The organism is Leifsonia sp. 2TAF2, from assembly GCF_052115085.1.
In the GTDB taxonomy this organism is placed as follows: domain Bacteria; phylum Actinomycetota; class Actinomycetes; order Actinomycetales; family Microbacteriaceae; genus Leifsonia.
In genome coordinates this window covers 453992-566066 of record NZ_JBFRFY010000001.1, presented here as the reverse complement: position 1 = coordinate 566066, position 112075 = coordinate 453992, and the positions used below count along the sequence as shown (strand labels likewise).

Here is a 112075-nt window from a genome sequence, read left to right as displayed (position 1 = left end):
GGAGAGGACGGCCGAGTCGAGGGGGAACCACCACGACTCGGTGTCGTCGACCATCTCGGCGAAGGTGCGCTCGCGGCCGTTGAGCTCCCAGCGGAGCGTCTCGGCTGGAGCGGGCACGCCATCCACGGACAGCGAGGCGCCTGCGATGCAGGACGCCGGGAGTGCACGGTACCAGGGAATGCGCACGTCGACCGCGGCACGCGTGCCGCTGGTCTTGAGCGTTCCCTGCTCGATGATGCGATCGGGGATCACGAGTCCTCCTTGACTACTTTTTCCACGTTTCTACAGACTAATGTCGGTTTGCTGCATAAGCAAGGCTTTGTCGCCCGCGAGCACGCTCGCGATGCGGCGAGCGCCCTTCACCGCAAGCGCCACGGACGTCAGCGTCGGGTTGCACGCCGTTCCCGTCGGGATGACCCCGTTGCCCGCGACGAACACCCCGGGCGCCGCCCACACCTCGCTGTCCGGCCCGCACACGCTGCGGCCGTCGTCGGTCTCCCCCATCCGGACGCTGCCCTGGTAGTGGAGGGAGGCTCCGAGCGGCATGGTGAACGGCCGATCGCCGATCGGGTCCCCCACCGCTTTCGCGAGCTCGACGATCTCGTCCTGGGCACGCGCGATCACTGCGTGATCGCGGTCGGTGAGCGTGTAGTGGATGCGCATCGCGGGCATCCCGTACCAGTCGCGCTCGTCGTCGCTGAACGCCACCCGGTCGTCCCACTGCAGGTCCTTGGCGCAGAACAGGCCGAGCCCGACGATCGAGCCCGGCACGACGGGGTCGTCGTCGGCGAGCGGGATCGGGGAGGCGTCCAGCTGCATCACCTGGCCGTGGAACGGCACCGCGTCGGTGTACGGCACCCAGCTCACGCCACTGCGCTCGCTGATGGCTCCGTCGATCACCTCGTCGGCTCCGACGTCACCGGTGCCGGTGCCGGTGCGCGTGGCCGCGTCCTTCGCCACGGACGCCGCATCCCGGATGCGGGTGGCGTAGACCACCTGCGTCTGGTCGTTGAGCATGCGGCCGAGGGCGGCGGGGCGTATCCCGCTGGCCCAGAGCACCTGCGGTGTGCGGAGGGCGTCGGCGGCGACGACGACGAAGCGCGCGCGCACCGTGTGCAGTTCGCCCGTGCGACGATCGCGGACCTCCACGCCGGCGGCACGGCCGTCCTCCAGCAGCACCCGGGTGACCAGCGACTCGTCGTACAGGGTGAAGTGCTCGTTGGCACGCGTCACGTCCCCGAACACCACATCCGAACCCGACCACACCAGGCGGCCGTCCTCACGCCGGTGGACCGCCAGCGGCATCCGCTGCACCCGCTGAGCCGGGGGCCGGCCGTCGTCCACGACCGCGGCAAGGCGCTCGCGAACGAGGGCCGTGAACGGCGCTCCGTCGAACGCGTCGGTCGTGACGCCGAGCAGCCGGTCGCCCTCGTCGAGCAGGGCGTCGAGGTCGGGGAGGAACGGGATGCGCTCGCTGTCGCCCGGGCGCGGGCACGCTCCGGTCCAGTGGGCGGCCATCCCTCCGACATTGCTGGAGAAGGCGACGACGGGCATGCCGTCCTCGCCCGGTTCCTGATACCCCTCCTCGAGCAGGTACGTGCCGGGGCGCCCCCGGCGTTGGCCCGCGGTGACCGCACCCGGCGAGCTCACGGTGTCGGCGCCTGCGCCCGGGCCCTCCGAGCGCTCCTGCGCCTCGGCTCGCGCGACCGGGTCCTCGATGTTCTTGACGTGCGCGCCGGGGGGATCCGACACCGTCGGCCCGACCTCGAACAGCGCGATGGTGGCGCCGGGCGCCTCCTCGCTCAGGATGCGCGCGTACGTGGCACCGGCGGGACCGCTGCCGACGATGGCGACGTCGACGGATTCCGGATAGCGGCTCATGCCGTCACCGCCAGCTCGCGGATGAGCGCGGCGGAAGCCGCCGACTCCTTCGTCGGGTAGTACTCGAGACCGATCGGGCCGTCGTAGCCGGAGGACCGGAGGATGCCGAGGCGCTCTGCCCAGTCGAGCTCGCCGGAGCCCGGCTCGCCGCGGCCCGGAGCATCGGCGAGCTGCACGTAGGCGATCAGGTCGCCCGCGTTGGCCAGCTCCGCCGCCATGTCCTCGCCCTCGACGGCCGAGTGGTAGATGTCATAGAGCACGCCGAAGTACGGGGAGCCGACGCCGCGCGCGACGTACACCGCCTCGGCGGTGCGGTCGAGCAGCGAGCCCGGGTGGTCGACGCGGATGTTGACCGGCTCCAGCGCGAGCGTGATGCCCGAGCCGTCGATCTGCGCGATCGCCTTCTGGTAGATCTCGATCAGCTTGTCGAGCTGCACCTGCCGCTTCCACCCGCCGAAGCCGGTCCCGCTCCCCACGACCATGCGCGGACAGCCGAGATCCTGTGCGATCGCGACGCCCTCGTCGAGCTTGCGGTAGAACTCCGAGTGGTCCCACGGCGGGATCATGAACTGGGTGCGCGGTTCCGACAGCTGGGCGGTGAGCGTGGTGCCGGTCTCCTGGAGTGCGGCCTTGAGCGCGGGGAGGTCCTTCGGCGTCGTCGGTGCGTCGACGCCGGTCGGGCCCCACATCTCCACGGCGTCGAAGCCTGCGGCGGCCGCCGCGCGCACGCGGTCGTGGTAGTCGCCGGCCTCGGTGAAGAGCAGTTCGATGTTGGGTGCGAGTTGGTACATGGGTTCTCCTGTTCAGAACATCGGATGGTCGTGGGCGACATGCACGGGAACCTGCTGCAGCACATCCCAGTGCTCGACGATCCGGCCGCCTTCGAATCGGTAGATGTCCGCGACCGCGGCGTCGGGTGCGCCGGGTCGGGAAGCCTTGACGTGCACCATCGCGAGATCGCCGTCGACGAGGATGCGCTGGATCTCGAAGCGCGCATCCGGGCTGCCGTCGAACTTCGGCGTCAGAGCCTCCACAGCGGCGGCCGGGCCGTCGGGGATGTTCGGATTGTGCTGCCGATAGTCGTCCGAGACGAGCAGTGCGAAGGCGTCCGCGACGCGCTTCTGCGTATAGAAGAGGTCGCAGAAGCGCTCGAACGCCGCCCGGTTGTCGCTCATGCGCCGTCCTCCCGGGCGGGGGGCTTCCGGGGCAACGGCTGCCGTACCGCGATGGTGACCGGCCCGAGCAGCCCGCTCGGGTCCTGCTGGGCGAACGCGGAGAAGAAGTCGGGCTGCGCCTTCGCGAGCGTGTTCGTCACCTCGATCTCGAGGGTGTTTCTGCCGGCCAGCACCCCCGCCGGCACGTCGAAGACGTAGGGAGGCGCGATTCTGCTGCCGAGGTCGACGCCGTTGAGGCGCACGGTCGCGAGCTCGAAGACCTCCCCGAGGTCGAGGATGTGCTCGGCCGCGTCGCCCGCAGAGTCGAACGACGCCGTGTATCGCGCCGTGCCGCTGAACCGCGGCAGGAGGTCGGGGTCGCTCAGGGGCCGCAGGTCGTCGAGTTCACCCCAGTCGGAGAACGCGGGCTCGGTCGCCGTCGCTGTTGCGACCGCCCAGGTCGGCGCGAGTTCGACGGCGTCGCCGTGCTCGGCGGCCGGCCGGACGGGGAGTCCGTCCCACGCCGACGGCGAGCCGACGAGCAGCACCACCGCCTCCCCCGGGCAGAGCTCCAGCGAGACCGATGTCGATCCCGCGGCGGTTTCGCCGGGCACCTCCGTGAGGTTTCCCATGGCGGCGTCGAGGGCCACGGTCTCTCCGGCACGCGGGAGCGTCGCCGTCGTGCGCACGTCGTCCCGCACCGACTCGTTGAACAGCATGATCACGTCGGCATCGCCGGCGTCGCGCCGCAGCACACGCACCGATGCGGCCGGTGGATCGAGGCGCACGGCGCGGTCGCTCATCCCTCGGACCGCATCCACCAGTCCCGTAACGGACACCGGCCGGAACCGCAGCTTCAGTGCGTTTGCGTCGACGCCAGACCCTGCGACCTCCGGGACGGAATCGACGAAGACGACCGGCACCCCCGCGTCATCCAGCCGCAGCAGCTCGTGTGCGACGTGGGCGGGCAAGAAGGCGCTGCCCGGAACGATCAGCGCGTCGTACGTCTCCCCGCCGAGCGTCAGGGTCGACCCGTCCACCCCGGCATCCGGGAGGGCATCGGCGGGGACGACGTCGGCGTCGAGTTGAGCCTCCATCAGCGATCGCAGCGGCCGCTCGAACGGCATCGCCTCGCCCAGCCATTCGGCGTCCGCGTGGTAGAGCACCGCGAACGGGGCGACATGCGCGCCGCTCTGGAGCAGGTGGCTGAGGCGGTTCGTGTAGGCGCTGAGCAGGTGCTGCAGCGGATACTGCGGATTGTTGCCGCGCGCGTAGAAGTGCGGAGGGCAGTCCGGGTCCGGGAACGGCGCAGGCGAGAACGCGTGCGGCACCACGTGCGTGACCCCGCGCACCAGGAGGTGGTTCGTCAGCCACGTGAACAGCCGCAGCCCGGCGTACCAGCCGTAGGCGCCGATCGTCTCGCACATGGCCCTGCCCTGCTTCAGCGGGTCGAGGTGCGCGGCCGACGACGCGAGCTTGGCGAGCCCGAAGTGGAAGAATTCCCCGTCGGCCGCTCCGCCGAGGTTGCCGAACGGTCCGCGGGAGAACCCGGGCACGACCTGGCCGCCGATGATGTCGACGCCGGCCATGTCCTGGCCGGCCATGGCCCGGAAGTAGTGCCCGGCACCCGGGCCGAGCCGCGCGTGCGATCCGTTGTCCTCGATGACGTGGCCGATGTATTCGACGCCGTGCGCACGGCACCAGTCGCCGAGCCGCCGGCTGAAGTTCTCCGAGTACAGCCGAGACACCGTGTCCATGAAGGCGTACCGCACCTCGCGTTCACGTCCGCCGGCGGGCATCCACAGCAGGGGCAGGAGCGGGAGAGCATCCCGTCCGAGCCGCTTGGACAGCAGCGCCGCGACCTCGTCGTTCCACGGCAGCGGCACCGCCTTGCCGAGCCGCGAGTCGAAATCGAAGGTGTCCGGGTCGTTGTAGAGCCCGGGCTCGTCGCTGAAGAAGCCCGCGATCGTCGCGCCGAAGTCGTCGGCGTAGCGCGAGTGGATGCGCTCGTAGACCGTGTCGAGGAGCAGCTGGGTGGAGGCGGCGTTCAGGTAGTCGATGTGCTGTGCGTGCCGTACGCTGCCGCCTTCGCCGACGCTCAGGAAGAAGACCCGCCACCAGCCGTCGGGGATGTCCCAGTGCAGTACGCCGTCCACGATCCGGTCGGTGAGGTCGACGGGGTCGCCGATGAGCTCGTCGGAGTCCTCGGCCCGCGGGAAGGCCAGCACCCGCAGCAGGTCTCCGGGTTCTTTCGCGGCCTCTGGCCCCCACAGTGCGCGACGCTCCACGATGAAGGAGGCACCGCGCGCGGGGCCGACGGCGTCGGTGTGCCGCTCGCTGACGAAGCGACGGCGAAGGTCCGCGGGTGCGGCCTCTACGGCTCCGCCGGCATGACCGGTCGGGAAGGTGTCGTCGTCGAAGAACCAGACCTTCATGCCGCGGCGCCGGGCGATCTCGAGCACGGCATCCACGTCGCGCCACCAGCCGTCGCCGAGGAACTCGGGATGCGGCCGCGCCTCCAGGATGACCGCACCGATACCGGCGTCCGCGATCCGCTCCATCTCCTCGCGCACGACCTCGACCGGGCCGCCCTTCTGCCAGAACAGCGGCATGATCGCGTTGGGGACGGTGCCGGCCACGACCTCGTGGAGGCGCTCGAGGGTCATGCCGCCTTCTCCAGACGCACGCCGAGACGGTGCTCGACGGTGCCGTCGCTGATGGTGAGGGTGAAGTCTCCGGGCTCGAGCACCCTGCGCACACCGTCGGCCCAGAAGCGGAGGTCCGCGTCGTCGATCCGGAACGCGACCGTGGCCGATTCGCCCGGTTCGAGGGTGACGCGGGTGAAGCCGCGCAGACGCCGCACGGGCTGCGTCACCGACGCGACCTCATCCGTGACGAAGAGCATGACGACGTCGTCGCCCGTGCGGTCGCCGGTGTTCGTGACCCGCACCGTGGCGTGGATGCCGGCCTCGGCCTCGGCGACGCCGACCACATCCCGTGACACCTCGACGTCGTGGAGGGCGAACGTCGTGTAGGCGAGACCGTGACCGAACTCGAAGCGCGGACCGAGGGGGAGGTCCAGGAACTTCGACGTGTAGTAGTCGTCGGTGTTGTTCGGACCGGTGAACCCGGCGATCGTCTCGGGAAGCAGCGCGCCCCCGGTGCGCGGCGGCCGGCCGGTGCGCTCGTGGTCGTAGTGGATCGGCACCTGGCCGACCGCGCGTGGGAACGTCATCGGGACGCGACCGCCCGGACTCACCCGGCCCGACAGGGTCCTGGCGATGGCGGCCGGTGCCTCCGAGCCGAGGTGCCACACGCAGAGAGTGGCGTCGACGCGGTCGATCCAGTCCTCCACGACGAGTGGCCGGCCGGTGGCGAGAACGACGACGACGCGGGCACCGGCATCGGCGAGGGCGTGGATGAGGCGCCGTTGCGCCTCCGGGAGGGTGATGTCCGCCCGCGAGCTGGCCTCGCCGGAGATCCGGCTCGGTTCGCCGACGGCGAGGACGACCAGGTCGGCGTCCGCGGCACGCTCGACCGCCTCGGCGATGGAGGCGTCGGTCGCCTCGAAGAAGCCGCAGCCGTCGACGACGTCCCAGTGGACTCCCGGGAGCTCGCTCGCCAGCGCATCCGCCAGCGTCTCGGTCACCGGCGACGCGAAATGCTGCACCCAGGTGCCGAGGTGGTCGAGGCTCCGCGCGTACGGACCCGCGAGCAGGACCCGTCCCGAGGGGGGAAGGGGCAGCGCGCCGTCGTTCGTCAGCAGCACCGTGCACCGCTCCGCCGCCTGTCGCGCGAGTTGGCGATACCGCTCGGTGGCCTCCGTCGAGGCGGTGGACGCGTCCATGTACGGTCGCTCGAACAGACCGAGCCTCTGCTTGAGGCGAAGGACTCGGCGCACCGCGTCGTCGACCCGCGCGACCGCGAGCTCATCCGGAGAGACGAACGCCACGCCGTCCGCATCCACCAGCAGCGACCCACCCATGACGATGTCGACACCGGCGTCGATCGCCGCGACCACGGCCGCACGCTCGTCGGCCACCACGCCGTGGTCCACGAGCTGTGCGACGCCGTCCGCGTCGCCGACGACCACGCCGTCGAATCCCCATTCCTCCTTGAGCACCCCGGTCAGCAGGGCACGGTTGGCATGCATCGGGATGCCGTTCAGCGCGTTGAACGCGGCCATGACCGTCGCGGCTCCGGCCTCGACGCCGGCCCGGAACGTCTCGAGGTACGTCTCGCGGAGGCGGCGGTCGGAGACGTCCGTCGTGTTGTAGTCGCGGCCCGCCTCGGCGGCTCCGTATGCGACGAAGTGCTTGAGGCAGGCAGCGAGCGCGTCGCCCGTGTCGAGTGCCCTGCCCTGATAGCCGGCCACCTTGGCGACGGTGAGGACGGAGGACAGGTACGGGTCTTCGCCGAAGCCCTCGACCACGCGTCCCCAGCGCGGGTCGCGGGTGACGTCGACCATCGGGGAGAAGGTCCAGTTGACGCCGGCAGAGCGGGCCTCGGTCGCCGAGACGCGAGCGTCCAGCTCGGCGACCGCCGGGTCGAAAGCGGCCGCCTGGGCGAGCGGCGTCGGGAAGATCGTGAACTGCCCGTGGATCACGTCGAGCCCGACGAGAAGGGGGATGCCCAGCTCGGTCTCCTCGACGGCGATCCGCTGGGCGGCGTTCGTCTCCTCTGCGCTCGGGGGCCAGAAGGTGGACCCGATGCCGCGGCGGATGAGGGCCTCCCGCTCCGGGGCGGAGGGCCTCCACACGATCTGCAGTTGCAGGAGCTTCTGCTCCCAGGTCATGCGCGCGAGCAGGGACTCGATGTCGACGGTCATCGGTCCCCCTCCGCCGCATCCTCCGCGAGCGGGCGGTAGCGGAAGTCCCGGAACACGACCTCGCCCTCGCCTGTCGAGAACAGCGCCGGCCGCAGGCTCTTCAGGTCGTTCATCGTCGACGAGTGCGCCCCGGAGGTCTCGTAGCGGACGCCGTGCCGCGTCCACTCCTCGCCGGGGCGGCGGTGCCAGCCGGTGACGATGTGATGGTCGTTGCGGAGTCGCAGCTCGATCGTCGCGCCGGGTTCTGCGGGCTCCCGCCAGTGTGTGCGGATACCGCCCGCATAGCTGGGCAGCACTTCGCCGTCCCAACCCATCCCGAAGAACATGCGGTCGTTGAAGTAGAGGAGCAGACCGCCGGTCGCGCCTCCCCACACCTCGACGCTCACCTCGACTTCGTAGGCCTCATCCATCGCCCACGTCGTGAGCGGCGAGGAGTCGGACGGGGACGAGCCCTTCGCGGCGAGCATCAGCCCGTCGCCGAACTGCGCGCGGCCCTGCTCGTCGGGCTCGGGGTTGTCGAAGACCCAGCGTTCACCCCAGGCCGGGGCGGCGAAATCGTCGGAGGGTGCGGGAATCGCGACGGGGACCGACGCGCTGCGAGCGGTGACAGGCCTGGCGAGCGGCACGCCGACATCGCTCGCCGCGGCGACCGGCCAGCCGTCCGCCGTCCACTCGATCGGCTCCAGCAGGGCCTGACGGCCGAGCGTCCGGTAGCCGTTCGCGTAGCCGTGGGACACCATCCACCACGATCCGTCGAGAGCGTCGAGGATCGTCGCGTGGCCGCGCGACCACCACGCTTCGTCGGCCGACCAGGTGCGCGCGATCGGGTTGCCCGGCGCGTTCTCCCACGGGCCATGCACCGACCGGGACCGCGCGACGATCACCATGTGGCCGGTCGCCGGTCCCCCGGTGCCGCCGACAGCGCTGACCAGGTAGAACCACTCGCCGCGGCGGAAGAGTTTCGGTCCCTCCAGCGCATAGGCCTCGGTGATCCACTCGTCGGGATACCGCCAGCCGTCGTACACGTGCTCGAGCGGCGTGACCGCCGTCAGCCCGTCCGCGCTCAGGCGGCAGCGACGGATGCCGCTGACGAAGAGGTACCGCTCGCCGTCCTCCCCCACGACGTGCCCGGGGTCGATAGCGCCGGAGACGCCGGTGAAGGTCGGCTCACTCCACGGCCCCTCCGGGCTGTCGGCGTGGGTGACCCAGATCTCCGGCTGCTGGATCCTGTCGGACCAGGCGCTCGGAATGAACGGGATGTAGAGGTAGAAGCGTCCATCGTGCTCGATGAAGTCCGGGGCGAAAACCGTCGTCGCGGGCTTGTCGAGCGCGCAGGTCACGAACGTCCAGTTGACGAGATCCGGCGAGCGCCAGATCGTCAGCCCCGGCGAAGCGTCGAACGACGAGTACGTCAGGTAGTAGTCCTCGCCGACGCGCAGCACCGCCGGGTCGGGCCGGTCTCCGGGCAGCACGGGGTTGAGGAAGGTCCCGTCCCCCAGGTCGGGAGCGGAACGCGGAGCGACGGTCATGCGATGTCAGCCCTTGAGCCCGCCGGCGTAGCCCTGGATGAACTTCTTCTGCGCGAAGGCGTAGAACGCCAGGATCGGGATCATCGAGACGATGACGACCGAGAAGATCAGGTTCCACTGCGAGACCAGCGAGCCGACGTAGCTGTACATCACGACCGGGAGGGTCTGCCAGGGCGTTCCGTTGAGGAAGATCAGCGACGTGAAGAAGTCGTTCCAGACGATCAGGCCGGCGAGGATCGCCACCGTGCCGGTCGCCGGCGACATCAGCGGGAGGACGACCTTCCAGAACACCTGGTAGCGGTTGGCGCCGTCGATGATCGCGGCTTCCTCGTACTCCGGGGTCAGGTTCCGGAAGAAGTTCGCGTAGAGGAACACCGACAGCGGCAGCAGCATCCCCGTGTAGATCAGGATCATGCCCCACGGGTTGCCGACGAGGCCGACGTCGCGGGCGCCGATGTACAGCGGCAGCGTCCCGAGCTGCGTCGGCAGGATGATGGCGACGAGGAACAGGTAGAAGGAGCGCCGGCTCCACTTGCTCGTCGACCGCGCGATGCCGTACGCGGCGATCGAGCCGAGCCCGACCAGCAGGACGATGCTGCCGGTCGTGATGATCAGGCTCGATCCGAGACCCGCCCAGATGTTGCCCGACGACGTGGAGGCCGGCGAGAGCAGCGTGATGAAGTTATCGAAAGTCGGACTCGTGGGCGGGGCAATCGCTGCGGAGCTGAGGATGTCGGGGAGCGTCTTGAGCGACCCCACCAGCAGGATCCAGAACGGCAGCAGCAGGATCGCGGCCGCGATCAGAACGATGATCTCGATGGCGAGGGTCTTTTTCGTGTACCGGAACATGGCTCACGCCTCCTTGGCTGAGCGGTCGCGCGTCGCGTACTGCTGCGCGATGGAGAAGAGCAGGATGAGCAGGCTGAGCACCAGCGCCAGCGCGGCGCCGAATCCGAACTGCTGGTAGGTGAACGCCTGCTGGTAGACCTCCAGCGCGAGCGTCTGGGTGGCGCCGGCCGGGCCTCCACCCGTCAGTGCGACCACCTGGTCGAACACCCGCAGGCCCTGGATGAGCGTCAGCGTCGTGGCGATCGCGACCGACGGCTGGATCATCGGCAGCACGACGTAACGGAACCGGTAGAAGGTGCTGGCCCCATCCAGGGCGGCGGCCTCCTCCATCTCCTCCGGCACGGTCGCGAGACCGGCCAGGTAGATGACCATGACGAACCCGATGTTCTGCCAGACCATCACGACGAGCACGCACCAGATCGCGAGCCCCGGGTCGGCGAGCCAGTTCTGCTTCGGGAGGCCGACGCCGGCCAGCGCCTGGTTGAGCGGGCCGTTGTAGTCGAAGATGAACTTCCAGATGTACGAGACCGCGATCGGGCTGACGACCACCGGCATGAAGATCAGCGTGCGCAGCACGTAGCGCGACTTCAGGGTGCGGTTGAGCGCCAGGGCGAAGAGCAGCCCGAGGACGTTGGTGAAGATCAGGAAGCCGAAGGCGAGGAGGAGGGTGTTCCACAGCGACCCGATCAGCTCGGGCGTCTGGAAGATCTTGACGAAGTTCGCAACGCCGACGAAGTCGAAGGCGCCGAGTCCCGACCAGTTCGTGAAGGCGAAGAATCCACCCGCGATGGTGGTGACGTAGATGACGACCACCATCAGCACGAGTGCGGGAAGGGCCCACCACCAGCTGCCGAGCCGGACCTGATAGGCCTTCTTGTGCGGCGCGCGGCGCGGAGCCTGCACCTGCGTCTCGAGCTTCGTCATTCTCCGCACCTCTGACTGCGTCGTCATCGATTCGTTCCTTTCAACCGGTTCGGGCGGCCGGCCCTTGTAGGACCGGCCGCCCGGGTGACCGGATCAACCCCAGTCGGTGTCCATCTGCTGAAGCACCTGCTTGACGGTCATCTGACCGGTGAGGATCCCCTGGACGCCGTTGCCGAGGTCTGTGTAGATCTTGGCGTTCGGCCACTCGGTCGGCGCGTAGCCGCGGGTGTCGTCCTTGGCGATCTCGTCCTTGATGGCGGCGTACTGCGGCAGCAGGGTCGAGTCGTTCTTCACGTTGACGGGGATCGAGCCGACCTCCTTGGAGTACGCCTCCTGACCCTTGTCCGAGATGATGTAGCTCAGGAAGTCGGTCGCGAGCTTCGGGCTCTTCGTCTTGGCGCTCGCCGTGACGCCCTGGTCGGCGCTCAGCGACAGGTAGGTCTTCGTGCCGTCGGGGGCTCCGACCGGGAGCGCGATGAGCTTCACGTGGCCGCCCGCGGCCTGCATGATCTGCTGAGCCGCGCCGCTCGGAGCGAAGAAGCCGAGGATCTTGCCCGAGGAGGCGCCGTTGGTCAGGGCGTCGAAGCCGGCGCTGGTGGCGCCGTCCTGGAAGCAGCCTGCGTCGAACATCTTCTTGACCGACTCGAGGGCGGTCGTCCAGCCCTTGGTGCCTGCGAAGGTGACCTTGTTCTGGGCGCGCTTGGCGTTCCAGTCCTTGTCCTTGCCATAGACGGTGGAGGTGGCGAGGGCGACCGCGAGGATGCCGTTGTTCTGGAAGGTCGATCCGGCGAGACCGTAGACCGTCTTGCCCGCGTCGCGTGCCTTGCCGCACTGGGCGATGATGTCGTCGAGGCTGGTGGTCGCGTCGATCTTCACACCGATGGACTGAGCGAGCTCGTCGTTGTAGATGACGCCGTTCAGCTGCGTACCGAGGGGCACGCCGTAGATCTTGCCGTTGTAGGTATAGAGGCTCTTGGCGGAGTCGGGCATGTTCTTCGTGATCGACGCGTCGTCGAGCGGAAGCACGAGTCCGGACTTCGCCCACGGCAGGATCGACTGGGCCTGGCCGGTGCCGCCCTCGGCGAAGAACGTGTCGGGGGCGTTGCCGCCCTGCACCCGCGTCGCGATCGTCGTGCCGTAGCTCTGGACGGGAAGGTTCTGGGTCGTGATCGTGACCCCCTTGTTCTCGGCCTCGAACGCCTTGGCGAGGCCGTCGTAGGCGGCCTTGTCCTGGTCGTTCGTCGCTCCGTAGGCGAAGGTGATGGTCTGCGGCTCCTTCCCCGTGGAACCGCTGCCGGAGCAGCCTGCGAGCGCAAGTCCTGCGGCGGCGGGGATGGCGAGCCAGGCAAGCCGGCTGGTGCGGCTCCTGCGTGTGTGCTTCATCGGATTGACCTCTTTTTAGACTTCGTTGTCGGTGAGGCGGCGGCTGTGTCGCTGTCTCCTCTGGGGGCGTTTCGAGTTTCGCAGCGCTAAGGCAGATAAACAACGCTACTTCTGCTTATCCCAGACATAAGCTGGGTCGATACCCGATCGATACGCGACCGCCCACTCCCCCTGCGGGTCGCCTCGTTATAGTGAAGACGCCCACCGCCGGGCAGGAAGGATCACACCGTCGTGACCGATTCCCCTCTGATGTCGCGGCTCGATCTCAACCTGTTGATCGCGCTCGACGCCCTCCTCACCGAGCGCAGTGTGACCCGTGCCGCCGAGCGGCTGCGACTCAGCCAGCCCGCGCTGAGCGCCTCGCTTTCGAGGCTGCGAGTCCACTTCGGCGATCCGATCCTCGCCCGCCGCGGCAACGCCTACGAGCTGACGCCGCTGGCCCTGCGACTCGCCGACCACACGACCATCGCGCTGGAGGCGGCGCGCCGGGTCTTCGAGAGCCAGGCGACCTGGGACCCGTCGGAGTCGGTGCGCCAGTTCTCGATCTTCGGCTCCGACTACGGGTTCACCACCATCGGGCGCGTCGTCTCCGAGCTTGCCGCCGCGCAGGCCCCCGGCGTCCACTTCCGGTTCATGCTCCACAACCCGACGGTGGTCGAAGACGCCGCGAACCGCCTCCGGTCGGTGGATGGGATGGTCATCCCGCACGGATTCCTCACCGAGCTGCCGTTCGTCGATCTCTGGCAGGACGACTGGGTCGCGATCGTGGCGGAGACGAACGACCGCGTGGGAGACACCCTGTCGCGCGAGCAGCTGTCACAGCTCCCGTGGGTCATGAACTACCAGTCGCGCTCGGCGTTCACCTCCGCCGAACGGCAGGTGCAGCAGCTCGGGATCGAGCCCGACGTCGAGGTCGTCGTGGAGAGCTTCCTGGCCATCCCGCATTTCATCGCCGGCACGAATCGGGTCGGTATCATCCATTCGGCTCTGGTGCCGCTGGCCAAGCGCGCCGCCGCGGTGCGCGTCGTCCAGCTCCCCTTCCCGCCGACCCCGATCGTCAACGCGCTGTGGTGGCATCAGGTCCACACGCACGACCCCGAGCACACGTGGATGCGCTCCCTCTTCGAGGAGGCCGGCCGCATCGTCGCTGCGGGCGAGCACACCTGAGTTACGCCAGAAGCGACATTCGCGCCCAGAAGTCGGCGAACAGCACGCGCGTGTCCACGGTGTCGTAGAGGGTCAGCGCACGCGGTTCGGGATGCACCGCGTAATTCCCGGCGTCGTCGATCCATGGCGCATCCACGATCCGTGACGCACTGGACTCGGTCGTGATCGCCGTGAACAGCACCGGCGGGCTGTCTCCCATCGGCCAGTTGCCGCCGATCCGGATGAAGTCGGGAGGCGACGTGAAGCAGTCGTAGAGCCACTCACCGAACGGGCCTGCTGAGCGCAGCCCGACCTCCAGCTCGGCCACCGACACGGCGCACTGCCGGTAGACGTGCTGCGGCACCTGCGCGATGCGCATCCTGCTCTCGTTGAACACCACCTGCGCCGCCGGGATGTCGAGGGCGAGGTTGTACTCCCAGGAGCCCTCGGGATACCGCCCGCCGCCGATCCAGATGAGCTCCGCGCGGTCGGCGAGGGTCGGGTCCTCCCGCAGCGCCGACGCGACGTTGGTGAGCGGTCCGCCGCACGCGATGACGAGCGGCAGCGGGTCGTCGCGGTGTGACTCCTCCAGGATGAGCAGCGCCCCCGCCGTCCGGCCGTCGAGGTCCGCGAAGCCGACCTGCACGTCCTCCGAGATCGGAGGGGCGGGGCTGTGCCCGAGGCGCGCGACGAGCTCCTCGGCGATCGCCTTGGCGGGGTGACCGGCCGCGTACGGCATGCCCTCCATGGCGATCGAGGTGCAGGTGATGCCCCGGATCTCCGCCGCATCGGCGAGCAGGTGGTGCGCGAGCGCCACGAGCCCGTCGGGGTCGCCGGCGAAGTCGTTGTCGACGATCACGCGCAGCTGGGGCGTGACGGGGATGCGACGGTGGCTCATCGGCGCTGCCCCATCCACTCGCCGATCGCGGCCAGGGTGCGCGCCGCGCTGGGATTCGACGGCTCGTCGATGTGCGCGTGGTCGGCGCCCGCCTCGACGTAGAGGGTGGCGTCGCATCCGGCTGCCACGAGTCGGGTGGCGAACGCCTCCCCCGACGGTCGCAGGCTGTCGTGCTCGCACACGACCGCGAGGGTCGGCGGGAATCCGCCGACCGACCCGAGCCCGGGGAACGCGTGCGGGTTGTGCAGCGCCTCGGGCGAGCCCGCGAAGTTGAGCGAGAGCTTCGCGTACGGCGACGCCGGGTCCGGGATGCCACCGGGATGTGCGCCGTCCGGATCGAGCGCCGGATACACGAGCACGAGGGCGCCGGGGAGCTGCTCCCCGGCATCCCGCAGTCGCGCCACCGCGCCCGCGGCGAGGTTTCCTCCCGCGCTCGCGCCGCCGAGAACGAGCGCGTCCGCCTCCACACCCAACAGGTCCGCGCTGCGGCTCCGCGCGTACCGCCACGCGGCCAGCACATCATCCGACGGCGCCGGGAAGTGCACGTCGCCGAGGCACTTGACGTAATCGACCGCGAGCACCGGGATGCCCCGGGCTGCCAACTCGAGCGCCACCCAGTTCGACTCGGGCATCTCGAGGTGCCCGCCGATGAACCCGCCGCCGTGCACCCAGACGAGCGCCGTGCCGGCGTGCTCGACCGTGTCATCCCGGTAGAGCCGCGCCGGCCGCTGTCCGCTCGGCGCATCCACCACCAGGTCGCGCGTGCGCACGTTCGCGATGTGCGGGAACCGCCGCATCAGCGACGCCGTGTCGATGTCGGGCCGCGGATCGGCCGGCTCGCCGTGCTCGCGCAGCCACGCGATGGCCTCGGGGAGCGGCAGCGCGCGAAGGTCGGGCTGGGTGTCGGTCATCGCGGGCCTAGCGCGCAGCCGCCTGCAGCGAACGCATGCTCGCCCGGATGAGGTCGTGCTGCTTGCGGACGAGGAGGAGCGGGTCGACCTCCCCGAGCTCGGCGAAGGCGTGGCCCTCCCATTCGCTCGACCAGTAGCCGCGGTAGCCGCCCTCGACGAAGATCCTCACCAACTCCGGATAGTCGATGGCGGGCTCCTGGCCGTTCTCGTCGATGTCGTAGAACTTGGCGTGCACGTGGAGGATCTGCGGCATGATGTCCGCCCACTCGTGCGGGTCGACGTGCCCGTGCATGTTGAAGGCGAGGTGCGCGAACGAACCGAGCCGGCCCGGGTCGAAGCCGCGGCTGTTCAGGTAGCCGATGAACTCCTCCTGGCGCTCGCGCATCGATGCGTCGGTCGCCCAGGTCTCCTGGAGCCGCTGCACCTCCTCGTCGCCCAGGCCCGCCCGGCGCACCGCGCGCAGCAGGGTCGGCGACATGCTGTGCATGGTCGAGGAGAAGTCCGCGACGAAGCCGAGCAGCGGCGAGTCCAACTCGGCGTAGAGATCGCGCACCTTGACGATCTCGGGCGCGTTCGGCCCCATCGGCGCGTGGATCTCGTAGGCCAGCTTGAGCTCGAGGTCTTCCGCCACCGGCAGCAGGCGGCGCAGCAGGTCGGGCTTGGCCGACTGGATGCGCACCAGCGGGAAGCCGAGCTTCTTGGCGCCGCGGAACAGCAGCTCGCTGACCTCGAACTCCTCGTCCGGCGTCATGTCGCGGTCGCGCCGCTTGCCCATGTCGAGGTTCGCTCCGAACGAGCTGGCGTCGAAGCCGTGCCGGTCGAACGCCTCCCGCCAGGTCGTCACGAACTCGTCGGAGACGACGGGATACGTCGGCAGCACCTGGGACGCCACGATCTCGATGCCCGGGCCGATGCCGAGCTCGGCGACCCGGTCGAGGAGTCCGTCGAAGTCGAACCAGCCGGCGCGGAACTCCGCGCTGGCCGAGTAGAGCGTCAGGCCCAGCTGGAAGGGGTCGGCGTCGGTCGCCTCCGGAGCCGGAGGGACATCGGTGACGAGCACGGGCGGGGCGGCATCGTGGTCGGTCGCGGTGAGCGTCAGGCGCTGGTGCACGATGTTCGGCACGTAGAGCCCGGGGCCGCCGTCCTCTCCCGGCCTGATCTGCATGTACGGCAGCCGCAGTTCCCCGTGCAGCTCCACCTCGTGCGTCTCGCCGAGCCCGACAGCCGGCTCACGCCGGACGATGAGCAGCGGATGCGACTGCAGGTACCAGAGCACATCGCTCTGCTGCGGGAGGTCGGCGAGAGAGAAGCGGACGCCGTCGAGCTCGAAGGCGAGATCCTCCTCCGGCACCTCCACGCCGTCGACCGTCAGCCGGAGGGTCGTGACCGAGGACAGCCACAGGCTGCGGTACCAGGGGATGGTCAGGGCGAGGGCGAAGCCCTCCGGGTGGACGCGCAGGCTCGCGTCGTCGATGAGTCCGTTGGGCATGGTTCAGTTCCTGTCTGGCTGCGCCGCTGAGCGTTCTGCGGCGATGGTGCGGATGAGGGCGTGCTGCCGCCGGAGCTGGTCGGGCGCGCGGTACGGCTCGTGGTGGCCCTCGTACTCGCTCGACAGCCACCCGGTGTAGCCGGAGTCCAGGACCACGTCGATGATGTCCCGCCAGGGGATGTAGTGGTCGACGAGGTCGTCGTCCACCTCGTAGAACTTGGCCTGGAAGTAGACGGTGTGCTCCATCACGTCGGCCAGGTCGGACACCGGCACGAACGGCACTACCGGCGGCCGGGCCGAGCCGTCGCCCATGCGGAAGGAGGCGCTGCCTCCCCGTCGCGGGTACGACGAGAGCTCGAAGACGCCGGTGTCGATGAGCAGGCCGAAGTGCTCGGAGCCGGTGCGCTCCTTGAACTCCAGGTACTCCTCCACGACCGGCGACTTGATGACGGTCGGCCAGTGGATCTCCGGGCAGATCACGATGTCGAGGTCGGCGGCCAGTTCGAGGTTGCGCTCCACGGCCTCCTGCCAGATCGGGTCGACCAGGAGGTCCTCCGAGATAACGCCGATCTTGGGACGCACGAACGAGAAGCCGAGCGTGGAGGCCAGCCGCAGATCGAGCTCCAGCTGCTGCGCGCCCTCGGCCGCGGTCATTCCGCGGCCAGGGAAGCGGCGTGTGTCGATCCACGACCCGTACAGGGTCGGGGTCAGCCCGAGCCGCTCGTTACGGGCGAACCACGCGTCGATCCACTCGGTGGAGGGGTTCGGGTAGTCCTGGATGTGGCCCTCGCCGAGGATCTCGAGACCGCTGGCGCCGAGGTCGGCGACGTCCGCGATGCAGTCCTCGACGGTCATGGTGACGCCGATGTCGTCGGTGTAGCTGTACAGCGAGACGCCGAGGCCGAACGGGAGGTCGTCGGTGGTTCCCTTTCGATCGCTCATTTCACGATCACCGCCTTCCGCGATGCGGTCCAGATCGAGGGCTGCAGCTCCTCGGGGATGTACGACATCCGCAGCCGCAGCTCCAGGCTGACGTCGTGGATGCCGCGGGCGAGGCCGCCGTCGCGCGGGACGGTCAGCACGGCGGCGTGACCGAGGGGCCAGCGCGCGTCGGCGGACTGCTGGAGCTCGTCGAACGAGAACTCGCCGGCCGGGAGCGTCCAGCGGATGGTGTCGCCGTCGAAGCGCTCACCGTCGACGGTCACCGTCGGCTTCTCGATGAGGTTCGCCCACAGCCCGCGGTAGTAGGGGCTGCGCACGCGGAGCTGGAAGCCGGTGGGCGCCTCCTGCGGGCCGACGTTGCGGAAGCCCGCCGTCTGTATCAGTTGTTCTTCGAGCATCGGATTCTCCTTCGGATCGATGGATGCGTGTCAGCTGCGGGCGTCGGCGGATGCGCTGGTCGTGGCGGCCAGCCGGGAGGCGGCCTCCCGTGCGCCGCGCACGGCGATCGCGACGCTCATGAGCGTGGGGTTCATGCTCGTGGCGGTCGGGATGAGGGCGTTTCCGCCGACCACGAGGTTCTCGTAGCCCCACACCCGCGAGTACGGGTCGGCGACCGAGGTGCCGTCGTCCTCCGCGCCCATGCGCATGGTCCCCTGGTAGTGCAGGCTGGAGCCGTTCGGCAGTAGCCGCGGCTCGGCGACGAACGTGCCGAGGGCGTTGCCCGCGCGACGGAGCCGCTCGGTCGCCTCGGCGATCTCGCGCTGCTCCCCCTCGGTGAGCTCGTACGAGACGGTCATGTTGGGGAAGCCGCGATAGTCGAGCTCGTCGTCGGCGAAGGTCACGCCGTCGTCGTACCGCGGCTGCTTGCGCATCCCGTAGCCCATGTTGACGTACCCCCAGCGGTTGCCGGCCGCGGGATGCGCAGGGTCGAGCTGGAACGGCGGCCTCTCCGCGTACATCACCTGCAGGGAGAACGGGTGGCCGGGTTCGGAGAAGGGGATGCGGTTGACGGCCGCGACCGGGTCGGCCGGGTTGGTCGCCCTGCGGGCGAGCTCCGCATCCAGCTCATCCTCCGTCGCGAACCGGCCCATGCTCTCGGCATCGAGGGCGACGGTGGAGATGACGACGGGATGCTCGGTCAGGTAGTGGCCGAGGGCTCGGGGACGGATCCCGGACGCCCACAGCAGCTGCGGCGAGCGGAAGGCGTCGGCGGCCACGACGACGAGGTCGGCGTCGAACGTGTAGATCTCGTGGTTGCGCAGGTCCTCCACAAGGACGCCGGTTGCCCGGCCGTCAGCGTGCTCGACGCGGCGCACCAGGGAGAGGTCCCGCAGCTCGAATCGCTCCGAGAGATCGGTCCCGGGCTCGAGCAGCGGCCCGAGGACGACGTCGGCTCCGGCCCAGCGCATCGTGCCGTCCGGCTGGGGGTCGCCGGAGACGGGCAGGGTCGACGGCCCGTAGCCCTCGGGCAGCTCGGAGCCGAACTCCTCCTCCAGCAGCGACCGGATGGCCGCGCCGATCTCCGAGTCCGCGAAGGCCGATGTCTGCACGTGCAGGAGCCGCGATGCCTCCGCCACGAGTTCTTCCCACTCCGGGTCCGCGATGAAGGGGATGCGCTCGCTGAACGACGGGCTCGGCGTCGCGCACGTCCAGTGGGCCCCCATCCCCCCGACATTGGTGGACGCCGCGCCCGCGGGGAAGCTCGACGCGTGCGCCGAGCCCGCACCGCCGAAATCGAGGAGATGCGTCCCGCCGCGCGCCGTGAACATCCCCTCGACGACGGAGGAGGAGGGGATGCCGAGGGACTCCCGGAACGCCCCGGCCTGCGGACCCTGCGACAGCTCGCGGGCCCGCTCCTTCTCGTCCGGGTCGGGGATGTTGCGCACGTTCTCCCCGGCGATGGCGGTCAGCTGCGGGCCCGCCTCGAACATGACGACGTGCGCGTCGGGGAGCGCCTCGAGCAGCAGCCGGGCGTAGGCGGATCCGATGGGACCGCTGCCGACGACAGCGATGGTGCGGGTCGGGGTGGGGGTCATGATGTCTCCTGGTCGTGCTCAGGCGGGGATGGACGCGGTCGGTGCCGCGCGCAGGGAGTCGGTGTCGTCGGACAGTCGGCGGTTCGGCAGCAGGATGGACGCCACGACGCCGACGACGTAGGTGGCGGCGAGCGCCACGAAGATCGGGACGAAGACGCTCTGGTAGACGTGGGCGACCTGCTGCTGGATCGCGGGGTCGTATCCGTGAACTAGGGCGGGCGTGAGCGTGGCCGCGTCGAGGCCGGTCGGCAGCATGACCGCGACACCCGCCCCGATGATGCCGCCGATGAGGGCCGTCGCAACGGTCGCGCCGACCTGCCTCACGAGGTTCACGCTCGCCGTGATGGTGCCGGTCTCCTCACGCGGCACGGCGCTCTGGACGACGGCCACGATGAGGCTCATGAAGGCGCCGGTCCCGAGGCCGACCACGGCCATCGCGACCGCGGGCGCCCACAGCGGTGCACCGGCGGGCAGCAGCGCCATCGCGCCGAGGCCGACGGCGCCGAGCACCGTGCCGACGAGCGGATAGACGCGGTAGTGGCCGGTGCGGCTCACCAGCCAGCCGGACGCGAGGTTGCTGACCAGCATCCCGAACACCGTCGCGATCGGCACGAGACCTGAGACCGTAGCGCTCGTGCGGTACGCCATCTGGAAGTAGGTCGGAAGATACGACGTGATCGAGAAGAGGCCGATGCCGACGATGGCCGAGATGACCGTGCCGGCGGCGACCGTGCGGTCGCGGAAGTGGCTGAGGGGCACCAAGGGCTCCTCGACGCGCAGTTCGATGACGAAGAAGACGACGATGGCGACAGCTGCAATGACGAACGCGACGGTCGTGGCGACCGCCTGCGCGCTGTCACCCACCCAGGACACGGCCAGAACGAGGGCGACCAGTCCGATCGTGAGAGCGATCGCGCCGGCGACGTCGAACCTTCCGATCCGCCCGGGTTCGATGTGTGGGATGGCCACGATCGCGAGCGCGAACGCGAGGATGCCGACAGGGGCGTTGATCCAGAACACCCACGGCCAGCCCCAGGTGTCCGTGATGATGCCGCCCAGCACCGGCCCGATAAGGATCGCGATCGGGAAGGCCGCGCCGATGATCGCCATGAACTTCGGCCGCTGCCGCGGCGTTGTCACCTCGGCGATGATCGTCTGCGACATCAGCTGAAGGCCGGCCGAGCTCATCCCCTGGATCACGCGCGCGACGATGAGCCAGACGATTCCGTTCGCGAAGCCGCACGCGACCGAGCTGAGGATGAACACGGCGACCGAGCTGAGGAACACGGCGCGCGGCCCGATCCGGTCCCCGAGCTTCCCGAGAACGGGCAGCAGGACGGTGCTGGCGAGCGTGTACCCGACGACGATCCAGCTCATGTGCTCGAGCGCGCCGAGCTGGCCGGCGACGGTGGCGATGGCCGTGCTGACGACGGTGTTGTCGAGGGCGCCGAGGAAGGACACGGCGAGGAGGGAGGTGACGAGGAGGCGGAACCTGAGTGGCGAGAGCGGCATGCGAAACCCGAACGATCGGGTGATCGACGCGACGGTTTGTGCCCTCGCCGCAACGTCACGGTGAGGAACGGGCCGGGGCCCCGACGTCATAGTTAGTATATGACGAACTTAGGTCTGTTTTCAACCTAAGCGGGGCATTTTCACTCGTTGCCTTATCTCATCGGACGGCTGGTCGTGAACGTATTCGCGGTCGTCAGGCGGTAGGTGACCTCCGCTCCCGAATCGGCTACTTTCGTCCAGACGCGCACTCGGTCGCCCAGATCCATGGTCACGCGGTCGTAGGCTTCGCCATCGATCCGTTCTCCCGCGAAATAAGAGGACCGGCCCTCGCTCGTCGACATCAGGACACCCACGAAGTCGGCGCCCCTCGGCGGCTCGTCCACGAGGTCCGAGGGTACGAGCTGCAACACGATGCTTTCACCGCGCACGACCCGAGGGTCGTTGTACTTGGCACCACCGTTATCGGTCATTATCGACTCCTACTCAGACGCTTTCGGGTGGTCAGGGTAGGCCTCTCTGCGGGCAGCCGCAATGGATCCCAGGGTGCGGATCACACGCGCAGCAGCGTGACCTCGGCAATGCCGATTCCGCGCTGCGGCACGATCGCTAGGCGCTCGTCACCATTGAGGAACCGGGCCGGCCGCAGCTCCCCTCCGTCGAGCACGAGCTCGCGCACCTCGTCGATCTCGACCGTCGTATCGTCCGCGGCGAAGTCGAACAGCGCCGCCTGGCCCGCGACGATGAACCGGTCCGGCCCCGTGTGGATCACGATGCCGAACGGACGATCGTCCCCAGGCGACGGGATGGCGCCCGGCCTCGTCTCCGACGGCGACGGCTCGGGCTCGGGGAGTTGCACGCCGACATCCAGGAGCATTCGGGCGAACAGCCCCGGTCCGTTGCGCACGGTCAGGGTGAGGTCGCCGAAGCGATGTGTGGCGGATTCCTCCTGAGCTCCCAGCGCGAACCCCCAGACGTTCCCGAGGGGGCGCTGCTCCAGGATGCGGTCCGCCAACGCCAGCAGGCTCCGGGCAGCCTCGAAGAAGAGCGCGCCCTCCCGGCCGTCCTCCAGCCCGAACGTGCAGTAGCCGATCGCATCCAGTGCCCCGACCGCGAGGAACAGGTCACCGGCGGAGAAGCGCGACTCCGGGACGAAGAGCGGGTTCCCGCGCCGCGCGTAGGCCTCGAGCACCGGCCGGGAGTCGTCGATGTAGATGTCGGGCGACAGCCAGTCTAGCGACGGCGCCACCGCCTGCCACAGTCCGAGCATCCGTGCGGTCGGCCCTCCGCTCGGGTACTGCCCCGGCTTGTCCTGACCGGGCTGCGGACCGAGCCAGGCATTCGCGAAGAACGGGATGCGCGTGACCGAGCGCACGGGAGCCGCGGTCCTCTCGACGTACGATGCGAACCCCCACGCCATGAAAGTCTCCTGGATGTCGTCGGCGTTCCCGGCGAGCTGCGACCAGGCAGACCCGGCGGGCGCGGCGAGCACAGCCTCCGCGACACCTGCGGGGAGCGCGTCCGCGTCGTTCCGTGCGAGTTCGGTCACGACGTCCGGCACGGCGGCGTTCCACGCGGCGAGAGCCGGCACGGAGTGGTCTCGGGCCGAACCGAGGAGGCCGATCTCGTTCTCGACCTGCACCATGATCACGGTCCCGGCATCATCGATCGCCGCCAGATGCCCGACGAAGGCCGCAAAGGCGCGCGCGTCCGCCGCGACGAGCTCGGGCGAGAACACGGAGAGGGCAGGCTTCGCCATCGATCCCGCGTAGCTGAACGGCGTCGGCAGCGGCTCGTCCTGCAGCACCGCTCGCGGGAACCGCGCGGTGTCGGCGCGGACCCAGGTCGGCGCGTAGGTCGACAGTGCGTTCTTGAAGGCGCCGAACCAGATCACGCCCAGCTTGAGTCCGGCACCGCGCGCCTGCCGGACCAGTTCATCCACGATACGGAAGTCGAAGTCGCCCTCGGTTCGTTCGACCTCCGCCCAGGCGACCGACACGAGGACCGTGTTGATGCCGACGCTGCCGAGTCGGTCCCATTCCGCGGCCAGGTACGCGGGGTCCGACGAACTCGAATTGTGCAACTCGCCGCCGATGGCGAGGAAGGGCCGACCGTCGACGATGAGCGAGGAGTTCTTGATGACCGCGGTGTCCATTCTCCGAGTATCGCAGACTTCCGCATCAAAGCTGCATAAGTTACCCGATTCTTGACAATACGAACGGTCGGCGCGTACCGTCGACGCTTACACAGGCGGGGTGAGGGCGCCCGGCATCACGGCCGGAGCGAATAACCCCCCTCGGCGCCTCCAGCGCGCCGGGCGAGCACGAGGACCCATCGCGTCCCGCTTGTGCATGCCTGCGGCGGGCCGCCAGCACTCCTGGAGCCCACGAATGACCACCTTCACCACGCCGTCGGCGTGCCCCTTTGCCGATCCCGAACGGCTGTTCGCCGACCTCGAGGCGGCCCGCCAGTCAGACGATCCACCGCAGCCCGAAACGTTCGGCGGCGCCCGGGTCTTCACCGACTACGACGACATCGTCGCAGCCCTCCACGACCCGGAGACCTTCTCGTCCCAGCCCACGGTCGGCACCATCCCGTCTCCCTGGCGCGAACAGTTCGAGGGCCGCGTGCCCAGCCGCGGCACGCTGCTCGGCATCGACAACCCCGACCACGACCGGCTCCGGTCGAGCGTCAACACCTTCTTCATGCCCCGCAGGCTGGCCCGGTCCGAGCCGTGGATCCGCGAGGAGGCGCACCGGCTGGTGGACGGCTTCGCCGAGCAGGGGGAGGCCGACCTCAAGACCGCCTTCGCTCTACCGCTGCCGCTGCGGGTCATCAGTCGCATCGTCGGGATCGATCCGGAGCGCGCCGAGTGGGTGGGCGCGGCGCTCGGCTTCTTCATGGGACCGCGGGACATCTACCACCCGGGCACGCCCGACCAGAAGGCGGCCAAACTCCTCGACCTCCACGACCACCTCCGCGAACTCATGGAACGGCGCCGGATCAACCGCCGCGATGACTTGATCAGCCACATCTGGGATCAGCGCGACAGCGGCGCGGTCGACCTGACCGACTTCGAGATGCTGTCGATGTTCCCCGGGCTGATGCTCGCCGGCCATGAGACGTCATCCAACCTGATCTGCGTCGCCCTCTCGCACTTCCTCGCCGATCCCGACCTCCACGCCCGTGTGCAACGCGACGACGCCTCCCGCGCGCAGGCGCTGGAGGAGATCTTCCGTTTCGAGTCCGCCATCACCGGAATGAAGCGACTCGTCACTCGTGACACGCATCTGGGCGGCGTGCCATTGCGGGAAGGCGACGAAGTCTTCCTCGCCTACGCCGCGGGATCCCGCGACCCGAGCCGTTTCGCCCATCCTGAGCGGATCGACGTCGAGCGCACCTGGGAGTCGCCCCATCTCGGGTTCGGCCAAGGAGTGCACGCGTGCCTCGGAGCCCCGCTCGCGCGGCTCCTCCTCCGCGTCGAACTCGGGGTTCTCCACGAGCGGCTGCCCGACCTCCGGCTCGCGGTGCCGGTGCAGGAACTGCGGCACACCGTCGTCTCGGAGGGACGCGGGCTCGTGTCGCTGCCCCTGGCGTGGACGCCGACGACCGCGCCCCGGCGCTCCAGCCCCGTATCGACGGACACCGCGACGCCGGAGTCCGTGCCCGTCGTCGTCAGCGGCCGCCGCGAGGTGGTGCCCAGCGTCGTCGAGCTCACCCTGACCGCCGACGGCGGCGGCCTCCCGGCCTGGCGCCCAGGCGCCCACATCGACCTGGAGCTTCCCGGTGGGCTCGTACGCCAGTACTCGCTCACCGGGGACCCGAGCGAGCACGAGTACCGGGTCGCGGTGCTCCGCGAGGACGCCGGTCGCGGCGGATCCCGGGCTGTGCACGACGGCGTCGCCGTCGGCGACCGGCTGCGCATCCGCGGACCTCGCAACCACTTCGCGCCGCAGCCCGCACCGTTCTCGCTCTTCCTCGCCGGCGGGATCGGCATCACGCCGCTGCTCCCCATGGCGGCAGAGGCCGCGAGCGCCGGAATCCCCTGGCGCTTGCTGTACCTGGGACGGTCACGCGAGACGATGGCCTACGCCGACGAGCTTCAGGAGCGGTACGGCGCCAACGTCTACCTCTGGCCCAGCGGCGAGCGCGGACGCTACGACCTCGACGACGTGTGGATGCGCCTGCCCGCCGGTGGACGCGTCTACGCCTGCGGCCCGGAGGAGCTCCTCCTGGCCATCGAAGATTCGGCCCGCCGAGCGGGCCGCTCGGACAGCGTGGTGGTCGAGCGGTTCGCACCCCGTGCGGTGTCGAGCCTGCCCGATCGACCGTTCGACGTCGAGCTGCGCCGCACCGGGACCACGGTGCGGGTGGCCGCGGGAGAGTCCACTCTGGACGCGGTCAACCGGGCCGGAGCCAACGTACTGTCGACCTGCCGCGAGGGCACCTGCGGCACCTGCGAGGTGCGCGTGCTCGCCGGCATTCCGGAACACCGCGACTCCGTGCTCGGGCTGGAGGAACGGCTGGCGGGCGACACGATGATGACCTGCGTGTCGCGGTGCGTCGGCGAGAAGCTGGTGCTCGACCTGTAGACGAGGCCCGCCGCCCGCGCTGTTCTAGGCGGCCGGGCCCGTGCCGAGGGTGAGCTCGGCGGTGTGGGAGGCGCCGGTGGAGTCCATCCAGCTCACGCTGACCGCCTGCCCGGGTGCGAATGCACTCAGCGCCTGGGTGAGCGTCTCGGCCGAGGCGATCGGGGTGCCGTTCAGGGCGACGATCGTGTCGCCTGCGGCGAGCCCGGCGGTCGCTGCAGGGCCTCCGTCGATCACTCCCGCGATGGCCGCGCCCTCGACGGTGGAGCCGGTCGCATCCGTGGAGCCGATCTCCACTCCTAGGAAGGCGGGATTGCCGATCGTCACGGTGGACGACGCCTGTCCTGACTCGATCTCGGCGGCGATGCTCAGGGCGTCCTCGATCGGGATGGCATAGCCGGCCACGGTCGCGCCGCCCTGCGCTGCGGCGGTGTCGATACCGATGACCTGATCCGCCGCGTTGAACAGCGGTCCGCCAGAGTCCCCGGCCTGGATGTCGGCGTCGGTCTCGATCAGTCCATCCAGCGTCTCGGACGCCGCAGTCTGCTCTGCCTGCGTCGTGATGGTCTGCTCCAGCGCTGTCACAGTCCCGGGCGACGCGGACGGCGTGCCACCCACCCCGCCGGCGTTCCCGACACCGGTGACGGCCTCGCCGACGGCGGTGTCCGCCGCCGCGTCGATGGATGCGGTGGTGAGCCCGGACGCGCCGCTCAGCTGGAGGACGGCGACGTCGTGGGTCGCGTCCGTGCCGACGACGGTGGCCGTGTAGACCGCACCGGTGGAGACAACGGTCACGCTGATGCTGGTCGCGCCTTCGACGACGTGGTTGTTGGTCAGGATCTCGCCGCTCGCCGTCAACACGATGCCGGTGCCGGCGCTCTCCGCCTGGGCGTAGGTGAGTTCGGAGGTGATGTCGACGACGCCCACCTCCTGGGCGGCGGTGGCGCTGGCCAGGGTGGAGGTCGTCCCGGCGGTCGACTGGCTACCGGCCGAGCCGTCGCCGGCTCCGTTTCCGTATCCGTATCCGTAGCCGTACCCGTATCCCGAGCGCCCCATCGCAGTGCTGATCTGGGCCGAGCTGCTGACGGATGGCGCGGCGGCGGCCGCACCGGAGGTCACGCCGGTCGCCGCCAGCCCGAAGGCCGAACCCGTGACGACCGCCACCGCAAGAGCGGTCGATACGGCGATCACCCCTCCGCGTCGTCGTCCCCGCGCACCCCGTGTCGGCGGCTGGAGCTGCGCTCCGCTGTCGCCCTGGTCGCCCGCAATCGGGTCTGCGTCGATGTTCTGCATGGCTCGGGTCCTCTCGGCATCGGTGATGTGCTCAGCACACAGCACCCGATTGCCGGACGGTCATGAACTCCCTATGACGGGTCTGTAAGAAAGCCGGAGTTGGCTATGAAGAGCCGGTGCGCCCGCTGAGGAGGCGTCTCTACCGGAGGATCCCCTGGCGGCGGGCGGCGGACACAGCAGCGGTCCGGGAGGCTACTCCGAGCTTCGTGAAGATGTGAGCGAGATGCGACTTCACGGTCGTTTCACTGACGAACAGCTCCGCCGCGACCTCGGTGTTCGATCGGCCGGCGGCGACCAGTTCGAGCACCTGCATCTCGCGGGAACTGAGGCTCGTCTGCGGGGCGCGCATGCGATCCAGGAGCCGGGTCGCGATGACGGGCGCGAGCGCGCTTTCACCGGCGGCGGCCGCACGGACCGCGGCGATCAATTCGTGGGGCGGGGCGTCCTTCAGGAGATACCCGCTCGCTCCCGCCTCCACCGCTCCGAGGATGTCCGCGTCGGAGTCGTAGTTGGTGAGGACCAGGACGTACGGCGCGGCGTCGAGGGCACGGATCCGTCGGGTGGCGTCGGCTCCCGTACTCGCCGCCTGGGCGCCGAACTGGAGATCCATGAGCACGACGTCCGGATTCTCGCGGAGTGCTGCGTCTACTGCTTCGTCCGGTGTAGACGCTTCGGCCACCACCGCGAAGTCCGCCTCGAGAGCGAAGAGCGCGGCAAGGCCGGCGCGCACGACGGGATGGTCGTCGGCGATGACGACCCTGATCATGCGACAGACTCCGGCATCAGCCGCACGGTGAGGGTCGTTCCGTCTCCGGGCCGGGAGCGGACGGTGAGGGTGCCGCCGAGCTGCTCGACCCACTCCCGGGTCGCCTGCAAGCCGAACGAATCGGACCGGCCCCTCCGCTCCCCCGGATGCTCGGGGTCGAACCCCCTGCCGTCGTCGGTGATGGTGAAGACCACCTCGCCCGAGGGATCGGCGGCCAGTGTGATCGTCGCGACGGTCGCCTGCGCGTGCTGGACGATGTTGGCCACGGCCCCCTGCGCGATCCGCAGGAGCGCCGTCTGGATGTGCATGGGCAGAGGGACGGCGTCCGAGACCCTCACCTTCACCGGCAGTCCTTGCGCGGCCCACTGCTCGGCGGCGAGGCGGGTGAGCGCAGCCCCCAGCCCGCGGTCGTCGAGCTCCGGCGGCGTGAGCTCCCTGATGAAGCGGCGGGCGTCGGCCAGGTTGGACGCCGCAGTCTCACGCGCCAGGCGGATGTGCTCGACACCGGGTCGCCCGGCGTCGGCCCGCTCCGCGGCGTAGAGCAGCATCTGGATGCTGGAGAGCCCCTGCGCCAGGGTGTCGTGGATCTCGCGAGCGAGGCGGGCTCGCTCGGCGAGGACGCCCGACTCGTGCTCGGTCGCCGCGAGCTGGTCACGAGTGGCGAGGAGCTGACGGACGAGGTCCTCGCGCTGCGCGGCTTCGCGGGCCAGCGCCTCGTAACCGAGCCCGATCAGCAGGGCGACCGCGGCGCCGATGACGGGGCCCACGATGCCGCCCACCGACCATCCGGCGTGGACGCCGAGGGCGCAGATGGCGATGACGGTGGCAGCAACGACCGCCAGAGACCCCCACCAGCGCCCCAGCAGGTGGAGGTAGAGGAAGAACAGCGGGAACACGAGGTAAGCGGCATCCGGGGTGAGCCAGAGGAGCGCCGCCCATTCGATGGTGAGGACGGCCAACCAGATCCGGGCGGGCAGTCGTCCGCCGCGCCGTGCCCTCCGCGCGAAGAGCGCTCCCGCCGCATAGGTCGCAACGAGCAGCACCGAGAGCCCGATGGCGGCTCCGGAGGTGGAGGTCGGCGCTACGACGGCGCGGACCATGACCAGACCGGCGAGGCCGACGAACAGGACGTGGAGGCCGGCTCGCAGGCCCACGAACACAGGGGTGAGCGCGGTGTGGGCCATAGCCGAACTCTACGGCCGCCCCCCGAGAGCGTCATCGTCCGAAAGGACGAGTCCGTCGGCCGCCTTTCGGCCGCCAGGGGCCGTGCTCGCGGCCGATGCCCGCGGCGCACCGAGACGGAACAGTGGACTGTGTCGCCGCATCGGCGGCGAGAAAGGACACGTCATGTTCGTCGCGCTCCGCGACCTCCGCTTCGCCCGTGGGCGGTTCGCCCTCATCGGCACGGTGGTCGCGCTGATCACCGTTCTGGTCGGCTTCCTCAGCGGCCTCACCGGAGGACTGGCCACTCAGAACATCTCCGCAGTCGTGCAGCTTCCAGCCGATCGTCTCGTCTTCTCCGCTCCGCCCACGGGAGGCGAGGGACCGACGTTCGCGGACTCGACCGTCACCGAACGCCAGGCCGAGACCTGGGCGGCGACGGAGGGTGTCACCTCCGTCCAGCCGATCGGGATCACCCAGACCCGGGCCGAGGCCGGCGACTCCCGGACCGCGATCGCGGTATTCGGAGTGCGGCCCGGCTTCGACGCCGGCGCTCCGTCTCAGAACGGCACCGCCAGCCTGTCCACGGCGGCGGCCACGAGTCTCGACGTGCGGACGGGCGACACCGTGACCATCGCGGGCACCCAGTTCACGGTTGCGGACGTACACGGCGACGCCTGGTACAGCCACACCCCGGTCGTGGAGGTGACTCTGCACGACTGGCAGCAGCACGTCGCCCGCACCGGCGGCTCCGACGCCTACGCCACCGTTCTCGCCGTCCGCGGTTCACCCGACTGGAGCGCCGTCGAGACGCGCACAATGACCGTGTCGACCAGCGTGCTCGGATCACTCACCGCCCTCAGTGCTTTCCGTTCGGAGATCGGTTCGCTGCTGCTGATCGTCGCCCTGCTGTTCGGCATCTCTGGTCTGGTGATCGGTGCCTTCTTCACCGTCTGGACCATGCAGCGAAAGGGCGACATCGCCGTGCTCAAGGCCCTCGGCGCCAGCACCCGCTCCCTGGTCCGCGACGCCCTCGGCCAGGCGCTCATCGTGCTCGTGCTCGGGATCGGCCTCGGGATCGGCGTGGTCAGCCTCTTCGGCGCCCTCGCGGGGACCGCCTTGCCGTTCCTTCTGAGCCCGCTCACCACGGTGCTCCCAGGCCTCATCATGATCGCGCTCGGCCTCGCCGGCGCCGCCTTCGCCCTCCGTTCCGTCACCTCCGCCGACCCCCTCACCGCACTCGGGAGCAACCGATGATCCAGCTCAGCAACGTCACCCTCACCTTTCCCGACGGCGACAGCCGCATCACCGCCGTCGACCACGTCAGCCTGACCTCCCGGCCGGGAACCGTCACCGCGATCACCGGACCCAGCGGCTCGGGCAAGTCCACCCTCCTCGCCGTCGCGGCCACCCTGATCCGGCCGGACTCCGGGAACGTCCTCATCGACGACATCGACGTGGGCCGTCTCACACCCGCGGAGGCGACGACCCTGCGCCGGGAGAAGATCGGCATCGTCTTCCAGCAGTCCAACCTGATCCCGTCGCTCACCGCCCGCGAGCAGTTGCAGGTGATGAACGCGCTCGGTGGTCGGTCGTCACGCCGCCGGCCTGAGGTTGGAGAACATGCCGACGAGCTGCTGAACGCGGTGGGACTGGGCGATCACCGGGACAAGCGACCTCACCAGCTGTCCGGCGGGCAGCGCCAGCGGGTGAACATCGCGCGCGCCCTCATGAACGGGCCCAGCGCTCTACTGGTCGACGAACCCACCAGCGCCCTCGACCAGGAGCGCGGCGCCAGCATCATCGAACTCATCCTGCGCCTGACCGACGACCTGGACACGTCCACGCTGCTGGTCACCCACGACACTGTCCACCTGCCGCGCATGCATGGGGGCGTCCACCTCGTCGACGGGAAACGGCTGGACAGCGTCCCGGCCACCGCGTGATCTCGGCGGTGGGCGACGGAGCTAGTGCGAGAACACCAGCCAGTTGACGTTGGCGAACTCGCTCGCGGCACCGGTCCCGCTGCCGACGAATCGCAGGTACACGCGGTCGGTACCCGTCGGCGCATGGGCGAGCGGAACGGTCTTCGTCACCCAGTGCTGCCATCCTCCCGTCGACGCGACGGGGATCCGGGCGAGCACCGGCCCCGCGGGAGAGCCCGTGCGTACCTCGATCGTTCCGGTAGCGGTCGCACCGGATGCGAGCCGAACGGAGACCGTCTTGGGGGCCGTGCCTCCGAAGTCCACGTCGAACCACCCGGCGAAGTCGCTATCGGCGAGGTGGGCGAGCGCGCGCCCGCAGTCCGTGTCGCTACAGCTCTCGGTCGACGTACCGCGCTGATCGTCGTAGTACACGGCGCCGATCGTGTCGTACGCGGACTGGCCGGTCGTGGGATGAAGCCCATAGCCCGCAGAGAAGAGGGCGTTCTGCCCGTCGCCCGCGTTGATGGGTTGCTGTCCGGCGTCGTGCATCCACGTGACCGGCAGCGTCCCGGTCGCCGGAACGCCGCCGTACAGGATGTCCGCGACGCCGGCGCCTTCCGTGCCGGGCAGCCACGCCTCGACCGCAGCGCGTACGGACCCGAGCTGCTCATCGATGTCCAGCGGGCGTCCGCTCAGCATCACGAGCGTCACGGGCACGCCCGACGCGGTGACGCGATCGATGAGCGCCTGGTCCGACGCACTCAGGCGCATGTCGCCGGTGTCGTCGCCTTCGTACTCCGCGTACGGTTTCTCGCCGACCACGACGACGGCATCGTGATAGCTGTCGTCGATGCCCGACCCATCGGGCGAGAAGGTGACCGTGGTGCCGGGCGCCACGGCGGCGCGGATGCCGTCGAGGATCGTCGTCCCCGGCTCGATCGGGCCCAGCGAGCCCTGCCATCCCATCGTCCATCCCCCGGACTGCTGGCCGATGTCGTTCGCCCCGCTGCCCGCGACGAAGACCTTGCTCGCGCTCCTGGGCAACGGTAGGAGTCCTCGGTCGTTCTTCAGCACGACCGTCGACTCGGCGACGGCCTGTCGTGCGAGCGCGCGGTGCGCGGCCGACCCGACCTGGCCGGCGAGAGAGCGATCGGCGTAGGGATGCTCGAACAGTCCCTTCTGGAACTTCTTGGTCAGGATGCGTGAGACGGCGTCGTCGATGCGCGCCCTCGAGACGCGCCCGGCGTGCACCTCGGCCACGAGCTCGGCATGGAACTGCGCGTACTCGTCGGGCACCATGATGAGGTCGATGCCGGCGTTGACGGCCGTGCGCACGTCGTAGGCCGAGAGCGTGGTCTTGTCGCCATCCAGATAGTCCACGCCGCCGTAGTCGGAGACGAGGATGCCCGAGAAGCCGAGCTCCTTCTTCAGGACATCGGTCAACAGGTACTTGTCGCCGTGGAGCCGCGCACCGTTCCAGCTCGAATAGCTCACCATCACGGCCGAGACCCCCCGGCGCACCGCCTCGCGGAAGGGAGGCAGGTGGATGGCCCGCAGGTCGGCCTCGCTCAGCTGCGTGTCGCCGCGGTCGTCGCCGCCGGTCGTCCCGCCGTCGCCGACGAAGTGCTTGGTCAACGCCATGATCGAGTCCGGTGCCGACAGCGACGAACCCTGCTCGCCCGTCACCATGGTCGTCATCGAGGAGACGAGGGCCGGATCCTCGCCGAACGACTCGTACGTGCGCCCCCAGCGGTCGTTCCGGACCACGGCCACCGTCGGCGCGAAGTTCATGTCGATGCCGAGCGCACTCACCTCCTGGGCGACGGCATGCCCGATCTGCTGGACGAGCGCCGGGTCGTGCGTCGCGCCGAGACCGATGTTGTGCGGAAAGATCGTCGCGCCGTACACGTTGCCCGCGCCGTGCACAGCATCCATCGCGTACAGCATCGGGATGCCGAGGCGGTTGCGCAGGGCGGTCTTCTGAAAGCCGTCGTACATGTTCTCCCAGCCGGCCACGGTATTGCTCGCCGGTGCTGACGTGCCCGCCGAGAACCCGGCACCGACCATGCCGCTCGCGAGCCCGTCATCCGACAGCCAGCGGCGCTCGATGAGCGTCATCTGGCCGATCTTCTCGTCGAGTGTCATGCGGCTCAGGAGGTCGGCGACCCGTGTCGCGACGCTCTTGCTCGGATCCTGGTACGGCAGGGGCGCCGCGTTCGCCGCCGTCGGAACGCCGACGATCAAGGTGGCGCCCACAAGAGCGGCAGCCATGGCCGCGATGGTTCGGGGATGCATCCGGATGTTCACGTTCGGCTCCTCTGAGGATCGACAATCGTGTACTCAGCGCCTTTGCCGGATTGGGCGCGAGATTAGCAGCGAAGTCCCGTCGCGCGGAAGGGGCAGGAGCGCGCAAGGCACGCGCCAGCCCGTCGCGCGGGACGGCTGACTGAGCCCGCCCTACCTGGCATGATCATCTTTTGTGGTCGCGCTCATTCCCGTTGCCCTCGTGCTGGCCGTCGCGGCAGTCGGCGGGTTGGCAATTTGGCTCATGGAGCGCTCCAGACGCCGCGTCATCTCGACCGAAGGCGTAGTCGGAACGGTCCGCGAGAAGCGGCATGTCGATGAGCACGGTGAGCTGCGGCTTCCTTATCGGGGCGCCGGTGGCGGCGATATCAGCGTTGCCCCTGAGTCGTACGTGCTCGGCATCCAAACGACCACGGACTATCGGGAGATCGTCGTCGATCGCGATGTCTTCGATGCATTCCAGATCGGCGACGTGTTCCCCGGCGCCAACCGACTGCCACGCATATAGTTCGGGAAAACTCGAAGTGACGTCCGTGCGGAATCCGACCGGCAAGTGCCGTCGCGACGGCGCGGGAGGCGATGGTTCGTGCTCGCGTGCCCGACGCTATTCTGCTGCCGCCAAGATCGAGCGAGCTATCCGGCACAGGCGAGTCTGATAGACCTCGAATGACTCGCCGTCCACCAGAAAACTGTCCCCGTACATCGTCCTCAGCACGCATTCGGAGTAGAGCACTCGAGCAGCCTCCACGCCGGCCGGTGCGCCCAGCTCTTCCCCGAGCCGGTGGACCAATCGACGCGATTCCGCTGCGCCCATGTCCAACAGCGCCGGATCATCGACCGATCGCGAAATCACAGCACGGAGGAACGGGGCGTGCTCGGCGAACAGCTGAGTGATGATTCGTACGACTCGGGTCGCGGGATCGCTCTCCGGCGTAGCGTCGGACACCGTCTCGAACAGCTGGTCCTCTGTGGTTCGCATCCGCTGGATTCCGAATTCGTAGACGGCGGCGAACAGTCCGGCTCGACCGTCGACGCGCGCGTAGATGGAGGGGGCGGATACCCCGGCCCTGCGGCATGTCTCGGAGATCGAGAGCGCTTCCCAACCGCCGCCCTCGAACAGCTCCAGAGCTGTCCGGAGGACGCGCTCCCAGCTTTCGCGGCTTCTCGCCTGGCGGGGTGCACGCTCTGCGAAGTCAGCGGTCATGCACCCAGTCTCCCGCACCCGCGGGAGTCTCTAGCCGTGCACCGGCGACGCGATTCCCGCACCCATCTCTGCGAGCTGCGCGATGATCTCCCCGGGGTTGCGCTCACCGACCTGCTTCTGGAAGAGCGAGGTGCGGTCGAGAACGAGATCCCGGACCGGCTGCAGGGCGCGAGGGGCATGATGAAAAGCCTGCCCCAGCGTGTATGCCAGCTGGACCTGAGCTGTCGTGTGCGGGATGCGCGGGGTCTCGTACCGTAGCAGAGCCGACTCGACCGCCTGACGGTCGGCGAGATCAACGCCGTAGAGAGCTTGGCCGAGGAAGTAGCCGTCGCAGATCGACATGCCGGCACCGTAGGCGGCGTATGGTGACGTCGCGTGCGCGGCATCGCCGGCCAGCGTGACGCGCCCCTTCGACCAGTGCTTCAGGGGCTTGCGGTCGCGAATCGGCCACCGCTGAACATGACTCGGCGCCGTTGCACGTGCAATGGCCTCCAGCGGCCCACCGAAGCGCTCGGCGAGTCGCAACGCGTGGCCGTACAAGTCTGATGGCGCCTCGCGCATCGGGTCCCATGCCTCCAGCACCCACCACTGGAAGCCCTCCTGCGCTCCCCGCCGAATGGAGGTGTAGCTGCCCTGCACGTCACGATCGTGGCTCAGGACCGCCGCGCCCTTTTCCGCGGATTCGATGGGTTCGAAGGTATAACCGCCGATGATGTGCAGGCGATGCTCGCGCTTCTCGCTCGCTCCCCAGAGATGCGTTCGAACCATCGAATCGATTCCGTCCGCACCGACCAGCACAGGCGTCGAAATCGTCGAGCCGTCAGCAAGGGTGAGGTTGACGAGGTCCCCGCTGACGTCGTCGATGGCGACGACCTCTTGATGCGTGCGGAGCATCCCGTCGGGCAAGGCGGACAGCATGCGGCCGTACAGGTCGGGGCGAAGCATTCCGATGAACCCGCCACCGAACTCCGCCGTCACGGCGTCCGGGATCTGAATGTCCGCGCGCACGTGCCCATGCGCGTTCCGGAAGGTCGTGTGGCACGGAGCCCCCAGGTCCGTCGTGTCGACTCCCATCGCGCGGAGCGCCTTAATAGGCGGTGGCCACAGGTTCAGGATGTTGCCTGCCGGCCGCGCCTCCGGGTACCGCTCCAGGATGACAACCGGATGACCTGCCGTGTGCAAAGACAGGGCACTGGCCATGCCTGCGGGGCCGCCACCCAGTACCACTGCTGCGCCGTGCGGAATCTTGTGGTGTTCCATGTGCTACTCCTCGTCGAGTTGCATCGAGAGTAATTCGATCCGCGCGAATTGTAAAGGTCTTACAATTCGTGGACGGACAGCCCGCGAGGAAAGAAGCCGGAACCCGAGCGAAGACGCAAAGGCCATAGGCGCAAGAGGGATGCAGGCAGGCGCCGTCGGGGAAGGACGAATCGCAGATAGTTCGAACAGTCGGACATGCAAAACGCCCCGGATCCCTGTGTTATTAGGGATCGCGGGGCGTTTTCGTGGCGGTACCGGTGGGATTTGAACTCTAGTTCCTGGCCCTCTGGTCCTCTTCATGCGGCCTAACTTCCGCTGAAATTCAACGAAGTGGGGCTCGTGTCATCTCCCTGCAGCTCGTTTGATCTCACACGTTTGTAGTCAAAATGTAGTCAAACGGCAGACCAAGGCAGTGTCACACGGCGCGATCCTTTGACGCGAAGTGCGCTCAGTGGCGGACCGACGCTGCGTGTCAGCGCGACTGCGCGCACCACGGCGCCCTCATCGAGTCCGCCCAACCTGTCAGAGCGACGAGACGCCCTTGGCGGCCTCGCTCTGGTGCAGCCGGGTGCCGCTCCGGGACACCTGGATGACGCCCAGGATTGCGATGGCGCCCGCGATGGCGAATACGAAGCCGGCCCAGAGCGGGGCGTGCACGGCCTCGCCGAGTACCAGCACGCCGATGGTGACCCCGACGATGGGGTCGATCACTGTCAGGCCGGCGACGACGACATCCGGTGAGCCTGACGAGTACGCCGTCTGCACGAAGTAGGTGCCGAGGATGGCGGCGGCGAGCAGCCCGGCCAGGCAGACGGCGGTGAGCCAGTCGGCCGGCTCCAGTTGGAAATGCGCCTCGAAGATCGTCTGGATGCGGCCGATCAGCACCTTGGCCAGCGTCGCGACGAAGCCGAACAGCACCCCCGCGCCCACCACGTAGAAAATGCGGGTGAGACGCTTGCGCAGCACACCGAAAACGACGCCGAATGCCAGCAGCACGACCGCCAGGATGACGACCACTGCGATCAGCTGCGGCTCCTGAATCGGCAGCGTCGTCGTCGTCAACGCGGCGACCGCGACGAACAGGCCGACGCCGACGACGCAGAGCGCCATCGCCCGGATAGAGCGGCCGTCCAGCTTCACCTTCGTCACCCGCGCGTTGAGGACTGCGGTGATCACAAGTGCCAGCGCTCCCAGCGGCTGGACCACGGTCAGCGGAGCAAGGAACAGGCTGAAGAGCTGGAACAGGATGGCGAGCCCCAGGCACACCGTCCCGAGCAGCCAGGACGGCCGTCGTGCCAACGCGAGAAGCTGCCCGATTCCCAGGGTGCTCCGTTTGCGATCGCTGGGCTGTGCTTCAACCTTCGCCACCCCACGCTGTTGCAGTTGCGCTCCGACTGCCAGGAACACGGATCCGACGAGGGCTACGGGTATGCCGAGGGACTGTGCGGGCGTCAGGGAGACGAGGTCGAGGCTCATGCGCTCGGCGCCCGCGTCGGGGCTGGCAGTTCCCGCCGGCGTCGCACCGTGAGGTAGAGCCGGTGGGCCGTGATGATCAGGGCGAGCCAGGCGGCTCCGAGCGCCCACGCCGCGAGCACGTCGGTGAACCAGTGGTGACCCAGGTAGATCCGACTCAAACCGACGGTGATCGCGTACAGACCTGCCCCGCAGATAAGCAGCACCCGTGCCTGAACGGAGTGGCGCCGCAGGACGAGCAGGTAGGCGATGATCCCGATCACGACGACCGCGTTCAACGTGTGGCCACTCGGAAACGAGGGCGAATACTCGTATGGAGGCACAGCATCCGTCAGCGGCGGCCGATGCCGTCCGATCAGATCCTTGCCCACGATCGTCATCAGCAGCGAGCCGATGCCCGCAGCGCCGATGAGGAGAACGGGCGTCCAGGAGCGGCGACGGAGAGCGAGGATGAGGATCGCCGTCACGGCGATGACCGGCATCCCGATCTCGCCCGCGATATCGGTGTAGCCGATGGTGAACGCATTCAGCGCGGGCGACCGCAGCTGGATCGCCGCGTTCAGGATGGGCAGGTCGAGGCCCGAGACGCCGTCCTTGTCGGTGACGGCGTCATACACTTGCGCCGCCACCAGGGCGAGGACGATCACCACCGCCATCCCGATGGCGAGAGTGATGATCAGCGCAGCGTTGGGACCGAGCCGGGCGCTGATCCAGTGCGCGAACCGGGCGAGCTGCCGGCCGAGCGGCGTGTACCAGTGGGTCAGGTCCCGGTCACCGACGAACCGGTCGTCGTTTACTTCACCGCGGACACCGGTTTCGTGTGGGTCGGGAGTCAACGCGGAGCCTGTCATTTCTTGCATTGTGCCCGCCGTTTGTGACACGGGAAACCGGCTTGGGCTGTGCAAGCGCTCAGAGGAAATGAGACCCGAGCCTCGTGATCCGGCTGCGCCCGCGACGGTGGGGGCCATCGTCGTTCCCGCTGGCCCGGTGGCGGGCTTCTGCCAACCCGAGCTCATCATGGCCGCCCACATCATGAATGCCGCGCGCGACCAGGGGATCGGGACGCATACGCAGGCCGTCGGCGTCATGACTGCGATCGGCGAGTCCGGGCTCCGCAATCTCGACTTCGGGGACGCCGCCGGAGCGGACAGCCGAGGTCTGTTCCAGAAGCGGGACAACGGAGCCTGGGGCACGCTCGCCCCGCGAATGGACCCCTACACGGCAGCATCCAACGCGCACGAGGTCCAGGTGAATTCCGACCCCGACTATTACGCCCAGTACTGGGACCACGCGCAAATCATCGTCGCAACGCTGGCGGGCTCGCAGTAGCCCAGGTTCGGCATCAGTGCGTTTTGGCCGGCGGTGGCACGGGACCGATTCGCCGCAGGAACGGCAACCGGTCCAGCACAACCAGTCCGAACCGCGACCATAGCCCGCAATAGAACGAGATCGCGACAGCTGCGACGAGGGCCGATCCGATGACATCCGTGAGGTAGTGGGCGCCGACGTACATCCGCGATACCGCGACGACCACGACGAACAGCGTCCCGATCAGCACGGTGAGGGTGAACCAGCGGGTGTTACGGGAGAGAAGAACAGCGGCGACCGCGTACGACACGGCGAAGGTCGTGTGGCCGCTCGGGAAGCTGTCGTTCCCGGTTTCCGCCAGCAACGGGTGCAGCATCAGATGCCCGTTCGGGCGGGGCATGGAGACGGCTGCCTTGAAAACCTCGCAGGAGAGGTAGCCGAACGCAGCGACAGAAGTGAAGGCGAAGGCGTTCACCGGCGAGCGCCGCACGAGAAGCAAGAAGAGAAACGAGATCGCGAGTATCGCCACACTCCCGGCAGGAGACAAGAGAGCCTCGATCGCCAGCGAAACTGTGCCGACAACGCCGTTCTGGTGACGGGTGAGCCAGACGTCGATCTGGACCTCCGCGACCGCGATTCCAGGAACGCGGCGGACCAGCAGACCGAGGAGCACCACGATCACAGCCCCCAACATCGGCCAGAGAATCCAATGACGGGGATGCGGAAGCACCGCCATCCTGGCACGCGCGTCGGATATCGCCGTAGGCGAGGATGCGAAAACCGGGCGGGAACTCATACTTGAACGTTACGAAACGGGTCCACATGAATCGCTAAGAGTCCGTCGCCCGAGCCCCGGACCAGCGCCGAGGTCCTGCTCCGAACGGCCGGGTAGGTTGAAGGCATGGTTGCCCAACGGCTCAGAGTGCTCCTGGTCGAGGACGACGTGCGTCTCGGGCCTCTCATCGAGCAGGTTCTGGCCGAATGCTACGACGTCACCCGCGTGGTGGATGGCGAGGCCGGCCTCGCGGCGGGACTCGCCCGCGACTACGACGCAATGGTCGTAGACCGTCGGCTGCCCGGGATGGGCGGCGGCGAACTGGTGAAGACCTTGCGCGAGCGCCGGGTCGTCGCACCCATCCTGATGCTGACCGCCCTCGGCACCGTACGGGACAAGGTCGAGGGCTTGGATGCTGGCGCGAACGACTATCTGGTGAAGCCGTTCGAGTTCGATGAGCTTCTGGCGCGATTGCGCGCGCTGACCCGCACTTTCACGGGCGAGGGCAGAGAGCTACCCATCGGCGAGTGGCGGTTCTACCCCGAGAGCCGCGCGGTCTATTCGCCGTATGAAGGACGCATCCTCCTGACGGACCGCGAGAACGCGCTGCTCCGGCTGCTGGCCGAAAACCCGTTGCGCACGTTCTCGCGGCGCCAGATCCTGGACGCCGTGTTCGAGTCGGACGAGCAGCCGGGAACCGTGGACACCTACGTCCACTACTTGCGCCGAAAGACCGACCCGCAGATCGTGTCCACCGTGCGCGGTGCGGGCTACCGGTTGGGGCAGCCATGAAGCGCAGTCGCGATACGACGGAGTCGTTGGAAGTGCGGCGGGCATCGCGTGCAGTGGCCCTGCAGATCACGATCGCGTCCGGAGCCCTCGTCGTCGCAGCGGTCGGTGTCGCATTCTTCTTCGTGCTCGACCAGTTGCGTCCCGCCGAGGTGAAGGAGCCGCCAGCGCCAGGTGAGCACAAGATCTACATCGACACAACCGCGGCACTGATCGCGTTTGTCATCGTCGGGGTCCTGGCCATCGTGATCGCGGGAGTGCTCAGCATCATCGTGACGCGCCGGGCTGTCCGCCCCCTCGGCGAAGCACTGGAAGTACAGCGGAACTTCGTCGCGGACGCGAGCCACGAATTGCGCACGCCGCTCGCCGTGCTCGACGCTCGGCTCCAGGTCCTGCAAAGGAGCCTCGCGGCAGATGATCCGTCCGCTCCTGCGATCGCGGAACTCCGGAGCGATACCCGGACTCTGATCGACGTGGTCAACGACCTGCTGCTTGCCGCCGGACCTGAGCGGGAGACGCCAGCGGACCCGTCCCCGCTTGCCGAGCCGGTCGAGAAAGCCGTCCAATCGCTGCAGGTTCTGGCCCGCGATAATGCCGTTGAGTTGCGCTTCGAGCGACACGACGACGTGTGGACGACCATTCCGCCTACCAGTATGCAGCGGTGCGCGGTCGCTCTCCTCGACAACGCCCTCACTCACTCGCCGGTCGGATCCTCCGTTACCGTCGATGTCCGGCTGGACGGGCAGGACGCTGTGCTCACGGTCACCGATCAGGGCGCGGGCATCACCGGAATCGACCCGGCCCGAGTCTTCGATCGGTTTGCACGGACAGAATCGACCACAACCGGTCGTACACGAACGGGCTTCGGGATCGGGCTCGCGCTTGTCCGTGAGATCGCCGTGCGATACGGCGGCACGGTCGCTGTCGCGTCCACCGGCTCCGCCGGCACGAGCATCGAGATGCGGGTCCCGTCCGCCTGACGAGCGTGACCCGCATCCCGAATGCCCTCTCGCTGATCAGAGGTCGAGGCTGGGCTCCCGCGCCGCCGTCGACGACTCCCGAGCGGGGGTGCGGTCTCGTCGCGACACCGTCAGGAAAACCACGAGCGCCAGGATCGCGACGAGGAACAACACGCTCGTCAGGATGGTGCCGAGCCCGAGCCCGCCGTCGCCCGTGGGCTGGGCGAGAAAGTCTCCCAGGGATGCGCCCAGCGGCCGGGTGAGCACGTACGCGATCCAGAAGGAGACGATGGCTCCGAGCCGGAACGCGAAGTGGGCGATGGCGACGACCGCGATCGCGCCCGCGAAGACGCCGACGGACGCCAGGTAACCCACGTTGAGCTGTTCGGCGAGGAAGTCGCCGGCAGCGGTCCCGAGTGCGAACGTGAAGAGGATCGCCAGCCAGTAGAACCCCTCACGTCGCCGGGTGACGATCTCGTGGATCGACAGCGTCCGCTCGACGCGGTACCAGACGGCGAACGTGACGATCAGCGCAAGGGCGAAGACGGTGGTCGAGACCGCGAGCGGGACGCCGAGGCCGTCCGTCAGGTTGTCGGTGATCAGCGTGCCGACGACGCTGATCAGGACGACGGTCAGCCAGTAGACGGCCGGAACGTACCGTGTAGTACGGAACTGGGCGACCAGGACGACCAGGAAGAGCACCGCCATGACGATCGAGGTCAGTTGAGTGCCGAGGTGCAGGTTGGTTGCCAGCAGGTCAGCGGCTGTCTCGCCCACGGTGGTGGCCAGTACCTTGATGATCCAGAATGTCGCGGTCGGCTCGGGGACCTTGTTCCCGGTGAGCGCGAGACGGTTCGGCTCGGTCATGTTTTCTCCTTCGTGCGATCGGGTCGGACGCATCGAAGGCTAGGGTGCTCGCGCTCAGGCGTCGCTAAGAATCCGTTCGAGTCCGGCGACGCAGTGCAAGCACTCGGACCAGGACAGGGACGACCGAGATCACCACGATGCCGATGAGGACCAGATCCAGATAGGAGGAGACGAAGTCGGCAACCCCAGGGATGTGCCCGAGCCCGTAGCCGAGCATGATCACCGCCGTCGCCCAGAGCGCGGCACCGGCCACGTTGAAGACGGTGAAGAGGGGCCAGCGCATCTTCCCGACACCGGCGGCGACCGGGGCGAAGGTGCGCACCACCGGCACAAAGCGCGCAACCATGACGGCCGCCCCACCGAAACGGTCGAAGAAGTGCTGGGTGCGTTCGACGCTCGACCGGCTGAAGAACCCGGACTCCTTGCGCTCGAACACACGTGGACCGGTGCGCCGGCCGATGGCATAGCCGACCTGGTCGCCGAGCGAGGCCGCGACGATGACCGCGACGATGATCACCCACAACGGTTGGGAGAACCGACCGGCCAACGCAAGCACGCCGGTGAAGAACAGCAAGGTGTCCCCGGGCAGGAAGAAGCCGACCAGCAACCCGGTCTCGATGAACGCGATCGCGCACACGCCCAGTAGCGCCCAGGGGCCGGCCGCTTGGATGATGCCCTGCGGATCGAGTATTCCGAGATGTGCCGTCATGGTGTCCTTTCATAGAGGGCGATGAGGCCCCGGTGAGTGTGTATTGGCGCCGCCCCCTGGCGGAAGCCGAGACGGGTGAGGTCGCGTTGCCCGTAGCTGTCGGCGCGATCTGGGGATGGTGCGTACTCGATCAACCAGACACGATCGACGCCCGCGAACCGTGCGTGTGCTGCCGCCTCCGAGACCGTGTAGGCGACGTCATGCCAGGTCGTCGCCTCCTGGAAGCGCGTTCGCAGGGTGAGGTCACGGATGTGATGGAAGCCCTCCGGGTACCCATGCATCGCCAGTCGGGGGCGGCGTGACGGCCGCGTCGACTCATCGAACACGACTGCATCACCTGGTTTGGCGTTCCGGCCCACCGCTGCCGAGATCTGTGACCAGTCCGATTGATTCTTGGCGTAGGGAGTTCGCTGGGAAAGGTACACCGGGAGCGCCAGAATCACCACCAGGAGGCCCGCCGTCACTCCGAGCAGCCGGCGGACGCGGAAGAACTCGTCGATGCCGCATGCGATCAGCGCCGCGGCCGCCGGAGCGCAGAACGACACGTACCGAGCGGTGAAGTCCGGCACGAAACTGTGCACGCCCACCAGGAGGAGCGTCGGGACGAGCAGCCAGGCCAGCGACAAGAAGACCAACGTCGGCAAGCGCCGTCCCGACTGGAACAACGCTCCCCCGCCAACCGCCTGCGAGATCTGAACCCGGCGCCTGGCCTCGCCCCAGACAGCGACGGCGATCATCAACCAGGCAATCGTCGCGAACACCCACGTGCCGAACCACAGCCCGCTGAACAGGGTGGAGGGCGAGAGCTGCGGTGTCACGCCCAGGTACGAAATCTGGGCGCGCTCCAAGATCGCCGCAATGACCACCGGTGATGCTGCGGCGAGAGCGGACACGGTTGCGATCGCCCACCCGAGAACCGTGCGGCGCGACACTCGGGATGCGATCACGACGATCAGGTGCACTGCGGCGAAGAGGACGGTGTACAGAAAGAGATAGACGCCCATAGCAAGCGTCGTCCCGTAGACAGCCCACAGCAGGTTGCTGGGACGCGGTTTGGAGAGCGCGAGAATCAGAATGAGAGTGAGCCACGCGGCGACAGCGGCCGAGAACGCGTACGAACGGGCTTCTTCGCCCATATAGGTGACCCGCGGAAGGATCGCGCAGACGAGTCCGACCAGAACCGCCACTCGGCGGGAACGCAGACGATCGGCAAGGAGGACGACCGCCGCAGTTGCGAGCCCCACGGCCAGCGCACTCGGCAGACGCACGGCGAACGGACTGAACCCGAACGCGGCGCCCCACGCATGCAGACCGAGGTAGTACGTGCCGTGCACCGCGTCGACATGACCGAGCATGACGAACAGCGACCCAACCGGCCGCTGGGCTGACATCACACTCGTGACCTCGTCACCCCAGAGCGACGGGATCCACGATCCGAGCATCGAGCTGACGGATGCGAGAGCGCCAAGCAGCAGCGCCAGCACAGCAGCGGCGTCGCGCCGGTCGACACCCTTACCAGGCGCCGGCCGCGTCAATGTCACAGACAAGTCGGCACCGTCCTTCCGAATCAGTGGCCGAGCCCAGTCAAACCGAGGCCTCCCAAGAAACCTCCAAGCCGGCCACTCCGGAAACTTTGGAAGCTTCTTGGACTGACACCGTCAAACTGACCGAGTGCGAACATTCGTCGTCCTGCTCGCCGCGCTCGCGGCCACCACCGCCCTCGTGCTGGTGGTGGTCAAAGCATCCGACCTCGCGGAGGAACGGGACGAAACCGACGGGGCCCCTGACACCATCTGATCGATCGTCCAAGCAGTCCGGACTGCCAGCCGAACGAAAGACCCGCCGGGCAGCACCCGGCGGGTCTTTCGGTTCGGGCGGGCAGCGAACCTGCGCCCTACTGCCTCGGGGTCAGCCGTTGGCGCCTGCGGGCTTCGTCGTGGGTGTGAAGCCCTCGAGCTTGTTCGCGGCGTCAGCGTACTTGTTGGTGAAGGTGCTGGCGTAGGACACCTTGGACGTGTCCAGGCCCAGCGTCTTCTCCATGTTGAAGATCACCTTCGGGCCACCCGCGGGCATGATGCCGTCCGGGAGGAACTGGCCTTTGTCGGAGGTGAGCCCATCGATGTACTGCTGCTTGCTGATCGTGCTGTTCTGCACGAAGTCCTGCGGCAGCTTGTCGGCGATGTCCTTCGCGCTGTGAGTGGCGATCCAGTGCATCGTCGCGACGAGGGCGTCGACAGTCTTCTGCGCAGCGTCCTCGTGTGCCTTCACCCAGCTCGCGTTTGCGAGCAGCCCGGCTGCGGGCCACGCACCCCCCAGGGCCTTGGTCGCCCCGGCTGTGGTCGCCAGGTCAACGGCGGTGGTGGCGAGCTTCTGGGAGGTGAGGGCGCCCACGGTTGGCTGTGTGGTCATCACACAGTCGGCGCTGTTGCGTTGGATGGCAGCGATCGCCGTCGATCCGGCGTGGACAGCGATCGTGTTGTACTGCTTCTTGTCAATGCCATGCTTGGCGGCGAGGAACTGCGTCAACTCGTCGGTGCCTGAGCCGAGGTCGGTGACTCCGAGGTTCTTGCCCGCGAAGTCGGCGGCCGACTTCACACCGCTTTTCGCACTGCACATCTCACGCTCCCCCGGAGCGCCGGACAACTGGACGAGGTTGATGACATCCTTGCCCTTGGCTTGGAAGTCGACCGCGTGGATGTACCAGGCTCCAGCCATGTCCACCTGTCCGGACGCCATCGCCTCCTCGGCGCCGACACCGCCGTTCTGCTCGGTCGAGAGCTCCATGTTGACCCCGTACTTCTTGTAGTAGCCGAGGCTCTGGGCGAGCTGATAGGGCAGATAGATCTGCTTGTCGATCCCGCCGACCATCATCTTGACGGTCGGCATCGACGCGGCAGACGAACCGCCCCCGCCAGATCCGCTGCCGCCGGAACTGCAGGCAGCAAGTCCGAGAGCGACGATGCCCGCAGCCGCGATGACACCGATGGTGCGCTTGTTCATTGGGGTTCCTTTCGTGGTGCCGGCGTGCCGGCGTTCTGCGTCATTGCAGGTCTTCACAGCTCAGATGGCCTGGGCTTCAGAGCGGCTCGGTGGCCGCCACTTCAGCAGCGCCTTCTCGAGGAGGGTGATGAGGTACTCGGCGACCAGGGTCACGACCGCGACGATCACCATGCAGGCGAAGACGGTGTTCGGATCGAAGTTTCCTTGCGACTGGCTGATGATCAGTCCGATGCCATGCTGGGCGCCGAGCACTTCAGCGACCAGCGCGCCGATGATCGCGAAGCCGAACGCGGTATGCAGGCTGGCGATGATCCACGTCATGGCCGAGGGGATGGTCACGTGCCGCGCCACCTGTGAGGGCGAAGCTCCCAGGACGCGGACGTTAGCGACGAGGTTGGGATCGACCTCGCGGACGCCTTGGAACGCATTGAAGAACACCACGAAGAACACCAGCACGGCGGCCAGCAGCACCTTAGGTACCACCCCCAGCCCGAACGCGACGATGAAGATGGAACCGAGCACGATACGAGGGATGGAATTGACGATTTTGATGTACGGCCCGAACACCGACGCGAGGTAGCGGTTCGAGCCGAGGAGGATCCCGATCACCACGCCGGCGATGGTGCCCACGACGAAGCCGAGGAACGCCTCCTGGACCGTGATCCACAGGTTCTCCCAGATGGTGCCGAAGGCGGTCCCTTCGGTGAACAGCCGCACGAGACTGTCCCAGATGCCCGAAGGCTGTCCATAGAAGAACTTGTCGACCCAGCCCGCCGAGGTGAACCACTGCCACCCGCCGACGACGATCACGGCGACGGCGATGCGTCCGATCCACACTGCGGTGGTTCGGCGTTTGACGGCCTGGCGGCCCGCGAGTTGCAGATCGGTCTCGCGGGTGTCGGTGGGGCCGATCTTGGGTGTTCCGGTTGCGGTCATGGTGGTCACGCTGCCGCTCCTGATGTCTGCTGGTAGGCCCGGGTGACTTCGTCGCGTAGCGACTCCCAGATCCGGCCCTGGATCTCGAGGAAGCGCTCCTCATGGCGGATCTCCTGCACATCGCCGCGGGGGCGGGCGAGGTCGACGTCGAAGACGTCCTTCACCGTGCCCGGGCTGCTGGTCATGATGACGACCTGGTCGGCGAGCGCAACCGCTTCGTCGAGGTCGTGGGTGATGAAGAGCACGGTGGGGCGCAGCTGCTCCCAGAGCTGCAACAGCTCGGTCTGCATGATCGCCTTGGTCTGCACGTCGAGTGCCCCGAACGGCTCGTCCATGAGCAGGATGCGCGGGTTGTTGATCAGCGCCGCCGCCATGGCGACACGCTTTCGCATGCCGCCGGAGAGCTGGTGCGGGTAGCGATCCTCGAATCCGGAGAGACCGACGCGGCGCAGCCAGTCCAGGGCGAGTGCGGTCGCTTCCCGCTTGGGAGTGCCCAGCAGGGTGGGGCCGATCATCACGTTGTTGAGGACCGTTTTCCACGGGAAGAGGGAGTCGGCCTGGAACATGTAGCTCACCCCTGAGGTGATGCCCTCGACGATCCGGTTGCCCACACTCACGGTGCCCGCGCTGGGCCGTTCCAGCCCGGAGACTTGAGCCAGAGTCGTGGATTTACCGCAACCCGTCGGTCCGACGATCGCGCAGAAGCTTCCCGGCTCCACCGTGAACGTGACGTCCCGGATGGCCGTGAACGTCTCGCCCTTCGGGGTCAGGAACCGTTTGGTCAATCCGACGATGTCGATGCGCGCCGACTCGTCGGACGCAGGGGTCGTGACGCTGTCACGGGGTCGTTGTCCAACCATCTCGAAGACCTCTCTGTCTTTCGGTGTGTGAGGACGATGCTCCGTCAGTGGCCGCACCGGTGTCGCGCTTGTGGTCCATTAGCCGGGATCTGAGCGTTGCCGAAGGTTCTGCGCGTTCTGCGCGCGTGCAATGCGCGGGTCCGGGTGAAAGACTTTCCGGGATGCGACGACGGATCAGGCGACTGTCGAGCCAGATCCTGCTGGCTCAGGTGGCGATCCTCACCGCCTCGCTGGTGATCGGTTTCGTCCTCTTCGCGCAGACCGCGCGCAGCAACCTCGACGCCGACTACCAGGCGAGGGCGGCGGGAATCGCCCAGACCTTCGCGGGCATTCCCGAGATCCGCACCTGTATGACGTCGCCCGGCCCGGACTGCGCCGAAACGGTGCAGTCCCTCGCCTCACAGACCGCAGCACGCACCGGCGCCGACTACGTCGTCGTCATTGACCGCGACCGGGTGCGGCACTCGCATCCCGATCCGTCCCTCATCGGACAGAAGGTGTCCGAGCCGCTGGTCGCGGCAGACGGCCGGGTGCACCTCGGGGTGGACTCGGGAGCGACCGGTGTGAACGCCAATGCCCGCGTTCCGCTGTTCGGGGAGGGCACGACCGTGGTCGGCGAAGTCTCCGTCGGCATCCGGGAGAGCAGTGTCAGCAGCGAACTGCTGGCCGAACTCCCGACCTACGCGGCGTGGTTCGTGCTCGTCCTCGCTGTCGGAGCGCTCGCCTCCTTCGCGCTGGCGAGTCTCCTGAAGCGGCGCACGTTCGGCCTGGAGCTGGATGAGATCGCGCGGCTCCTGCAGGAACGGGAGGCGACGCTGCATGGCATCCGGGAGGGCGTCATCGCCATCGACCCGGCCGGCCGGATCACCGTCGTCAACGATGAGGCCCGGCGGCTGCTCCACCTCCCCGACGGCGCGGGAGGACGGTTCCTGGACGAGGTCCTCGCGGCGACCCCCATCCGCGACACCCTCACCGGAACGACAGTGATCACGGATGCGATCGCGATCACCGACGACTACGTCCTGGTCATCAACCGCATGCCCGTGACCATCGGGGGCCGAGAGCACGGCGCCGTCGTCACCCTGCAGGATCGGACGGAATTGACGGCCCTGACCCGACAGCTGGACGGCGAGCGCAGCTTCGCCGAATCCATCCGCGCGCAGCAGCACGAGTTCTCCAATCGGATGCATGCGCTGTCCGGGCTGCTCGAACTCGGCCGTCCGGACGAGGCACTGCAGTACCTGAATGAGATCCGCGGCACGACCGCCGACCTCGACAACACGCTGCGCACCCACATCGGCGCCCCGATGATCATCGGACTCCTCCTCGGGAAAGCCGCGGAAGCCAACGAGCGGGGCATCGACCTGGTCATCGCGCCCGACACCGACCTCGGCGAGGCACCGGACCGGGTCCAGGCGCTGACGACCATCCTGGGCAACCTCATCGACAACGCCTTCGACGCACTGACGGGTGCACCGGCGCCGCGTCGGACGGTCGTGAGCATCGTCGAGTCGCCCCAATCGCTCACCGTCCGCGTCTCGGACAACGGGCCGGGCGTCCAGAGCACGGAGGTCCCACGGATCTTCACCAACGGCTATACGACCAAGCAAGGCTCCGCCGTTCGCCATAGCGGGCTCGGCCTGTCGCTCGTCCAGTCGACGGTGGCGAAGCTCGGGGGCACCGTCACCGTGTCAGAAGGTCCGGGTGCCGCCTTCACCGTCGTCCTCCCCCGTACCGGGGCCCAGTCGGGTGAGGTGACACGGTGAGCGAGCACCCGATCACCGTCCTGGTGGTCGACGACGACTTCCGGGTGGCCGGGGTGCACGTCGGTTTCGTCGAGGCCGTGCCGGGCTTCCAGGTGGTGGGCACCGCGCAAACGGGGGCGGAGGCCCGGGCTCTAGCAGCGTCGCTTCGACCCGAGTTGGTGCTGATGGATGTGTACCTGCCCGATGAGGACGGCCTCGAGGTGGTGCGCAGTCTCCTCGCCGATCCGGATCCCCCGGCCGTCCTGATGATTTCCGCCGCGAACGACCTCGGCACGGTTCGTCGTGCGGTCCAGCTCGGCGCCCTCCACTACCTCGTGAAACCGTTCGGCTTCGCGGAGCTGGCGGAGCGGCTCGCCGCGTTCAGACGGGCGCAGGATGACCTTGCCCGGTTTCCGGCGGTGGCGACCCAGCAGGACGTCGACCGGATCTTCGATCTTCTGCGACCGGCGACGGCCGCCCAGGCGGATGCGATCCGCCGGCTCGCCCCGACCCTGCAAGCCGTATTCGACGTGGTCTCCGGCAGCGTATCGAGCATCTCCGCTTCCGACGTCGCCGCCGCGGTCGGTGTCAGCCGGACGACAGCGCAACGCGCGCTGACACAGCTGGAGCAGAGCGGCGTTCTGCGGTTGGAATTGCGGTATGGAACGACCGGCCGTCCCGAGCACCGCTATGCGGTCAAGCGGGGGTGATCCGCCCGCCGGCAGTCGTATCCCTCCCGACCAGCGCACACACGGCGAGTCCCGCTCCCGTAATCACAGCGCCGGCGACCAGCACCGCAAGCGCGATGATCAACGACTGAGCTGCGCGTTCCTCCGTGCGGGAGAGGGACTCCCCGGCCATCAGCACCTCGCCGTCCGGCTCCGCCTGAGCGACGATCGCGAACCGGAGTCCGGCGGAAGGTTCCCAGGTGACCGCGTCGGCGCCCCGTTCACGGGCCGTGTCGATCACGCCTGACGGCGGGTCCGCCAGCACCCCATGCAGGTACCCGTTCCCATGGATCGGCCGGTCAGTTCGGTCGTAGCGTGTCCAGAAGATGCCCTGGGAGCGAGCGAGGTCGACACGGGAGGGTTGCCCCACGACCTCTCCGGACAGAAGCGCCCGCGGTGCGTCCTCGACCGCACTCCGGCCCTCATGCTGGACGATCACGTAGGTCGACCCGACCGCCAAAGCAAAGAGGCCGTAGACGACTACAGCGAACACGACGCGTTGAACCCACATGCCGCCATGATCACCCCCCGCACCGGCCGGAGGCATCCACCTCCGGAGGTATGTCTGCCTTCGCGTTGGACGGTGAAGATGCGGGGACGGGTCAGACGCCGGCGGCAGTCACGACGAAGTCGGTCGCGAAGCCGGCGAACAATCCGATGAGGATCCCGGTGTACAGGGTGAGACCGCGGTTCAGCTTGAGGGCGACGCCGATAAGTTGCACCAGCACGTAGACGATCGAGCCGGCGGCCAATGCGAGGAATACCAGTGCGAGCGCATCGCTGACGACCACGCTTCCCAGCAGAGTGCCCACCAGGGTCGGGCCGCCTCCGATCAGACCCAGCAGGCCGAGCTGAGCCCACGGCGCAGGATGGACGGAGCCGGCCAGCGGAGCCGTGATCCCGAATCCCTCCGTGGCGTTGTGGAGCGCGAAGCCGATGACCAGCACGACCGCGAGCTGCAATTCACCGCTCGCCGCCGACTGCCCTATCGCGAGTCCTTCGGCAAAATTGTGCAGGCCGATGCCGACGGCGATGAGAAAGGCCAGTCTGCTCGCGGGTTCATTGAGACGCAGTACGCCGCCTCCGGCCGCCGCAGGGCGCCGCGATGCCCGGCCCTGTCGGCTGATCCACCGGTCGTACGCCACCAGCCCAAGCAGGCCGACGGCGACGCCGGCGAATAGCAGGGCAGCCAAGCCGATGAACGGCCACCAGGAGGCGGCATGACCGACCGACGCGGCAGTGAGCGCGGCCTCAACCGGTTCCACGGCATGCCCGAGCACGTCCCACAGTAGGAACAGCAGCACACCGATGGTGATCGCGTTCAGCATGGCGCGGATTCCGGTGCCCCGAGCGGCCAGTCGACCGATCGGGAGCCCGATGAAAATGGTCCCTCCCGCAATGACGCCCATCGCGATGACGGTCCCCGTGTTCACGCACTCTCACTTCCGGATGACGATAAGGCTCACCTAACCTACAGGATGCTTGCCACCGTCAACGCCCGAGCAGGTCCGTCATCGGCATAGCTGCCGCGCTCTGCCCCACAGGCGGGAGGCCGAGCCCGTCTTCGATCGTCCGTAACAGCGAGTAGTGCGAATAGGAGACGTTCGAGACGGCTCCGCGCCGGGCGGCCGGCCCGGCGAAGACGCACGCGACGACGTTGTCCCTGCTGTCGCCCTCGTCGAACGTCACGACGAGCAGCGACCGCTGCGATGTGAAGGCCGGGGATGCCAGGATCTCCGGAATGACGCGGGAGAGCCACGCGTCGCCGGTGCCGATCGGACAGCTGTGCATGTCGTTGCAGAGGTCCGGACTCACGAACGAGAACGCGGGAAGCGACGACGGGGTGGCGAGGTCCGCCGCGAGGGCGGTGAATGGCACATCGTGCTGGCGGCAGTACTCCGGAGACGCCGTCACGCTCGGGTAGTAGAGGAAAGGGTTGTGCTTCACCGCGTACCGGTCCGTGTTGGCGGCCGAGCAGGGCGCCGGCATGCCTTCCGCGTACATCCTCCAGCTTCGTCCCGCTGCGCGCAGGGAGTCGGCGAGGTTCGGGGAGGTGACCAGACAGGAGCCTCCCGGCGGGTTGCAGTCGGAGGTGATGCCTGCGGTGGTGCCGCTGGTGAGCGCCAGATAGTTCGGCAGACTCGGATGGGTGATAGCGCTGTACTGCGTCGCATGCGCATACTGCTTCAGCAACTGGTTGAAGTACGGCGCATCGCCGTTCCCCACGATGCGGGATGCGGGCTTGTTCTCCTCCAGGATCACGACGACGTGCTGCAGCGCACCCGACGCCGCCGGCGCACCGGTGCTGGGTACGGCCGTCGGCCCCGGTGTGGCACCGGTCGGTGTGGGGTGCGCGGAGGCCGAATGTGCGGACCCGCTCCCCACCCCGGTGCAGCTGCCAAGCACAAGTACGACCGCTGCGGTGACGGCGAGAACCGCCACGGCCGCCACGAAGCTCCGTGCCCTCATCACCCCATTATCGGCATGGCGCAACCAATAAAAGCAGGCGGCTCAGCCCACGCACGGCCGCCCGTTCATGCGTCGGCGAGAACCGCCAGCACCTTCTCCGCACGGCGGACACGAGGACCAACGGGGTCAACACTGCTCATGCCTCAAAGATGGAGGAGAAGAGTCACCGCCAAAGACCCAGGCTTCACCGATCCTTTGATACAGAAGCGTCACCGATGTGCTCACACATAACATCCATGGCGGTCCCAACCTCTCGGCGCAAGGCGGCTGTCGCTCAAGCGAAGTTGGACTCGCCGCCACGTTTGAGGCACCATCACCGGGCACTTTTGCGGGCGGGTCTTACGGGAATCGCCCAGCCGCGAAACAACGCTGTCCACCGAATCCGTCTAAACCACATTGGTGTGCCTCGCTGATGGACCGGCTACCGGGCAGAGTCGCAAGAGGACCGATATGCGATCGACGTTCGGCGTTTGTGGATAGTCTGCAGACGTCGCGATGTTTCCCTGCCCTATGGGGATCCGCAGGACCCGGCTGGGAGGGCCAGGACCGCGGATACAGACTTTGGGAAGGCCGGGATCACCCCATCTCGAGGCGGAATCGGCGTGGGCGAAGGGTTCTACGCGGGGATCGGAGGAACCCAACTGTCGGATCGAACGGTGAACAGCCGCAGACTGCTGGACGTTGCCTCGGTGACGACCGCGACCGCTTGCGTGCTCGCTGGTGGGATCTGCGCAATCGGCGCATCGGCGAAGGGAACGCCCTGGATCTACGGGGCGAGTTTTATCGTGGCCGCGCTGGTCGCGATGACCTTCGTACTGACGGCGGCCGTACTGGCGGTGACGTCCCGCAGTGACATCAAGGAGCGAAGGAGGTTGCGGACGATAGCAGCCGCCTGGTGGAAGCTTGCTCCTTCCGCGCACCGGTGGGTGATCGCGATAGCCGCTGCTGTGGGCATTGCCCTGACAGTGATCGGCATCGCCGGCTCACCGCAGCACGCTGATCTGGTGACCCGCGCGGGAGACTACTTTCTGATCACGGACGCAGGCGATCAGCAGGTGAGTCGGGCGGCCTATGACCAGTTCCTCTTCTCTCGCTACGTGCTCGGGCTTTGCGGGCCGTCGATCGCTCTCGGCACCTTCGTTCTGGCAATCCTTCGTGCCTTCTCCACGAAACTGGCCAGACCTGATCTATTCGACCTCGCCACGGCCGGCACCACACGTCCAGTGGCATAAATCGGCCGAGCCCCCGCGCGCGTACTTCAGGCGAGCGGCCGACCCATGCATCTAACTTCCAATATCGGTACTGCAGGGGTTGCGTGCCAGCGGTCGCTCCCAACAGTTACGACGTCGTCGGCCCCGAGGATGGAGGACGACGTTGGGGGCCGACAGGAAATGTCCGCAAGGCGATCGTCTAGAGGGCACGTTCCGGAGCACAAAGGCGATCCGATCGGACCGCGATAGTAGGGTGCCGATCGTGACGACCCGGAAGTGTGGGTGTCGAAGGGAGGCGCCATGATCGCGGACGTGAACAGGCTGGTCGAACTGGTCGAGGATCGTCTGAACGACGACCTCGACGTTGCATCCTTGGCGCGGGAACTCGGCACGACGGAGTACCACCTCCGGCGGATGTTCTCGTCGCTCGCTGGGATGCCGCTGTCGGATTACATCCGGCGTCGCCGAATGTCAGTCGCGGCAGCGGATGTTCTCGGAGACGACGACCTGCTGAGCATCGCGGTGCGGTACGGCTACGGCTCAACCGAGGCATTCGGCCGAGCGTTCCGATCAGTGCACGGCGTCAGCGTCGGCAGTGTCAAGCGAAATGGCGGCCCCCTTCGAACGCAACCGCAACTCAGGTTCCGCCTGACTGTAGAAGGGAACATCACCATGGACACCCGAATCATCGACCGGCCGGAGTTTCTCCTCGTCGGCCACGCCGCCCGCGTGCCCCTCATTCACGAGGGCATCAACGCGCACATCCAATCCCATATCGCCTCCCTGCCGGCGGCAGAGCACGCGCGCCTCAAAGCCCTAAGCGATGTCGAACCGGCCGGCCTGCTCCAGGTCAGTGCCGACGTCGACCCGGACTACACCGAGGGAAGCGAACTGACCTACCTGCATGGAGTAGCTGTCACGGGCTCGGCTCCGGTGGCGGACGATCTCGACACGATCGAGGTTCCGGCCGGCACGTGGGCGGTGTTCCACACCGAGGGCGAGTACCCGGCTGCGCTGCAGGAGGCATGGGCTGCGACCGCGACGGATTGGTTCCCGTCGAACCCCTGGCGGCTCCGGCCCGGACCGTCCATCGTCGCCGTACTCGACCGTGCCGACGACTTCAGCACAGCCACCTGCGAGCTCTGGCTCCCCGTCGAGCGCGCCTGATCAAGCGGACCTGTCGGCCGTGAGACCACGGCGCGATTCATTTCGCAACTGGCAGCCATCCCGTCTGGTCGAGAATCTCGCTGACGGAGTCGCCTACCGTCGCGGGGTGAGTGATAACACGGAAATGCCGGATGCGTTCGTGGTCCGACCGGCGGTGGTAGACGTCCACCCAGTTGCGTAGCGAGGCGGCCAGTTCGTCCGTCGGCTCTCGATCCGTCACACGCTGCTTCAGAATGTCGATGGGCGCGCTGGTCTCACAGATCATCAGTCGCGCGCCGGGCAGCGCCTCGCGGATCATCTGGACCTCCTGCTCGTCGTTGAACACCATGGGGATGATGAGCTTGACGTCGGGCACCGCCGCAACATAGTTCGGCCAGATCGCGCGAAGATTCTCTCGCGGGAACCACCGGCCAGGGTACGGATGAACGAGGCTGAGCTCATCCATGTCGATCACAGCCCACGGCATATCGGCCGCACCCAGGGTCAACGCAAGCGCACGGGCCAGAGTGCTCTTTCCCGACCCCGGGGAACCGTGGAGAACCAAGACATCAGCCACAAGCGTCGATTATTGCGCCCTCACCGGGGGAGCGCCATCCGCCCGGTCAAGCTCGCGTCCCACCCTCGACCAACTGGGTTCTTCCCTTGCGTTGGGCAGGACAAAACCCACATCCGCACGCCGCGCTTGTTCGAGGCAACGATCACCGCGCCCCGGGGCGTTGAGAATCGCCGGGATCGCGCGAGGCGGTCTTGCCGGGTCGCGGGCCCCGCACGTCGGATTGCATGTCCTCCGGGGAGCCGTACAGCCAGCGACCCCGGGGGCAGTGGCGCCTATCGGGCGCGACAAGCCCAGCCGACGGATGTCCCATCGGTCAAAGCCCGCTTAAAGGGAAGCACGAAAGAGGAAGAAGGAACCAAGGAAGACGAATGACAAACAGCTCGAGACGAGATGCAAAAGGGAACAGACAGAAGAAGACGGGCTGCGAGCAAGGCAGAGACACAACGGTCAACAAAGGCGAATGCACGTAGGCACTTAAGTGGCACGGCCCAACCGGGTCCGGTTCTCAAGGGGCGCCTTGTAAAGCTGGTTGCAGCGATCTGCACGATGCGCGGCGTTCGATGCTGCGCATCGCGGTACCACTAGCGCGCGGGCGAAGACCGTCTGCTTGCGGCTGGCGACGTCACGCCGGACGGCCGCCGCCAGCCTCCTAATTCGCGGACCCGGCGCCACATCCCTTTCGGCCGAAGGGCCTGTTCGAGGACGCCGCAGGCGGCGCTGCCCTGCTGCGGTTTGAGGGCCTTTCCGCCGCCCGATCGTAGCTCCTTCCCGGTGCTCCGTGCCGGGCTTTCGCGGCGTATCCTCCTCCGCTGCGCTCCCCCGGTACTCCACGGTCCCGGCACTACGCCCCTTCCACTCGCTCTCAATCACTCGCCGGAAAGGCACTCAAAACGATCGACCTTGGGAGTGAGTGGGATGCGGGTATTCATCATCGACACCAGAAGGATGGCCCCAGAGCTGCAAGGCGGACTCCTCGGTGTAGAAGGGGCCTCCAACCCGACTCCCGCAGAGAAGATGGAATGCGTGGAGACCGTCAGCCAGTATGCGATGGATGGGTGGGCGATCGCCGCCGACCCGACCACCCCCATCGGATGGCTCGCGGCGCTCACCGCAGAAACAGCATGCGTGCCCTTCGTCAATCTGGCCCGGCTCGCCGCCCATCTGCGGTCCCAAAAGGAATCGGCTTAGCCCTCGCCATCATCCTGCAGGGGTCTGTTTGGCGCCGGACTCAACGAATTTCGCGTTTTGCGCGTCAAAACCGGCTCGGAAACACAACGTGTAGGTATGAGGGCATTCGTTTCTGAGGCAGCACCGCGGCGCAACTCGCCTACCCGGTCGTTGGAGTGCCGGATGCGGCCGGTCGTCGCCGTTCCCGGAGGGAGCGAGTTCGGGGAAAAGCAGCAGCGCGCGCCAAATGCGCGCCAAAACGCCCGTCGAACCGGAAGTAGTAAGTAGAGGGCGATTTCCGACCAAGGACGAGACTGCCCAGTTGGGAAGCCCGGATGAGCTGCGAGGGAGGTGAGTTCAGGTGCGCGGCGGCGTAGCCAGATGGAAGCGGGGACAGCAGTCCCACGGGGTCAAGCAAGCGGTCAACTACGCCTTCAGCGGTGTCTGCGACGCCACCCTCACCGCCGAAACCACCGACGGGGTGATCGCCGCCGCCGGCTACGCCGACGCGGTGATGACCCGGTACATCGTCGAGAACGGGAACATCCGCGACGACCTCCTCACCCGACGCCAGCTCAAGAACTGGGTCGACGGTCTCGACCCACTCACCGCGGAACGCCGCGGCCGCGACCTCGAGTCCCCAGTCGCGGACCTGATCTTGGATGCGACGATCAACGCGCCGAAGTCGTTCTCCATCGCCGCCATGCTCGACCCCGAGCTTGCAGCCGCCTATGAGGACCTCCAGGACCGGCTCCGGGACCGGGTCATCAAGCTGTGGCAGTCCGAGCTCAACGCCCGCCGCGGCAAAGGCGGCGCCATTCGCGAGAACCTGGGCCGGATCGAGGTCGTCGAACTCCGCCACGAACGCTCACGGTCCTTGGATCCGCACAAGCACCGCCACCTCTGGCTCAACGTCAAAGTCCAAGGCCACGACGGCAAATGGTCCAACATCGACACCCGGGTCGCGTTGCGCTTCCAAAACGTCATCAACGCCGAAGGCGACCTCGCCTCCCGCACCGACCCCACCTGGATCAGTGCCCTTACGGCCAAGGGGTTCACCCTCAACAACGGCGGGGAGATCACCCAGTTGCAGCACGTGGTCCGGCCGTTGTCGAAGCGGTCGGCCCAGATCGAAGCCAACAAGGTCGCCCGCACCGCGTGGTGGAAGCAACAGCACCCGGGGCAGGAGCCCTCCCACGATGTGCTGAGCCAGATCGACCGGTGGGCATGGGCAACCGGCCGACCGAACAAGCCCGGCAACCTGAACGAAGATGACTGGGCGGCGCTCGTCCGGGAAGAACTACATACCGCCGACCCCGCGCTTGGGATGCCGCATTCTCCTGCGCTGTTGCCGTCTGTTACCGTCCAGGATCTCGACGTCGAGTTGCTGGCGGCCAAGGCCGTTGTCGACGCGGATGCCCGATCGACCGGTAACGGCGGCCGGTTCAGCCTGATGGACTTGCGAGCTGGCGCGCTCCGCGCGATCGCCGGTACCGGCGTTGTTGCCGACCGAGACGTCCTCACGGCTCTTGCCGACGAAGTCGTGGCGCACGCGCACACGGTGACCCTTATCTCGGAGCCGGATGCCCCGAAACACGTCAAACACCTTATGGCGGTCTCCACCGCGACCCTGAAGGCCGCCCTCGCGCAAAAGGTCGACGCGTTCTCCGCACCGGGGCAGATCTTGGACACAGCAGAGGTCGCTGCGATCGCTCACGCTATCGAGCGCGACCGAATGCTCGATGACGGCCAACTCGCCGGTGCCGCCGCGATCGCCGGCACATCCGGCAACGTCGTTATCTCCGGCCCGGCCGGCACCGGTAAGACAACCATGCTCAGAGTGGCCGGAGCTGCTCTGCGGCGACGCGGTCACAAGATGATCATCGTCGCGCCGACCAAGAAGGCTTCCGCTGTCGCTGGACGCGAAACCATGAGCTCGTCCTCGTCGCTTCACCAGCTCCTCCACGATTACGGATGGCGCTGGCAGACTGCCGCCTCTGGCGCAACCGTGTGGAAGCGGCTCTCAATCGGCGAGAAGGAACCCACGTCGCTTGAGCTTTATCGCGGCCCACGGATGAGAATCGACCCCGGGGATCGCATCATTGTCGACGAGGCCGGCATGTTGGATCTCGAGACGGCGTCCGCGCTCCTCGACGTCGCGCACGATACCGGCGCGTGCGTCGCTCTAATCGGGGATCAGCGACAAGTGTTGCCCGTTGGACACTCGGGGGCAATGGCGCTCTTCTGGCGCCGTTCACTTCGGCACGTGGAGCTCACGACTACTCATCGCTTCAAGGATCCGGAGTGGGCGGACCTTACGATGCGGGTTCGTGACCCGCGGAGCGATGACGAAATGCGCGATGTAGCTGACGAGCTGATTCGAACGAACCACGTCGTGATGACAAACAGCGACATCGCGGCGCGGGACGCGATGGTCGAAGGATGGTTCGATGCGACACAACGTCGCGAGACGATCTCGCTGGTGACCGCTACGCACGCTGAAGCGCAGGAAATCAGCGAATCCATCCAGGTCCGACGGATCGAATCCGGTGCGATATCCATCACCAGGGGGTTCTCCGGCCAGTCAGGCCAAGCGATCTTCATTGGAGACGTCGTCCAGACGCGGCGCAACGATAGCGAAGCTGATGTCCAAAATCGTCAGAACTGGACCGTGAAGGCGATCAGTGGAAACCATGTGATCCTTGCGGCGAGCGCCGACACGACGGACCTGCGGAAGGTCAGCCTCCCGTACGCCGAGGAGCACATCCACCTTGCTTACGCCACAACCGTTTACGGCGTTCAAGGCGAGACAACGGACCGATCGCTCGTCGGCCCCGGAGTGGATGCAGCTGGCTTATACGTCGGTCTCACCCGCGGCAAAGCGCACAACGCAGCGGTGCTAGTCGCTCCAACCGAGAGCTCCGCCAAGTCCCAGTTGACCGAAATGATGCAACGCGCGCCTGTGGAAGAGACGCTAGAAAAGTCGCGAGCAGCAGCGCAGGCCGAACTCCGTCGGGCTGCGCAACCTGTCACTCGACCGATCCTTCCGGCGGCTGATCGCCGACTTACATCGGCTGGCCTCGGATGACCGGGCTGTTTGGTCTACCCAGCGAGACCCGTCGCGTAGAGCTCTCGACCCAGCAAATTGCCCCCATCCAGAGTTCCGCCCTGCGGGTCGAACCCAAAGATGGCGACTCCGAGTTCGTCGGCCCGATCGACAGCCTGCGGGAGCACACCATACCGCACGAAGATCAGGCCCCGCCGCCCGTCGGCCGCACAAACCGATGCCGCTCTAATCACGCGAGAGACGTCCAGATTGCCGCGCTCGTTGTCGACCCACGCCAGGTAACCCGCACTGTAGAGATCACACGCCTGAACCGCTGCTCCGGAGGCCACGACGGTGTCAACAGCGCCGAGGTAGATCATCCACTCGCGGCACAGTGCGATTGCTTCATCGTCCGATGCACCGCGACGCTTCGGCTCGGGAGGCTGCCGTTCCACAAGACCAGTCTGCCCGAGACTGCCGTCCTCGCTCGTTGTGATCGTCTCCTCGAGACCGGATGTCAGCGCTTGCGCCTAGCCTGACGCCACCCACCTCATCGCGGGACAAAGCCTCGATCAGTGATTGGAACTGACGAATGGGGAGCATTCACGCATACGAAACGGCTGGCGGGAAGCGCTATCGCGTCCAGTACAGAACGCCCGAGCACGACCTCACTGGAAAGCGTGGCTTCCGAACGAAGCGAGACGCCGAGCTCTTCTTGGCCTCCGTCGAAGTCGCGAAGGCTCGAGGGGAGTTCGTCGACGCCCGCGCGTCGCGCTCAACTATCGGTGTTCTTGGTGCCGAGTGGCTCGCGAACCAGCACCACCTGAAGCCCTCGTCATTGCGCCCAGTCGAGATCGCATGGCGGCTCCATGTGGAGCCGAAATGGGGAAGCCGGCGGGTGGGCGAGATCCGACACTCGGAAGTGCAGAACTGGGTAACAGCTTTCTCGAGAGGTGAGAGAAAGCCTCGCTCCGCGACGACTGTGCTCCGCGCTTACGGTGTACTTGCGGGGATCCTCGACACAGCGGTCATGGATCGCCGCATCCCCTCCAACCCAGCACGCGGGGTCAACCTTCCGCGAAAGATCAGGAGCAAGCACAAGTACCTGACACACGCGCAAGTCGATCTCCTTGCGGAGAATGCGAAGAAGCACCGGGGCATGGTCCTGTTCCTCGCCTATACCGGTCTGCGATGGGGTGAAGCAACCGCCCTGCATGTGAGCGATGTGGACCTGAATCGCCGACGTGTCGACGTACACGAGAACGCCGTAGAGGTCTCGGGCACGATCCATGTCGGAACACCGAAGACCGGCGAAGCTCGCAGCGTCCCGTTCCCGCCATTCCTCGCACCGCTCCTGTTGACAATGACCGAGGGTAAAGGACCCACGCAGTTGCTGTTCGGCGATGGGAATAGCTACCTGCACCAGCCCGATCGACGTCGAGGCTGGTATGTCTCGGCGATTGCGAGATCGCAGGCCGCCGACAAGGACTTCCCGCGTGTCACGATCCACGACCTTCGGCACACAGCTGCGAGCCTCGCCATCAGCGCTGGAGCCAACGTCAAGGCGGTTCAGCGGATGCTTGGCCATTCTTCTGCCGCCATGACCCTCGACACATATGCAGACCTTTTCGACGATGATCTGGACGCTGTGGCCATCGCGCTCGATGAGGCTCGGTCGAAGGCAACGCATTCAGATGAAGCCGCCCCGTAGTCCCGCGTCTAACGTGCCAGCGCGAAAGTGCAGTTACGGGGTGACCGTCGACCGGCCCCGAATGCTTTCGGCCTGTCACGCCACCGGGGGGATCCGGACAAACTCTCTTGCCTAGTGATGCGCTGGGACCGCGAGAGTAATCCAAAGAGTCGCGCCGGCGACGACGAGCGATACGCCGGCGATCCAAAGCGCGTATCGCTGGACTTTGAACGCGTCAATTGATGCACCTAGGGACGCAACTGTAGCGAGGATGTCCCGATATGCGGCATCTGCGCGAGCAAGCTCACGAGCCGCCTTGCTCTGAGCTCTGCGGAGGCTTGTGTTCACGTGGAGCGGCTCACGTAAGGCGAGCTTCCCCTTCTGCATCTGCGCCTTCTGCCAGGGCGTGTAATCGCGAATGATCGTGGGCTCGCGGTCTTGCCAATAGCGCTCGCTGTTGAAGCGCTTCACGTCCCGTTCGAGGCTCTTTAGGTCCAGACTTGTTGTCAAGAAGCGCCGTCTCAGAAGCTTGAGGTCTCGCCGGGTGAACTTGCCATGCTGAGCTTGCGCCGCATCTCGCGCGGAGGCGCTTTGAGACCCAAGCAAGTCGAGCAAGTCTGAAAGGGCGAGCCGAGCTAGCAGGTTCGTAACGAGCCGATCGATGTCATGACCAATTGAACGATCAGTGCTTCTAGAGTCTTGGCCCATCAACCCGAAAGCCGCCGCACGCGCGCGCTGGCCCCAAATAGTCCATTTGCGCTCACCGTCCAGAGACGGAAGCATCCTGGTTTCCACCCGCTCGAACACGAGGCCAGGCAGATCGTCCGAAGTCCATCGCATGTAGTCCGAGCCTGAGATACCCACCGCGCGAAGCGCATCTTTTGTAGCCATAGAAGGCTCCGCGACGGTGGGGTCGTACTCGTCAAGCAGCAGCAGGTCCATGATGGGTTGGCTTTCTCCGGCCGCCGCGAAAACTCCGGGACACCGTTCGGCGAGCCATTTGCCTGCCGCTTGATGCAGCTTTACGCGCGCACTCTGCGTCATTCGATACGTCACCCAATTTCGGCCCTCCGCGACTGCAAGCTTGCCGGGGCTTCGATTCAGTGCCGGCTCGTGCTCAGCATGAAGGACGCGGTCCACCGAACCCGCTGCCCAATCACTCAAAGAGAAATAGGCGACCACCGCGGTGACACCCTCCCCGATTGTGACGCCATATAGCTGAACAGAGGTGAATTCAGATGGCAGGCGTTGCTGGACTCCGTCGGGAAAGCTGTAGCCCGCGCCGACGGCCGAAATTTCCGCCAGCCTCCACCAGGATGGCCCTCGACCGTGTCTCGATTGGTCCAACACTGCCGCACCCGACTCGAACATGCCGACGTGCCGATCGGGGTCCCATCTCTGTTTCTTGATGGACTTTCGAAGCGTGCCGATGTTACTGGGGGTGAAGAAATCGACGACCCAGATCGCGGGAACAGCGACGTGTTCGTCGTCCGGTATCGAGATGTTGTACATCTCCCATCGATCACCGTCGGCCTTGATCGCCTCAACTTCCCAAGTTTGAAAGAGGTAGTTTTCGAAGCGGTGAACCGCAGCTCGCCACGCCTCAGGCAGCCGCCTGCCGATGGCTGAGTACTGGGCCGAGCGGGACCAGCGGTACGGCGTGTCGTACCACCGAGTACCTTCTCCGATCGTCGGTATTTTGCCCATGTTGCACATGGTACCGATGGCTTACCAGGGAAGCCCTTCGCGACGAGATCCTTGTGGCCCTGCAGGCTTCGCCCGTTCAGCCCGGGCAACTCATGGGGCAAGTGGTTGCCGCACCTCCGAGACGTAAGCCAACCACCCGAGGCGGATGTGGCACGGAATCACGACCGCTTCGCGCCTCGGTCAGAACTCGACTGCCATCAACTGCGTGCGGCGCGGTCCTGCGCCACTCGGACGAACTTGCAGTTGTCTCGCGAAAGGTCGTCCTTCAACCCCTCGCTGATCGCCTCAGCTGCAGCGACGAAGTGATCTCGAATCTTCTGGATGCACCGATACGTTGCGAGCGGGCTCAGGTCTGCCCGCATCGTCTGGAAGAGTTCGTTCTCCAACGATTTGGTTGAGGCGTTGTATGCCGTGTGCTCCCCGAAGAAATAGACCTCGCCGGAGTAACCCAGCTCTTCCTCTTCGGGAGTGATCGGTTTCGCGGGAATCGCGGAGTAAAGCCTGCGCGCAAGGGTTAGCCGTCGATCCTCGCTGATTGGCGATCCGTAGCCGTGAACATAGAGATCTCTGAGGCTGCGAATCGCCCTGAACCCACCGCCGTCGACATTGAATGGTCTCTTTGGCGTGGTCTTGAAGAACAAGATCTCCAGCTCACGCGTCCAGGTCGAGCCGTTCGGGAAGACCCAGATCTCCGGGTCTAACAGTTGTTCTTTAGCCAGGAGAGCGAAACCCACCTCGCAGAGCGAAACTGCGCGGACGAGCGCCATTAACCCGGCGTGAGACTCGATGTCCCATGGGTTGAATCCGAGTTCTTGCTCGGCGTCCCAAATGGCGTCCCCGCCGTCGTAGCTCTCGGGGTCGTTTCCTTCAAGGAAGCGCTCGTACGCGGCCTCGAACTCGCGACGTGTGCTGGCGACCAGATACCGGTGCATTGCCAGTATGCCCTCAAGTTCATTCCTCACATCGGCCACTAGCAGTTCCGGACTATATGGGTCAGTAAGTAGATCGAGATGGCGCATCGGGGGTCAGCTCCGCTCAGGTAACGGCTGCGTTCTAGACATGTGTAGTCAAAATGTAGTCAAACGCCCGATTCTGGGAAGGCGAAAACCCCCGGATCCCTTGTAAATGCTGGGATCACGGGGGCTTCAAACTGGCGGTACCGGTGGGATTTGAACCCACGGTGGGCTTTCACCCACACAACTTTTCGAGAGTTGCACCTTCGGCCGCTCGGACACGGTACCGCGGACTATCGTACGCGATTCGTGCGGTCGTCTCCAATCGGCTGGGAGGCCGTGGCGGGGTCGGTCGTCCGGGGTACTGTTCCCTCCATGAAAGCTCTCCGACGCATCCTCGCCGCCGCCGTCGGTGTCGCCGTCAGCGCCGTGCTCGCGGCCGTCGGGTGGCAGCGCATCCAGGCGAAGCGGGCTTCGGTCGCCGAGGGGCGAGTGCGCCTGAACGAGCTGCTTCCGGTGCACTCGAAGTGGTGGCGGGATGCCGCGAAAGACCCGGGCGAGCTGCTGTATGTCGCCCTCGGCGACAGCGCTGCGCAGGGGATCGGCGCCTCCGCCCCGAAGAACAGCTACGTTGGCGTCATCGCCGACCACCTGCGGGCGGTGACCGGCCGCTCGGTGCGGGTGGTCAACCTGTCCGTCTCCGGCGCGACCGTCGCCCTGGCGGTGGCCGACCAGCTCCCCCGCTTCGCGACCCTGCACCCCGACATCGTCACGGTCTCGATCGGTGCCAACGACATCGCGGCGTTCGACCCGGAGCGCTTCCGGGCGGGGCTGCGCGCGGTGTTCGCGGCTGTCCCCGACCATGCGATCGTGGCCGACCTGCCCTACTTCTACCTGCCTTGGAACGAGCGGCTCGTCGCCGAGGGCAACCGCATCCTGCGAGAGGAGGCGGCGGCCCGCGGGCTGGAGGTGGTGCCGCTGCACGCCACCATGCGTCGACAGGGACTCCGTGGGGCGTTCACCCAGTTCGCCGAAGACCTGTTCCACCCCAACGACCACGGCTACCGGGTGTGGGCGTCGGCCTTCCTCCCCGCCGTCACCGCACGTGCACGCGAACTCTTCCCGCGGAAGGGCGAAACCGTGGAGCAGGAGTCACTCAGCGCCTGACATGCGCGGCGCCAGATGCGAGAGCATGCGTCCCCACGCGGGCACGACCGCGAGATGACCGACGCCCGGGACCATCTCCATCCGAGCATCCGGCAGCGCCCGCTGATACCAGGCCGCGTGAGCGTGGCCGGCGAGGGCGTCGGCCTGACCGGCGATGATCAGGGTTTTCGCCGCCACGTCCCCCAGCTCGAAGCCCCACGGGCGCGCGGTGTAGCTCAGGATGTCGCCGGCGACACCGCCTGTGCCCTGACGGAACGCGTCGGCGAGCATCCGGCCCAGGCGGTCGCGCACGCCCGGTCGGGCAAGCACCTGCTCATCCACCAAGCCGATGCCCAGCGCTTCGAGCGGGACCTCGTCCGGCTCGGAGGCCGCAAGGACGGCGTCGGCCTGCGGCTGCAGCAACGCGCCCAGTCGGGTCATGGCCTCGTCCGGCGCCATCGCGCCGAGCTGGTCGGAGAGCGCCTGCAGTTCCGGGTCGATCCACGGGACGGCCTCGTTGGGCGCGGGCGTGCCGACGATCGCGACACGGTCCACGAGCTGTGGATGCCGCGCTGCGACGGCGAGCGCGACCCGTCCGCCGGCCGACCAGCCGGCGACCCCGACGGTGCGTGGCCGCGTCACGCCGATCACGGACTCCGCGACGACCACAGAGCGGATGTACTCGGCGATGTCGTCCGCCGCCTGCACGATGCTCGGCCAGCTGCCCGCAGGCCACGGGTCGCTGGAGCCGTAGCCGGGGCGGTCGATGGCAACGATGTGCGCCCGGCGATCGGCGGAGGCATCGGGATCGGGGTCGAACACGGACGATCCCGGCGCGGGGTGGCAGAAGACGACGAGACGTTCGGCGTCCGGGTCGCCGAGACCGGTGAGTCCGAGCACGCGGCCGGAGCGAAGAGTGAAGGTGCGGTCAGCCATGCGGCCCATTCTGCACGTGACCGCCGACGCGCAGAAGTGCTCACCGCCCGGCCGCCGCGCAGGATGTCCACAGTGCGCCGCGATCCTCCCTCCGATGACGGTGGCTCCCCGTAATGTTGAGCCCGATCGAGGAGGTGCCGTGCCGAAAACGTCTGTCAACTACCGCTGCTCCGACTGCGGGTGGTCCACTGCCAAGTGGGTGGGCCGGTGCCCGGAGTGCCAGGCGTGGGGCACGGTGGCCGAGACGGCGCAGCCGACGGGTGTCCTCCGCGCGCTCAAACCGGTGACGATCGCTGCGGGCCGCGAGGCTCGGGCGATCACGGACATCCAGCCCACCGACGGCGCCCACCGACGGCCGAGCGGAATCGGCGAGTTCGACCGGGTGCTGGGCGGCGGGATCGTGCCGGGAGCGGCCATCCTGCTGAGCGGCGAGCCCGGCGTCGGCAAGTCGACCCTGCTCCTCGAAGTCGCCTCGCGGGCGGCGAAAGCACGCAACCGGGTCCTCTACGTCAGCGCAGAAGAGTCGGTGAGCCAGGTGCGGATGCGCGCCGAACGCACCGGCGCGGTCCACGACGAGCTCTTCCTCGCTTCCGAGACGGATCTGGCGACCATCATCGCGCAGATCGACGCGGTCGATCCCTCTCTCGTGATCGTCGACTCGGTGCAGACCGTCTCCAACAGCGCGAGCGAGGGTCTTGCGGGCGGCCCGAGCCAGGTGCGCGAGGTGGCCAGCGCCCTGATCCGGATCGCGAAGGAACGCGACCTCCCGGTGCTCATCGTCGGGCACGTGACGAAGGACGGCTCGATCGCCGGCCCTCGGCTGCTGGAGCACCTGGTGGATGTGGTGTGCCAGTTCGAAGGCGACCGGCAGACCGCGTTGCGGTTCATCCGGGCGCTCAAGAACCGCTTCGGTCCGACCGACGAGGTCGGCTGCTTCGAGATGGCCGGCGACGGCATCGCCGAAGTACCCGACCCCAGCGGGCTGTTCCTCAGCCGCAACACCACCCCGGTCTCCGGCACCTGCGTCACTGTCGCGATGGAGGGCCGACGGCCGCTGCCGGTCGAGGTCCAGGCACTCGTCGTGGGCACCACCGCGCCCAACCCGCGACGCGTCACCAATGGTGTGGATGCGTCCCGCGTCGCCATGCTGCTGGCCGTCCTCGAACGCCGTGCGGGCATCCGGCTGGGCGACAAGGATGTGTACGTGTCGACCGTCGGCGGGGTCCGACTGACCGAGCCCGGCGCCGATCTCGCCATCGCCCTGGCGATCGCGTCGGCGGCGACCGAGCGGGCCATCCCGCATACCCTCGCCGCCTTCGGTGAGATCAGCCTCGCGGGCGAGATCCGGCCGGTCGTCAGCGGCAAGCAGCGCACGGCCGAGGCTGCGCGGCTCGGGTTCGTCACGCGGGTCGACGACCGCAGTGCGTCGGTGCGCGAAGCACTCCGGCTGGCCTTCTCCGCGGGGACGACCGAGCGGGAACGCGAACTCGACGCCGCCTTCTGAATATCTAGTCGAAAAACAGTCACGCCAGACGACGACCTGATGACGACACCCTCAGACGGGAAGTAACCGCCATGCCGCAGTACGCCATCTTCATCTACAGCGACACCACCGCCGAGCACGACGCCGCAGAACTCGCCGAACACGACGAGCACGCGGACGACCTGATCCGCTCGGGCGCCCTCACCGCCGCCTACGCGCTCCGAAGCCCCGCGGCCGCCCGTTCCATCCGCGGAAGCGGGATCACCGACGGCCCCTACACCGAGAGCAAAGAACTGATTGCGGGCATCGGCATCATCGAAGCACCCGACCTGGATGCGGCGCTCGCCCTCGCGAGCCGCAACCCGGCCACCCGCTACGGCGCGGGCGTCGAAGTGCGCGAGATCGAAGGCGCCTACGTCCGAGACACGGGCGACGCGGACGACGCCTACACCGACGACACCGACAACCTCACTGCAGGATGAACTGCTTCGTCGCCGAGCTCTTGATGCCGGAGACGGTCGTCTCCAGGTGGTACGACGCCCCGGCCGCCGGAACCTGCTCCCGGTTCCCCTGACACGTCGACGGGTCCGAGCGGGTGCGGTCCCACGTGATCGGCGCCTTCGACGAGATCGTCTTGGCCGGCTGCAGCAGCACCTCGGCATCCACTTTGTCGCTCTGGCAGTCCGTCGACTTCCAGTACACCTCGGCGCCGCTGGTGATCGTGAACAACTGCTGCGCGGTGCCGGCGTCGATCGTGCACGCCTTCGACCCGGTGTTGGTCAGCGCCACCGAGAGCTGCGGCAACTCGCCCGCCGCATAGACGTCCTTGTCGGTGACCGCCTCCACCTTCACATCGCCCGGCTTGCACGGCTGCCCGTCCGCCGACGCGCTGCTGGTCGGGATGCTCGTCGCCGCGGCCGGCGTGTTCGTGCTCGCAGGCTGCTTCTTCGACGGTTCCCCGTTCGACGCTCCGGGCCGGACGAAGATGAGAACGATGATGACGACGACGGCGATCACGCCGAGCAGGACGACGAGCCTGCGGCGCCAGTACACGCTGCTGGACTGGGGGCCGACCGGATTCTTGAACGTCGACATGCCCGCACTATAACCAGCGTCCGAACGCATGCCGGGCAGGCGCGCGGTCGCCCGTGTCAGCGCTCAGAGACGCTTCAGCATCCGGGTGTTCCCGAGGGTGTTCGGCTTCACCCGGGCCAGATCCAAGAACTCGGCGACGCCCTCGTCGTGGGAGCGCAGCAGCTGGGTGTACACCAGCGGATCGACGGTCTCCTCCCCCATGTCCACGAAGCCGTTCCTGGCGAAGAAGTCCACCTCGAACGTCAGGCAGAACAGGCGATTGAGGCCGAGCTCGCGGGCATCGCCCTCCAGCCGGTCGAGCAGCGCGTGACCGATCCCTCTGCCGAGCCACTCGTCGGAGACCGCCAGAGTGCGCACCTCGCCGAGGTCGCTCCACATCACGTGCAGCGCGCCGCATCCGATCAGCTCGCCGGACGCGTCCTGGGCGACCCGGAACTCCTGCACGGACTCGTACAGCGTCACCATCTCTTTGCCGAGCAGGATGCGTCGCTGCACGAGAGGCTCCACGAGCTCCTGGATGCGCGGCACGTCACTCGTCCGCGCGCGCCGGATGCTGAACCCTGATCCGTTCTCGCCGTTCACCATCCCACCCTATCGAGACGGCGAAAGGGCCGGCCTCCGAAGAGACCGGCCCTGACGGTGAATCGAGTATCAGTCGTTGGCGGCGAGGTCCGGCGTTGCCGGGCCGGTGCCGATGGCGGCGGCGGCGTTGATGCCAGCACCGATCGGCTCCTTGCGGGTGCTCGTCGTGAAGACGAACTCGCCGTCGGCGAAGTCCACGTGGACGTGGTCGCCCGCGTTGAGCTCGCCGTGCAGGATCCGCTCACTCAGCCGGTCCTCGATCTCGTGCTGGACCGCGCGGCGGAGCGGACGGGCGCCGAGCGTCGGGTCGAACCCGACCTCGATCAGCCGTTCCTTGGCGGGGACGGTCAGCTCGATGGTCATATCGCGGTCGAGCAGGCGGGTCGACAGACGCTTGATGAACAGGTCGACGATCTGCAGGAGCTCGGCCTTGTCCAGCTGCGGGAAGACGATGATCTCGTCGACACGGTTCAGGAACTCGGGCTTGAAGTTCTTCTTCAGCTCCTCGTACACCTTGCCGCGCATCCGGTCGTAGCCGGTCTGCGAGTCACCCTCGATGACGAACCCGACGGGACCGCCGGAGATGTCCTTCGTGCCGAGGTTGGTGGTCATGATGATCACCGTGTTCTTGAAATCGACCACGCGACCCTGACCATCCGTCAGACGTCCCTCTTCCAGGATCTGGAGGAGCGAGTTGAAGATGTCCGGGTGCGCCTTCTCGATCTCGTCGAACAGCACGACGCTGAACGGCTTGCGGCGGACCTTCTCGGTGAGCTGGCCGCCCTCCTCGAAGCCGACGAACCCGGGAGGGGCACCGAACAGGCGGGAGACGGTGTGCTTCTCGCCGTACTCGGACATGTCGAGCGAGATCATCGCCGACTCGTCGTCGAACAGGAACTCGGCGAGCGCCTTGGCCAGCTCGGTCTTACCGACACCAGTGGGGCCGGCGAAGATGAACGAACCGGAGGGACGCTTCGGGTCCTTGAGGCCGGCACGGGTGCGCCGGATGGTCTTGGAAAGAGCCGAGATGGCCTCCTCCTGACCGATGACGCGCTGGTGCAGCGCCTTCTCCATGTAGACGAGTCGCGCGGACTCCTCTTCGGTGAGCTTGAAGACCGGGATGCCGGTCGCCTGGGCCAGCACCTCGGCGATGAGGCCCTCGTCGACCTCTGCCGTGGTCTTGACCTCACCCGAACGCCACTGCTTCTCGAGGCGCAGCCGCTCGCCGAGGAGGTTCTTCTCCTCGTCGCGGAGGCTGGCGGCCTTCTCGAAGTCCTGGTCCTCGATCGCGCCCTCCTTCTGGGAGCGGACGGCGGCGATCTTGTCATCGAACTCGCGCAGCTCCGGCGGGGCCGACAGGATCGACAGACGGAGACGTGCGCCGGCCTCGTCGATCAGGTCGATGGCCTTGTCCGGGAGGAAGCGGTCCTGGATGTAGCGGTCGGCGAGGTTCGCCGCAGCCACGATGGCACCGTCGGTGATGGACACCTTGTGGTGCGCCTCGTAGCGGTCGCGGAGACCCTTCAGGATGTTGATCGCGTGGGGCAGCGACGGCTCAGCCACCTGGATGGGCTGGAAGCGGCGCTCGAGCGCGGCATCCTTCTCGAAGTGCTTGCGGTATTCGTCGAGGGTGGTCGCACCGATGGTCTGCAGCTCACCGCGGGCGAGCAGCGGCTTCAGGATGCTGGCCGCGTCGATCGCGCCCTCTGCGGCACCCGCGCCGACGAGCGTGTGGATCTCGTCGATGAAGGTGATGATGTCGCCGCGGGTGCGGATCTCCTTGGTGACCTTCTTCAGGCGCTCCTCGAAGTCGCCGCGGTAGCGGGAACCGGCGATGAGCGAGCCGAGGTCGAGCGTGTAGAGCTGCTTGTCCTTCAGCGTCTCGGGCACGTCGCCGCGAACGATCGCCTGGGCGAGGCCCTCGACGACGGCGGTCTTGCCGACGCCGGGCTCACCGATCAGGACAGGGTTGTTCTTGGAGCGGCGCGACAGGATCTGCATGACGCGCTCGATCTCCTTCTCGCGTCCGATCACCGGGTCGAGCTTGTTGTCGCGCGCGGCCTGCGTGAGGTTGCGGCCGAACTGGTCGAGGATCTGGCTACCGGCCTGCGCGGTCGTCTGATCGTTGCCGCCCACCTGGACCTGCTCTTTGCCCTGGTAGCCGGAGAGGAGCTGGATGACCTGCTGGCGGACGCGGTTGAGGTCGGCTCCCAGCTTCACGAGCACCTGGGCGGCGACGCCCTCGCCCTCGCGGATCAGGCCGAGCAGGATGTGCTCCGTGCCGATGTAGTTGTGGCCGAGCTGGAGGGCCTCGCGGAGGCTCAGCTCGAGCACCTTCTTGGCGCGCGGCGTGAACGGGATGTGCCCGGTCGGCTGCTGCTGGCCCTGGCCGATGATGTCCTGGACCTGCTCGCGGACAGCGTCCAGCGAGATGCCGAGGGACTCGAGCGCCTTCGCGGCCACACCCTCGCCCTCGTGGATCAGGCCGAGCAGGATGTGCTCCGTCCCGATGTAGTTGTGGTTGAGCATCTTGGCCTCTTCCTGGGCCAGGACGACGACACGGCGGGCGCGGTCGGTGAATCTCTCGAACATGTCTACTCCTCGGCGACACCGTTGCAGGTTCGGCGTCGATACAAAGAGAGTAACCACCGCTCACCGTCTCGCGTGGCCCTGTTCGCCGTGGGCGTGACAGGTCTCAGCAGACGTTGCGGATTGTGTTCGCTCAGCCCTGACGGGCGGGCAACGTGAGCGTCGAGTCGGGCAGGACGACGTTCACCTCGCCCGTCTTCCCGATGCTCTCGGGCGTGGTGAAGACCGTCGTGTGCGGCACGTAGTCGCGGGTGCAGATCCCGCCGGGCGCCGGTGCGAGGGTTGCCTTGATGCTGTCGGCGGCGGTGGCGGAGATGTTCGCGACCTTCGGCGGGCACGACGAGCTGCCGTAGAGCACGATCGCGACCTTCGCGCCGTCGTCGAGCCAGGCCACCCACGACGCCCCGCCCGCACTGCTCGCGGGCGCCTCGACCCCCTTGGGCTCGCCGGCGTAGTCCTCGAGCGGCCGTCCGGGTGCCGACGTACAGCCGGCGAGCGTCGCAACGGCGGCGAGGGCGGCGACGGCGGTCAGGAGTCGGGCGGCGGTACGGGGCACGGGCACCATTCTAAGAAGCGCTGCTCCGAGCCGTCTGGCGGGCGCTTAGGATGCCGCTATGAGCAACGTGGAGCGCGACCCGGCCGAGCTGGTGGCCGAGTCCGCGGTGCTCACCGACGTGCGCGTGGAGATCCTCGAGCCGCGCGATGTTCCGCTCGGCGGCCCGCGCGCCATGACTGTGCGCCGCACGCTTCCGCAACGGCGTCGCTCCTTGATCGGCGGCTGGTGCTTCATCGACCACTACGGCCCGGACGACGTGTCGGCGACGGGCGGGATGCGCGTCCCGCCGCATCCCCACACCGGCCTGCAGACCGTCAGCTGGCTGTTCGAGGGCGAGATCGACCACCGCGACAGCGTGGGAAGCCACGCGCTGGTGCGCCCGGGCGAGCTCAACCTGATGACGGCCGGCCGTGGGATCAGCCACTCGGAGGTGTCCACGCCGCGGACCAACCGCCTGCACGGCGTCCAGCTGTGGGTAGCGCTGCCGTCCGCATCCCGTGACGTCGCCCCGTTCTTCGAGCACCACACGCCCGTGCAGGGCAGCATCGGCGTGGCGACCGTGCGCACCTTCGTCGGTTCGCTCGCCGGGAGCGGCACCACGGCGACCGTGTTCTCGCCGCTGGTCGGCGCCGAACTGCTGATTCCCGCGGGCGAGGCGATCGAGGTGCCGCTCGCCCCCTCCTTCGAGCACGGCGTCCTCGTGGATGCGGGCGAGCTGACCGTCGAGGCGGTCGACGTGCCCGTCGCGCATCTCGCCTACCTCTCTCCCGGTCGCACGAGCATCCGGCTGCACGCCGAGACTCCGGCGCGCGTCGTGCTCCTCGGCGGCGAGCCGCTGGGCGAGCAGATCGTCATGTGGTGGAACTTCATCGGCCGCAGCCACGACGACATCGTCTCGTTCCGCGCCGACTGGCAGGGCGAGGTCATCGCCGGAGCGGACCCGGACGGCCGCTTCGGCACCGTCGAGGGCTACGACGGGATGCCGCTGCCCGCCCCCGAGCTCCCGGGCGTGCGGCTGCGCCCCCGCGACTGACCAGCCGCGCTACATCTGACGCTGCTGGGCCAGGAAGTCTTCGCGTTCCTTGACGTGCCGGGCGGTCATCGCGGTGAGGTCGTCTTCGAGGTCGGCGATCGCCTGGGATGCGGCACGCGTGTTCTCGTCAGCTTCTTCGGAGACCCGTCGAAGGCCGGCTTGGAATGCGGGTTCAGTGACGACGTCGCGGTAGGTAGCGTGTTGGTGGAACGTTTCCTGAATCCGGTTGATCTGTGACCGGTAGTGGTTGAGGTACTCCTCCGCGTCCTCGATCTGCCGTCGCGCGGTCGTGACGGACTGCTGCTGGGCGTCTTCCAGGTCACTGAGCGTGCGATGGCCCATCAGCTGATGCTCTTCGCTGCATGGGTGTAGTCGTTGTGCCCGGTGAGTTCGGCGATGCCCTGCTTCACCTTGTCGGCGACCTTGCCGGAGAGCACGTCCTTACCAACATCCGCGGTGTTCAGCGTGTGAAGGATCTCTTTGGCCAGGTGGGTGATCGCATCCGACTCACCCGATTTCACCATGGCGTAGCGGTGATGCACATCCCGCGGCAGCGTTGTGTTCAACAGCTGCTCACTGGCGCGGTGAAGCTGGTCCTCCACCGCCTGCCGGAGGCTGTCCGCGGATACGCCTTCCTGTCGCATCCGCGATCGGGCCATCATTCGAGCTGTTGTTGTACATATGTCCTACTTTCCGGGCTGCTTCGTGAAGGCCGCCGCAGCCTGCACGTCGTGAGCCAAGGTGTTCACGATGGCGTTCTGGATACCGTCATGGAGCGCGTTCACCAGCGTGATGTGCTTATCCACGAGCGTGTTCACCGAGGCGACAGCGTCGTGATCGATGTTCTGGTGCACCTCGAGCGCATGCATTGCGACACATGTTTCGACGTCGACGTGGGAGACATACGGGTGGTTCGCGGGATACTCCCGCTTGGCCTCCTCCAGAGCCGACTGCATCTTCCCGGTCAGGCCCGTGTTCTTCGCCTTGATCTCCCGCAGTTTCTCCGCCAGGCTAGCGATCGTTTTCGCCAACGTCCGTGCCGGCTCCATCGCCACCAGCACCTTCGGATAGGGGGAGCCCTTCTGGCTGTTCCACATGATTTCCGCGACGGAGGTCTGGTCCAGGTTGTACAGGATGACCCCGTAATCGACCTGCTTGACCCCGGCCCCGACCATCTCGCCATCCGCACCGAACCGGAACGCGTTCGGCTTGCCCTTGTCGTCTTTTCCGATGTTGTGATAGTCGAGCAGGGTCCTGTTCGGGTCATCAGCGACGAAAACTGCGGCACCCGACCGGTTGACGAAGGAGTTGCCCACCGTGTCGTACTGGTTCACATAGTCAGTCAACGGATTCGTGTCCGCAGCGTTCTGCTCGTCCACCCATTCCTTCGTCTTGGGCGTCATCACCCGGTACGCATCCGGCGCGTTGAACGCCGTCGACGACCACCGCTTCTCCGCCGCGACACACATCGCCAAGAACCCACCCAATGAGTGACCCACGGTCGAGAACGTCGACCCCGGATGCTTACGTTCCACCTTCTCGGCGAACTTCATCGCCGCTTCCAGCTGCGCCGACTGCGTCGCCAAAAACACGCCCACATCCGCCGCAACATCATGGCCATCGGTGAAGTTCGTTCCCGCATACGCGATCTCGATATGCGACAGGTCCACCACGTTGTTCCTCACCGGAGCGACTGCGAACGCTTGGAACCCATTCCCCGCATTCGGGGACACTTCAACGACTTCCCACTGTTGCTTCGTCCGGTCGTGATCCGTGTAGAACTTGTCCCACACCTCCAGTGGCGGATTCTGCTTGAGCGGGTCGACGCGGTACACCTCGTTGGCGACCGATTCGTAGTCTTCCGCAGTAGTCATCCCAGAACCTCCGATGAGCCGTCGAAGTAATTGACCGTAACCGGCGTGGGTGCAAAGGGTGTCGCTGGATCAGGCAGGGGATCGCCTCCGATTTCCCAGGGGCCGATGATTTCTTGGTACTGCTTGCCCCCGATGGTCACTACGGCATTAGCTGCCCACTGACCCGATCCGGACCTGCTGCCCTCCTGCGTGAAAGTAATCACCTCGACGTCCGGCTGAAACTCCTTGAACTTCAAAGCCGTGGTCCTCTGCAACTCCAGGTTCTGCTCCGTGGTGGACTTCTGCTGCAACGTGTCTCCTATCGATGAACATCCACAAGACCCCGCCGATAGCGCGGTAACGATCGTCAGGGCAAGGGCTAGCTTTCGAACTCGCACCCAACGCGCGCGGACGGGTGCCCCCACCGCCGGGCCAGCGGCGGTCACCACAGCAGCTCACACCCGCGTGCCAACTCCGTCGCCATCAGCACATCCATGCGCAAGGTCGTTTCGCGGAGGCGAGCCTTGATGCTGTCGGCTGTCATAGTCATGCAGAATACTTCGTTTGTATCCGGCATGGCCTATTGAGGACACGCGACTACTGCCCGCGCGCGAGCGTGCGGCTGCGCCCCTGCGACTATCGCTGCGCGGTCAGCCGGCTACTGCAGCGCCGAGGTCAGCCGCGCGATGTTGTCGAGCACCGTCGAACGGAGCGGCTGCTTCATCCACTCGTCGAGGGTCAGCTCGCGGCTCTGCTCGCGGTAGCCGTCCTCGACTTTCCGCATCTCCTCGACGAAGGGGCGGCCCCGCACCATCAGCGAGACCTCCATGTTGAGCTGGAACGAGCGCATGTCCATGTTGCTCGACCCGATGACGGCGACGTCGTCGTCGATCGTGAAGTGCTTGGCGTGCAGGATGTACGGCGACTTGTACATCCAGATCCGCACGCCCGCCCGCAGCAGAGCCTCGTAGTAGGAGCGCTGCGCGTGATAGACGAGCGCCTGGTCGCCGATCTCGGAGACGAACAGGTCGACCTTGATCCCGCGCTGCACCGCGGAGGTGATCGCCATCAGCATCGACTCGTCCGGCACGAAGTAGGGCGAGGTGATGACGATGCGCTCCTGCGCGTAGTAGAGCAGGGCGAGGAAGAGCCGGAGGTTGTTCTCGCCGGCGAACCCGGGACCGGACGGCACGACCTGCGCATCCAGCTGGTTGTCGTCGATGTCGTCGGTGATCGGCTCGGTCTCACGGCGGAGCAGCTCGTCCGTCTCGCTGTACCAGTCGGTGATGAAGATCGCGTTCAGACCGGCGACGATCGGACCCTCCAGCCGGACGATGAGTTCCTTCCATTTGAGCCCGCGCCGGATGTTCGACTTCTTGTTGTAGCTGCGGTCGATGATGTTCTGCGACCCCATGAACGCCACGCGTCCGTCGACCACCAGCAGCTTGCGGTGGTTGCGGAGGTCGGGCCGCTGGTACTTGCCCTTGAAGGGCTGCACGGGAAGCATCAGGTGCCACTTCGCCCCCATGGCGGTCAGCCGCCTCAGGGTGCGCTTGTAATCGGGGGTCCGGAGGGACGCGATGTGGTCGAGCAGGACGCGCACAGTCACGCCGCGCTTCACCGCTCCCTCGAGCGCGTCGAACAGCGGCGCCGTGGTGTGATCGAGGGTCAGGATGTAGAACTCGATGTGCACGTAGCGTCGCGCTTTGCGGATCTCCTCCGCCATCGAGTCGAGGGAGCCTTGGTAGTCGCCGTTCAGCGTCGCCCGGTTGCCACCGACCAGCGGCATCGCACCCAGCTTGCGGTTGAGCTCGACGACGCCCTCCAGCCACGGCGGCCACGGGTGGTCACGGCGCACCCGCTCGATGCCCTCGGTGCTGTCGATGATGAAGCGGTTGATCTCCTCCTGCTTCTCCCGGCGGCGCTTCGGCAGCTTGTAGCTGCCGATGAGCAGGAAGAAGAGGATGCCGATGTACGGGATGAGGAAGATCGCCAGCAGCCACGCGGTCGCCGACGTGGGCTTGCGGTTGCGCGGGACGAAGATGATCGCGAGAACGCGGATGACGAAATCGACGAGCAGGGCGAGAACGATGGACAGGGAGACCCAGAAACCCGTCTCCATGCACGCACCCGTCCGTCAGCAGTCAGGGACGCGGACGCGTCCCCCGGAGATACCGTATCGGGTCAGGCCTTGGGCGCGAGGCCCCGGCGCGCGCGCTCCTGCGCCTCCAGGCGGTTGTACGCCTTGCGCTCGTTGCGGTCGGCCCGCACGATCGAGCGCATGATCGCCCAGAACAGCAGCCCGACCAGGACGGTCGGGGCGAGGGCCCAGACGATACCGCTGATGACGTCGTTCATAACGCCTCCATCGTACTGCTGCGGGCTGGGAGGCTACTTGACCAGCGGGAAGAGGATGGTCTCGCGGATGCCGAGGCCGGTGAGAGCCATCAGCAGCCGATCGATGCCCATGCCCATGCCGCCGGTCGGCGGCATCCCGAACTCGAGCGCCCGCAGGAACTCCTCGTCGAGCCGCATCGCCTCGTTGTCGCCGGCGGCCGCGAGCTTCGCCTGCTCGACGAACCGCTCGCGTTGCACGACCGGGTCGACGAGCTCGGAGTAGCCGGTCGCCAGCTCGAAGCCGCGTGTGTAGAGATCCCACTTCTCCACGACCCCTTCGCGCGAGCGGTGTGCGCGCACCAGGGGGCTGGTGTCGACCGGGAAGTCCATGACGAAGGTGGGCCGCACGAGGTCGGTCCTGACGTAGTGCTCCCACAGCTCTTCGACATACTTGCCGGGTAGGGGATGCTCGATCTCGATGCCGGCCAGCGCGGCCAGCTCGCGAAGCCGCTCGATGGGGGTCTCGGGAGTGATCTGCTCGCCGATGGCGTCCGAGAGGCTGTCGTACATCCGGATGCGGTCCCACTGGCCGCCAAGGTCGTACTCGGTGCCGTCCGCCCAGGTCACGACGTGCGATCCCGAGACGGCGACCGCGGCATCCTGGATCAGGGTCTGCGTGAGATCGGCGATGGAGTTGTAGTCGCCGTACGCCTGGTACGCCTCGAGCATCGCGAACTCCGGCGAGTGCGTGGAGTCGGCGCCCTCGTTCCGGAAGTTGCGGTTGATCTCGAACACGCGGTCGATGCCGCCGACCACTGCGCGCTTCAGGTAGAGCTCGGGGGCGATGCGCAAAAACAGTTCGGTGTCGAACGCGTTCGAGTGGGTCACGAACGGCCGGGCCGACGCCCCACCGTGGATGACCTGCAGCATGGGCGTCTCGACCTCGAGGAAGTCGCGCTCGGTGAAGGTCCGGCGCAGGCTCGCCACCGCCTTGGCGCGATCGACCACGGTCTTGCGTGCCTGGTCGCGGGCGATCAGGTCGAGGTAGCGGGCGCGGACGCGCGTCTCCTCGCTCAGCTCGCTGTGCAGGTTCGGGAGGGGCAACAGGGCCTTCGCGGCGATCCGCCACTCCTGCGCCATGACCGACAGCTCGCCACGACGACTGGAGATGACCTCGCCCGAGACGAAGACGTGGTCGCCGAGGTCGACCAGTTCCTTCCAGGCCGCCAGCGACTCCTCGCCGACCTCGCCGAGCGACACCATGACCTGGATGCGCGACCCGTCGCCCGCCTGCAGCACGGCGAAGCAGAGCTTGCCGGTGTTCCGCAGGTGCACGACGCGGCCGGCGATGCCGACGATCTCGCCGGAGCGCTCGTCGGCCTGCAGCTGCTCCCACTTCGCACGGACGGCGGGGATCGTGGTGGTCACAGGGACCTCCACGGGATACGCGCCGCCGCCGGGGCCCTCCGCCTCGGCCAGCAGGCGCTCGCGCTTCCCGAGCCGGACCGCCTTCTGCTCGCTGATCTCGTCGTCGGTGATCTCACCCTCGCCGAGCTGGTCGGCTCCGGGGGCGGCCGCGGTGGTCTGCGCGTCGGTCATCGCTGTCTTTTCCTTGATAGAAGGCGGGCGGTGCTCCGCGGTCACGTCGTGAGGCGCTGGTTGTCGATCAGCCGGGTCGTTCCGACGCGGGCGGCGATCAGCATCAGGGCGGGACCGTGGTGGTCAGGCGACGCGTCGCGGAAGGTTTCCGGGTCGACGATCGCGAGATAGTCCAGCTTAACTGCTGGCTCGGCCTGGATGCGCGCCCGGGCGGCCGCAAGCACGGCCTCCACCCCGTCTTCTGCCGAGTCGGCGCCCGCGGCGAGCGCCTGGGAGAGCGTCACGGCGGCGAGGCGGTCGTCGTCGGCGAGGTACCGGTTGCGGCTCGACAGGGCCAGCCCATCCGACTCGCGGACCGTGTCCACAACCGCGATTGCGACCGGCAGATTCAGGTCGTCGACCATCCGGCCGATCACGTGCACCTGCTGCGCATCCTTCTGGCCGAACACAGCGACATCCGGCTGAACGATGTTGAACAGCTTGCTGACGACGGTGAGCACCCCGTCGAAGTGACCCGGGCGGGAGGCGCCCTCGAACAGCGTGCCGGACTCGCCGGCGGTCACCCGCGTCTCGGAGGGACCGTTCGGGTACATCTCGGCCGCAGAGGGCGCGAAGACGATGTCGGCCAACCCCTCCAGGGCCACCGCATCGGCCTCCAGCGTGCGCGGGTAGCGGTCGAGGTCCTCCCCCGGGCCGAACTGCAGCGGATTCACGAAGATCGACACCACCACGACGCCGCCGAGGTCGCGCGCCTGCGAAACCAACCGCAGGTGCCCCTCGTGCAGCGCGCCCATCGTGGGCACCAGCACCACTCGGCCGGTCGGGGCGTCCGCCGGGCCGTCCTGACGCGCGAGACGTCGCGCATCGGCGACCCGCGCCCTCAGCTCGGCGATGGTGGTGATGATCTCTGGCATGCGCATCCCTTCAGCCGGCGGCGACCGGCCCGAACCAGGCTACTCGCCGCGGAGGAACCAGCCGCGCCCGTCGTCGCCGGGATCACCCGGGTCACCCGGCTTGGCCGGTCCTGACCCGTCCGCGGCGTCGCCCTGCAGCGCGTCGATCACGGCGTCGAGGTCGAGCCGGGTGGGAGCCCCCGCCCGCGTGAGGGCGTTGTCGACCGCCGAACGGATCAGCGAGCTGAGGAAGGAGCCGGGATTCTCCACGCCGATTGTGTGCAGCAGTCCCGTCGACTGCTCCACGATCGAGCGCGAGAAGGAGGTGGCGGTCGCGATGGCCTCCGCGTAGGCGGCCCGGTCGGCCTCCGCCACGACGACCGGCTCGCCGCCCATCTCCACGACCAGCGCCTGCGCGATCGGAAGGACGGCCGCGGGCGCGGTCACGGCGAAGTAGCTCTCGCCGAGCCGTGCGAGGTCGAGGCTCGTCCCGGTGAACTCCAGCGCGGGATGGACGGCGAGCGGGATGGCGCCGGCCGCGGCAGCCGGCTGAAGCACGTCGATCCCGAATCCGGGCGCCGTGTGCAGGACGATCTGTCCCGGCTGCCAGGTGCCGGTCGCCGCAAGGCCCGCGACGAGGCCGGGAAGCTCGGCGTCAGGCACCGCGAGGATGACCAGCTCGCTGCGCTCCACCACGGTCGGCACGTCGAGGATGGGCACGCCGGGCAGCATCCCCTCCGCCCGCTCCCTGCTCGGCTCGGAGACCGCAGAGACGCCGACGATCGCATGGCCGGCTCCGGCGAGCGCCAGGCCCAGCACCGGGCCGACTTTGCCGGCGCCGACGATGCCGAGACCCAGTCGTCCGGATCGCTGCGACGGCGGACGGGCGGACGGCTGCATCAGGACTCCTCGGTTCGGGGCGCATCGAGTGGGATCGGCGGCGCATCCACTGGGGTTCGGGGGGCAGCCGGCGCGGTGCGGGCCGCATCCGGTGCGATCCGTCCCCACCGGTGGCTGCGGTCGGCTTCGGCCGCCGCCACTGCACGGGCGGAGACTTCCTCGAACAGCCGGACGCCGTTCGGCGCGTCGATCGCGGCGAGGCGTGGCCTCACCGGCCCGGAGACCGTGTGGAAGCGTGCCTCGGCGAGCGCAAGAGCCGCATCCAGAGGCCCCTGCTGCAGCTCGAGGCTCTGCAGTCGCGCGAGCGGCACGATCGCGAGGCTGCGCCAGATGAGTCCGCGCCGCAGCAGGATGGCGTCGTCGACCAGGCGGTAGCCCGTGCGCTGCCACGACAGCGGCCGGATCCACGCCGCGCGGCGCGGGCTGCCCGTGAACTGGTCGCGGCCGCGCGACACCATCCCGGCTTGGATGATCTCGCGGTGCTCGTCGGTGACGAAGCCGGGGAGGACCAGGGACAGGACGCGCGAGACGTCCGTGGCGTCGCCGACCGGCAGCATGGTCGTGTTGGGCTGGCCTGCCGCGCCCTTCTCACGTGAGTGACCGGCGGTGTCGATGCGGATCTGCCACCAGCCGAACGGCCTCCACAGCAGCGGCTGCAGCACCTCGACGGCGTGGATACGCCCCGGTGGAAGCGTCTCGTTGCTCGTGCTCAAGAGGCCGAATCCGACGCGCACGCCGTCCGCGGTGCCCGCGATGGAGTACCGCAGCGACTTGGTGAAGCGGTTGATGTAGAAGCTCGCCGACCCGATGAGGCCCGGCAGCACCACGATGAGCAGCCACATCGCTCCGCTCGTCGCGCCCCAGATGAGCACTGCGACGACGACCACGACGAAGACGGTGAACCCGCTCAGGAGCAGCGACCCGAGCAGGCGCAGCGGCGGGATCTTCACGACGGACTCCGGCGGCGCGGCGTTCGGATCGAGCTCGGGGGCGAGGAACTCGTTCACCCGGCGGCCGACGAGGTCGCCGACGACCGCGGTCCGGGAAGACGCCTGTCCCGGCACCTCGCCGGGCGCCGACGACGACTGCTCGGCGGCCGCCTCCGCCTCTGCCGCCCGGACCCCCGACGCCAGCCGCAGCACGTCGCCGCGCAGGCCGTCGGCCAGCGACGAAGCGAGGTACGCGAGCTGCACGTTCGCGTCGTGTCCGGCGACCGACACATCCAGCTTGGCCGCGCCGAAGATGCGCGCGATCACCGGGCGGACGACGTTGATGCCCTGGATGCGGTCCAGGCGTGCCTTGCGCTGCGTGCGGAACAGGATGCCGCTGCGCACTTCGACCGCGTCGCCCGTGATCCGGAAGCTGTGCATCCGCCACGACAGGTAGAAGGCGCCGAAGCAGAGCAGAAGGACCACGGCGACGCCGAGCAGCGCCCAGCCCTCCCAGCCGTGATCGTAGATCGCGTCGAGCGGGTCGCCTCCGTACTGCGGCGTGCCGACGAAGAAGCCGATGAGCCTCTCGCGCAGATTCGACAGTACGAACCCGAAGATCGCGATGAACACGATCCCGCCGCGCAGCAGCGGCGTCGCCGGGTGGAGACGGTGCCACTCGCCGTCGGTGTAGCGCTCGGACGCGCGTTCCGCCCGGGTGAGCGGCGGACCCGCCGGCGCACGGCCGTCCGGCGTGGTCACAGCCCCGCCCGTCTGCTCTCCGCCAGCTCGACGAGCCGATCGCGCAGCTCCGCCGCCTCCGGCTCCGGGAGCCCGGGCACCATGACACCGGTGGACGCGGCGGCCGTGACGAACTTCAGGTCGGCGAGGCCGAGCATCCGGCTCACCGGGCCGCGGTTGATGTCGATCAGCTGCATCCGCCCGTAGGGAACAGAGACGAACCGCTGGAACATGATCCCGCGGCGAAAGAGCAGGTCATCATCCCGCAGTCGGTAGCCGATCGAACGCGCGCGACGCGGGGCGATGATGAGCGCCACGATCGAGATGATCACCACGACGGCGAGCGCGACCCAGCCGAAGGCCCATCCTCCGACCAGCCACAGGAAGACGGATGCGGCAGAGAGCAGCAGCCCGGTGATCACCGTGCTGGCGATGACGACCAGCACGTACTTCGGCGAGACGCGGCGCCACTCGCCGACGGTGAGGTCAATCCGTTCCGGCATGGACGCTCTCCGTACGCTCGTCGTCGTCGCCCGGGGGCAGCGTGCAGAACAGCTCGGCCACAAGCCCGGCGATCAGCAGGATCACCGAAGCAGCCGTCGCGACCGCGGTGAGGAGGATGGCGTTCCCGGCCGGGAGCACGTCGCGCGAGAGCAGGTACGCGCCCACCCCGACGCCGATGCCGGTCAGCAGGGCCCCGCTCAGCGCGCACGCCTTGGCCAGCACCACGATACGCGTCGCCTGGAACGGATCGATGCGGCGGACGCTGCGCCCGCGGACCGCGCGACGGATCGGCACGGCGAACGCGATGACGATGATCGCGACGGCGACCAGCGTGATCGGGAGGGTGAGCGGCGGGATGAAGACGGCGAGCCCCATCCCGGCGAACGCCAATTCGGCGAGGAAGCCCACGACAAGGCCGGCGACCCCGAGGCCGATGAGCGAGCTTGCACGGGTGCGCTTCACGAGCGGTCCTCCCACAGCCGGACCGGATCGGTCGCACGCGCAGCGAGGTCGGCCACCGCGCCGTAGCCCGGCAGCTGCGCCTCCGGGTCGAGGGAGGCCCACGGCACCAGCACGAACGCCCGCTCGTGGGCGCGCGGGTGCGGAAGAACGATCCGTGGGTCGTCGTCCGAGACGATCCCGCCGTAGTCGACGACGTCGATGTCGATCGTGCGGTCGCCCCAATGCTCCTCGCGGACACGACCCAGGCGGTCTTCGACCGCGTTGGCGACTTCCAGCAGGGCCAGCGGCTCCAGGAGCGTGTGCACGAGGGCGACGGCGTTCAAGTACGCGGGCGCCTCCTCGTCGATGCCCTCCGGCTTCAGGGCCGGCGTCTCGTACAGCGGGGAGACGGCGCGCACGTCGATCCCCGGCTCGGCGCGCAGCGCATCCACGGCGGCGTGGATGGTGCCCGCCCGGTCGCCGAGGTTGCTGCCCAGCGCCAGCACGGCGTGCTCGCCGACCCGCATGCGGACCGGCTTGCCGATCGGCGCGGCGCTCATGGCCGGCTCCGGGTGATGCGCACGGCGACATCGCCGAACGGGACGCTGATCGGTGCCTGCGGCTTGTGGATGGTGACCTCGACCGCATCCACCGGCTCGTGCGCGAGCACCGTCGCGGCCACCCGCTCGGCGACCGTCTCGATCAGGTCGACCGGGTCGCGCTCGACCGCTGCAACGACCTCCTCGGCCAGCTCGCCGTAGTGCACGGTCGCCGTCAGGTCGTCGCCGGACGACGCCAGGGAGAGGTCGAGCCAGGCCGTCACATCGACGACGAACTCCTGCCCCTCGGCGCGCTCGAAGTCGAACACGCCATGGTTCGCCTGAACGCGCAGGCCGGTCAGCACGATCGAATCGGCCGGCCGCGACTGGATGCTACTCATCGCGTCCAGCTTGCCATGCCCGCACCACGTCGAGGGCGATCCGCGTCGACGGCACGTCGTGCACGCGCACCGCCCACGCTCCTGCCTGCGCGGCGAGGGCGGAGATGACGGCCGTGGGCGCGTCGCGGTCCTCGGCGGGCGCACCTTCGGGCAGCAGGGCGCCGAGGAACCGCTTGCGGGAGGCGCCGATCAGCACGGGGTAGCCCAGCGTCTCGATGTCGTGCAGGCCACCAAGCACCTGCCAGTTGTGGTGCGCGTTCTTGGAGAACCCCAGGCCGGGGTCGAGGATGAGCTTCGCCGGGTCGACGCCGCGGTTCAGCAGGTCGGTGACGCGGGCGGACAACTCGGACCGCACCTCGGCGACGGTGTTGCGATAGACGGCCTTCGAGTCCGCGGCATCAAGCCGGCCGCGCCAGTGCATGACGACGTACTGCGCACCGGTCTCGAGCAGCACCTCGGGCATGCGCTCGTCCGCCAGGCCGCCCGAGACGTCGTTGACGATCACGGCGCCGGCCTCCACCGCGGCGCGGGCGGTGTCGGCGTTCAGCGTGTCGACGCTGACCGAAACCCCCCGGGCCGCCAGCTCGCGGATGACCGGGACGACGCGGTTCTGCTCCTCGGCCGGTTCGACCTGGCTGGCTCCCGGGCGAGTGGATTCGCCGCCCACGTCGACCAGGTCGGCGCCCTGCGCGACCAGCTCCAGGCCGTGAGCGATGGCCGCGTCGGGCTCGAGCCAGAGGCCCCCGTCGCTGAACGAGTCCGGCGTCACGTTGAGGACGCCCATGATGAGCGTCACTCGCCGCCGCGTCCGATCAGGGCCATGAGTTCGGCCCGCACGGTGGGGTCGGTGTAGGCGCCGCGAGCGGCGACCGTCACCGTGGTGCTGCCGGTCTGCCGGGCACCGCGGGTGGTCACGCAGGTGTGGGCGGCGTCCAGCACGACGAGTACGCCGCGCGCATCCGCACCGCGCTCGAGGGTGTCCGCGATCTGTTCGGTGAGCCGTTCCTGGATCTGCGGCCGCGCCGCGAGCGTCTCGATGACCCGAGGGATGCGGCCGAGCCCGACCACGGTGTCCCCCGGCAGGTACGCGACGTGTGCGACGCCGACGAAGGGCAGCAGGTGGTGCTCGCACACCGAGCGGAACTCGATGTCGCGCATCAGCACCGTCTCGGCTTGCCGGCCCTCCTCGAGCGGCACGGGAGCGCCGAGCTCCGCTGCGGCATCGCGGCCGATCCCGTCGAAGAACTCGGCGTAGGCGTCCGCCACGCGCGACGGTGTTCTCTCCAGGCCCGGACGCGACGGATCCTCGCCGATGGCGGCGAGGATCTCGGCGACGGCCGCTTCGATGCGCGGACGATCGATGCCGGTCATGCCCGCGACGGCCTTAGGCGGTCGCCGGCCGCGGCTTGATGGCAGGCGCGCGCTTCGGCTTCGCCGCCGGCGGCTCGGAGTCGACGCCGCCGTCGACAGCACCCGCGTCGATCGGAGCCTTGGGGAACGGGATGGGCGGGACGTCCGAGATCGGACGCTTGTCGCTGGAGAGCCACTGCGGGCGCTCCGGCAGCTTCTTCACATCAGCGAAGATCTCGGCGATCTGGTTGTGATCGAGGGTCTCGTGCTCCAGCAGGGATGCGGCCAGCCGATCCAGGATCGCCCGGTTCTCGTTGAGCACCTCCCACGCCTCGTCGTGCGCCTTCTCGATGAGACCGCGTACCTCGGCGTCGACGCGCTCGGCGATCCGCTCCGAGTAGTCGCGCTGGTGGCCCATGTCGCGGCCGAGGAACATCTCGCCGTTGGCCTGACCGAGCTTGACGGAGCCGATGTCGGCGCTCATGCCGTACTCGGTGACCATCTTGCGGGCGATGGACGTCGCCTTCTCGATGTCGTTCGACGCACCGGTCGTCGGGTCGTGGAAGACGATCTCCTCCGCGACGCGGCCGCCCATCGCATAAGCGAGCTGGTCGAGCAGTTCATTGCGGGTGATCGAGTACTTGTCCTCCAGCGGCAGCACCATCGTGTAGCCGAGGGCGCGTCCGCGCGGAAGGATCGTGATCTTGGTCACCGGGTCGGTGTGCCGCATCGCGGCTGCCGCGAGAGCGTGGCCGCCCTCGTGGTACGCCGTGATCAGCTTCTCCTGGTCCTTCATGACCCTGGTGCGCTTCTGCGGTCCGGCGATGACGCGGTCCACGGCCTCATCGAGGGCGCGGTTGTCGATCAACTGGGCGTTGGAGCGTGCGGTCAGCAGGGCGGCCTCGTTGAGGACGTTCGCCAGGTCGGCACCGGTGAAGCCCGGCGTCTTGCGTGCCAGCACTTCCAGGTCGACGGAGCCGGCGAGCGGCTTGCCGCGACCGTGCACCTCGAGGATCTTCTTGCGGCCGAGCATGTCGGGCGCATCCACGCCGATCTGACGGTCGAAGCGGCCCGGACGCAGCAGCGCGGGATCGAGGATGTCGGGACGGTTCGTCGCCGCGATCAGGATGACGTTGGTCTTCGGGTCGAAGCCGTCCATCTCCACGAGGAGCTGGTTCAGCGTCTGCTCGCGCTCGTCGTGCCCGCCGCCGAGCCCGGCGCCACGGTGACGGCCGACAGCGTCGATCTCGTCGATGAAGATGATGGCAGGCGAGTTCTCCTTCGCCTGCTGGAACAGGTCACGGACACGGCTCGCACCGACGCCGACGAACATCTCGACGAAGTCAGAACCCGAGATCGAGTAGAACGGCACGCCCGCCTCGCCCGCGACAGCGCGAGCCAGCAGGGTCTTACCGGTACCGGGAGGGCCGTACAGCAGCACGCCCTTCGGGATGCGGGCGCCGACCGCCTGGAACTTGGCCGGCTCCTTCAGGAAGTCCTTGATCTCCTGCAGCTCCTCGATGGCCTCGTCGGACCCGGCGACGTCGTCGAAGGTGACCTTCGGCGTCTCCTTGGTGACGAGTTTCGCCCGCGACTTGCCGAACTGCATGACCTTGTTGCCGCCGCCCTGCATGCCGGAGATCATGATCCAGAAGAACACGCCGATCAGCAGCGCCGGGATGAGGAAGCCGAGGATGTTGACGAACCAGTTCGGCTGCGGCACCTCGTCGTCGTAGCCCTTGGGCAGGTTCGCGTCGTCGACCGCCTTGACGACGTCCTGGCCGCGCGGGGTGACGTAGTAGAACTGCACCTGGTCGCCGAGGTTGCCGTCCGCCTGCTTCAGCGTCAGGTCGACACGGTTCTCACCGTCGACGATCTTCGCGCTCGACACCTTGTCCTGGGCGAGGTACTCCATGCCCTTCTGGGTGGAGACACTCTTGAATCCCGACATCGTGATCAGGCTGGAACCGATCCAGACCACGATGATCGCGAGCACGACGTACAGGATCGGGCCGCGGAAGATCTTCTTGACGTTCATGGTGCGACCACAGTACCGCCTGGGCGCTGTGGGCCGCCTGCGTGTTCGCTCTGGGCACTCTCCACGCGGGTGGGGCCGGTCTAGCTGTAGACGGCGGGGGCGAGGATGCCCACTCCGCGGAGCGTCCGGTACCGCTCGTCGTAGTCCAGACCGTAGCCGACGACGAACTGGTTGGGGATGTCGAATCCGACGTACTTGACGTCGATCTCGACCCGCGCCGCCTCTGGCTTGCGCAGCAGGGTGAAGATCTCGATCGACTCCGGCCCGCGGCTGCGCAGGTTCGACAGCAGCCAGGAGAGCGTGAGGCCCGAGTCGATGATGTCCTCGACGATGAGCACGGTCTTGCCGCTGAGATCGGTGTCGAGGTCTTTCAGGATGCGCACGACGCCGCTCGACTGGGTTCCGCTGCCGTAGGAGCTGACGGCCATCCAGTCCATCGTGACGGGGATGCGCAGCTCGCGCGACAGGTCGGCCATCACCATCACGGCGCCCTTCAGCACGCCGATCAGCAGGACGTCCTTTCCGGCGTAGTCCCGCTCCACCTCCCGCGACAGCTCGGCGATGCGGGAGCGGATCTGCTCCTCGGTGATCAGAATCTCGGTCAGGTCGTTCTGAACGTCCGTGAGTTCCATGGGGGTGGCGCTGTCCTTACGTGGTGGGCTGAAACGTGAGCAGGCCGTTCTGCCTGACAACTCTAACGCCTGGCAGGTCGACCGCACCCTGGCCGTGCCAGTCGGTGATCAGCGCTGCGACCGCGAGCGTCTGGGCGCGCGTCAGAGAGACGCCGAACTCGGCGGAGACCACCAGCCGGATGATGCGCTGGCGGAGCGCCGCGGGGTCGGCGGCGAGTCCGCGGACGTCCAGCGCGACGGCTCCCTCATCGGTCTGGCTGACCAGCTCCTGCGCCCACTCCAGCGCCAGCCCGTCGAGCGCCTCGTCGTCTTCGCGCAGCTGCTCGGCCGTGCGGGCGAGCGCCTCCGCGACACCCGGCCCGAGTTCCCTCTCCAGCACCGGCAGCACAGATGCCCGTACGCGCACGCGTGTGTAAGAGGGATCGTCGTTGTGCGGGTCGTCCCAGACCTTCAGGCCGCTGTCGTCGCAGAACGCCCGGGTGTGGGAGCGCCGGAGCCCGAGGAAAGGTCTCAGCAGGCGCCCGGTGTCGGGCAGCATCCCCTGAAGACTCGACGGGCCTGAGCCGCGCGCGAGCCCGAGCATGACGGTCTCGGCCTGATCGTCGAGGGTGTGGCCGAGCAGGATGCGCTGGGCGCCCGTGGCCGCCATCGCTCGATCGAAGGCGGCGTGCCGGGCGTCCCGCGCGGCGGCCTCCGGGCCGCCCTGGTTGTCGACCTGGACGCGCTCGACGAGCACCGGGTCGAGGCCCAGCGCCGTGGCCTGCTCGGCCGCGCGCGCGGCGACGGCGTCGGACCCGGGCTGGAGGGCGTGGTCGACGATCACCGCGCCGGCCCGGAAGCCGTTCCGCGGCGCCTCGAATGCCGTCGCTGCAGCGAGTGCCAGCGAGTCCGCTCCCCCGCTCAGCCCCACCAGCACGAGCGCACCGGAAGCAAGCGGCACCGGGCGCGCTGGACCGTGATCGTCATGCGGGTCGTGGGGTGCGAGAGCGGCTGCGGCGGTGAGCGCCGAACGAACAGCGCGACGGGCGTCGGCGATCGGCGGGGTGAGTCGCGGACGGCGCCGCCGGTCCGGCGAGGCCTGTCCGGCCTCCGATCCGTCGAGGTGCATCCAGTAACGTTAGTGCAGGTTTGCAACGAGTTTAAGGAGTACGGCATGGCCGAATACGACGTCGTCATCGAGATCCCCAAGGGAAGCCGCAACAAGTACGAGGTCGACCACGAGACCGGTCGCGTGTACCTCGATCGCGTTCTCTTCACCAGCTTCGTCTACCCCACCGACTACGGCTTCTTCGAGAACACCTTGGGCGACGACGGCGACCCGCTGGACGCCCTCGTGCTGCTCGAGTACCCGCTGTTCCCGGGCGTCGGCGTCAAGGTCCGGCCGGTCGGCGTGCTCAACATGAGCGACGAGGCGGGCGGCGACGCCAAGGTCATCGCGGTGCCGTACAAGGACCCGCGCTGGCAGCACATCCAGGATGTGAACGACATCCCGGAGCAGACCCGCAAGGAGATCGAGCACTTCTTCGCCCGCTACAAGGACCTCGAGCCGGGCAAGTTCGTCAACATCGACGGCTGGGGTGACGCTGCGGAGGCCGACGGGCTCATCCAGAAGGCGATCGCCAAGCTGGCCGAGCAGCACTGAGGCCGCCCCTCACGCACGAAGACTGCACGCGATCCGACCGGATCGCGTGCAGTCTTTTTCGTGCCCTGCCTTTTTTGTGCCCTACGCCGGGTCGTCGCCCTGGGCCGCGCCCTCGCGCAACGAACGGACCATACTGCGCAGGATGCGTCGGGCCTCCAACTGTCGGGTCTCGGTGAGGCCGGCGAGCATCCTGACCTCTACCGAGCGGACTGCTGCGGTCGCTTTCGCGAGGCTCTGTCGGCCGCGATCCGTCAGTTGGGCGGGAAGGGCCTTGCCGACGGGAGCCTCCGCGGGCCTCGTCACGGAACCGTCCCGCTCCAACGCCTGAAGCAGAACGTTCATCGACTGCCGCGTCACGAACGTGCCCCGCGCGAGCTCGGAGTTCGAGAGCCCGGGACGTTGAGCCAGCAATTCGAGGCAGGAGTAGTGGGTGACGCTCATTCCGAGCGGTCGCAGCACCTCCTCCATGGCGGCGCGGAGGGCACTGGATGCCTCCTTCAGCAGATAGCCCAGGGACGTTTCGAGGTCGACGCCATCTTGACTCATGTCAGTATTCTGACATAGGTTGATGCGTGTCAGAAAACTGACACAAATCGAAGGAGCATCTCATGCCCGCAACCGGCCCCGACTTCCTCTCTCTCCAGGTGCGCGACCTCGACGCGTCACAGGCGTTCTACGAGCAGTACCTCGGCCTCGTCCGCTCGCCGGCCGGACCGCCGCACGCCGTGGTCTTCGAGACGACGCCGATCGCGTTCGCCCTGCGGGACATCGTCCCCGGCACCGACCTGGCGTCGGTGTCACAGCCCGGCATCGGCGCGGCGATCTGGCTTCACGCGACCGAGGTTCAGAGCATCCACGATTCGCTCGTCACCCACGGGCACACGATCGTGTCAGCGCCGATCGACGGCCCCTTCGGCCGGACCTTCACCTTCGCCGACCCGGACGGCTACCAGGTCACTCTGCACGACCGCGCGTGACCGCGCTGCGCACCTCGGCACGGATGGGCTCGTTCAGGCGCTGGGACGGGCGACCATTCGCCAGGGGCTGCCCCACACCGACTGGGTCTTGACCACATCCCCCTCGGTCGGTGCCGCGATCATGCGGCCGCCGCCGATGTAGATGCCGACGTGATAAAAGTCGCCAGGCCCGTCGCCCCAGAAGATCAGGTCGCCGGGCTGCTTCGCGCCGTACGAGACGAGCTGTCCCCGGTTCGCCGCGTGGTAGTACTGGTCGTTCACCGAGTGCGAGCCGATGTAGACGCCCGCGTAGGCGTACGCCTTCATGGTGAGGCCGGAGCAGTCATAGCCGACTGGGCCCTCTCCACCGAAGATGTACGGCTTGCCGAGCTGAGCCTGCGCGTAGGCGATGGCCGTCTGGACGACATTGCCGTTGGGCGGGGCCGGAGCCGCCGGGGCGCTGGGAGCGCTGCCGCCTCCGCCACCACCCGAGGAGCCGGAGCCGCCCGACGGCGGAGGGTTGTTCGCCGCGGCGGCAGCTGCTGCGGCGGCAGCCGCCTCCGCCGCCTTGCGCGCCGCCTCCTGCTGTGCCTTGATCTGCTCGCCCTGCAGGTAGGCCGCCTCCGTCTGCGCCGACGTGTTCTTGAGGGTGGCGAGCTGCGCTACCAGCTCGGTCGACTTCTGCTGCTGCGTCGCGAGCGCGGCCTGGGCCTGCTGCTGGGCCGACTGGGCCGCGGCGAGCGCCTTGTCCGCCTCGGCGGCGAGGGACTCGCGTTCCGTCTTCGCAGCCTTGGCCTGCGCGGTGAGCGCGTCAGCGGTGTTCCTGTCCTTGGTCGCCTGCTCGTAGACGGCCTTGGACTGCTCCGTCAGCTTGCTCATAGTGCCCAGCTGGAAGAGCAGCTTGTCGGCGGCGGAGCCCGAGCCGCCACCCTTCAGCATGAGGTCGGTGGTGACGTCTCCCCCGCCCGACTTGGCCAGGTGGGAGGCGAGCAGGCCCGCGCGCATCTTCGAGGTCTTGGCCTTGTCGGCCGCGGCACTCGCTTGCTTCTGCAGGTCCGCGGCCTTGGCGGTCGCGGCCTCCAGCGCGTTCTTCGCCTGGAAGTACGCCTCTGCCGCCTTCTCGGACGCGGTGCGTGCAGCATCCACATTCGTCTGCAGGTTGCCGATCAGCGCCGTGATGTTGTCCACCATGGCCTTCTGGTTGGCGACGTTGTTCTTCGCCTGCTGCACGTCGTTCCACGACGGGTAGTCGACCGCCTGGGCGGGAGCGACGATGCCGATGGATGCGGTTACCGCTCCCATGACGCCCGCGCCGATGGCGAGGCCCGGGCGCACCCGGCTGCTCTTCGTATTCTCGTTAGCCAAGGGGTGCCTGCCTGTCTCTCATGAACGGGATGCCGTCGATCTTGGTCCCGCCGATGCGCACCTCGTAGTGGAGGTGGCAGCCCGTGGATGCGCCGGTCGTCCCGACACGGGCGATGGGCTGGCCCGCGCCGACGCTCTGGCCGATGCCGACGAGGATGCCCCCGTTGCGGATGTGGGCGTAGCCGGTGTCGACCCCGCCCCCGTTGTCGATGAGTACGAAGTTGCCGTAGGAGCCGTTGGGTCCGGCGTAGATCACGGTGCCCGAATGGGCCGCGTAGATCGGGGCGTTGCACGAGGCGCCGATGTCGATGCCCAGGTGGTAGGTGCTGCCGATGCCACCACCGGGCGAGGGGCGTGCGCCGAACCCGTCGGTGATGGGGCCGGCGGCGGGAACCGCCCAGCCCTGCGGGCCGACGTAACCGCCCGGGAGCCCGCCGGAGCCACGTGCCGCGGCTGCGGCAGCTGCGGCCGCGACGCCCGCCTCGTAGCCGGCGACCGTCTTCGCCGTGGCGTCCTTGAGCGCGGCCAGCTGGGCCTGCATCACGACGATCTGCTTCTGCTGCTCGGCCAGCTTGGCCTGAGCGGCCTTCGCCGCCTGGATCGCCGCCTGCATCGCCGCCTCGGCGATGACCCGGAGACGCTCGCGCTCGGCCTTCGCGTCGGCCGCCGACGCCGACAGCGCCTTCGCCGTGTTCTGGGCGGCCTTTGCATCGGTGTAGACCTTGTTGGAGCTCTCGACCAGCTTCGACATGCTGCCGAGGTCGGAGAGGAGCTGCTCGGGGCTCGTGGAGGTGGCGTTGTTGCCGCTGAGGAAGAGGTTCGCGGTCAGATTGCGGCCACCGGTGCGGTACAGCTGGGCCGCGAGCTTGCCCGCCTGGGCGCTCGCGTCGTCCGCCTTCTTCTGGCTGGCCGCGGCCTGCGACTCGAGGTCGAGGGCCCTCATGGTGGCCTTGTCGAGGTCGGCCTGGGCCGCCTCCAACTCTTCACCGCGTTTCACCGCGGCCGCCTGCGTATCGGCGACCTCCTGCTTCAGCTGCGCGATCAGCCCATTGATGCGGGTGACCTGCGCCGCGGCGGCGCCTTCGTTGGCCTTCGCGTTCTGGACGTCCTGCCAGCTGGGGTAGTTGTCCGCGTAGGCAGGCGCGGCGACCGCTCCGACCGTCGTCACGACGGCGATCGCGAGGGCAGCGAGGGCGCCTCGAAGTGCCCGGCGGCGTGGGCCGCTAGGCCTGGTCGGGGGAACCGTTCGGCTGGTCGTCTCGCGTTTCATAGAGTTTCTCGGCCCGCTCACTTGCGTCACATTGGTCACACGAGCCACGTAGGCCCCAGGGTCAACATGCACAACTTTAGCAACATGCCCCCAGCGCAGCCCCGTGGGGTGGCCGGAATTGGGGTCGGATCGGCGTGCGCTCGCACGGGCGGCCGGGGGACCACCTGCGCCGCAGACTATGGCGATCGGACGCCGGGCCGGGGGATTTGGGGGTGGCGTTGCGGGAACCGAGACATCCTCGACCAAGCCGACCCGCCCGGGATCCGAGACCGATTCGCATTCTCCCGAGGTCTTCCGTATGCTTGTTCGTCGGTGGTCCTCGGAAAGTGAAAGCTGTCCGGACGATCCGGCCCCATCGTTTAGCGGCCTAGGACGCCGCCCTTTCACGGCGGTAGCACGGGTTCGAATCCCGTTGGGGTCACGTCCAACGGTCCACTACAATTCAAAAAGCACCACAAGTTAGGCCCTGTAGCGCAGTTGGTTAGCGTGCCGCCCTGTCACGGCGGAGGTCGCGGGTTCAAGTCCCGTCAGGGTCGCTACGGCGACAAGCCCTTCCAATCGGAAGGGCTTCCGTCTAGGTCGACGCGAAAGCGTCTTCGGCTCTGTAGCTCAGTTGGTAGAGCGTTCGACTGAAAATCGAAAGGTCACCGGATCGACGCCGGTCGGAGCCACCACAGAAAACCCCCGGTCCCACGCGGAATCCGGGGGTTTTTCTCTGTCCGTGCAGCGGTGCCAGAAGCGCCTTTGACTACATTTTGACTACAACTGCTTGCGCAGCTCCGTCGTTCAGAGCGATCGCTACAGCATCCAAGTCATCGTCGAACAAGTCGGCATACACGTCCAAGGTCATGGCCGCGGACGCGTGCCCGAGCATCCGCTGCACTGACTTCACGTTTGCGCCGGCGGAGACCGCGAGCGACGCAGCCGTGTGCCGGAGATCGTGCGGAGTCAGGCGCGGGAACTTGGCATCATGTTCCATGCAACGTGCAACGGCGGCGTTGAAGACTCGGTTCCGAAAGTTGCCGGCCCGGAGAACTCCGCCGTCGGCGCCGCTGAACACAGGGTCCTCCGGATCGCGTCCAGCACACCTCGCCTCGAGGGCCGCAGACAAGAGCTCGGGGAAGGGAACCGAGCGACGCTCGTGGTTCTTGGGCGTACCCCAGACGATCACTCCCCTCGGCTCCGATACGGCGGCCGCCACATCGATCCGACGTCGACCGAAGTCGACGCGATTGATCCGTAGGCCAGCCATTTCACCCCACCGCAAGCCGGTATACGCGAGAAAGAGCACAACGTCCCCTTGCGGACCGCATTCCGTCACAAGTGCACGTACCTGAGCATGGGTGAGATAACCATGCTCTCGAGACGAGAGTCTCGGCAACTGAATGCCGTCGGACGGATTGGTGGTGAGCCGTCCATCGCGGATCGCATATCTGAGTACTCCTGCCAGAACCAGGTGGATCTGCCGCACCATGGACGGACCGAGAGTGGCGGCTAGCTCCCCCACCCACGCTTGAACGTCGCCGTGTCTAACATCGACCAGCCGGGTGTGGCCCCACCGCGGGAGGACGTACCTATCCAGATGGAACCGATAGCCCGATCGGGTGGTGGGTTTCACCTGCACCTGCGCCCGGAACCACTCCTCTGCGACGTACGACACGGGCGTCCGCGCTTTCGTCGGATCGACCCACTCTCCTCTTGCTTGAGAGACGTCCACGGAAGCAAGGAACAGTTCGGCTGCACGCTTTGTGGTGAATCCGCGCTTCATCGTGTTTCTGTGGTCTGGCGTCCGGTACTGGACCCGATACCGCTTCCCGGCCGCCGTCTCATACGCCTCAACCGATCCCATCTCTGACACCCCCAGAGTCGATGAGGTGATTGTGCGCCTGACTACCGACACCGTGTGACCGGTAGGCGCGGATCCTGCCGAGATTCACGAACGGAACGCACGCCGTCTCTGCAGTGAGCGCGGCCAGGTGCCCGATGGGGGTGTCTGGGTCGGCGGCGATCGCCCACCCATCCACCGCATACCGGCTGACCGTGTCCACGCATTCCTTCTTCTCCTCCGGTGTCGGGCTGGTTGAGCCAACCACACCGATCAGTCCCCGTTGCAGTTCTGGGCCCATGTGTGTGGTGTCGATGATGAATACCCGCATGATCGTTCACTCCCCTGGTCGATCGACCCTTCTATGGGCCGTGTCAAATTGGTCTGCTGGAGCGGCTCGTCCTGCCCTTGATCGTTTTTCTTGCCGTTCCGGCACAAAGATCGAGAGCGGGCGTAGGCAGCGCAGTGCCCGGAGGGAGCGGTTGCTAAGCGCAGGGAGCGCAGCGAGTGGACTCTGCAAAAAGCGACTGGAGGGAACGAAGCTGGTGGAGCTCGCTATGATCGGCTGCCGGATCGGAAAGAAAACCTAGGGGAACAGCACGCCGGAGGCGTTCCATCCGACAATGACAGCGCCGCCTCCGTGCGGCTCCGCTCCCCTGGCCCGCCAGCCTGCTGGTCCACCAGGGTCAGCTCATGACCGCACTGAGGTGACGGAACAGCTGCCGGGCGATATACCGCTTGAGGCTGCGGCGGATCTCGCGTTTGGTCTTTCCCTCCGCCAGCCGCCGCTCCAGGTAGTCGCGGGTGGTGGGGTCGCAACTCAACCGGACTCGGGCGATGACGTCCAATGCTCGGTTCAGTTGGCGGTCGCCGTGCCGGTTGAGCCGGTGCCGGGTCGTATTCCCGCTCGAGGCCTGCAGCGGAGACGCGCCTGCCAAGGCAGCAAACGCGGCCTCATTGCGGACACGCCCTTGATGCGAATAGGCGGCGACCAGGATGGCGCCGGTGACGGCCCCGACGCCGAGAAGCTTCTGCAGCCCGGGGGCGAGCTCTTGGACGTGACCGGCCAGCGCGGCTTGGTTGTCCTCGAGCTGGGCAGTGAGCGCTTGGACCGAGATCGCCAGGCGGCGCGCGGTCCCGTTGATCACGATGTCGACTTGCCTGCAGTTTTCGTGCTCTTGGCCGGCGCCCTCCGGCCGGAGTTCGACGTGATCGACACGATGGATGTCCTCATCGAGGCGAGCACACGCTTCACGTCCGCAGACGAAGGAGGGATCATGCTGGCCGACGGCGACGGCGTGCTGCACGTTGTCGCTTCCACAAGCGAGAGCGCCGCGGATACCGAGGAGTACCAGTTGTGGGTGGGCGAGGGTCCGTGCTTGGAGACCGCGCAGACGGGAGTTCTGCTGGACATTCCGGATTTGAGCCAGGAGGAGCACCGGTGGCCGCGATTCACCCGTATCGCCGCCGAGCAAGCCTTCGTGGCTTCCCACACGTTTCCGCTGTCGGTCCGCGGCGAGACGATCGGCGCCCTGAACCTGTTCTCGACGAGGCTGGGGAAGCTGGATGACAGGGAGACTTCGCTGATCCGGGCGCTGACCGAGGTGGCGACGATCGCCGTATTGCAGCAGCGGTCGCTCCAGAAGCAGGTGGCGCTGTCGGAGCAGTTGCAGCGAGCGCTGGACAGCCGGGTTCTGATCGAGCAGGCGAAAGGCGTGATTGCCCAAAAGCACCGGGTCCCCATCGAGCAGGCCTTCCGGATCCTGCGCACACACGCGCGCAGCACGAACACGCGCCTACACGACGTCGCCTTCGAGGTCGTGAACTTACGACTCGCTCTCTGAAAACCTGCGATGTCGACCCGGCGGTCGGGCAAGGAAACGCTTCGGCGGGCGAGCAGGTCGAGGCGTTTCTGCGGCGGACCTACTCTGTCTCCGTTGGCAGTTCGGCCCGTCCTCATTCCGGTGACTTACGCCTTCCTTCGCGTCGCGCGGCCGCCGCGTCGGTGAGCTCGGGCGGGGCGGCCAGTTCCCGACGGCGCCGTACCGTGAGGTAGAGCCGATGGGCGGTGATGATCAACGCGAGCCAGGCGGCGCCGAGAGCCCACGCCGCGAGCACGTCGGTGAACCAGTGGTGGCCCAGGTACATCCGGCTCAAGCCCACGGTGAACGCGTACACGGCGGCCCCGCAGCAGGACGCGTGCGTGAACGGAGTGGCGTCTCAGAATCAGCAGGTAGGCGATGATGCCGATCACGACGACCGCGTTCAAGGTGTGGCCGCTCGGGAACGAGGGCGAATACTCGTACGGGGGCACAGCGTCCGTCAGCGGTGGCCGGTGCCGTCCGATGAGGTCCTTTCCCGCGATCGTCATCGCGAGCGAGCCCAGTCCAGCAGCGCCGATGAGGAGCACGGGCGTCCACGAGCGGCGACGAAGGGTGAGGATGAGGATCGCCGTCACCGCGATGAGGGGCATACCGATTTCGCCTGCGATATCGGTGTATCCGATGGTGAACGCGTTCAGCATCGGCGAGCGCAGGTGGATGGCCGCGTTCAGGATGGGCAGGTCCAGCCCCGCGACTCCGTCCTTGTCGGTGACAGCGTCGTAGACCTGCGCCGCCACCAGGGTCAGGATGACCGCCAGCGTCATGCCGATGACCAGGGTGATAATGAGTGCAGCGTTGGGCCCGAGCCGGACGCTGATCCCGTGCGCGAACCGGGCGAGTTGCCGGCCGACCGGCGTGTACCAGTGGGTCAGGTCACGGTCACCGACGAAACGGTCATCGGTGAGCTCACCACGTACGCCGGTCTCTTTCGGATCGGGATTCAACGGAGAGCCGGTCATTGCTCGCATTGTGCCCGCGGTTTGTCACGCGGGACACCGCCCGGGGCTGTGTATGCACTCAGAGGGAATGAGACCCGGGCCTCGTGATGAGGTCTTCGATGCGTCGTGCACCGTTTTCGCGTTACGGGTATCCACGATCCGAGCAGCGGGGACAAGCGCCTCAAGCAAGAGCTTGGGCCAGGTCGCTGTCGCCGGTCGGCGCAATCAGCCGATGCTGATGGCGACGAGTCCGGCCACCCCGATCAGGTAGAGCACGAGCACGGTCAAGGAGTCGGGGCCCATGCCGGCCACGTGCTTCCGCGGACGAAAGACGAGCCCGATGGCGTAAACGATGGTGAGCAGCCCGGCCAGCGCGGTGAGATAGATGTCGCTGGCGTTTGCTTGCGGGAGAACGGCTTTTCCGCTGATCAGGGTTGCGACGAGGAAGAGGACCGGGAGGAAGGCGTTGCCTCCGAAGATGTCGCTGATGGCCAGGTTGTCATCACCTTGTTTCACTGCCTGAAGTCCGGTGGAGATCTCGGGGAGGCTGGTGGCCAGCGCGAGCACGGTGGCGCCGAAGAGCACGCCAGAGATGCCGATGTGCTTCGAGACTGCGTCTCCGGCCAGCTCCAAGGCGACACCGGAGGCCAGGGTGAGCAGTGCTGCCACGCTGAAGGTTACTGCTGCCTTTGCCGTGGTCATCTGTTCTGGGCTGGCCGGCTTGCGGGTGCGGTGCCCGCTGGGGTGAGGCGTCGTCGTGTCCGGGGCGGCGCCGTCCTCATGCCAGGGAAGACCCTTGCTGGCTCGTCTCACCAGGAACAGACCAATTAGCCAGATGGCGGCGATCAGGATCACGTCCGGGGTCAGGCGGGCGAACAGCAGACCCGCCGGGAGTTGACTTCCCGCGATCACTACTGAGAGCACTGCGACCACGATCACGGCTTCCAGGACGAGGCCGAGTGAGGCCGCCCGGTACGTGATGGGTTTCACGGCTTTCCCGCGCTTACCGAAAGCGTCAAGTATGACGATGACGACCGTCTGAAGCGCGATACCGCCGAGGATGTTGCCCACAGCCACATCTATCGACCCCGACGCTGCGGCACTGACCGTGATCGCGATCTCCGGAAGGTTGGTAGCCACCGCCAGCACGATCAAACCACCAAGCGCACTCCCGAGGTGCAACCGGTCGTCCAGAACGTCGGTGGTCTTCGACAGCTGGATACCGGAGAACCAGATCACCGCCGCGCCGGCCACAAAGATGAGCACCAACAACCACAGCGGCAGAGACTCCATGCCGCCCATGAAACTCCGGACGTGCACTTCTACAACTATTGCGCAATCGCAGCCATGGTGCATTCATGCTCGTCCGCGATCGCCCTGTCGCACAACACGTCGCCCGAAGAATCGGAGCGACCTCGCCCTGATCGCCGCAAGCGGACGACTTTGGCGTTTCCTGCTTGGGAGCCGCCAAAAGCCGGCCACGGCCGGTGCAGACTACTCGCGGTGCTCGCCCTCCCCGCGCGTGTGCGTATCATTCTCGTGCGTTTCGTGGTCGGCCTTCGGGTAGTTGCCGCTGCGCAGGTGCGAGTTGCGCACAAGCGGCTCCGAACCCTCGCGCTCCGAACCGACGTAGGCGCCAACAATGTCCGCTTCGGGGCCGGGGTGCCCGTCCGACTCGGTGTACTGTCCGTGGACGTCGCGCGGCTCGGCGGTCTCGGGCTCGGCCTGCGTGTACCGGCCCTCCACGAGGTCACGCTCATCTGCTTCTGCCATGACCATCGCCTCCTTAGTTGCGTTCCCGCAATCATCCCACCCGCGCGGAGGCGGGGGAAGCGGAATTCGTCGACTCGGAGCCCACTCGCAAGTTGCGCAAATGTTGCCGGTGCGCAAGCGATTCGCGGTACAACTGGAAGGGTGGGTGCCCAGAACAACGACTTGAACGATGTGGACGCCGCGCTCCTCGCTGCGGACGTGATGCTGGGCGTTGCGGCGCGCTCGGTGCTCGAGGTGGAGGACATCGTCACGTCGCCGCAGTTGCGCGTGCTCGTCACGATCGCCACCCGGGGGCCGCAGAACCTCGGCGAGATTGCCGCCGAGCTCGGTGTCCACGCCTCCAATGCGACCCGAACCTGCGAGAAGCTTGTGGGCGCCGGGCTTATCGCGCGATCGGAGGATCCCGACGACCGGCGGTTCATCCGGCTGACACTTACGCCACAGGGTAGTGCGCTCGTCGACCGGGTGATCGCTCACCGCCGCTCGGCGCTCGGCGACGTGCTCGCGGCGATGGAGCCGGATGACCGGGCGGCGGCGGCCGAGGGTTTCCGAGCGTTCGCCCGCGCGGCCGGCGAGCGGCACGGCGGCGACGGCCGGTTCACCCTGGTGCGCCTCCCAGCATCTGAGGGCGCGTAAAGCGGGCCGCCTCCCGACGATCCAGGACGACCCACTTGATGGCGAGGCGCCCTACGCCGCGCCGCAGCGCCGACACGCGCCGGTCGCCTCCCGCATCGCACCGCACTCGGGGCAGATGGATGCGAGCCAGCACGCCGCGTCGCCGCCTTCCGGCTCCTCCTGCTCCTCGGCCCAACGGTCGGCGGGTGACGGGGCGGCGGAGCCGCGTGCGCCGAGCGGCTCGCCGATTCCGAAGTAGTGGCGGAAGCTGTAGACGATCGGCTGCCACGCCAGCGGGTCGATGTGGTCGCCGTCGCGGACGATGCGGGAGTCGGCGTGGACGCGGACGACCTCGGCCTCCACGATCGCGTAGTCACCGGTCACGCCTGGCGTCACCCGCCGCACCTGCGCCTCAAGCTGCAGCAAGCACTCAAGCACGCGCGGCGGGTCAACCAGGTCGGAGGGTTGCGGCGTCAACCCCGCCGCGGCGAACTTGTCGGCGCTGTACGCGTACCGGGCGGCCTTCGCCTCCGGTACTTCGGGCTTCCCGGTCAGGTCGGCGATCTGCTCGACAGCGGGCCACAGCGGCGGCGACGGGAAGTTCACCGTGAGCTGCGGCCGTTCGCGAAGATTGGCGAGCGTGTGCCCGTCGGCCTCAAGCCCGAGCGCGAGCATCCTGCCGAGAGCCCAGTACGAGGAGGCGGGCGCGAGGTTCGCGCCGCCGTCGTCATTTCGGGAGGCAAGCAGCAGCACCGGCGTGCCCACATAGAGGACGGCGGGATTGATTACGCGGTGCCCACCGTGCTGGTGCCGGGCCTGCTCCCCTGCCGCCTCAGCGGCGGTCACCGGGCTGCCCCGTGCTCAGTGCGGCGAGGACTCCCGCCGGGTCGGTCCAGCGTGCCAGACCCGCACTCCGCCCATAGCCAGCGTCGCAGATCCATTCCGGGCTCCTCACATCGCGCGGGCGGAAAAGTTCATTGCGCAATCGCAACGGTTGCGTAACACTTACTATATCGACGTGGTGACACGCCGCTTCCATTGGAGGTGCGGAATGTCCGATGACACGATCCCGGTCCTCGTCCGAGGCTGGGGGCTCAAACGCCGGAGCGGCCTGTGGGGCGAGTGCCTCGCGGAGTTCCTCGGAACCTTCGTCCTGATCGCCTTCGGCGACGGTGTCGTCGCGATGGCTGTCGCCGCGCTGCCGGGATCCGGTCGCACTGAGGGGCCAACGACGTTCTTCCTCGGCGCCGGCGACTGGCTGCTCGTCACCTGGGGCTGGGCGATGGCGGTCGTGTTCGGCATCTACGTCGCCGGCGGCGTCAGCGGCGCACACCTCAACCCGGCGGTGACGCTGGCGTTCGCAGTGCGGCGCGGCTTCGCCTGGGTGAAGGTGCTGCCGTACATGCTCTCGCAGCTGCTCGGAGCCTTCCTTGGCGCGGCTTTGGTGCTCGGCGTGTACGCCGCGGCGATCGGTGCGTTCGACACCGCGAGCAAGGGTCCGAAGGTGAACGGACATACGCTCGCCTCCTTCTCGATCTTTGCCACCTTCCCCGCCCCGTACTACGACGGGAACATGTGGGGGCCGCTGTTCGACCAGATCGTCGGGACGATGTTCCTCGTGCTGCTGGTCGTTGCGGTCATCGACCTGCGAAACACGGCCGTCCAATCGAACCTGGGACCGCTGATCATCGGCTTCGCGGTCGCCGCGATCGGCATGTCCTACGGCGCCAACGCGGGATACGCGATCAACCCTGCCCGTGACCTTGGCCCGCGGCTCCTCGCCTGGATCGCGGGGTGGGGCGGCCTGGCGGTGCCGGGTAACGGCCCGTGGTTTAGCGGATACATGTGGGTTCCCATCCTCGGGCCGCTCATCGGCGGGGTGATCGGCGTTCTGGTTTACGACCTGTTCGTCGGCGACATCCTGCACGCCCGGCTGCTGCGCGCCGGCCGTGCCGCGCCCGAGATGGCCGGCCCCCCGTACCAGCCGCCCGGACCGGACACCGAAGAACCCCAGGCTCGACCCCCCTCCTAAGGCGCTGGTCGACGCGGACCAGCGGACCGGACAGGGAGGGACAGTCCACGACCCTCCCCGTTCCGTGCGGATCGGCCGAACGTATCGGTCAGGATCTGCTCCACCGACGCTGGTCTGTCGCGATGGAAGAAGCGATAAAGAGCGGTTCCGGAACGCCGAAACCACGCCCAGCCGCTCTTCTCACGCTCGGAGGGTTTGCCGCAGCAAAAGGCGCCAGACCCAGGACCCCTTAAGCAGTTGCGTTTGCGCAAACAAGTGGTTCAGTGGGCAGAGGACGAGGAGGAATGCATGAACTTGAACGGCAAGAGCGTTGTAGTGACCGGGGGAAACACCGGCATCGGCGCGGCGATCGTGCGGGCGCTGGCCGCGTCGGGCGCAGCGGTCGTGATCGACTATGTCAGTCGACCGGAGGACGCCGCGGATCTCGTGAAGACCATCACCGCAAGCGGTGGACGCGCGGTCGGGGTGGAGGCCGATGTGAGCTCGGTCGCCGGGATCGACAAGCTGATCCAGACCGCGGTCGACGAGTTCGGGCAGCTTGACGCGTTCGTCAACAACGCCGGCATCGAGAAGCGGCACAGCCTGCTGGAGGTCGACGAGCAGACCTTCGATCAGGTGATGGCCGTCGACCTCAAAAGCGCGGTCTTCGGCACGCAGCGGGCGGCGAAGCGGTTCATCGAGCAGGGTCGCGGCGGGATCGTAGTGAACATCTCCTCGGTGCACGAGGACTGGCCCATGCCCGGCAACCTCAGCTACTGCGTGGCGAAGGGCGGGATGCGGATGCTGACCCGTGCCGCAGGGGTAGAGCTCGGGCCGCAGGGGGTGAGGGTTGTCAACGTCGCTCCCGGGGCGGTCGACACCCCAATCAACGCCCAGACGATGAAGGACGACTCCCTGCGGCAGACGCTGGAGGACAGCATCCCGCTCCGGAAGGTCGCGGAGCCGAACCAAATCGGCGAGGTCGTGGCGTTCGTGATCTCGGACGCCGGCTCGTACCTGACAGCTACGACCGTCTTCGTCGACGGCGGAATCATGCACGGCAGCGTGGGACTGTGAGCGCGGCACGGATCGAGGACTACGCCCTGATTGGCGACCTCCACACGGCGGCGATGGTGTCGGCGGGCGGCTCCATCGACTGGCTGTGCCTACCACGCTTCGACTCCCCCGCCTGCTTCGCCGCCCTGCTCGACACGGACGCGGCCGGGCACTGGCGCATCGCCCCGCAGGACGCCGGGCGCAGCACGCGACGGCGGTACCGGGGCGACACGCTCATCCTGGAGACGGAGTGGGAGACGGCGGACGGCCTGGTGCGGGTCACGGACTTCATGCCGGTGCGCGATCGGGCCGCCGACCTCGTGCGCATCGTGGAGGGGGTCAGCGGCCGAATCCGAATGCACAGCGAGCTCATCCTGCGGTTCGACTACGGGCACATCGTCCCCTGGGTGACCCGGACCGAGCGCGGCGTCCGCGCGGTGGCCGGACCCGACGCCGTCCTCATCTCTGCCGATGTTCCGATGGAGGGGCGCGGCCTCAGCACCGTGGCCACATTCGACCTGGAAGCGGGCGACCGGGTGGCGTTCACGCTCACCTGGTACCCGAGCCACGCCGACGAACCCGAACCTGCCGACCCCGAGGCTGCTCTCGCGGCGACCGAGCTGTTCTGGACCAGGTGGAGCGACCGCAGCACCGCCTACGGCCCGCACACCGACGCCATCCAGCGCTCGCTCATCACCCTTAAGGCGCTGACCTATCTGCCCACCGGCGGCATCGTCGCCGCACCCACCACCTCCCTCCCGGAGCAGCCGGGCGGCCCGCGCAACTGGGACTACCGCTTCTGCTGGCTCCGGGATGCGACGCTCGCGCTCCAGTCACTGCTGACGGCCGGTTACACCGACGAGGCCGCGGCGTGGCGGGACTGGCTGTTGCGGGCGGTCGCCGGCGACCCCGCCGACCTGCGCATCATGTACGGCCTGGACGGACGCCGCCGGCTGCCGGAGGAGACGCTCGACTGGCTGTCCGGGTACGAGGGCTCGACCCCGGTCCGGGTGGGGAACGCGGCCTCCGAGCAGCTCCAGCTCGATGTCTGGGGCGAGGTGCTCGACGGGCTCTCGCTCACCCGATCGACCATCGGCGCAGGCGAGGACGCGTGGAACGTGCAGCGCGCCCTGGTCGACCATCTCGCCGACCACTGGCAGGAGCCGGACAACGGTATCTGGGAGATGCGCGGGCCGCGCCGGCACTTCACGCACTCCAAGGTGATGGCCTGGGTCGCGGTCGACCGCATGATCGACGGCGCCCAGCAGTTCGGCCTTCCCGGGCCGGTCCGCCGCTGGGAGCGGTTACGTGCCGAGATCCGCCGTGACATCCTCGCCAACGGCTTCGACCAGAAGCGCAACACGTTCGTCCAGTCCTACGGCTCGAAAGATCTGGATGCGTCCCTCCTGCTGATCCCCCGGGTGGGCTTCTTGCCGCCGGATGACCGTCGGGTCATCGGCACCATCGAGGCCATCCAGCGCGACCTCACCGAAGACGGCCTCGTGCTCCGCTACAAGCCGCAGGCAAGCGACGACGGGCTGCCTGGCGGCGAAGGCGTGTTCCTCATGTGCTCCTTCTGGCTGGTCGATGCGTTGATCGGCGCAGGCCGCCGTGACGAGGCAGAGGCGCTGTTCGCCCGGCTGCTCGGCCTCCGCAACGACGTGGGCCTGCTCAGCGAGGAGTGGGATCCGCACGCGGCTCGGCAGCTGGGCAACATGCCGCAGGCCTACAGCCACTTCGCCCTGGTCCGCAGCGCCTTCCACCTTCTTTCCGGCGCGGCGACCACGACCCAGGACCGCATCCCGATCGAGAAAGAGCGACCCTCATGACAGCACCGCACATCCTCGTCCTCGGCGCTGGCTTCGCCGGGTTCACGGTCGCCCGCGACCTGCGAAGGGAAGCCGCAGCACACCGGATCCGGCTGACCGTCGTCGACCCGCAACCCTACTTGACGTACAAGCCGCTGCTGCCGGAGGTCGCGGGCGGTGAGACGCAGGCGCGTGACAGCGTCGTCCCGTTGCGGCGGCCGCTACGCGACGCGGACCTCGTGTCCGGCTCGGTCGTCTCGGTGGACACGGGCGCGAAGATCGCCGTGATCCGGTCGCTGGACGGCACCGAGCGGGCGCTTTCCTACGACCACGTCGTGTTCGCCCTCGGCGCCGTGACCAAGACCCTCCCCATCCCGGGGCTCGTCGAGAACGGGATCGGCTTCTCAAGCGTGGAGGAGGCGGTCTACCTGCGAGATCACGTGCTCGGTCGGATCCGCTTCGCCGCCGCCGCCGCCGACTCCGCGGAACGCCGCCGCGCGCTCACCTTCGTGTTCGTCGGCGGCGGCTACACCGGTGTTGAAGCGATCGCCGAGCTGCAGCGCCTCGCCGCGGCGGAACTCGAGCGCTACCTGGAGCTCGACGGCGAGCAGATGGAGTGGCTCCTGGTCGAGGCGGCCGGCCGCATCGCCGCCGAGCTGACCGAGCCGCTGTCCGACTGGACGCTGCGGCTGCTGCGGCGCCGCGGTATCCGCGTGCTTCTGCACACCGAAATGACCGGCTGTGAGAACGGCGATGTCGTCCTGAACAACGGCGAAACGCATCCCGCCGACACGATCGTCTGGGTCGCGGGCGTCACCCCTAACCCGGTGCTCGACCGCGCCGACGTGCCGCGCGGGCCGAAAGGCCACGTGCAGTGCGACGCGCGCCTCCGGGTCGTCCGCGACGACGGCACGCCGGTAGAGGGCGCCTGGGGCCTGGGCGACGACGCGCAGATCCCCGACCTCACCGCGTCGAAGCAGCCCGCCTACTACCCGCCGAACGCGCAGAACGCGATCCGTCAGGCACGGGTGCTGGCCGGCAACCTCCGGCTCGCCCTCGACGGTCGCGCGCCCGCCGAGTACCGGCACACGTCTCTGGGCACGCTGGCCAGCTACGGCGGGATGCGTGGCGCCGCGGTGCTCCGCGGTGTGCCGCTGCGCGGGTTCCCGGCCTGGGCGGTCGACAAGGCGTACCACGCGATCGCGCTACCGAGCCCCGGCAGGCGACTGCGGCTGGTCCTCGGCTGGATCGGCAACGGCTTGACCAGACAGGACGCGGCACCGGTCGGCGCATTCCGCGATCCGAAAGAGAGTTTCCGCCGGGCGGCGCAGGAACAGGAGCAGGAGCAGGAGAAGAAATGAAGGTGCGGAAGACGAGGCGCAAAGCGGAACACGGCATCGACCGGCTCGTGCGCAACGTGGAGACCGGCCGCTTCGAGCGGTCGCTCTCGGGGCTGACCGCGGCCGGGTCGCTGGTGACGGCCGCCGAGATCTACTTCGAGCACGACAAGGCGAGCTTCGGCAATCCGTGGATGTGGGCGCCGGTCGTGCTCGGCCCAGTCGGCGCGATCGCGGGCGTGGTGGGTGTGTTCAGCCGCCGGGCCGCCAAGACGCTGCTGCCGATCGCCGCGGCGACCATCGTCGCCAACGGCCTGCAGGGCACCTATCTGCACGCCCGCGGCGTCGGGCAGAAACCGGGCGGCTGGCGCAACCTCCGCTACAACATCGAAATGGGGCCGCCGCTGCTCGCACCCCTGCTGGTCACCGTGGTCGGCGGGATGGGGCTGCTCGCCGCGATCCTGAGGCGAGAGAAATGAGCACGCCACCGGTGCAGCCCGGCACGGAAGTGCCGGCGCGGTTCCCGGGCTTCCGGGTGCTCGACCAGGCGAACCACTGGGACGACGCCACCCGGTCCGTCGTGCTGGCCCGCGTCGGACGCCCGGCCGACATCCGCTTCTTCGACGTGGCCGAGCAGGCTGCGGCCACCGCACTGTTCGACGAGCTGCTCGACCAGGAGGGCGATGGCCGGGTACCGATTACCGTGATGGTGGATGCGCGACTGGCCGAAAGCCAAACGGACGGTTGGCACTACGACAGCATGCCGACCGACGGCGACGCCTGGCACATCACGCTGGCCGCGCTCGACGACGAAGCCCGCGCCGTGCACGGTTGCTCCTTCGCTGAATGCGGCCGGGACGAGCGCCGCGAGCTGCTGGAGGGGATCCGCAGCGGCGACGGCGACTGGCACGGCCTGCACCGCGGGCAGGTGTGGAGCCTGTGGACCCGGTACGCCTGCACCGCCTTCTACAGCCACCCCGACGCTTGGGACGAGATCGGTTTCGTAGGGCCGGCGTACCCGCGCGGGTACAAGAACCTCGGCGTTGGCAAACGCGAGCCCTTCGAGGTCGCAGACGCCCATCCCGCCAAGATCCCCGCCACACGGACCGGAGGCGCATCGTGAGCGGGGCGACGGTGCGCGAGCGCAACGCGTCAGCCTGGCTGCTGACCGCGGACGGCTCGCGCACGCGCCCGGAACTCCTGAACGGGATGCGGCGCTTCGCCGACACCGACGAGGTCGACGTCGCCATCGTGGGGTGCGGTGCCGGCGGCTCCGTGCTGCTACAGCGCCTCGCCCGTGCCGGCTGGAGCGCGGTCGCCTTCGACGCCGGCCCGTTCTGGGACCCGGAACGCGACTGGGTCAGCGACGAGGCCGGCTCACACCACCTCTACTGGACAGAGCCGCGGCAGATCGGCGGGGCCGATCCCGTACCGCTCGGCTCGAACAACTCCGGTCGAGGCGTCGGCGGTTCGATGGTTCACTACGCCGGCTACACCCCGCGCTTCCACCCGAGCGACTTCCACACGCTCCGCGTGGACGGCGTCGGCGCCGACTGGCCCATCGCCTACGAGCAGCTCGCGTCCTATTACTCTGACATCGAGAACGAACTCCCGGTCGCCGGGGAGGACTGGCCGTGGGGTGACCCGCACAGCTACCCACACCACGCGCATCCCGTCTCCGGCAACGGCGAGACCTTCCTGCGCGGCACAGAGGCCGCCGGGATCACGGCGAAGGTCGGACCGGTCGCGATCGCCAACGGGCGGTTCGGCCACCGGCCGCACTGCATCTACCGCGGCTTCTGCCTGCAGGGATGCAAGGTCAACGCCAAGGCGTCGCCGCTCATCACGCACATCCCGGATGCGTTGGAGCACGGCGCGGAGATCCGCGCGGACAGCATGGTCGCCTCCATCGGCTACGACGAGCGCACCGGGCGAGCCACCGGCGTGCACTACTTCCGCGACGGCGTCCCCCGCTTCCAGCGGGCGCAGATGGTCGCGATCGCCGGCTATTCCATCGAGACCCCGCGCCTGCTGCTGAACTCCCGGTCCGACCGTTTCCCCGACGGGCTGTGCAACGACTTCGACCAGGTCGGGCGCTACCTGATGGTGCAGGGAGCGCCGCAGACCGCCGGCCGTTTCCCGGACGAGATCCGGATGTGGAAGGCGCCGCCGCCCGAGGTCAGCACCGAACAGTTCTACGAAACGGACCCCACCAAGCCATACAAGCGCGGGTACTCCATCCAGACCGTCTCACCGCTGCCCATCACCTGGGCTGAGCACGTGATGGCGCAGGGCCACTGGGGCGCCGACCTGCGGCGGTACATGTCCGACTACGTGCACTGGGCCTGCCTCGGCGCGCTCTGCGAGTTCCTCCCCCAGCCGGACAACCGGGTCACCCTCGCCGACGAAACCGACCGGTACGGCCTCCCCGTCGCGCACTTCTCGTACACCCAATGCGACAACGACCGGGCGCTGGCGAAGGCGGCGCAGGCGACGATGGAGCGCATCCTCGAGGCCGCCGGGGCGCAGGAGACCATGACCGTTCAGCGCTACGCGCACCTGGTCGGCGGCGCACGTATGGCCGCCGACGAAACGGAAGGGGTCGTGGACGGCGACTGCCGAACGTTCGCTGTACCTAACCTGCTCATCACCGACGGGAGCGTGCTTCCCACCCAGGGCAGCGCCAACCCCGCCCTCACCATCATGGCCGTCGCGGCACGCGCGGCGGACCGGCTCATCGAGCGCCCGGAGCCCTGAGCGGCCGGCGCAACACAAGGAGGACAGACATGGCACAGACGGTCAGCGAGTTCGTCATCGGACGGCTCCGCGAGTGGGGCGTGCGGCGGGTGTTCGGGTTCCCCGGGGACGGCATCGGCGAGTTCGACGGGATGCTCGGCAAAGCCGAGCGGGCAGGCGAGGGGCTGGAGTACATCCGCCCCACACACGAGGAGATCTGCGCGCTGATGGCGACCGCGCACGCGAAGTTCACCGGAGAGGTCGGCGTCTGCGTCGCCACCTCCAGCCCCGGCGGTTTCCACATGATGAACGGCCTCTACGACGCGAAGATGGACAACCAGCCGGTCGTCGCGATCATCGGGCAGCAGGGCCTAAACTCGTTCGGCACGTTCAACCAGCAGGAAAGCAACCTCGAGCAGGCGTTCTCCGATGTCGCCGAGTACGTGCAGACCATCGTCTCGCCCGAGCAGGCGCAGGCCGTCGTCGATACCGCGTTCCGCACGGCGATCACCCGCAAGCAGCCGTGCGTCATCGTCCTGCCGCACGACGTGCAGGGTATGAACATGGCCGAGCCCGGCGCCGAGATGTGGGTGTCGCGGTCGAGCGCCGTCGCCCCCTCGACGGCGATCTCACCGCCACTCGAACAGCTGCAGGCGGCTGCGGACATCATCAACGCGGGAAAGCGCGTCACCTTCCTCGTGGGCGCGGGAGCCGACGGCGCCACGGAAGAGGTGCTGGAGGCGGCCCGCCTGTCAGGAGCTGGTCTCATCACGACGCTGCGCGGCAAGCAGGTGGTGCCCGGAGACATCCCGTTCCACACCCAGCAGGTCGGCCTGCTCGGCTCCCGGCCAAGCTACGACCAGATGCAGGACTGCGACACCCTCGTGCTGCTCGGCACCAACTACCCGTACGGGCAGTTCCTGCCCAAGACCGGGCAGGCCCGCGCGATCCAGATCGACATCAGGCCGGAACAGCTGGGACTTCGATACCCCACTGAGGTGAGCATCTGGGCCGATGTGAAGACCGCGCTAGCCGGTCTGCTCCCCCTCCTGTGGCAAAAAGACGACCTGTCCTGGCAGCAGAAGGTGGCCGGGAAGATGCGCGACTGGGACGACGAGCTCGCCGCCCAGGCCGAGAAGCACTACGACGACGGCGTGAACCCGCGCAAGGTGTACGCCGAACTGAACAAGCGGCTGCCTGCTGGCGCCATCGTCACGTGCGACGCGGGAACCACGGCCGACTGGTACGGCCACTACATCCGGCTGCGCGACGAGATGCGCGGCGATCTCTCCGGCCGCCTGGCCACGATGTTGGCCGCCATGCCGTATGCGGAGGCGGCGAAGTTCGCCTACCCCGACCGCACCGTCGTCTGCACCATCGGCGATGGCGCCTTCCAGATGCTGGGAATGAACGAGCTCATCACGCTCAAGAAATACCTCTCGAAGTGGGACGACCGGACCTTCGTGGTACTCGTGCTGCACAACAACGACCTCACCCAGGTCTCCTGGGAGATGCGCACCGAGGACGCCAACCCAGTCTGGTCGACCTCGCAGGACGTCGAGTCCGTCGACTACGCCGGCTGGGCACGGCTGCTGGGGTTCCAAGGCATCACCGTAACCTCCGACGACGAGGTGGAAGCCGCATGGGATGCGGCCCTCGCGCACCGCGGCGTCACCGTGATCGACGCGCACACCAGCAAGAACGTCCCACCGCTCCCACCCCACATCACCTACGAGTTCGCGAAGAACACCGGCCTCGCGCTGCTAAGGGGCGACCCGGACGGCATCGGCGTGATCAAGGACTCCGCCACGTCACTGATCACTGAGGGGGTCGAGCGGGTGAAGGACGCACTCCACCTCGACCGGGACAGCCATGAGAAGTGACGACGACGCGCGGCTACACCGGATCACCGGGGATGCGTTTGAGGTTCCGACGGCGATCGGGGGTCGTGAACGACCGGAAACTGACGGCACCATCACTTGGAGCAGCACCGGCCTCCTGATCGTCCGCCTGGCGGCCGCGGATAAGACCGGGCTCGGATTCGCGCACACCCCTTCCGCAGCTCTCGGGATTGTCCGGGATGTCCTCTGGCCGGCGACCGAGGGAATGGACGGCCGCGACACCGAACGCATCTTCTGGGCGATGGCGCGCGCAGTCCGCAACATCGGATGGCGGGGCCTGTGCGCA

Annotated in this window: 108 protein-coding genes, 4 tRNA genes and 1 pseudogene (2 of these 113 cut by a window edge); 36 read left to right on the top strand and 77 right to left on the bottom strand. The window is 67.8% G+C overall.

The window, feature by feature from the left end; genetic code table 11:
* The 10 genes from AB4Z18_RS02665 to AB4Z18_RS02620 all read right to left on the bottom strand — a co-directional run.
* Window positions 1-252, bottom strand: partial view of a C-glycoside deglycosidase beta subunit domain-containing protein gene (locus AB4Z18_RS02665; protein ID WP_441781156.1) — the 5' portion only. Its footprint begins 147 nt before the window's first position; the window shows 252 of its 399 coding nt (coding positions 1-252); the start codon lies at window positions 250-252; the stop codon falls past the left edge of the window.
* 30 nt (window positions 253-282) lie between these two features.
* Window positions 283-1881, bottom strand: a complete 1599-nt coding sequence (locus AB4Z18_RS02660) for a GMC oxidoreductase (protein ID WP_441781155.1) — start codon at window positions 1879-1881, stop codon at window positions 283-285.
* A complete protein-coding gene (locus tag AB4Z18_RS02655) occupies window positions 1878-2672 on the bottom strand; it encodes a TIM barrel protein (protein ID WP_441781154.1) in 795 nt (264 codons plus the stop codon). Before AB4Z18_RS02655 ends, AB4Z18_RS02660 begins: the two co-directional genes overlap by 4 nt.
* A 12-nt stretch (window positions 2673-2684) precedes the next feature.
* On the bottom strand, window positions 2685-3056 hold the full coding sequence (locus AB4Z18_RS02650) for a nuclear transport factor 2 family protein (protein ID WP_441781153.1): 372 nt from the start codon (window positions 3054-3056) through the stop codon (window positions 2685-2687).
* The gene (locus AB4Z18_RS02645) at window positions 3053-5701 is read right to left on the bottom strand and encodes a glycosylhydrolase-like jelly roll fold domain-containing protein (RefSeq protein WP_441781152.1); all 2649 of its coding nucleotides are present in this window, start codon (window positions 5699-5701) and stop codon (window positions 3053-3055) included. Before AB4Z18_RS02645 ends, AB4Z18_RS02650 begins: the two co-directional genes overlap by 4 nt.
* Window positions 5698-7863 (bottom strand): glycoside hydrolase family 3 N-terminal domain-containing protein, encoded by a 2166-nt coding sequence (locus AB4Z18_RS02640; protein WP_441781151.1) that lies wholly within the window; start codon window positions 7861-7863, stop codon window positions 5698-5700. Before AB4Z18_RS02640 ends, AB4Z18_RS02645 begins: the two co-directional genes overlap by 4 nt.
* The gene (locus tag AB4Z18_RS02635) at window positions 7860-9392 is read right to left on the bottom strand and encodes a family 43 glycosylhydrolase (protein WP_441781150.1); all 1533 of its coding nucleotides are present in this window, start codon (window positions 9390-9392) and stop codon (window positions 7860-7862) included. Before AB4Z18_RS02635 ends, AB4Z18_RS02640 begins: the two co-directional genes overlap by 4 nt.
* A 6-nt stretch (window positions 9393-9398) precedes the next feature.
* A complete protein-coding gene (locus AB4Z18_RS02630; protein ID WP_441781149.1) occupies window positions 9399-10241 on the bottom strand; it encodes a carbohydrate ABC transporter permease in 843 nt (280 codons plus the stop codon).
* 3 nt (window positions 10242-10244) lie between these two features.
* A complete protein-coding gene (locus AB4Z18_RS02625) occupies window positions 10245-11165 on the bottom strand; it encodes a carbohydrate ABC transporter permease (RefSeq protein WP_441781148.1) in 921 nt (306 codons plus the stop codon).
* A gap of 93 nt (window positions 11166-11258) precedes the next feature.
* Window positions 11259-12548 carry an ABC transporter substrate-binding protein gene (locus AB4Z18_RS02620; protein WP_441781147.1) on the bottom strand — a complete coding sequence of 430 codons (1290 nt, stop codon included), beginning with the start codon at window positions 12546-12548 and terminating at the stop codon, window positions 11259-11261.
* A 231-nt stretch (window positions 12549-12779) separates the two neighbouring features.
* Here AB4Z18_RS02620 and AB4Z18_RS02615 point away from each other — a divergent pair, with 231 nt between their 5' ends.
* Entirely contained in the window at window positions 12780-13715 is a 936-nt protein-coding gene (locus AB4Z18_RS02615; RefSeq protein ID WP_441781146.1) for a LysR family transcriptional regulator, read from the top strand.
* A gap of 1 nt (window position 13716) precedes the next feature.
* On the opposite strand, the gene AB4Z18_RS02610 is transcribed toward AB4Z18_RS02615, so the two are convergent.
* The 9 genes from AB4Z18_RS02610 to AB4Z18_RS02570 all read right to left on the bottom strand — a co-directional run bounded on the left by AB4Z18_RS02610 (window position 13717) and on the right by AB4Z18_RS02570 (window position 23634).
* Window positions 13717-14592: a nucleoside hydrolase gene (locus tag AB4Z18_RS02610; RefSeq protein WP_441781145.1), complete on the bottom strand. Its 876-nt coding sequence runs from the start codon at window positions 14590-14592 to the stop codon at window positions 13717-13719.
* Entirely contained in the window at window positions 14589-15503 is a 915-nt protein-coding gene (locus AB4Z18_RS02605) for an alpha/beta hydrolase (RefSeq protein ID WP_441781144.1), read from the bottom strand. Before AB4Z18_RS02605 ends, AB4Z18_RS02610 begins: the two co-directional genes overlap by 4 nt.
* Window positions 15504-15510: 7 nt before the next feature.
* On the bottom strand, window positions 15511-16992 hold the full coding sequence (locus AB4Z18_RS02600) for a C-glycoside deglycosidase beta subunit domain-containing protein (RefSeq protein WP_441781143.1): 1482 nt from the start codon (window positions 16990-16992) through the stop codon (window positions 15511-15513).
* Between the two features lie 3 nt (window positions 16993-16995).
* Complete coding sequence (locus AB4Z18_RS02595; RefSeq protein WP_441781142.1) at window positions 16996-17934, bottom strand: sugar phosphate isomerase/epimerase family protein; 939 nt, start codon at window positions 17932-17934, stop codon at window positions 16996-16998.
* Window positions 17931-18332, bottom strand: coding sequence for a C-glycoside deglycosidase beta subunit domain-containing protein (locus AB4Z18_RS02590; RefSeq protein ID WP_441781141.1), 402 nt, complete (start codon window positions 18330-18332; stop codon window positions 17931-17933). Before AB4Z18_RS02590 ends, AB4Z18_RS02595 begins: the two co-directional genes overlap by 4 nt.
* 30 nt (window positions 18333-18362) lie before the next feature.
* The gene (locus AB4Z18_RS02585) at window positions 18363-19970 is read right to left on the bottom strand and encodes a GMC oxidoreductase (RefSeq protein ID WP_441781140.1); all 1608 of its coding nucleotides are present in this window, start codon (window positions 19968-19970) and stop codon (window positions 18363-18365) included.
* Between the two features lie 18 nt (window positions 19971-19988).
* The gene (locus AB4Z18_RS02580) at window positions 19989-21482 is read right to left on the bottom strand and encodes an MDR family MFS transporter (protein WP_441781139.1); all 1494 of its coding nucleotides are present in this window, start codon (window positions 21480-21482) and stop codon (window positions 19989-19991) included.
* Between the two features lie 152 nt (window positions 21483-21634).
* Complete coding sequence (locus tag AB4Z18_RS02575; protein ID WP_441781138.1) at window positions 21635-21952, bottom strand: hypothetical protein; 318 nt, start codon at window positions 21950-21952, stop codon at window positions 21635-21637.
* A gap of 80 nt (window positions 21953-22032) precedes the next feature.
* The gene (locus tag AB4Z18_RS02570) at window positions 22033-23634 is read right to left on the bottom strand and encodes a DUF5597 domain-containing protein (RefSeq protein WP_441781137.1); all 1602 of its coding nucleotides are present in this window, start codon (window positions 23632-23634) and stop codon (window positions 22033-22035) included.
* Window positions 23635-23869: 235 nt separating this feature from the next.
* On the opposite strand from AB4Z18_RS02570, the gene AB4Z18_RS02565 reads away from it, so the two are divergent.
* Window positions 23870-26071, top strand: a complete 2202-nt coding sequence (locus AB4Z18_RS02565) for a cytochrome P450 (protein ID WP_441781136.1) — start codon at window positions 23870-23872, stop codon at window positions 26069-26071.
* Window positions 26072-26095: 24 nt separating this feature from the next.
* Here the strand turns inward: AB4Z18_RS02565 and AB4Z18_RS02560 are convergent, their stop codons facing one another.
* The 3 genes from AB4Z18_RS02560 to AB4Z18_RS02550 form a co-directional block, all read right to left on the bottom strand.
* The gene (locus tag AB4Z18_RS02560; RefSeq protein ID WP_441781135.1) at window positions 26096-27361 is read right to left on the bottom strand and encodes a S1C family serine protease; all 1266 of its coding nucleotides are present in this window, start codon (window positions 27359-27361) and stop codon (window positions 26096-26098) included.
* A 139-nt stretch (window positions 27362-27500) separates the two neighbouring features.
* Window positions 27501-28127 carry a response regulator transcription factor gene (locus AB4Z18_RS02555; protein ID WP_441781134.1) on the bottom strand — a complete coding sequence of 209 codons (627 nt, stop codon included), beginning with the start codon at window positions 28125-28127 and terminating at the stop codon, window positions 27501-27503.
* Window positions 28124-29311 (bottom strand): sensor histidine kinase, encoded by a 1188-nt coding sequence (locus AB4Z18_RS02550; protein WP_441781133.1) that lies wholly within the window; start codon window positions 29309-29311, stop codon window positions 28124-28126. The genes AB4Z18_RS02555 and AB4Z18_RS02550 overlap by 4 nt, the downstream gene beginning before the upstream one ends.
* 163 nt (window positions 29312-29474) lie before the next feature.
* On the opposite strand from AB4Z18_RS02550, the gene AB4Z18_RS02545 reads away from it, so the two are divergent.
* Window positions 29475-30545: an ABC transporter permease gene (locus AB4Z18_RS02545; protein WP_441781132.1), complete on the top strand. Its 1071-nt coding sequence runs from the start codon at window positions 29475-29477 to the stop codon at window positions 30543-30545.
* Window positions 30542-31234 carry an ABC transporter ATP-binding protein gene (locus AB4Z18_RS02540; RefSeq protein WP_441781131.1) on the top strand — a complete coding sequence of 231 codons (693 nt, stop codon included), beginning with the start codon at window positions 30542-30544 and terminating at the stop codon, window positions 31232-31234. The genes AB4Z18_RS02545 and AB4Z18_RS02540 overlap by 4 nt, the downstream gene beginning before the upstream one ends.
* Before the next feature lie 21 nt (window positions 31235-31255).
* On the opposite strand, the gene AB4Z18_RS02535 is transcribed toward AB4Z18_RS02540, so the two are convergent.
* Entirely contained in the window at window positions 31256-33520 is a 2265-nt protein-coding gene (locus AB4Z18_RS02535; RefSeq protein WP_441781130.1) for a glycoside hydrolase family 3 N-terminal domain-containing protein, read from the bottom strand.
* A 172-nt stretch (window positions 33521-33692) separates the two neighbouring features.
* On the opposite strand from AB4Z18_RS02535, the gene AB4Z18_RS02530 reads away from it, so the two are divergent.
* Entirely contained in the window at window positions 33693-34025 is a 333-nt protein-coding gene (locus tag AB4Z18_RS02530) for a hypothetical protein (RefSeq protein ID WP_441781129.1), read from the top strand.
* A gap of 96 nt (window positions 34026-34121) precedes the next feature.
* Here the strand turns inward: AB4Z18_RS02530 and AB4Z18_RS02525 are convergent, their stop codons facing one another.
* From AB4Z18_RS02525 to AB4Z18_RS02510, 4 genes are all read right to left on the bottom strand, one after another.
* Complete coding sequence (locus AB4Z18_RS02525) at window positions 34122-34721, bottom strand: TetR/AcrR family transcriptional regulator (protein WP_441781128.1); 600 nt, start codon at window positions 34719-34721, stop codon at window positions 34122-34124.
* Between the two features lie 30 nt (window positions 34722-34751).
* Window positions 34752-35981 carry an FAD-dependent oxidoreductase gene (locus tag AB4Z18_RS02520; protein ID WP_441781127.1) on the bottom strand — a complete coding sequence of 410 codons (1230 nt, stop codon included), beginning with the start codon at window positions 35979-35981 and terminating at the stop codon, window positions 34752-34754.
* A gap of 522 nt (window positions 35982-36503) precedes the next feature.
* Entirely contained in the window at window positions 36504-37457 is a 954-nt protein-coding gene (locus AB4Z18_RS02515) for a DMT family transporter (RefSeq protein ID WP_441781126.1), read from the bottom strand.
* Entirely contained in the window at window positions 37454-38305 is an 852-nt protein-coding gene (locus AB4Z18_RS02510) for a phosphatase PAP2 family protein (protein ID WP_441781125.1), read from the bottom strand. Before AB4Z18_RS02510 ends, AB4Z18_RS02515 begins: the two co-directional genes overlap by 4 nt.
* Before the next feature lie 67 nt (window positions 38306-38372).
* On the opposite strand from AB4Z18_RS02510, the gene AB4Z18_RS02505 reads away from it, so the two are divergent.
* Complete coding sequence (locus AB4Z18_RS02505; RefSeq protein WP_441781124.1) at window positions 38373-38783, top strand: hypothetical protein; 411 nt, start codon at window positions 38373-38375, stop codon at window positions 38781-38783.
* A 13-nt stretch (window positions 38784-38796) separates the two neighbouring features.
* On the opposite strand, the gene AB4Z18_RS02500 is transcribed toward AB4Z18_RS02505, so the two are convergent.
* Entirely contained in the window at window positions 38797-39456 is a 660-nt protein-coding gene (locus tag AB4Z18_RS02500; protein WP_441781123.1) for a phosphatase PAP2 family protein, read from the bottom strand.
* Between the two features lie 207 nt (window positions 39457-39663).
* Between AB4Z18_RS02500 and AB4Z18_RS02495 the strand changes: the two genes are divergently transcribed.
* A complete protein-coding gene (locus AB4Z18_RS02495) occupies window positions 39664-40329 on the top strand; it encodes a response regulator transcription factor (RefSeq protein ID WP_441781122.1) in 666 nt (221 codons plus the stop codon).
* Window positions 40326-41306 carry a sensor histidine kinase gene (locus AB4Z18_RS02490; RefSeq protein WP_441781121.1) on the top strand — a complete coding sequence of 327 codons (981 nt, stop codon included), beginning with the start codon at window positions 40326-40328 and terminating at the stop codon, window positions 41304-41306. Before AB4Z18_RS02495 ends, AB4Z18_RS02490 begins: the two co-directional genes overlap by 4 nt.
* Before the next feature lie 36 nt (window positions 41307-41342).
* On the opposite strand, the gene AB4Z18_RS02485 is transcribed toward AB4Z18_RS02490, so the two are convergent.
* The 3 genes from AB4Z18_RS02485 to AB4Z18_RS02475 form a co-directional block, all read right to left on the bottom strand.
* Entirely contained in the window at window positions 41343-42152 is an 810-nt protein-coding gene (locus AB4Z18_RS02485) for a COG4705 family protein (RefSeq protein ID WP_441781120.1), read from the bottom strand.
* A gap of 64 nt (window positions 42153-42216) precedes the next feature.
* A complete protein-coding gene (locus AB4Z18_RS02480; protein WP_441781119.1) occupies window positions 42217-42861 on the bottom strand; it encodes a DedA family protein in 645 nt (214 codons plus the stop codon).
* Window positions 42858-44402 (bottom strand): glycosyltransferase family 39 protein, encoded by a 1545-nt coding sequence (locus AB4Z18_RS02475; RefSeq protein ID WP_441782960.1) that lies wholly within the window; start codon window positions 44400-44402, stop codon window positions 42858-42860. Before AB4Z18_RS02475 ends, AB4Z18_RS02480 begins: the two co-directional genes overlap by 4 nt.
* Before the next feature lie 130 nt (window positions 44403-44532).
* Here AB4Z18_RS02475 and AB4Z18_RS02470 point away from each other — a divergent pair, with 130 nt between their 5' ends.
* Entirely contained in the window at window positions 44533-44658 is a 126-nt protein-coding gene (locus AB4Z18_RS02470; protein ID WP_441781118.1) for a hypothetical protein, read from the top strand.
* Between the two features lie 111 nt (window positions 44659-44769).
* Here the strand turns inward: AB4Z18_RS02470 and AB4Z18_RS02465 are convergent, their stop codons facing one another.
* The 3 genes from AB4Z18_RS02465 to AB4Z18_RS02455 are packed head-to-tail and all read right to left on the bottom strand — an operon-like array spanning window position 44770 to window position 47657.
* Window positions 44770-45861, bottom strand: coding sequence for an ABC transporter substrate-binding protein (locus tag AB4Z18_RS02465; protein WP_441781117.1), 1092 nt, complete (start codon window positions 45859-45861; stop codon window positions 44770-44772).
* A 60-nt stretch (window positions 45862-45921) separates the two neighbouring features.
* A complete protein-coding gene (locus tag AB4Z18_RS02460; protein WP_441782959.1) occupies window positions 45922-46797 on the bottom strand; it encodes an ABC transporter permease in 876 nt (291 codons plus the stop codon).
* Between the two features lie 5 nt (window positions 46798-46802).
* Window positions 46803-47657, bottom strand: a complete 855-nt coding sequence (locus tag AB4Z18_RS02455) for an ABC transporter ATP-binding protein (protein WP_441781116.1) — start codon at window positions 47655-47657, stop codon at window positions 46803-46805.
* Window positions 47658-47818: 161 nt separating this feature from the next.
* Between AB4Z18_RS02455 and AB4Z18_RS02450 the strand changes: the two genes are divergently transcribed.
* Both AB4Z18_RS02450 and AB4Z18_RS02445 read left to right on the top strand, forming a co-directional pair.
* Window positions 47819-49423: an ATP-binding protein gene (locus AB4Z18_RS02450; RefSeq protein WP_441781115.1), complete on the top strand. Its 1605-nt coding sequence runs from the start codon at window positions 47819-47821 to the stop codon at window positions 49421-49423.
* The gene (locus AB4Z18_RS02445) at window positions 49420-50112 is read left to right on the top strand and encodes a response regulator (protein ID WP_441781114.1); all 693 of its coding nucleotides are present in this window, start codon (window positions 49420-49422) and stop codon (window positions 50110-50112) included. Before AB4Z18_RS02450 ends, AB4Z18_RS02445 begins: the two co-directional genes overlap by 4 nt.
* Here the strand turns inward: AB4Z18_RS02445 and AB4Z18_RS02440 are convergent.
* The 3 genes from AB4Z18_RS02440 to AB4Z18_RS02430 all read right to left on the bottom strand — a co-directional run bounded on the left by AB4Z18_RS02440 (window position 50099) and on the right by AB4Z18_RS02430 (window position 52599).
* Window positions 50099-50641, bottom strand: coding sequence for a hypothetical protein (locus AB4Z18_RS02440; protein ID WP_441781113.1), 543 nt, complete (start codon window positions 50639-50641; stop codon window positions 50099-50101). The genes AB4Z18_RS02445 and AB4Z18_RS02440 overlap by 14 nt on opposite strands.
* A gap of 91 nt (window positions 50642-50732) precedes the next feature.
* Window positions 50733-51563 (bottom strand): ZIP family metal transporter, encoded by an 831-nt coding sequence (locus AB4Z18_RS02435; RefSeq protein WP_441781112.1) that lies wholly within the window; start codon window positions 51561-51563, stop codon window positions 50733-50735.
* A gap of 58 nt (window positions 51564-51621) precedes the next feature.
* Window positions 51622-52599, bottom strand: a complete 978-nt coding sequence (locus tag AB4Z18_RS02430) for an alkaline phosphatase family protein (protein WP_441781111.1) — start codon at window positions 52597-52599, stop codon at window positions 51622-51624.
* 602 nt (window positions 52600-53201) lie between these two features.
* On the opposite strand from AB4Z18_RS02430, the gene AB4Z18_RS02425 reads away from it, so the two are divergent.
* Together AB4Z18_RS02425 and AB4Z18_RS02420 are read left to right on the top strand one after the other, a co-directional pair.
* On the top strand, window positions 53202-53831 hold the full coding sequence (locus AB4Z18_RS02425) for a hypothetical protein (RefSeq protein ID WP_441781110.1): 630 nt from the start codon (window positions 53202-53204) through the stop codon (window positions 53829-53831).
* Window positions 53832-54110: 279 nt separating this feature from the next.
* Window positions 54111-54977: an AraC family transcriptional regulator gene (locus AB4Z18_RS02420; protein WP_441781109.1), complete on the top strand. Its 867-nt coding sequence runs from the start codon at window positions 54111-54113 to the stop codon at window positions 54975-54977.
* A 37-nt stretch (window positions 54978-55014) separates the two neighbouring features.
* On the opposite strand, the gene AB4Z18_RS02415 is transcribed toward AB4Z18_RS02420, so the two are convergent.
* Window positions 55015-55422 (bottom strand): hypothetical protein, encoded by a 408-nt coding sequence (locus AB4Z18_RS02415; protein ID WP_441781108.1) that lies wholly within the window; start codon window positions 55420-55422, stop codon window positions 55015-55017.
* 1026 nt (window positions 55423-56448) lie between these two features.
* Here AB4Z18_RS02415 and AB4Z18_RS02410 point away from each other — a divergent pair.
* Both AB4Z18_RS02410 and AB4Z18_RS02405 read left to right on the top strand, forming a co-directional pair.
* A complete protein-coding gene (locus AB4Z18_RS02410; protein WP_441781107.1) occupies window positions 56449-56721 on the top strand; it encodes a hypothetical protein in 273 nt (90 codons plus the stop codon).
* A 340-nt stretch (window positions 56722-57061) separates the two neighbouring features.
* A complete protein-coding gene (locus tag AB4Z18_RS02405) occupies window positions 57062-59788 on the top strand; it encodes an AAA family ATPase (protein ID WP_441781106.1) in 2727 nt (908 codons plus the stop codon).
* A 14-nt stretch (window positions 59789-59802) separates the two neighbouring features.
* Here the strand turns inward: AB4Z18_RS02405 and AB4Z18_RS02400 are convergent, their stop codons facing one another.
* On the bottom strand, window positions 59803-60201 hold the full coding sequence (locus AB4Z18_RS02400) for a hypothetical protein (RefSeq protein WP_441781105.1): 399 nt from the start codon (window positions 60199-60201) through the stop codon (window positions 59803-59805).
* Between the two features lie 575 nt (window positions 60202-60776).
* Between AB4Z18_RS02400 and AB4Z18_RS02395 the strand changes: the two genes are divergently transcribed.
* Window positions 60777-61457, top strand: coding sequence for a tyrosine-type recombinase/integrase (locus AB4Z18_RS02395; protein WP_441781104.1), 681 nt, complete (start codon window positions 60777-60779; stop codon window positions 61455-61457).
* 111 nt (window positions 61458-61568) lie between these two features.
* Here AB4Z18_RS02395 and AB4Z18_RS02390 read toward each other — a convergent pair whose 3' ends face one another.
* The 3 genes from AB4Z18_RS02390 to AB4Z18_RS02380 form a co-directional block, all read right to left on the bottom strand.
* Complete coding sequence (locus tag AB4Z18_RS02390; RefSeq protein WP_441781103.1) at window positions 61569-63143, bottom strand: hypothetical protein; 1575 nt, start codon at window positions 63141-63143, stop codon at window positions 61569-61571.
* 197 nt (window positions 63144-63340) lie between these two features.
* Entirely contained in the window at window positions 63341-64162 is an 822-nt protein-coding gene (locus AB4Z18_RS02385) for a hypothetical protein (protein WP_441781102.1), read from the bottom strand.
* A gap of 132 nt (window positions 64163-64294) precedes the next feature.
* Window positions 64295-64384, bottom strand: a tRNA-Ser gene (locus tag AB4Z18_RS02380).
* 87 nt (window positions 64385-64471) lie between these two features.
* Here AB4Z18_RS02380 and AB4Z18_RS02375 point away from each other — a divergent pair.
* Complete coding sequence (locus AB4Z18_RS02375) at window positions 64472-65263, top strand: SGNH/GDSL hydrolase family protein (protein WP_441781101.1); 792 nt, start codon at window positions 64472-64474, stop codon at window positions 65261-65263.
* Here AB4Z18_RS02375 and AB4Z18_RS02370 read toward each other — a convergent pair.
* On the bottom strand, window positions 65249-66178 hold the full coding sequence (locus AB4Z18_RS02370; protein WP_441781100.1) for an alpha/beta hydrolase: 930 nt from the start codon (window positions 66176-66178) through the stop codon (window positions 65249-65251). The two genes, AB4Z18_RS02375 and AB4Z18_RS02370, sit on opposite strands and share 15 nt — an antisense overlap.
* Before the next feature lie 139 nt (window positions 66179-66317).
* On the opposite strand from AB4Z18_RS02370, the gene radA reads away from it, so the two are divergent.
* Both radA and AB4Z18_RS02360 read left to right on the top strand, forming a co-directional pair.
* Window positions 66318-67682, top strand: coding sequence for a DNA repair protein RadA (gene radA / locus AB4Z18_RS02365; RefSeq protein WP_441781099.1), 1365 nt, complete (start codon window positions 66318-66320; stop codon window positions 67680-67682).
* Between the two features lie 71 nt (window positions 67683-67753).
* Window positions 67754-68143, top strand: a complete 390-nt coding sequence (locus AB4Z18_RS02360; RefSeq protein ID WP_441781098.1) for a YciI family protein — start codon at window positions 67754-67756, stop codon at window positions 68141-68143.
* On the opposite strand, the gene AB4Z18_RS02355 is transcribed toward AB4Z18_RS02360, so the two are convergent.
* The 4 genes from AB4Z18_RS02355 to AB4Z18_RS02340 all read right to left on the bottom strand — a co-directional run bounded on the left by AB4Z18_RS02355 (window position 68130) and on the right by AB4Z18_RS02340 (window position 72492).
* The gene (locus tag AB4Z18_RS02355; protein WP_441781097.1) at window positions 68130-68756 is read right to left on the bottom strand and encodes a hypothetical protein; all 627 of its coding nucleotides are present in this window, start codon (window positions 68754-68756) and stop codon (window positions 68130-68132) included. The genes AB4Z18_RS02360 and AB4Z18_RS02355 overlap by 14 nt on opposite strands.
* Before the next feature lie 63 nt (window positions 68757-68819).
* Window positions 68820-69341 (bottom strand): amino-acid N-acetyltransferase, encoded by a 522-nt coding sequence (locus AB4Z18_RS02350; RefSeq protein ID WP_441781096.1) that lies wholly within the window; start codon window positions 69339-69341, stop codon window positions 68820-68822.
* Window positions 69342-69407: 66 nt separating this feature from the next.
* Window positions 69408-71930 carry an ATP-dependent Clp protease ATP-binding subunit gene (locus AB4Z18_RS02345; protein WP_441781095.1) on the bottom strand — a complete coding sequence of 841 codons (2523 nt, stop codon included), beginning with the start codon at window positions 71928-71930 and terminating at the stop codon, window positions 69408-69410.
* Window positions 71931-72060: 130 nt separating this feature from the next.
* Window positions 72061-72492, bottom strand: coding sequence for a hypothetical protein (locus tag AB4Z18_RS02340; RefSeq protein WP_441781094.1), 432 nt, complete (start codon window positions 72490-72492; stop codon window positions 72061-72063).
* Between the two features lie 49 nt (window positions 72493-72541).
* On the opposite strand from AB4Z18_RS02340, the gene AB4Z18_RS02335 reads away from it, so the two are divergent.
* The gene (locus AB4Z18_RS02335; protein WP_441781093.1) at window positions 72542-73516 is read left to right on the top strand and encodes a pirin family protein; all 975 of its coding nucleotides are present in this window, start codon (window positions 72542-72544) and stop codon (window positions 73514-73516) included.
* Between the two features lie 9 nt (window positions 73517-73525).
* Here AB4Z18_RS02335 and AB4Z18_RS02330 read toward each other — a convergent pair whose 3' ends face one another.
* The 19 genes from AB4Z18_RS02330 to tilS all read right to left on the bottom strand — a co-directional run bounded on the left by AB4Z18_RS02330 (window position 73526) and on the right by tilS (window position 89781).
* Window positions 73526-73858: a hypothetical protein gene (locus tag AB4Z18_RS02330; RefSeq protein WP_441781092.1), complete on the bottom strand. Its 333-nt coding sequence runs from the start codon at window positions 73856-73858 to the stop codon at window positions 73526-73528.
* Window positions 73858-74160, bottom strand: a complete 303-nt coding sequence (locus AB4Z18_RS02325) for a hypothetical protein (protein WP_441781091.1) — start codon at window positions 74158-74160, stop codon at window positions 73858-73860. The genes AB4Z18_RS02330 and AB4Z18_RS02325 overlap by 1 nt, the downstream gene beginning before the upstream one ends.
* 42 nt (window positions 74161-74202) lie before the next feature.
* Window positions 74203-75390 carry a DUF6792 domain-containing protein gene (locus AB4Z18_RS02320; protein ID WP_441781090.1) on the bottom strand — a complete coding sequence of 396 codons (1188 nt, stop codon included), beginning with the start codon at window positions 75388-75390 and terminating at the stop codon, window positions 74203-74205.
* Window positions 75387-75680: a hypothetical protein gene (locus AB4Z18_RS02315; protein WP_441781089.1), complete on the bottom strand. Its 294-nt coding sequence runs from the start codon at window positions 75678-75680 to the stop codon at window positions 75387-75389. The genes AB4Z18_RS02320 and AB4Z18_RS02315 overlap by 4 nt, the downstream gene beginning before the upstream one ends.
* Window positions 75681-76027: 347 nt before the next feature.
* The gene (cls, locus tag AB4Z18_RS02310; protein WP_441781088.1) at window positions 76028-77491 is read right to left on the bottom strand and encodes a cardiolipin synthase; all 1464 of its coding nucleotides are present in this window, start codon (window positions 77489-77491) and stop codon (window positions 76028-76030) included.
* A gap of 62 nt (window positions 77492-77553) precedes the next feature.
* The gene (locus AB4Z18_RS02305) at window positions 77554-77727 is read right to left on the bottom strand and encodes a hypothetical protein (RefSeq protein WP_441781087.1); all 174 of its coding nucleotides are present in this window, start codon (window positions 77725-77727) and stop codon (window positions 77554-77556) included.
* A gap of 33 nt (window positions 77728-77760) precedes the next feature.
* Window positions 77761-79305 carry a lysine--tRNA ligase gene (lysS, locus tag AB4Z18_RS02300; protein WP_441781086.1) on the bottom strand — a complete coding sequence of 515 codons (1545 nt, stop codon included), beginning with the start codon at window positions 79303-79305 and terminating at the stop codon, window positions 77761-77763.
* Between the two features lie 41 nt (window positions 79306-79346).
* Window positions 79347-80225, bottom strand: coding sequence for a pantoate--beta-alanine ligase (gene panC / locus AB4Z18_RS02295; protein WP_441781085.1), 879 nt, complete (start codon window positions 80223-80225; stop codon window positions 79347-79349).
* A gap of 33 nt (window positions 80226-80258) precedes the next feature.
* Window positions 80259-81098 (bottom strand): Rossmann-like and DUF2520 domain-containing protein, encoded by an 840-nt coding sequence (locus tag AB4Z18_RS02290; protein WP_441781084.1) that lies wholly within the window; start codon window positions 81096-81098, stop codon window positions 80259-80261.
* Window positions 81098-82789, bottom strand: coding sequence for a PH domain-containing protein (locus AB4Z18_RS02285; protein WP_441781083.1), 1692 nt, complete (start codon window positions 82787-82789; stop codon window positions 81098-81100). Before AB4Z18_RS02285 ends, AB4Z18_RS02290 begins: the two co-directional genes overlap by 1 nt.
* A complete protein-coding gene (locus AB4Z18_RS02280) occupies window positions 82786-83271 on the bottom strand; it encodes a PH domain-containing protein (RefSeq protein WP_441781082.1) in 486 nt (161 codons plus the stop codon). Before AB4Z18_RS02280 ends, AB4Z18_RS02285 begins: the two co-directional genes overlap by 4 nt.
* The gene (locus tag AB4Z18_RS02275) at window positions 83255-83734 is read right to left on the bottom strand and encodes a DUF3180 domain-containing protein (protein WP_441781081.1); all 480 of its coding nucleotides are present in this window, start codon (window positions 83732-83734) and stop codon (window positions 83255-83257) included. The genes AB4Z18_RS02280 and AB4Z18_RS02275 overlap by 17 nt, the downstream gene beginning before the upstream one ends.
* Window positions 83731-84273: a 2-amino-4-hydroxy-6-hydroxymethyldihydropteridine diphosphokinase gene (gene folK, locus AB4Z18_RS02270; RefSeq protein WP_441781080.1), complete on the bottom strand. Its 543-nt coding sequence runs from the start codon at window positions 84271-84273 to the stop codon at window positions 83731-83733. Before folK ends, AB4Z18_RS02275 begins: the two co-directional genes overlap by 4 nt.
* Entirely contained in the window at window positions 84270-84653 is a 384-nt protein-coding gene (folB, locus tag AB4Z18_RS02265; protein ID WP_441781079.1) for a dihydroneopterin aldolase, read from the bottom strand. The genes folK and folB overlap by 4 nt, the downstream gene beginning before the upstream one ends.
* The gene (folP, locus tag AB4Z18_RS02260; protein WP_441781078.1) at window positions 84646-85449 is read right to left on the bottom strand and encodes a dihydropteroate synthase; all 804 of its coding nucleotides are present in this window, start codon (window positions 85447-85449) and stop codon (window positions 84646-84648) included. The genes folB and folP overlap by 8 nt, the downstream gene beginning before the upstream one ends.
* Window positions 85446-86024, bottom strand: coding sequence for a GTP cyclohydrolase I FolE (folE, locus tag AB4Z18_RS02255; RefSeq protein ID WP_441781077.1), 579 nt, complete (start codon window positions 86022-86024; stop codon window positions 85446-85448). Before folE ends, folP begins: the two co-directional genes overlap by 4 nt.
* 13 nt (window positions 86025-86037) lie before the next feature.
* Window positions 86038-88041, bottom strand: coding sequence for an ATP-dependent zinc metalloprotease FtsH (gene ftsH, locus AB4Z18_RS02250; RefSeq protein ID WP_441781076.1), 2004 nt, complete (start codon window positions 88039-88041; stop codon window positions 86038-86040).
* Window positions 88042-88121: 80 nt separating this feature from the next.
* The gene (gene hpt / locus AB4Z18_RS02245) at window positions 88122-88673 is read right to left on the bottom strand and encodes a hypoxanthine phosphoribosyltransferase (protein ID WP_441781075.1); all 552 of its coding nucleotides are present in this window, start codon (window positions 88671-88673) and stop codon (window positions 88122-88124) included.
* Between the two features lie 16 nt (window positions 88674-88689).
* Window positions 88690-89781: a tRNA lysidine(34) synthetase TilS gene (tilS, locus tag AB4Z18_RS02240; RefSeq protein ID WP_441781074.1), complete on the bottom strand. Its 1092-nt coding sequence runs from the start codon at window positions 89779-89781 to the stop codon at window positions 88690-88692.
* A gap of 45 nt (window positions 89782-89826) precedes the next feature.
* Here tilS and AB4Z18_RS02235 point away from each other — a divergent pair, with 45 nt between their 5' ends.
* Window positions 89827-90315 (top strand): inorganic diphosphatase, encoded by a 489-nt coding sequence (locus AB4Z18_RS02235; RefSeq protein WP_441781073.1) that lies wholly within the window; start codon window positions 89827-89829, stop codon window positions 90313-90315.
* 81 nt (window positions 90316-90396) lie between these two features.
* Here AB4Z18_RS02235 and AB4Z18_RS02230 read toward each other — a convergent pair whose 3' ends face one another.
* A complete protein-coding gene (locus AB4Z18_RS02230) occupies window positions 90397-90861 on the bottom strand; it encodes a MarR family winged helix-turn-helix transcriptional regulator (protein ID WP_441781072.1) in 465 nt (154 codons plus the stop codon).
* Between the two features lie 62 nt (window positions 90862-90923).
* Here AB4Z18_RS02230 and AB4Z18_RS02225 point away from each other — a divergent pair, with 62 nt between their 5' ends.
* Window positions 90924-91292, top strand: a complete 369-nt coding sequence (locus AB4Z18_RS02225; protein ID WP_441781071.1) for a VOC family protein — start codon at window positions 90924-90926, stop codon at window positions 91290-91292.
* Between the two features lie 33 nt (window positions 91293-91325).
* Here the strand turns inward: AB4Z18_RS02225 and AB4Z18_RS02220 are convergent, their stop codons facing one another.
* Together AB4Z18_RS02220 and AB4Z18_RS02215 are read right to left on the bottom strand one after the other, a co-directional pair.
* Window positions 91326-92636: a C40 family peptidase gene (locus AB4Z18_RS02220; protein WP_441781070.1), complete on the bottom strand. Its 1311-nt coding sequence runs from the start codon at window positions 92634-92636 to the stop codon at window positions 91326-91328.
* Window positions 92629-93906 carry a peptidoglycan DD-metalloendopeptidase family protein gene (locus AB4Z18_RS02215; RefSeq protein WP_441781069.1) on the bottom strand — a complete coding sequence of 426 codons (1278 nt, stop codon included), beginning with the start codon at window positions 93904-93906 and terminating at the stop codon, window positions 92629-92631. The genes AB4Z18_RS02220 and AB4Z18_RS02215 overlap by 8 nt, the downstream gene beginning before the upstream one ends.
* Window positions 93907-94254: 348 nt before the next feature.
* Between AB4Z18_RS02215 and AB4Z18_RS02210 the strand changes: the two genes are divergently transcribed.
* The 3 genes from AB4Z18_RS02210 to AB4Z18_RS02200 all read left to right on the top strand — a co-directional run bounded on the left by AB4Z18_RS02210 (window position 94255) and on the right by AB4Z18_RS02200 (window position 94580).
* Window positions 94255-94327 (top strand) — tRNA-Glu (locus AB4Z18_RS02210).
* A 41-nt stretch (window positions 94328-94368) separates the two neighbouring features.
* A tRNA-Asp gene (locus AB4Z18_RS02205) sits at window positions 94369-94442 on the top strand.
* 62 nt (window positions 94443-94504) lie between these two features.
* Window positions 94505-94580: transfer RNA gene (locus AB4Z18_RS02200), tRNA-Phe, on the top strand.
* Between the two features lie 74 nt (window positions 94581-94654).
* Here the strand turns inward: AB4Z18_RS02200 and AB4Z18_RS02195 are convergent.
* From AB4Z18_RS02195 to AB4Z18_RS02185, 3 genes are all read right to left on the bottom strand, one after another.
* Window positions 94655-95755, bottom strand: a complete 1101-nt coding sequence (locus AB4Z18_RS02195) for a tyrosine-type recombinase/integrase (protein ID WP_441782958.1) — start codon at window positions 95753-95755, stop codon at window positions 94655-94657.
* The gene (locus AB4Z18_RS02190; RefSeq protein ID WP_441781068.1) at window positions 95742-96062 is read right to left on the bottom strand and encodes a hypothetical protein; all 321 of its coding nucleotides are present in this window, start codon (window positions 96060-96062) and stop codon (window positions 95742-95744) included. Before AB4Z18_RS02190 ends, AB4Z18_RS02195 begins: the two co-directional genes overlap by 14 nt.
* A gap of 355 nt (window positions 96063-96417) precedes the next feature.
* Entirely contained in the window at window positions 96418-97038 is a 621-nt protein-coding gene (locus AB4Z18_RS02185; RefSeq protein WP_441781067.1) for a transposase, read from the bottom strand.
* On the opposite strand from AB4Z18_RS02185, the gene AB4Z18_RS02180 reads away from it, so the two are divergent.
* Window positions 96952-97575, top strand: coding sequence for a GAF and ANTAR domain-containing protein (locus AB4Z18_RS02180; protein WP_441781066.1), 624 nt, complete (start codon window positions 96952-96954; stop codon window positions 97573-97575). The genes AB4Z18_RS02185 and AB4Z18_RS02180 overlap by 87 nt on opposite strands.
* A gap of 112 nt (window positions 97576-97687) precedes the next feature.
* Here the strand turns inward: AB4Z18_RS02180 and AB4Z18_RS02175 are convergent, their stop codons facing one another.
* The 4 genes and pseudogenes from AB4Z18_RS02175 to AB4Z18_RS02160 all read right to left on the bottom strand — a co-directional run bounded on the left by AB4Z18_RS02175 (window position 97688) and on the right by AB4Z18_RS02160 (window position 100325).
* The gene (locus AB4Z18_RS02175; protein ID WP_441781065.1) at window positions 97688-97879 is read right to left on the bottom strand and encodes a hypothetical protein; all 192 of its coding nucleotides are present in this window, start codon (window positions 97877-97879) and stop codon (window positions 97688-97690) included.
* A 118-nt stretch (window positions 97880-97997) separates the two neighbouring features.
* Window positions 97998-98102, bottom strand: a pseudogene (locus tag AB4Z18_RS02170) (phosphatase PAP2 family protein); the annotation flags it as partial.
* Between the two features lie 675 nt (window positions 98103-98777).
* Window positions 98778-99845 (bottom strand): sodium:calcium antiporter, encoded by a 1068-nt coding sequence (locus tag AB4Z18_RS02165; protein WP_441781064.1) that lies wholly within the window; start codon window positions 99843-99845, stop codon window positions 98778-98780.
* A gap of 201 nt (window positions 99846-100046) precedes the next feature.
* Entirely contained in the window at window positions 100047-100325 is a 279-nt protein-coding gene (locus AB4Z18_RS02160; RefSeq protein ID WP_441781063.1) for a hypothetical protein, read from the bottom strand.
* 141 nt (window positions 100326-100466) lie between these two features.
* Between AB4Z18_RS02160 and AB4Z18_RS02155 the strand changes: the two genes are divergently transcribed.
* Window positions 100467-100961, top strand: coding sequence for a MarR family winged helix-turn-helix transcriptional regulator (locus tag AB4Z18_RS02155; RefSeq protein ID WP_441781062.1), 495 nt, complete (start codon window positions 100467-100469; stop codon window positions 100959-100961).
* A gap of 51 nt (window positions 100962-101012) precedes the next feature.
* On the opposite strand, the gene AB4Z18_RS02150 is transcribed toward AB4Z18_RS02155, so the two are convergent.
* Window positions 101013-101786 carry a flavin reductase family protein gene (locus AB4Z18_RS02150; protein WP_441781061.1) on the bottom strand — a complete coding sequence of 258 codons (774 nt, stop codon included), beginning with the start codon at window positions 101784-101786 and terminating at the stop codon, window positions 101013-101015.
* A 205-nt stretch (window positions 101787-101991) separates the two neighbouring features.
* On the opposite strand from AB4Z18_RS02150, the gene AB4Z18_RS02145 reads away from it, so the two are divergent.
* The 9 genes from AB4Z18_RS02145 to AB4Z18_RS02105 form a co-directional block, all read left to right on the top strand.
* Window positions 101992-102972, top strand: coding sequence for an MIP/aquaporin family protein (locus tag AB4Z18_RS02145; RefSeq protein WP_441781060.1), 981 nt, complete (start codon window positions 101992-101994; stop codon window positions 102970-102972).
* Window positions 102973-103260: 288 nt separating this feature from the next.
* Window positions 103261-104028, top strand: a complete 768-nt coding sequence (locus AB4Z18_RS02140; protein ID WP_441781059.1) for an SDR family NAD(P)-dependent oxidoreductase — start codon at window positions 103261-103263, stop codon at window positions 104026-104028.
* A complete protein-coding gene (locus tag AB4Z18_RS02135) occupies window positions 104025-105836 on the top strand; it encodes a glycoside hydrolase family 15 protein (protein ID WP_441781058.1) in 1812 nt (603 codons plus the stop codon). Before AB4Z18_RS02140 ends, AB4Z18_RS02135 begins: the two co-directional genes overlap by 4 nt.
* The gene (locus AB4Z18_RS02130; RefSeq protein WP_441781057.1) at window positions 105833-107176 is read left to right on the top strand and encodes an NAD(P)/FAD-dependent oxidoreductase; all 1344 of its coding nucleotides are present in this window, start codon (window positions 105833-105835) and stop codon (window positions 107174-107176) included. Before AB4Z18_RS02135 ends, AB4Z18_RS02130 begins: the two co-directional genes overlap by 4 nt.
* Window positions 107173-107631, top strand: coding sequence for a hypothetical protein (locus tag AB4Z18_RS02125; RefSeq protein ID WP_441781056.1), 459 nt, complete (start codon window positions 107173-107175; stop codon window positions 107629-107631). The genes AB4Z18_RS02130 and AB4Z18_RS02125 overlap by 4 nt, the downstream gene beginning before the upstream one ends.
* Window positions 107628-108275 (top strand): gluconate 2-dehydrogenase subunit 3 family protein, encoded by a 648-nt coding sequence (locus AB4Z18_RS02120; protein WP_441781055.1) that lies wholly within the window; start codon window positions 107628-107630, stop codon window positions 108273-108275. The genes AB4Z18_RS02125 and AB4Z18_RS02120 overlap by 4 nt, the downstream gene beginning before the upstream one ends.
* Window positions 108272-109909 carry a GMC family oxidoreductase gene (locus tag AB4Z18_RS02115; protein WP_441781054.1) on the top strand — a complete coding sequence of 546 codons (1638 nt, stop codon included), beginning with the start codon at window positions 108272-108274 and terminating at the stop codon, window positions 109907-109909. Before AB4Z18_RS02120 ends, AB4Z18_RS02115 begins: the two co-directional genes overlap by 4 nt.
* 29 nt (window positions 109910-109938) lie before the next feature.
* Window positions 109939-111771, top strand: a complete 1833-nt coding sequence (locus AB4Z18_RS02110; protein WP_441781053.1) for a thiamine pyrophosphate-requiring protein — start codon at window positions 109939-109941, stop codon at window positions 111769-111771.
* Window positions 111761-112075 carry the start of an enolase C-terminal domain-like protein gene (locus tag AB4Z18_RS02105; RefSeq protein ID WP_441781052.1) on the top strand. The gene runs 864 nt beyond the window's last position, so 315 of the gene's 1179 nt are visible here — the first part of the coding sequence; the start codon lies at window positions 111761-111763; its stop codon lies off the right edge, out of view. Before AB4Z18_RS02110 ends, AB4Z18_RS02105 begins: the two co-directional genes overlap by 11 nt.

Bases quoted from the DNA above. Each gene is read 5' to 3' on its own strand.
- AB4Z18_RS02575 (WP_441781138.1), bottom strand. From the start codon at position 21,952: ATGACCGATAACGGTGGTGCCAAGTACAACGACCCTCGGGTCGTGCGC.
- folE (WP_441781077.1), bottom strand. From the start codon at position 86,024: ATGACCGGCATCGATCGTCCGCGCATCGAAGCGGCCGTCGCCGAGATC.
- AB4Z18_RS02350 (WP_441781096.1), bottom strand. From the start codon at position 69,341: ATGGTGAACGGCGAGAACGGATCAGGGTTCAGCATCCGGCGCGCGCGG.
- AB4Z18_RS02565 (WP_441781136.1), top strand. From the start codon at position 23,870: ATGACCACCTTCACCACGCCGTCGGCGTGCCCCTTTGCCGATCCCGAA.
- AB4Z18_RS02610 (WP_441781145.1), bottom strand. From the start codon at position 14,592: ATGAGCCACCGTCGCATCCCCGTCACGCCCCAGCTGCGCGTGATCGTC.
- AB4Z18_RS02600 (WP_441781143.1), bottom strand. From the start codon at position 16,992: ATGCCCAACGGACTCATCGACGACGCGAGCCTGCGCGTCCACCCGGAG.
- AB4Z18_RS02215 (WP_441781069.1), bottom strand. From the start codon at position 93,906: ATGAAACGCGAGACGACCAGCCGAACGGTTCCCCCGACCAGGCCTAGC.
- AB4Z18_RS02480 (WP_441781119.1), bottom strand. From the start codon at position 42,861: ATGACGGCACATCTCGGAATACTCGATCCGCAGGGCATCATCCAAGCG.
- AB4Z18_RS02195 (WP_441782958.1), bottom strand. From the start codon at position 95,755: ATGGGATCGGTTGAGGCGTATGAGACGGCGGCCGGGAAGCGGTATCGG.
- AB4Z18_RS02605 (WP_441781144.1), bottom strand. From the start codon at position 15,503: ATGACCGACACCCAGCCCGACCTTCGCGCGCTGCCGCTCCCCGAGGCC.
- AB4Z18_RS02640 (WP_441781151.1), bottom strand. From the start codon at position 7,863: ATGACCGTCGACATCGAGTCCCTGCTCGCGCGCATGACCTGGGAGCAG.
- AB4Z18_RS02120 (WP_441781055.1), top strand. From the start codon at position 107,628: ATGAGCACGCCACCGGTGCAGCCCGGCACGGAAGTGCCGGCGCGGTTC.
- AB4Z18_RS02430 (WP_441781111.1), bottom strand. From the start codon at position 52,599: ATGAGGGCACGGAGCTTCGTGGCGGCCGTGGCGGTTCTCGCCGTCACC.
- AB4Z18_RS02595 (WP_441781142.1), bottom strand. From the start codon at position 17,934: ATGAGCGATCGAAAGGGAACCACCGACGACCTCCCGTTCGGCCTCGGC.
- hpt (WP_441781075.1), bottom strand. From the start codon at position 88,673: ATGGAACTCACGGACGTTCAGAACGACCTGACCGAGATTCTGATCACC.
- AB4Z18_RS02450 (WP_441781115.1), top strand. From the start codon at position 47,819: ATGCGACGACGGATCAGGCGACTGTCGAGCCAGATCCTGCTGGCTCAG.
- AB4Z18_RS02505 (WP_441781124.1), top strand. From the start codon at position 38,373: ATGAGACCCGAGCCTCGTGATCCGGCTGCGCCCGCGACGGTGGGGGCC.
- AB4Z18_RS02580 (WP_441781139.1), bottom strand. From the start codon at position 21,482: ATGCCGCTCTCGCCACTCAGGTTCCGCCTCCTCGTCACCTCCCTCCTC.
- AB4Z18_RS02355 (WP_441781097.1), bottom strand. From the start codon at position 68,756: ATGTCGACGTTCAAGAATCCGGTCGGCCCCCAGTCCAGCAGCGTGTAC.
- panC (WP_441781085.1), bottom strand. From the start codon at position 80,225: ATGCGCATGCCAGAGATCATCACCACCATCGCCGAGCTGAGGGCGCGG.
- folB (WP_441781079.1), bottom strand. From the start codon at position 84,653: ATGAGTAGCATCCAGTCGCGGCCGGCCGATTCGATCGTGCTGACCGGC.
- tilS (WP_441781074.1), bottom strand. From the start codon at position 89,781: ATGCACCTCGACGGATCGGAGGCCGGACAGGCCTCGCCGGACCGGCGG.
- AB4Z18_RS02335 (WP_441781093.1), top strand. From the start codon at position 72,542: ATGAGCAACGTGGAGCGCGACCCGGCCGAGCTGGTGGCCGAGTCCGCG.
- AB4Z18_RS02370 (WP_441781100.1), bottom strand. From the start codon at position 66,178: ATGGCTGACCGCACCTTCACTCTTCGCTCCGGCCGCGTGCTCGGACTC.
- AB4Z18_RS02655 (WP_441781154.1), bottom strand. From the start codon at position 2,672: ATGTACCAACTCGCACCCAACATCGAACTGCTCTTCACCGAGGCCGGC.
- AB4Z18_RS02620 (WP_441781147.1), bottom strand. From the start codon at position 12,548: ATGAAGCACACACGCAGGAGCCGCACCAGCCGGCTTGCCTGGCTCGCC.
- AB4Z18_RS02460 (WP_441782959.1), bottom strand. From the start codon at position 46,797: ATGACCGCAACCGGAACACCCAAGATCGGCCCCACCGACACCCGCGAG.
- AB4Z18_RS02305 (WP_441781087.1), bottom strand. From the start codon at position 77,727: ATGAACGACGTCATCAGCGGTATCGTCTGGGCCCTCGCCCCGACCGTC.
- AB4Z18_RS02325 (WP_441781091.1), bottom strand. From the start codon at position 74,160: ATGCGACAGGAAGGCGTATCCGCGGACAGCCTCCGGCAGGCGGTGGAG.
- AB4Z18_RS02495 (WP_441781122.1), top strand. From the start codon at position 39,664: ATGGTTGCCCAACGGCTCAGAGTGCTCCTGGTCGAGGACGACGTGCGT.
- AB4Z18_RS02515 (WP_441781126.1), bottom strand. From the start codon at position 37,457: ATGAGCCTCGACCTCGTCTCCCTGACGCCCGCACAGTCCCTCGGCATA.
- AB4Z18_RS02390 (WP_441781103.1), bottom strand. From the start codon at position 63,143: ATGGGCAAAATACCGACGATCGGAGAAGGTACTCGGTGGTACGACACG.
- AB4Z18_RS02140 (WP_441781059.1), top strand. From the start codon at position 103,261: ATGAACTTGAACGGCAAGAGCGTTGTAGTGACCGGGGGAAACACCGGC.
- AB4Z18_RS02410 (WP_441781107.1), top strand. From the start codon at position 56,449: ATGCGGGTATTCATCATCGACACCAGAAGGATGGCCCCAGAGCTGCAA.
- AB4Z18_RS02520 (WP_441781127.1), bottom strand. From the start codon at position 35,981: ATGGAACACCACAAGATTCCGCACGGCGCAGCAGTGGTACTGGGTGGC.
- AB4Z18_RS02230 (WP_441781072.1), bottom strand. From the start codon at position 90,861: ATGAGTCAAGATGGCGTCGACCTCGAAACGTCCCTGGGCTATCTGCTG.
- AB4Z18_RS02395 (WP_441781104.1), top strand. From the start codon at position 60,777: ATGGATCGCCGCATCCCCTCCAACCCAGCACGCGGGGTCAACCTTCCG.
- AB4Z18_RS02570 (WP_441781137.1), bottom strand. From the start codon at position 23,634: ATGGACACCGCGGTCATCAAGAACTCCTCGCTCATCGTCGACGGTCGG.
- AB4Z18_RS02130 (WP_441781057.1), top strand. From the start codon at position 105,833: ATGACAGCACCGCACATCCTCGTCCTCGGCGCTGGCTTCGCCGGGTTC.
- AB4Z18_RS02190 (WP_441781068.1), bottom strand. From the start codon at position 96,062: ATGCGGGTATTCATCATCGACACCACACACATGGGCCCAGAACTGCAA.
- AB4Z18_RS02340 (WP_441781094.1), bottom strand. From the start codon at position 72,492: ATGGTGCCCGTGCCCCGTACCGCCGCCCGACTCCTGACCGCCGTCGCC.
- AB4Z18_RS02490 (WP_441781121.1), top strand. From the start codon at position 40,326: ATGAAGCGCAGTCGCGATACGACGGAGTCGTTGGAAGTGCGGCGGGCA.
- lysS (WP_441781086.1), bottom strand. From the start codon at position 79,305: ATGACCGACGCGCAGACCACCGCGGCCGCCCCCGGAGCCGACCAGCTC.
- AB4Z18_RS02110 (WP_441781053.1), top strand. From the start codon at position 109,939: ATGGCACAGACGGTCAGCGAGTTCGTCATCGGACGGCTCCGCGAGTGG.
- AB4Z18_RS02510 (WP_441781125.1), bottom strand. From the start codon at position 38,305: ATGACAGGCTCCGCGTTGACTCCCGACCCACACGAAACCGGTGTCCGC.
- AB4Z18_RS02485 (WP_441781120.1), bottom strand. From the start codon at position 42,152: ATGACCGAGCCGAACCGTCTCGCGCTCACCGGGAACAAGGTCCCCGAG.
- AB4Z18_RS02500 (WP_441781123.1), bottom strand. From the start codon at position 39,456: ATGTTGGGGGCTGTGATCGTGGTGCTCCTCGGTCTGCTGGTCCGCCGC.
- AB4Z18_RS02625 (WP_441781148.1), bottom strand. From the start codon at position 11,165: ATGACGAAGCTCGAGACGCAGGTGCAGGCTCCGCGCCGCGCGCCGCAC.
- AB4Z18_RS02560 (WP_441781135.1), bottom strand. From the start codon at position 27,361: ATGCAGAACATCGACGCAGACCCGATTGCGGGCGACCAGGGCGACAGC.
- AB4Z18_RS02235 (WP_441781073.1), top strand. From the start codon at position 89,827: ATGGCCGAATACGACGTCGTCATCGAGATCCCCAAGGGAAGCCGCAAC.
- AB4Z18_RS02175 (WP_441781065.1), bottom strand. From the start codon at position 97,879: ATGTACCTGGGCCACCACTGGTTCACCGACGTGCTCGCGGCGTGGGCT.
- AB4Z18_RS02415 (WP_441781108.1), bottom strand. From the start codon at position 55,422: ATGGATGAGCTCAGCCTCGTTCATCCGTACCCTGGCCGGTGGTTCCCG.
- AB4Z18_RS02440 (WP_441781113.1), bottom strand. From the start codon at position 50,641: ATGTGGGTTCAACGCGTCGTGTTCGCTGTAGTCGTCTACGGCCTCTTT.
- AB4Z18_RS02660 (WP_441781155.1), bottom strand. From the start codon at position 1,881: ATGAGCCGCTATCCGGAATCCGTCGACGTCGCCATCGTCGGCAGCGGT.
- AB4Z18_RS02545 (WP_441781132.1), top strand. From the start codon at position 29,475: ATGTTCGTCGCGCTCCGCGACCTCCGCTTCGCCCGTGGGCGGTTCGCC.
- AB4Z18_RS02280 (WP_441781082.1), bottom strand. From the start codon at position 83,271: ATGCCGGAACGGATTGACCTCACCGTCGGCGAGTGGCGCCGCGTCTCG.
- folK (WP_441781080.1), bottom strand. From the start codon at position 84,273: ATGAGCGCCGCGCCGATCGGCAAGCCGGTCCGCATGCGGGTCGGCGAG.
- AB4Z18_RS02585 (WP_441781140.1), bottom strand. From the start codon at position 19,970: ATGACCCCCACCCCGACCCGCACCATCGCTGTCGTCGGCAGCGGTCCC.
- AB4Z18_RS02165 (WP_441781064.1), bottom strand. From the start codon at position 99,845: ATGGAGTCTCTGCCGCTGTGGTTGTTGGTGCTCATCTTTGTGGCCGGC.
- AB4Z18_RS02375 (WP_441781101.1), top strand. From the start codon at position 64,472: ATGAAAGCTCTCCGACGCATCCTCGCCGCCGCCGTCGGTGTCGCCGTC.
- AB4Z18_RS02125 (WP_441781056.1), top strand. From the start codon at position 107,173: ATGAAGGTGCGGAAGACGAGGCGCAAAGCGGAACACGGCATCGACCGG.
- AB4Z18_RS02330 (WP_441781092.1), bottom strand. From the start codon at position 73,858: ATGGGCCATCGCACGCTCAGTGACCTGGAAGACGCCCAGCAGCAGTCC.
- AB4Z18_RS02645 (WP_441781152.1), bottom strand. From the start codon at position 5,701: ATGACCCTCGAGCGCCTCCACGAGGTCGTGGCCGGCACCGTCCCCAAC.
- AB4Z18_RS02525 (WP_441781128.1), bottom strand. From the start codon at position 34,721: ATGACCGCTGACTTCGCAGAGCGTGCACCCCGCCAGGCGAGAAGCCGC.
- AB4Z18_RS02360 (WP_441781098.1), top strand. From the start codon at position 67,754: ATGCCGCAGTACGCCATCTTCATCTACAGCGACACCACCGCCGAGCAC.
- AB4Z18_RS02420 (WP_441781109.1), top strand. From the start codon at position 54,111: ATGATCGCGGACGTGAACAGGCTGGTCGAACTGGTCGAGGATCGTCTG.
- AB4Z18_RS02550 (WP_441781133.1), bottom strand. From the start codon at position 29,311: ATGGCCCACACCGCGCTCACCCCTGTGTTCGTGGGCCTGCGAGCCGGC.
- AB4Z18_RS02555 (WP_441781134.1), bottom strand. From the start codon at position 28,127: ATGATCAGGGTCGTCATCGCCGACGACCATCCCGTCGTGCGCGCCGGC.
- AB4Z18_RS02225 (WP_441781071.1), top strand. From the start codon at position 90,924: ATGCCCGCAACCGGCCCCGACTTCCTCTCTCTCCAGGTGCGCGACCTC.
- AB4Z18_RS02635 (WP_441781150.1), bottom strand. From the start codon at position 9,392: ATGACCGTCGCTCCGCGTTCCGCTCCCGACCTGGGGGACGGGACCTTC.
- cls (WP_441781088.1), bottom strand. From the start codon at position 77,491: ATGGAGACGGGTTTCTGGGTCTCCCTGTCCATCGTTCTCGCCCTGCTC.
- AB4Z18_RS02590 (WP_441781141.1), bottom strand. From the start codon at position 18,332: ATGCTCGAAGAACAACTGATACAGACGGCGGGCTTCCGCAACGTCGGC.
- AB4Z18_RS02180 (WP_441781066.1), top strand. From the start codon at position 96,952: ATGGATGTCCTCATCGAGGCGAGCACACGCTTCACGTCCGCAGACGAA.
- AB4Z18_RS02540 (WP_441781131.1), top strand. From the start codon at position 30,542: ATGATCCAGCTCAGCAACGTCACCCTCACCTTTCCCGACGGCGACAGC.
- ftsH (WP_441781076.1), bottom strand. From the start codon at position 88,041: ATGAACGTCAAGAAGATCTTCCGCGGCCCGATCCTGTACGTCGTGCTC.
- AB4Z18_RS02160 (WP_441781063.1), bottom strand. From the start codon at position 100,325: ATGGCAGAAGCAGATGAGCGTGACCTCGTGGAGGGCCGGTACACGCAG.
- AB4Z18_RS02290 (WP_441781084.1), bottom strand. From the start codon at position 81,098: ATGCAGCCGTCCGCCCGTCCGCCGTCGCAGCGATCCGGACGACTGGGT.
- AB4Z18_RS02145 (WP_441781060.1), top strand. From the start codon at position 101,992: ATGTCCGATGACACGATCCCGGTCCTCGTCCGAGGCTGGGGGCTCAAA.
- AB4Z18_RS02455 (WP_441781116.1), bottom strand. From the start codon at position 47,657: ATGGTTGGACAACGACCCCGTGACAGCGTCACGACCCCTGCGTCCGAC.
- AB4Z18_RS02385 (WP_441781102.1), bottom strand. From the start codon at position 64,162: ATGCGCCATCTCGATCTACTTACTGACCCATATAGTCCGGAACTGCTA.
- AB4Z18_RS02465 (WP_441781117.1), bottom strand. From the start codon at position 45,861: ATGAACAAGCGCACCATCGGTGTCATCGCGGCTGCGGGCATCGTCGCT.
- AB4Z18_RS02320 (WP_441781090.1), bottom strand. From the start codon at position 75,390: ATGACTACTGCGGAAGACTACGAATCGGTCGCCAACGAGGTGTACCGC.
- AB4Z18_RS02650 (WP_441781153.1), bottom strand. From the start codon at position 3,056: ATGAGCGACAACCGGGCGGCGTTCGAGCGCTTCTGCGACCTCTTCTAT.
- AB4Z18_RS02630 (WP_441781149.1), bottom strand. From the start codon at position 10,241: ATGTTCCGGTACACGAAAAAGACCCTCGCCATCGAGATCATCGTTCTG.
- AB4Z18_RS02345 (WP_441781095.1), bottom strand. From the start codon at position 71,930: ATGTTCGAGAGATTCACCGACCGCGCCCGCCGTGTCGTCGTCCTGGCC.